Source organism: Streptomyces sp. 71268, from assembly GCF_029392895.1.
In the GTDB taxonomy this organism is placed as follows: domain Bacteria; phylum Actinomycetota; class Actinomycetes; order Streptomycetales; family Streptomycetaceae; genus Streptomyces.
In genome coordinates this window covers 2,417,784-2,533,126 of record NZ_CP114200.1, presented here as the reverse complement: position 1 = coordinate 2,533,126, position 115,343 = coordinate 2,417,784, and the positions used below count along the sequence as shown (strand labels likewise).

The 115,343-nt window shown below is 73.9% G+C and carries 59 protein-coding genes, 1 tRNA gene and 1 pseudogene (2 of these 61 cut by a window edge); 44 read left to right on the top strand and 17 right to left on the bottom strand.

What is annotated here, in order from left to right; all coding sequences use genetic code 11:
* The 10 genes from OYE22_RS09175 to OYE22_RS09130 form a co-directional block, all read left to right on the top strand.
* Positions 1–1,534 carry the 3' portion of a LuxR family transcriptional regulator gene (locus OYE22_RS09175; protein WP_277319948.1) on the top strand. 1,328 nt of this gene lie to the left of the window's left edge, so only the last 1,534 of its 2,862 coding nucleotides appear in the window; its start codon lies off the left edge, out of view; the stop codon is at positions 1,532–1,534.
* A gap of 576 nt (positions 1,535–2,110) precedes the next feature.
* Entirely contained in the window at positions 2,111–2,512 is a 402-nt protein-coding gene (locus OYE22_RS09170; protein WP_277319947.1) for a nuclear transport factor 2 family protein, read from the top strand.
* Positions 2,513–2,829: 317 nt separating this feature from the next.
* On the top strand, positions 2,830–6,342 hold the full coding sequence (locus OYE22_RS09165; RefSeq protein ID WP_277319946.1) for an acyltransferase domain-containing protein: 3,513 nt from the start codon (positions 2,830–2,832) through the stop codon (positions 6,340–6,342).
* 69 nt (positions 6,343–6,411) lie between these two features.
* Positions 6,412–22,443: a type I polyketide synthase gene (locus tag OYE22_RS09160; RefSeq protein WP_277319945.1), complete on the top strand. Its 16,032-nt coding sequence runs from the start codon at positions 6,412–6,414 to the stop codon at positions 22,441–22,443.
* A complete protein-coding gene (locus tag OYE22_RS09155) occupies positions 22,440–29,066 on the top strand; it encodes a type I polyketide synthase (protein ID WP_277319944.1) in 6,627 nt (2,208 codons plus the stop codon). Before OYE22_RS09160 ends, OYE22_RS09155 begins: the two co-directional genes overlap by 4 nt.
* A 36-nt stretch (positions 29,067–29,102) precedes the next feature.
* Positions 29,103–39,095 (top strand): type I polyketide synthase, encoded by a 9,993-nt coding sequence (locus tag OYE22_RS09150; RefSeq protein WP_277319943.1) that lies wholly within the window; start codon positions 29,103–29,105, stop codon positions 39,093–39,095.
* Between the two features lie 72 nt (positions 39,096–39,167).
* Complete coding sequence (locus tag OYE22_RS09145; protein ID WP_277319942.1) at positions 39,168–44,288, top strand: type I polyketide synthase; 5,121 nt, start codon at positions 39,168–39,170, stop codon at positions 44,286–44,288.
* A gap of 342 nt (positions 44,289–44,630) precedes the next feature.
* Positions 44,631–55,964, top strand: coding sequence for a type I polyketide synthase (locus tag OYE22_RS09140; RefSeq protein ID WP_277319941.1), 11,334 nt, complete (start codon positions 44,631–44,633; stop codon positions 55,962–55,964).
* Between the two features lie 25 nt (positions 55,965–55,989).
* Positions 55,990–63,351: a type I polyketide synthase gene (locus tag OYE22_RS09135; protein WP_277319940.1), complete on the top strand. Its 7,362-nt coding sequence runs from the start codon at positions 55,990–55,992 to the stop codon at positions 63,349–63,351.
* A 51-nt stretch (positions 63,352–63,402) separates the two neighbouring features.
* Positions 63,403–63,645 carry a DUF5988 family protein gene (locus tag OYE22_RS09130; RefSeq protein WP_277319939.1) on the top strand — a complete coding sequence of 81 codons (243 nt, stop codon included), beginning with the start codon at positions 63,403–63,405 and terminating at the stop codon, positions 63,643–63,645.
* A gap of 64 nt (positions 63,646–63,709) precedes the next feature.
* Here OYE22_RS09130 and OYE22_RS09125 read toward each other — a convergent pair whose 3' ends face one another.
* Both OYE22_RS09125 and OYE22_RS09120 read right to left on the bottom strand, forming a co-directional pair.
* Positions 63,710–64,585, bottom strand: a complete 876-nt coding sequence (locus tag OYE22_RS09125; protein WP_277319938.1) for an aminoglycoside phosphotransferase family protein — start codon at positions 64,583–64,585, stop codon at positions 63,710–63,712.
* Between the two features lie 186 nt (positions 64,586–64,771).
* Positions 64,772–67,012: an MMPL family transporter gene (locus tag OYE22_RS09120; protein ID WP_277319937.1), complete on the bottom strand. Its 2,241-nt coding sequence runs from the start codon at positions 67,010–67,012 to the stop codon at positions 64,772–64,774.
* Between the two features lie 112 nt (positions 67,013–67,124).
* Between OYE22_RS09120 and OYE22_RS09115 the strand changes: the two genes are divergently transcribed.
* The gene (locus tag OYE22_RS09115; protein WP_277319936.1) at positions 67,125–67,835 is read left to right on the top strand and encodes a TetR family transcriptional regulator; all 711 of its coding nucleotides are present in this window, start codon (positions 67,125–67,127) and stop codon (positions 67,833–67,835) included.
* Positions 67,836–68,075: 240 nt separating this feature from the next.
* Here the strand turns inward: OYE22_RS09115 and OYE22_RS09110 are convergent, their stop codons facing one another.
* Complete coding sequence (locus tag OYE22_RS09110) at positions 68,076–69,284, bottom strand: serine hydrolase domain-containing protein (RefSeq protein WP_277319935.1); 1,209 nt, start codon at positions 69,282–69,284, stop codon at positions 68,076–68,078.
* A gap of 111 nt (positions 69,285–69,395) precedes the next feature.
* On the opposite strand from OYE22_RS09110, the gene OYE22_RS09105 reads away from it, so the two are divergent.
* Complete coding sequence (locus tag OYE22_RS09105; protein WP_277319934.1) at positions 69,396–69,677, top strand: DUF6087 family protein; 282 nt, start codon at positions 69,396–69,398, stop codon at positions 69,675–69,677.
* A gap of 249 nt (positions 69,678–69,926) precedes the next feature.
* On the opposite strand, the gene OYE22_RS09100 is transcribed toward OYE22_RS09105, so the two are convergent.
* Complete coding sequence (locus OYE22_RS09100) at positions 69,927–70,262, bottom strand: EthD domain-containing protein (protein ID WP_277319933.1); 336 nt, start codon at positions 70,260–70,262, stop codon at positions 69,927–69,929.
* A 175-nt stretch (positions 70,263–70,437) separates the two neighbouring features.
* Complete coding sequence (locus OYE22_RS09095) at positions 70,438–71,436, bottom strand: DUF5937 family protein (RefSeq protein WP_277319932.1); 999 nt, start codon at positions 71,434–71,436, stop codon at positions 70,438–70,440.
* Positions 71,437–71,503: 67 nt separating this feature from the next.
* Between OYE22_RS09095 and OYE22_RS09090 the strand changes: the two genes are divergently transcribed.
* A complete protein-coding gene (locus tag OYE22_RS09090; RefSeq protein WP_277319931.1) occupies positions 71,504–72,412 on the top strand; it encodes an aldo/keto reductase in 909 nt (302 codons plus the stop codon).
* Positions 72,413–72,421: 9 nt separating this feature from the next.
* On the opposite strand, the gene OYE22_RS09085 is transcribed toward OYE22_RS09090, so the two are convergent.
* Positions 72,422–73,588 (bottom strand): helix-turn-helix domain-containing protein, encoded by a 1,167-nt coding sequence (locus OYE22_RS09085; RefSeq protein WP_277319930.1) that lies wholly within the window; start codon positions 73,586–73,588, stop codon positions 72,422–72,424.
* 132 nt (positions 73,589–73,720) lie between these two features.
* Here OYE22_RS09085 and OYE22_RS09080 point away from each other — a divergent pair, with 132 nt between their 5' ends.
* From OYE22_RS09080 to OYE22_RS09065, 4 genes and pseudogenes are all read left to right on the top strand, one after another.
* On the top strand, positions 73,721–73,966 hold the full coding sequence (locus OYE22_RS09080; RefSeq protein ID WP_277319929.1) for a hypothetical protein: 246 nt from the start codon (positions 73,721–73,723) through the stop codon (positions 73,964–73,966).
* Positions 73,963–74,271, top strand: coding sequence for a hypothetical protein (locus tag OYE22_RS09075; protein WP_277319928.1), 309 nt, complete (start codon positions 73,963–73,965; stop codon positions 74,269–74,271). The genes OYE22_RS09080 and OYE22_RS09075 overlap by 4 nt, the downstream gene beginning before the upstream one ends.
* Complete coding sequence (locus OYE22_RS09070; protein ID WP_277319927.1) at positions 74,268–74,744, top strand: hypothetical protein; 477 nt, start codon at positions 74,268–74,270, stop codon at positions 74,742–74,744. Before OYE22_RS09075 ends, OYE22_RS09070 begins: the two co-directional genes overlap by 4 nt.
* A 129-nt stretch (positions 74,745–74,873) precedes the next feature.
* A pseudogene (locus tag OYE22_RS09065) lies at positions 74,874–75,291 on the top strand (IS5/IS1182 family transposase); the annotation flags it as partial.
* A gap of 78 nt (positions 75,292–75,369) precedes the next feature.
* On the opposite strand, the gene OYE22_RS09060 reads toward OYE22_RS09065, so the two are convergent.
* Entirely contained in the window at positions 75,370–75,585 is a 216-nt protein-coding gene (locus OYE22_RS09060) for a hypothetical protein (protein WP_277319926.1), read from the bottom strand.
* Between the two features lie 111 nt (positions 75,586–75,696).
* Here OYE22_RS09060 and OYE22_RS09055 point away from each other — a divergent pair, with 111 nt between their 5' ends.
* The gene (locus tag OYE22_RS09055) at positions 75,697–76,290 is read left to right on the top strand and encodes a TetR/AcrR family transcriptional regulator (protein ID WP_277319925.1); all 594 of its coding nucleotides are present in this window, start codon (positions 75,697–75,699) and stop codon (positions 76,288–76,290) included.
* Between the two features lie 130 nt (positions 76,291–76,420).
* On the opposite strand, the gene OYE22_RS09050 is transcribed toward OYE22_RS09055, so the two are convergent.
* From OYE22_RS09050 to OYE22_RS09035, 4 genes are all read right to left on the bottom strand, one after another.
* Complete coding sequence (locus OYE22_RS09050) at positions 76,421–77,488, bottom strand: tetratricopeptide repeat protein (protein WP_277319924.1); 1,068 nt, start codon at positions 77,486–77,488, stop codon at positions 76,421–76,423.
* A complete protein-coding gene (locus tag OYE22_RS09045; RefSeq protein ID WP_277319923.1) occupies positions 77,485–78,933 on the bottom strand; it encodes an AAA family ATPase in 1,449 nt (482 codons plus the stop codon). Before OYE22_RS09045 ends, OYE22_RS09050 begins: the two co-directional genes overlap by 4 nt.
* A 152-nt stretch (positions 78,934–79,085) precedes the next feature.
* Positions 79,086–79,931: an SDR family NAD(P)-dependent oxidoreductase gene (locus OYE22_RS09040; RefSeq protein WP_277319922.1), complete on the bottom strand. Its 846-nt coding sequence runs from the start codon at positions 79,929–79,931 to the stop codon at positions 79,086–79,088.
* A gap of 34 nt (positions 79,932–79,965) precedes the next feature.
* Positions 79,966–81,453, bottom strand: a complete 1,488-nt coding sequence (locus OYE22_RS09035; RefSeq protein ID WP_277319921.1) for an MFS transporter — start codon at positions 81,451–81,453, stop codon at positions 79,966–79,968.
* Positions 81,454–81,745: 292 nt separating this feature from the next.
* Between OYE22_RS09035 and OYE22_RS09030 the strand changes: the two genes are divergently transcribed.
* On the top strand, positions 81,746–82,237 hold the full coding sequence (locus OYE22_RS09030; RefSeq protein WP_277319920.1) for a MarR family winged helix-turn-helix transcriptional regulator: 492 nt from the start codon (positions 81,746–81,748) through the stop codon (positions 82,235–82,237).
* 223 nt (positions 82,238–82,460) lie between these two features.
* Here OYE22_RS09030 and OYE22_RS09025 read toward each other — a convergent pair whose 3' ends face one another.
* On the bottom strand, positions 82,461–83,075 hold the full coding sequence (locus OYE22_RS09025) for a hypothetical protein (RefSeq protein WP_277319919.1): 615 nt from the start codon (positions 83,073–83,075) through the stop codon (positions 82,461–82,463).
* A gap of 291 nt (positions 83,076–83,366) precedes the next feature.
* Positions 83,367–83,438 (bottom strand) — tRNA-Arg (locus tag OYE22_RS09020).
* 303 nt (positions 83,439–83,741) lie between these two features.
* Here OYE22_RS09020 and OYE22_RS09015 point away from each other — a divergent pair.
* The 25 genes from OYE22_RS09015 (at position 83,742) to OYE22_RS08895 (ending at position 111,160) form a co-directional block, all read left to right on the top strand.
* A complete protein-coding gene (locus tag OYE22_RS09015) occupies positions 83,742–84,212 on the top strand; it encodes a response regulator (RefSeq protein WP_277319918.1) in 471 nt (156 codons plus the stop codon).
* A 216-nt stretch (positions 84,213–84,428) separates the two neighbouring features.
* A complete protein-coding gene (gene nrtL, locus OYE22_RS09010; RefSeq protein ID WP_277319917.1) occupies positions 84,429–85,607 on the top strand; it encodes an ArgS-related anticodon-binding protein NrtL in 1,179 nt (392 codons plus the stop codon).
* 33 nt (positions 85,608–85,640) lie between these two features.
* Positions 85,641–87,032: a diaminopimelate decarboxylase gene (gene lysA / locus OYE22_RS09005; protein ID WP_277319916.1), complete on the top strand. Its 1,392-nt coding sequence runs from the start codon at positions 85,641–85,643 to the stop codon at positions 87,030–87,032.
* 161 nt (positions 87,033–87,193) lie between these two features.
* Positions 87,194–88,486, top strand: coding sequence for a homoserine dehydrogenase (locus tag OYE22_RS09000; protein ID WP_277319915.1), 1,293 nt, complete (start codon positions 87,194–87,196; stop codon positions 88,484–88,486).
* An 8-nt stretch (positions 88,487–88,494) separates the two neighbouring features.
* Positions 88,495–89,601, top strand: a complete 1,107-nt coding sequence (gene thrC, locus OYE22_RS08995; protein WP_277319914.1) for a threonine synthase — start codon at positions 88,495–88,497, stop codon at positions 89,599–89,601.
* A gap of 380 nt (positions 89,602–89,981) precedes the next feature.
* Positions 89,982–90,896: a homoserine kinase gene (gene thrB, locus OYE22_RS08990; protein WP_277319913.1), complete on the top strand. Its 915-nt coding sequence runs from the start codon at positions 89,982–89,984 to the stop codon at positions 90,894–90,896.
* 408 nt (positions 90,897–91,304) lie between these two features.
* Positions 91,305–93,398, top strand: a complete 2,094-nt coding sequence (gene rho / locus OYE22_RS08985) for a transcription termination factor Rho (RefSeq protein ID WP_277319912.1) — start codon at positions 91,305–91,307, stop codon at positions 93,396–93,398.
* 515 nt (positions 93,399–93,913) lie between these two features.
* Positions 93,914–95,125 carry an LCP family protein gene (locus OYE22_RS08980; protein WP_277319911.1) on the top strand — a complete coding sequence of 404 codons (1,212 nt, stop codon included), beginning with the start codon at positions 93,914–93,916 and terminating at the stop codon, positions 95,123–95,125.
* 342 nt (positions 95,126–95,467) lie between these two features.
* Positions 95,468–95,692: a 50S ribosomal protein L31 gene (gene rpmE / locus OYE22_RS08975; protein ID WP_176164140.1), complete on the top strand. Its 225-nt coding sequence runs from the start codon at positions 95,468–95,470 to the stop codon at positions 95,690–95,692.
* 154 nt (positions 95,693–95,846) lie between these two features.
* Entirely contained in the window at positions 95,847–96,926 is a 1,080-nt protein-coding gene (prfA, locus tag OYE22_RS08970; protein ID WP_277319910.1) for a peptide chain release factor 1, read from the top strand.
* 8 nt (positions 96,927–96,934) lie between these two features.
* Positions 96,935–97,816 (top strand): peptide chain release factor N(5)-glutamine methyltransferase, encoded by an 882-nt coding sequence (gene prmC, locus OYE22_RS08965; protein WP_277319909.1) that lies wholly within the window; start codon positions 96,935–96,937, stop codon positions 97,814–97,816.
* 101 nt (positions 97,817–97,917) lie between these two features.
* Complete coding sequence (locus OYE22_RS08960) at positions 97,918–98,565, top strand: L-threonylcarbamoyladenylate synthase (RefSeq protein WP_277319908.1); 648 nt, start codon at positions 97,918–97,920, stop codon at positions 98,563–98,565.
* 20 nt (positions 98,566–98,585) lie between these two features.
* Positions 98,586–99,239, top strand: coding sequence for a protein-tyrosine-phosphatase (locus OYE22_RS08955; RefSeq protein WP_277324056.1), 654 nt, complete (start codon positions 98,586–98,588; stop codon positions 99,237–99,239).
* A 361-nt stretch (positions 99,240–99,600) separates the two neighbouring features.
* Entirely contained in the window at positions 99,601–100,902 is a 1,302-nt protein-coding gene (glyA, locus tag OYE22_RS08950; RefSeq protein WP_277319907.1) for a serine hydroxymethyltransferase, read from the top strand.
* A gap of 95 nt (positions 100,903–100,997) precedes the next feature.
* A complete protein-coding gene (locus OYE22_RS08945; RefSeq protein WP_277319906.1) occupies positions 100,998–102,332 on the top strand; it encodes an MraY family glycosyltransferase in 1,335 nt (444 codons plus the stop codon).
* Positions 102,333–102,715: 383 nt separating this feature from the next.
* Positions 102,716–103,153, top strand: coding sequence for a hypothetical protein (locus OYE22_RS08940; protein WP_277319905.1), 438 nt, complete (start codon positions 102,716–102,718; stop codon positions 103,151–103,153).
* Positions 103,154–103,417: 264 nt separating this feature from the next.
* Positions 103,418–104,227, top strand: coding sequence for a F0F1 ATP synthase subunit A (gene atpB / locus OYE22_RS08935; protein ID WP_277319904.1), 810 nt, complete (start codon positions 103,418–103,420; stop codon positions 104,225–104,227).
* A 76-nt stretch (positions 104,228–104,303) separates the two neighbouring features.
* Entirely contained in the window at positions 104,304–104,552 is a 249-nt protein-coding gene (locus OYE22_RS08930; protein ID WP_176164149.1) for a F0F1 ATP synthase subunit C, read from the top strand.
* A gap of 41 nt (positions 104,553–104,593) precedes the next feature.
* Entirely contained in the window at positions 104,594–105,148 is a 555-nt protein-coding gene (locus OYE22_RS08925; RefSeq protein ID WP_176164150.1) for a F0F1 ATP synthase subunit B, read from the top strand.
* On the top strand, positions 105,145–105,969 hold the full coding sequence (locus OYE22_RS08920; RefSeq protein ID WP_277319903.1) for a F0F1 ATP synthase subunit delta: 825 nt from the start codon (positions 105,145–105,147) through the stop codon (positions 105,967–105,969). Before OYE22_RS08925 ends, OYE22_RS08920 begins: the two co-directional genes overlap by 4 nt.
* 122 nt (positions 105,970–106,091) lie before the next feature.
* Positions 106,092–107,663 (top strand): F0F1 ATP synthase subunit alpha, encoded by a 1,572-nt coding sequence (gene atpA / locus OYE22_RS08915; RefSeq protein ID WP_277319902.1) that lies wholly within the window; start codon positions 106,092–106,094, stop codon positions 107,661–107,663.
* Positions 107,664–107,665: 2 nt separating this feature from the next.
* Positions 107,666–108,592, top strand: coding sequence for a F0F1 ATP synthase subunit gamma (locus OYE22_RS08910; RefSeq protein WP_277319901.1), 927 nt, complete (start codon positions 107,666–107,668; stop codon positions 108,590–108,592).
* Position 108,593: 1 nt separating this feature from the next.
* A complete protein-coding gene (atpD, locus tag OYE22_RS08905; protein ID WP_277319900.1) occupies positions 108,594–110,048 on the top strand; it encodes a F0F1 ATP synthase subunit beta in 1,455 nt (484 codons plus the stop codon).
* A gap of 109 nt (positions 110,049–110,157) precedes the next feature.
* Entirely contained in the window at positions 110,158–110,535 is a 378-nt protein-coding gene (locus OYE22_RS08900; RefSeq protein WP_176164156.1) for a F0F1 ATP synthase subunit epsilon, read from the top strand.
* Between the two features lie 118 nt (positions 110,536–110,653).
* Entirely contained in the window at positions 110,654–111,160 is a 507-nt protein-coding gene (locus OYE22_RS08895; RefSeq protein WP_277319899.1) for a DUF2550 domain-containing protein, read from the top strand.
* An 89-nt stretch (positions 111,161–111,249) separates the two neighbouring features.
* Here the strand turns inward: OYE22_RS08895 and OYE22_RS08890 are convergent, their stop codons facing one another.
* The 4 genes from OYE22_RS08890 to OYE22_RS08875 all read right to left on the bottom strand — a co-directional run.
* Positions 111,250–111,939 carry a haloacid dehalogenase type II gene (locus OYE22_RS08890; RefSeq protein ID WP_277319898.1) on the bottom strand — a complete coding sequence of 230 codons (690 nt, stop codon included), beginning with the start codon at positions 111,937–111,939 and terminating at the stop codon, positions 111,250–111,252.
* 249 nt (positions 111,940–112,188) lie between these two features.
* A complete protein-coding gene (locus tag OYE22_RS08885; RefSeq protein ID WP_277324055.1) occupies positions 112,189–114,027 on the bottom strand; it encodes a glycoside hydrolase family 18 chitinase in 1,839 nt (612 codons plus the stop codon).
* 204 nt (positions 114,028–114,231) lie between these two features.
* Positions 114,232–114,891, bottom strand: coding sequence for a response regulator transcription factor (locus OYE22_RS08880; RefSeq protein WP_277324054.1), 660 nt, complete (start codon positions 114,889–114,891; stop codon positions 114,232–114,234).
* 182 nt (positions 114,892–115,073) lie between these two features.
* Positions 115,074–115,343, bottom strand: partial view of a sensor histidine kinase gene (locus tag OYE22_RS08875; protein ID WP_277319897.1) — the 3' end only. It continues 1,161 nt past the right edge of the window; only the last 270 of its 1,431 coding nucleotides appear in the window; its start codon lies beyond the right edge, outside the window; it ends in the stop codon at positions 115,074–115,076.

Sequence of the window (115,343 nt, the reverse complement as noted above, 5' to 3'; positions counted from 1 at the left end):
CGCCCAGCTCGGCGGCGCCGAACTGCGGCTGCGCGACCCGGAGGCGCTGGGCCACCTGGGGGAGGCGCTGGAGCTGACGGACGACCCGGTGCGCCGGGCCGGCATCGTTGTCGACATGAGCGCCGCGCTGATCGCCGCGGCCCGCTACGAGGACGCGTTAGCCCTGCTCCAACAGGTGCACAACGAGGTGCGGGGCCTGGACCGGGACGTGGAGCTGCGGCTGCACTCGGAGATCGTCAAGGTCGCCCAACTCACCCCGCGCACCAGGCCCCTGGCCATGCGCGAGCTGAGCCGGCTGGACCGCACCGTGGTCGGCGAGGCCGGCGCGACCGCCGCGCTGGTCGGCGCCCAGCAGACGTTCGAGGCCCTGATCAGCGGCGGCACCGCCGACGCGGTGGTGGCCAGCGGCGAACGGGCGCTGTTGCAGGGACCGCTGATCGACCCGCCGGACGGCGGCGCGCAGGCGGGCTGGCTGATCGCGCTGGCCTTCGCCTGCTGCGACCGGCTCCTGGAGGCCGACCGGCTGTTGGAGGACGCGCTGCGCGAGTCCGAGGAGCGCGGCATGCACCTGGCCACCGTGGACCTGCGGGCCCTGCACGCCTGGGTGCGGTTCCAGCGCGGCATGCTGGCCGAGGCGGAGACGGACGGCTCGCTGGCGCTCGGGTCCACGGACGAGGCCGGGGTGCCGCCGATGGGCATGCCGTTCGCGGCCGGCGCGCTCATCGACGCGCTGGTCGCCCAGGGGCAGACCCGGATCGCCATGCGCGTCATCGACCGCTGCGGCCTCGGCGCCGACATCTCCCGCCAACCGCCCTACCTCCCGCTGGTCATGGCCCGGGGCCGGCTGCGGATCGCGCAGGGCGAGACCGAGGCGGGCGTCGGCGACCTGCTGCGGGCCGCCGAGGCGCTGCGCGAGTGGGGCACCGACTGCCCGGCGCTGAGCCCGGCGGCCGAGGCCGCCGCCGCGCTGGCCCGTATCGGCCGCACCGAGGAGGCGCGGCGACTGGCGGCCGACTGCCTGGCCGCCGCGCGCCGCTTCGGCACCCCGCGCACCATCGCCGGCGCGCTCGTCGCCAGCGGCCTGGCCACCGGCGGCCGGGCCGGGCTGCGGCAGTTGGAGGAGGCGGTGACGCTGTTGCGGGACAGCCCCGCGGCGTTGGAGCGCTGCCGGGCCCTGGTCGAGTGCGGCGCCGCGCTGCGCGAGCACGGGCAGACCGACCAGGCCAGGTCGCTGCTGCGGAAGGCGGCGGAGATCGCGGACGCCACCGGGGCGGCGGCGCTCGGCAAGCGGGTGCGGGTGGAGCTGGCGGCCATGGGCGTACGGGCCCGGGTGCCCACCCGCACCGGGGTCTCGGGGCTGACCCCCAGGGAGCGTTCGGTGTCGGTGCTGGCGGCCGAGGGCAAGCGCAACCAGGAGATCGCGCACATGCTCTTCGTCACGGTCAAGACGGTCGAGTGGCACCTGGGGCAGGCGTACCGCAAGCTCGGCATCGCCTCCCGGGGGGAGTTGCGGGACGCCCTGGCCAGGGTGTGAGGGTCACAAAGGCTGGGGTTGCTGCTGGGGCGTGACCCGAGGTTTTCCGGGGTGGTTGGCCCGCAGAATCGCAGCATGGCCCCCGCCCGAGTCGGGGGCCGTGCCGCATGCGCGCCCACGCGCCCCGGCGCCCGGTCCACGCCGCTCGCGAGCGGCGCACGGGCGGTGCCCCCCTTCGCGCCGTACCCCGTGTCGGACCCCGGGCCCCGGAAGGGCGCGCGGCCGGCACGGCGAGCGCCCCGGGGCACCCCCGGGGCGCGAGGCCGGGCCGATCCACCGCGGCGCCGTGCACGGGGCACGGGGCGCTGAGCCGGGACACGGGGCACACGGCGCCGTAGCCAGCACGGGGCGCCGCGCCCGGGCCGCTGTCCGCGGCGCGGTGGCGCACGCCCCGTTCCGGGCTCTGCCCCGTACCACCGGGGCGCGGCGCGCGCCGTCGCCGGTCACCGCGTCGGCTCACGGGGCCGCCGTGGTCCCGAGGGCCCGGGGCCGGGCGCCGTGGCGCGGGTCAGCCGGGCGGCGAGGCCCGCGCACATCGCACCAACCACACCAACCGCACCACACCAGGAGGACTTCATGCCTGACGAGACCGAGCGCAAGCGACTGGTGCTCGACTACTTCGAGAGGGTCAACGCCGGCGACGTGGACGGCATCTGCAAGATGTTCGCCCCGGGGGCCCGAGTCGAGGACCCGGTCGGCACCGGCCCCGTGGAGGGCGAGGAGGCCATCCGGGCCTACTTCCAGCGCGTGGTCGAGGAGTTCGGCACCCAGGACACCCCGGGCACGCTCACCGGATCGCAGGACGACCAGCACGTCGCGGCCGGCCTGCGGGCCACCATCCGCAACCCGCAGGACCCCACGGGCGGACGGCTCGCCGTCAACGTGACCTCGGTGTTCCGGTTCGACGCCAACGGGCTCATCGAGGACATGCGCGCCTACTGGGGAGCGACCGACGTGGCGCCCGTCGACGGGGTCTGACCCCAGAAGTCCACGCCGCGGCCGTGATGCTGGGGTGGATGCTGGGGGCGCGCCCCAGGGTTTCGCGCCCACACCTCACCCCAGAATCATGCCCATGGCTCGGTCAAGGCCATGCATGGATCGTCGTACGGACTGATCAATTCTTCGCATGGCTCGGCCAATGAAAGGCAAAAACACCAACCTTCCGCGCAACTGGCCCGCTTCACCGCGAGCCGGGCCGGAAGGGAGTCGCGCGCGGCAGCGGCGGCGGTGACGGCGGCTGGACCGCCGTCCCGTGGCCGGCGCGCGGCCAGGTACTTCGTCACCGGGGGATTCGCATGAGGACGTACGAGAACGTCGCGCCCATCGCCGTGGTGGGCATGGCCTGCCGGCTGCCCGGCGCGGCCGGGCCCGGCGCGTTCTGGGACCTCCTGGGCGCCGGGCGCGACGCGGTCGGCCCGGCGCCGGCGGGGCGCTGGTCGCACCAGGGTGGCGCCGCCGCCGGCCAGCCGGAGCGGGCCGGCTACCTGGAGCGCGTGGACACCTTCGACGCGGAGTTCTTCGGCGTCTCGCCCCGCGAGGCCGCCGCCATGGACCCGCACCAGCGCCTCATGCTCGAACTGTGCTGGGAGGCCACCGAGCACTCCCGTACCCACCCCGACCACCTGCGCGCCGGCCGCACCGGCGTGTTCACCGCCGCCATGTGGGACGAGTACGCCCACCTCACCCTGGGCCACGGCACGGTCGACCCGTACGCCTTCGCCGGCGCCCAGCGCGGCGTGCTCGCCGGCCGCGTCTCGTACGCCATGGGCCTGACCGGGCCCAGCCTCAGCGTCGACGCCGGCCAGTCCTCGTCGCTGGTGGCCGTCCACCTGGCGTGCGAGAGCCTGCGGCGGGGCGAGTCCACCGTCGCGCTGGTCGGCGGCGTGAACCTGATCGTCACGCCCGGGACCACCGCCGGCGCGCGGGCCATGGGCGCGCTGTCGGCCGACGGCCACTGCCGCCCCTTCGACGCCGGTGCCGACGGGTACGTACGGGGCGAGGGCGGCGCCGTCGTGGTGCTCAAGCCGCTGGCCTCGGCGCGCGCCGACGGCGACGTGGTGCACGGCCTGCTGCTCGGCAGCGCGGTCAACAACGACGGTGGCGGCGACAGCCTGACCGCCCCGCGCCGCGCCGCCCAGGAGGAGGTGCTGCGGCTGGCCCACGAGCGGGCCGGGACCGACCCGGCGCGGGTGCAGTACGTCGAACTGCACGGCACCGGCACGGCCGTCGGCGATCCGGTCGAGGCGGCCGCGCTCGGCGCGGTCTACGGCGCGGGCCGCCCGCCGGGCGACCCGCTGCGGGTCGGCTCGGCCAAGAGCAACGTCGGCCACCTGGAGGCGGCGGCCGGTCTCGTCGGGCTGGTCAAGACGGTGCTCAGCCTGCGCCACCGCGAGCTGCCCCCCAGCCCGCACTTCACCCGGGAGCACCCCGACATCCCGCTGGCCCGCCTTGGCCTGCGCGTGCAGGCCGAGCGCGGCCCCTGGCCGCACCCCGAGCGGCCGTTGCTGGCCGGCGTCAGCGCGTTCGGCATGGGCGGCACCAACTGCCACGTGGTCCTCGCCCAGCCGCCCGGCGCGGAGCCCGAACACGGCGCCGAGGACGGCCCCGAGCACGACGCCGCGCGGGGCCCGGCCGACACGGCGGGCGAGACGGACGCGGCCGACGCGGCGGGGGAGACGGGCGCGGTGCTGGCGGGCGACGGCGCCCGCGCCGACGGCCCCGTGCCCTGGGTGCTCACCGCCCGCGGTAGCGCGGCGTTGCGCGCCCAGGCCGAGCGGCTGCGCGAGCACGTCGCGGCCCACCCGGCGGACGACCACCGGGACATCGGGCACGCGCTGGCCACCACCCGTACCGCCTTCGAGCACCGCGCCGTCGTCGTCGGTAGGGACCGGGACGCCCTCGTGTCCGGCCTCGCGGCGCTCGCCGCGGGCGAGCGCGACGCCGGCCTGGTACGGGGCGTGGCGCGCGACGCCGTGCGGCCCGTCCTGGTCTTCCCCGGGCAGGGCGCGCAGTGGGTGGGCATGGCACGGGAGTTGCTGGCCACCTCGCCGGTGTTCGCGCGGCGGATGGCCCGCTGCGGCGAGGCGCTGGCACCGCACGTCGACTGGGACTTCGCGGCGGCCGTGAACGGCCCGCTGGACCGCGTCGACGTGGTGCAACCGCTGCTGTGGGCGGTGACCGTGTCGCTGGCGGAGCTGTGGCGCTCGTACGGCGTGGAGCCGGCCGCGGTGGTCGGTCACTCGCAGGGCGAGATCGCGGCGGCCGTCGTCGCGGGCGCGCTCACGTTGGAGGACGGGGCGCGCGTGGTGGCCCTGCGGTCCAGGCTGATCGGCGCGCACCTGTCGGGCCACGGCGGCATGCTCGCCGTCGAACTGCCCCACGCGCAGGCGCGTGCGCGCGTCGCCCCGTACGCGGACCGGGCCGCGGTGGCCGTCGTCAACGGGCCGCTGTCCACCGTGGTGGGCGGCGAGGTCGCCGCCCTCGACGCGCTCGCCGCTGGCTGCGCCGAGGACGGCGTCCGCACCAAGCGGCTGCCGATGGACTACGCCTCGCACGGGCCCGGTGTCGCCGCCATCGGCGACGAACTCCTCGCCGGCCTCGCCGACCTCGCGCCGCGCCCCCCGAGGGTGCCGTTCTACTCCACCGTCGAGGGCCGGGTACGACCGGACACGGAGCCGCTGGACGCGGCGTACTGGCTGCGCAACGAGCGCGAGGTCGTCGACTTCGAGCGGATCACCCGGCTGCTGCTGGCCGACGGGCACACCGTCTTCGTCGAGGCCAGCAGCCACCCCGTACTGATCATGGGCATCGAGGAGACGGCCGAGGCGGTCGCCGAGGAGACGGCCAAGGCGGCGGGGCGCGCCGGGGCGGGTGGCGCGGGCCGGGTCGCGGTCGTCGGGTCGCTGCGCCGCGACGAGGGCGGGCCGGACCGCTTCCTGCGCTCGGTGGCCGCCGCGTTCGCCGCCGGCGTCCCGGTGGACTGGAGCCCGGCCCTCCCCGGCGCCCGCCCCGTGGACCTGCCCACCTACGCCTTCCAGCGCACCTCCCACTGGGCCACTCCCGTCACCGGCCACCCGGCCGACGCGGACCGTTCCGGCACCGGGCACGAGGCCCCGCACGGGGCCGACGGCGCCGCGCCGGGCACGGAGCACGGGGCCGCCGACACCCCCGACACCGCCGCACGGGGCACGGGGCACGGAGCGCCGGCTGAGCCCGCCCCGTCGCACGGGGCGCGGGGCGGCGACGGGGAGGCGGGCCAACCGCGCTCGCCGCTGGCCCTGTTGGCCACGGCGCCCGCCCCCGAGCGCGAGGCCGCGCTGCTCGACCTCGTACGCGAGCACGCGGCGGCCGTGCTCGGCCACGGCACGGCCGGTGACATCGAGCCGGACAAGTCGTTCCGTGACGCCGGCCTGACCTCGCTGTCCGCCGTGGAGTTCCGCGACGTGCTGGGCGAGGCCACCGGGCTGTCGCTGCCCAGCACGGTCCTGTATCGGCACCCCACGCCGCAGGAGCTGGCCCGCCAACTCCACACCGACCTCTTCCCCCACCAGGCGCAGTCCGCCGCGTCCGAACTCCCCGACCTGTGGGCGGACGTGGAGAGCCTGGAGCGCCACCTCGCCGCCGGCGCGATCGATGACACCGTCCGCACCCGGGTCTCGGAGCGACTCCGCAACCTGCTGTGGAAGATCGACGCGACCGGCCCGAGCGACGGCGGACCCGTCGCGGATCCCGCTGCGGGTGACGGACTCGCGTCCGCGTCCGACGACGAGATGTTCGCGCTCATCAACAAGGAACTCGGAATCGGCTGAACAGCCCGTATCCCCCGATCCTCCGCCCTTGCCGCCACCCTCATTCCTCGCGCCGGGAGCCCAACCTCCATGACCTCCAACGAAGACAAGCTCCGCGACTACCTGAAGCTCGTCACCACCGACCTGCGCCAGACCAAGCAGCGCCTGCAGGGCATCGAGGGTCGCGACCACGAGCCGATCGCCATCGTCGGCATGGCCTGTCGCTTCCCCGGCGGCATCGAGTCCCCCGAGGACCTGTGGAAGCTGGTCGCCGACGGCGGGGACGCGATCCAGCCGCTGCCCGCCGACCGGGACTGGGACCTGGAGGCGCTCTACGACCCGGAGATGGGCGGCCCGGGCACCAGCTACGTGCGCGCGGGCGGGTTCCTCAGCGGCGCGGGCGAGTTCGACGCGGAGTTCTTCGGCATCTCGCCGCGCGAGGCCCTTGCCATGGACCCGCAGCAGCGACTGCTCCTGGAGACCTCCTGGGAGGCGTTCGAACGGGCCGGGGTCAACCCGGCGTCCCTGCGCGGCGCGGACACCGGCGTCTTCGTCGGCGCGATCCCGCAGGACTACGCGCCGCGCGTGGGCGACCCGGAGGCGGCCGACCTGGAGGGCTACCTCATGGTCGGCACCACCACCAGCGTCATGTCCGGGCGCATCGCGTACACGCTCGGCCTCGAGGGCCCGGCCGTCACCGTGGACACCGCGTGCTCCTCGTCGCTGGTCGCCCTGCACCTGGCCGTGCGGTCGCTGCGCCGTGGCGAGTGCTCGATGGCGCTGGCCGGCGGCGTCACCGTGATGGCCAGCCCCAACTGGGTCGTGGACCTCAGCCGGCAGCGCGGCCTGGCGGCCGACGGCCGCAGCAAGGCGTTCTCCGCCGACGCGGACGGGTTCGGCGTCGGTGAGGGCGTGGCCGTCCTGGTCGTGGAGCGGCTTTCGGACGCGCGGAGGAACGGGCACCAGGTGCTGGCGGTGGTGCGCGGTTCGGCCGTGAACCAGGACGGCGCCAGCAACGGCCTCACCGCCCCCAACGACCTCGCGCAGGAGCGCGTCATCCGGCAGGCGCTGGCCGACGCCCGGCTTGAGGCCCGCGACGTGGACGCCGTCGAGGCGCACGGCACCGGCACCCGGCTCGGCGACCCCATCGAGACGCACGCCCTGATGGCCACCTACGGCCAGCGGCAGCCGGACGCGGAACCGGTCTGGCTCGGCTCGCTGAAGTCCAACATCGGGCACGCGCAGGCGGCGGCTGGGGTGGCTGGTGTGATCAAGACGGTGATGTCGTTGCGGGCGGGTGTGTTGCCCCGGACGTTGCACGCGGAGGAGGCGTCGCCGCACATCGACTGGTCGGCGGGTGCGGTGTCGTTGTTGACCCAGGCGCGGCCGTGGCCGGAGAAGGTGGAGCCGTGGCGGGCGGGTGTCTCCTCGTTCGGGATCAGTGGCACCAACGCGCACGTGATCCTGGAGCAGGCACCCGAGCCCGAACCGGCGGACGCCGAGCCCGCGCCGCACGGGGCCACGGAGCGCGACGGGGCAACGGAGCACGGGGCCACGGAGGACGGGGCCGGCGGCGTCGGCACCACCGCCGGCGCGGTGCCCTGGGTGGTCTCCGGAGCCAACCCGGACGCGCTGCGCGCGCAGGCGCTGCGGCTGCACGCCTTCCTCACCGAGCGCCCCGGGCTGGCGCCGCGTGACGTGGCCGCCTCGCTGGTCCGCACCCGGGCCGAGCTGGACCAGCGGGCCGTGGTCGTCGCGGCCGACCGGCAGGCACTCCTGGACGGCCTGGCCGCGGCCGGCCACGGCCAGGCGTCGCCCGCCGTCGCCACCGGCGCCGCCCGCAAGGGCGTCCGGACGGTCTTCGTCTTCCCCGGGCAGGGCGCCCAGTGGGCCGGCATGGCCCGCGAACTGTGGGAGTCCTCGCCGGCCTTCGCGGCGTCGATGGAGCGCTGCGCGCGGGCGCTGGCCCCGCACACCGACTGGTCGTTGCGCGCGGTCGTCCGTGGCGAGGCCGACGCCCCCGGGCTCGACCGCGTCGACGTGGTGCAGCCGGTCTCGTGGGCCGTGATGGTCTCGCTCGCCGAGCTGTGGCGCGCCTACGGCGTGCGGCCGTCGGCCGTGGTGGGTCACTCGCAGGGTGAGATCGCCGCCGCCGTCGTCGCCGGTGCGCTGTCGTACGAGGACGGGGCGCGGGTGGTCGCGCTCCGTTCCAAGGTGATCGGCGAACGCCTGGCAGGGCAGGGCGGCATGGTCTCGCTGGGCCTGCCGCGCGCCCAGGCCGAGGAACGTATCGCCCCGTACGCGGGCCGGGTCGCGGTCGCCGCCGTCAACGGGGCCTCGTCGACGGTGGTGGCCGGCGAGCCGGCGGCGCTGGACGAGCTGGTGGCCGGGTGCGAGGCCGACGAGGTGCGGGCCAAGCGCATTCCCGTGGACTACGCCTCGCACTCGCCGCAGGTGGACTCCGTCCGCGACGAGTTGCTGGCCGCCCTGGCGGGGCTCGCGCCGAGGTCCGCGACGGTGCCGTTCTACTCGACCGTGACCGCCGAACCGCTGGACACGGCCGGGCTCGACGCCGCGTACTGGGTGCGCAACCTGCGCCAGACCGTCGAGTTCGAGCAGGTCACCCGGCGCCTGCTGGCCGACGGGCACGGCCTGTTCATCGAGTGCAGCGCGCACCCGGTGCTCGCGATGGCGCTCGGCGAGACCGCCGAGGACGCCGGCGCCGACGCGGTGGCCGTCGGGTCGCTGCGCCGCGACGAGGGCGGGCCCGACCGGTTCCTGCTGTCGGCCGCCGAGGCGTACGCGGCGGGCGCGGGCATCGACTGGTCCGCGCTGCTGGGCGACGCGCGCACCGTGGAGCTGCCCACCTACGCCTTCCAGCGCCGCCGCTACTGGCTGCGCCGCTCGGCCGGCCGTGGCGACGCGGCGGCCATCGGGCTCGCGGCGGCCGGGCACCCGCTGCTCGGCGCGGCGGTCAGCCTGGCCGACGGCGGCGGCGCGCTGCTCACCGGCCGGATCGCGCTGACCAGCCACCCGTGGCTGGCCGACCACGCCGTCGCGGGCACGGTGCTGCTGCCGGGCACGGCCTTCGTCGAACTCGCCGTACGGGCCGGCGACGAGGTGGGCTGCGGCCGGATCGAGGAACTGACCCTGGAGGCCCCGCTGCCGCTGCCCGCGCGCGGCGGCGTGCAGGTCCAGGTGGTGGTCGGCGACGCGGACGGTGAAGGCCACCGCCCGCTGCACCTGTACGCGCGGCCGGAGCCCGCGACCACGCCGCACGGCGCCGCGCGCGCCCACGGCGAGACCGACGGTGCCGACGGGGCGGACGGAGCCGACGGGGCGTGGACCCGGCACGCCACCGGCGTGTTGGCGCCGCTGGCCCCCGGCGCGGGCCAGACGCTCGCGGCCTGGCCGCCGCCGGGCGCCGAACCGGTGCCCCTGGACGCGACGTACGCCGGGCTCGCCGGGCTCGGCTACGCCTACGGCCCGGCCTTCCAGGGGCTGCGCGCCGCCTGGCGGCAGGGCGCGGACCTGTACGCCGAGGTGGAGTTGGAGTCCGCCGAGGGAGCTGACCAGTTCGGGCTGCACCCGGCGCTCCTGGACGCCGCCGTGCACACCGCGCTGTTGGACGCCATCGGCGCCGCTGACCAGCCGGTGCGGCTGCCGTTCGCCTGGAGCGGGGTGACGCTGCACGCCACCGGCGCCGCGACGGCGCGGGTACGGATGACCGCGACCGGCCCCGACACGGTGGCCCTGCACCTCGCCGACGCCTCCGGCGCCCCGGTGGCCACCGTCGAGTCGCTGACGCTGCGCCCCGTCGCCCCCGAGGCGCTGGGCCGCCCGCCGGCGGCCGGGCACGACGCGCTGTACCGGGTGGCCTGGACCCCGCTGCCGGCCGGCGAGGCCGTGGCCACCGGCGCGGGGGAGACGCAGGCCCCGGACGGGCTCGTGGTGCTGGGCGCGGACGCCCCCGACCTGGCGGCCGTCACCACCGGCCCCGCGCCGGACGGCGCGCCGGGCCAGGCGCCGTCCGCCCTGGTGGCCGTGCTGCGCTCCGGGGACGAGCTGCGCGCCGCGCTCGACGAGGCCCTCGGCCTGGTCCGGGGCTGGCTCGCCGACGAGCGGTTCGCCGACTCCCGACTGGCCCTGGTCACCCGCGCCGGGTACGCCGCCCACGCGGCGGTGTGGGGCCTGGTGCGCTCCGCGCAGACGGAGCACCCCGGACGGTTCGTGCTCATCGAGGCGGACGCGGACTGGTTCGCCGGGAGCGCGACCGTGACCGGGCTGGCGGACACCGTCGTCACGGGCCCCGTGCGCGCCGCGCTGGCCCAGGCGCTCGCCACCGGCGAGCCCCAACTCGCCCTACGAGGTGAAGAGTTCGCCGTGCCCCGGTTGGCCCGGGTCAGCCCGGCGCCCGCCCCGGCGGCCCGGCCGCTGGACCCGACCGGCACCGTGCTGATCACCGGTGGCACCGGCACGCTCGGCGCGCTGTTCGCCCGCCACCTGGTCGCCGAGCACGACGTCCGGCACCTGTTGTTGACCAGCCGTCGCGGCCCGGACGCCGCCGGCGCGGCCGAACTCGTGGCCGAGTTGGCCGAGCTGGGCGCCACGGCCACCGTGGTGGCCTGCGACGTCGCCGACCGGGACGCGCTGGCCGCGCTGCTGGCCGGCATGCCCGCCGCGCACCCGCTGACCGCCGTGCTGCACACCGCCGGTGTGCTCGACGACGGCATCGTGGCCGCGCTGAGCGAGGCGCAACTGGAGAACGTGCTGCGCCCCAAGGCGGACGCCGCGCTGCACCTGCACGAGCTGACGGCGGGGCTCGACCTGGCCGCGTTCGTGCTGTTCTCCTCCGTCGCCGGTGTCCTCGGCACCGCGGGTCAGGCCAACTACGCCGCCGCCAACGCCTACCTGGACGCGCTCGCCGCCCGCCGTCGTGCCGCCGGCCTCGCCGCGACCTCGCTCGCCTGGGGCTTCTGGGCCGAGGCCAGCGGCATGACGGGGCACCTGGACGGCGGCGACGTGCGCCGCCTGGCCCGTACCGGCGTCGGCCAGCTCTCCTCCGCCGACGGGCTCGCCCTCTTCGACGCCGCCCTCGCCCTCTCCGCCGCCCCCGTCGACCCCGCCGCCCCCGACTCCGACAGCACCGGCGCCGGCAGCGCGCTCCTGGTCCCCGCCCGCCTCGCCCCGCGCGAACTCCTGGCGGCCGGTGACGACGTGCCGGCGCTGCTGCGCGGCCTGGTGCGGGTGCCGCAGCGGCGGGCCGCGCGCAACGCGGCGACCGGCGCTGTCGCCGGCTCGTCCGGTGGTTCGGCGCTCGCCGGCCGGTTGGCCGGGCTCTCCGAGGGTGACGCGCAGCGGCTCGTGACGGACCTGGTGCGCGAGCACGCGGGCGCCGTACTCGGCCACGCGTCGGCCGGGGCGATCAGCGCCTCCCGCTCCTTCCGCGAGCACGGCTTCGACTCGCTGGCCGCCGTCGAACTGCGCAACCGGCTCGGCGCCGCCAGCGGCGTGAAGCTGCCCGCCACCGTCGTCTTCGACTACCCGACCCCCGCCGAGCTGGCCCGCTTCCTGCGCGGCAAGCTCGACGCCGACGCGGGCCGCGCCCGGGCGGCCGAGCACGCCGCCGAGACGGCGTCGGCCGCCGCCTCCGACGAGCCGATCGCCATCGTCGCCATGGCCTGCCGCTATCCCGGCGACATCCGCTCGCCCGAGGACCTGTGGCGCCTGGTCACCGAGGGCACCGACGCCGTCTCCGGCTTCCCCGCCGACCGTGGTTGGGACGTGGCGAGCCTGGTCGACCCGGAGGGCCAGCGCGCGGGCACCACGTACGTGGGCGAGGGCGGGTTCCTCTACGACGCGGCCGAGTTCGACGCGGAGTTCTTCGGCATCTCGCCGCGCGAGGCCCTTGCCATGGACCCGCAGCAGCGGTTGCTGCTCGAGACCTCCTGGGAGGTCTTCGAGCGCGCCGGCATCGACCCGGCCACGCTGCGCGGCAGCCGTACGGGCGTCTTCGCCGGCGTGATGTACCACGACTACGCCAGCCGCGTCGCGCGCTACCCCGAGGGCGTCGAGGGCTATCTGACCACCGGCACCGCGGGCAGCGTCGTCACCGGCCGGCTCGCCTACACCTACGGGCTTGAGGGCCCGGCCGTCACCGTGGACACCGCCTGCTCCTCGTCGCTGGTCGCGCTGCACCTGGCGGTCGAGTCGCTGCGCCGGGGCGAGTGCGAACTCGCGCTCGCGGGCGGCGTGACGGTGCTGTCCACGCCGAGCGTGTTCACCGAGTTCAGCCGGCAGCAGGGGCTGGCGGCCGACGGTCGGTGCAAGTCGTTCGCGGCGGCGGCCGACGGCACCGGTTGGTCCGAGGGCGTGGGCGTGCTGCTCGTGGAGCGGCTGTCCGACGCGCGGAAGAACGGGCACCAGGTGCTCGCGGTGGTACGGGGCTCGGCCGTCAACCAGGACGGTGCCAGCAACGGCCTCACCGCCCCCAACGGGCCCTCGCAGGAACGCGTCATCCGGCAGGCGCTGGCCAACGCCGGGGTCTCCGCGGCCGACGTGGACGCCGTCGAGGCGCACGGCACCGGCACCACCCTGGGCGACCCGATCGAGGCGCACGCGCTGCTCGCGACGTACGGGCAGCAGCGGGCGGGCGACGAGCCGCTGTGGCTGGGCTCGTTCAAGTCCAACATCGGTCACTCCCAGGCGGCGGCCGGCGTCGGTGGCGTCATCAAGATGGTGATGGCGATGCGCGACGGCACGCTGCCCAAGACGCTGCACGTGGACGAGCCGTCGCCGCACATCGACTGGTCGGCCGGCGCCGTCGAACTGCTCACCGAGGCCCGCCCCTGGCCCGCCCCGGACCGCCCGCGCCGGGCCGCCGTCTCCTCCTTCGGCGTCAGCGGCACCAACGCGCACGTGGTGCTCGAACAGGCCGCCCCGCCCGCCCCGTCCGCCGCGCCCCGGCCCGCCGTGGTCCCGTCCGATGCCGCGAACGAGCGGCCGGTGCCGTGGCTGGTGTCGGCCCGGACGCCCGAGGCGCTGCGCGCCCAGGCCGCGCGCCTGCGCCAGTTCGTCGAGGCCGACCCGGCGCTCAGCCCGGCCGACGTCGGCTGGTCCCTGGCCACCACCCGCTGGGGCCTGGAACACCGCGCCGCCGTCATCGGCCACGACCGGGCCGCGCTGGTGCGGGGCCTCGCTGTCCTGGAGCGCGACACCCTGGACGGCGCCGACGCCGATTCCGGCACGGCCACCGTCGTCCGTGGCCAGGCCGCCGAGGAGGCCCCGCGCCCCGTCTTCGTCTTCCCGGGCCAGGGCGCCCAGTGGGTGGGCATGGCGCGGGAGTTGATGGCCTCGGCCCCGGTCTTCGCGGAGTCGATGGCCCGCTGTGGTCAGGCTCTCGCCCCGTTCATCGACTGGGACTTCGCCGCCGAGCTGGACGGCTCGCTGGAGCGCGTGGACGTCGTACAGCCGATCTCGTGGGCGGTGATGGTCTCCCTCGCCGAGCTGTGGCGTTCGTACGGCGTGGAGCCGGCCGCGGTGGTGGGTCACTCGCAGGGTGAGATCGCGGCGGCCGTGGTCGCCGGCGGGCTCACGCTGGAGGACGGGGCGCGCGTGGTCGCGCTGCGGTCCCGGGTGATCCGCCAGGAGCTGGCGGGCAAGGGCGGGATGGTCTCGCTCGGGCTGCCGCGCGCCGAGGCCGAGGCCCGCGTCGCGGCGTACGGCGAACGGGTCACCGTCGCCGTGGTCAACGGCCCGTCGGCCACGGTGGTCGCGGGCGAGCCGGCGGCGTTGGACGAGCTGGTGGCGGCGTGCGAGGCCGATGGCGTACGGGTCAAGCGCGTCCCCGTGGACTACGCCTCGCACACCCCGCAGGTCGAGACGGTCCGGGACGAGTTGCTGCGCGTCCTGGACGGCGTGGCGCCGCGCTCGGCCCAGGTGCCGTTCTACTCGACCGTGGACGGGGCGCCGCTGGACACGGCCGGGCTCGACGCCGCGTACTGGGTGCGCAACCTGAGCCGGAGCGTGGAGTTCGAGCGCACCACGGGCGTGCTCATCGCGGACGGGCACCGCCTGTTCGTGGAGTGCAGCGCGCACCCGGTGCTGACCATGGCCGTCGGCGAGACCGCCGAGCGCGCCGGGGCCGACGGCGCCGAGGTCGTGGCCGTCGGCTCGCTGCGCCGTGGCGAGGGCGGCCAGGACCGCTTCCTGGCCTCGCTCGCTGAGGCCCAGGTGGCCGGCGCGACGGTCGACTGGGCCCCGGCGTTCCCCGGCGCCCGCGTGGTGGACCTGCCCACCTACGCCTTCCAGCGCGAGCGCTACTGGCTCCAGGACGCCGCGCCCGACGCGGACGAGAGGGATGGGGCGGTCGACGAGGTGGAGGCGGCGTTCTGGGCCGCCGTCGAGCGCGGGGACCTGGCGGAGCTGACGGCGACGCTCGGCGTGGCCGGCGACGGGGACGAGCTGGGCGCGGTGCTGCCCGCCCTGTCCTCCTGGCGGCGGCAGCGCCGCGAGCGCTCCGTCATCGACTCCTGGCGGTACGCCATCGACTGGCAGCCGGTGTCCGGCACGGCCGTGCCCGTCCTGTCCGGCACCTGGCTGCTCGTGGTCCCGGCCGCGCACGCCGACACCGAGCTGACCGAGTCGCTGACCCGCTTCCTGGCCGAACGGGGCGCCCACCTCGCCCCGTTGACCGTGACCAGCGCCGACGCCGAGCCCGAGCGGCTGACGGAGCGGGTGCGCGCGCTGCTGGCCGAGCACCCGGCGCCCGGCGGCGTGCTGTCCCTGTGGGCCTTCGACGAGTCCCCGCACGCCACCTACCCGTCGCTGCCGAACGGCGTCGCCGGCACGCTCGCGCTGCTCCAGGTGCTCGGCACGCTGGACGTGGCGGCCCCGGTGTGGTGCCTGACTCAGGGCGGCGTGTCCACCGGGCCCGCCGACGCCCCGGCCAGCCTGGCGCAGTCCCAGATCTGGGGCCTTGGCCGGGTCGCGGCCCTTGAGTACCCGCGCCGTTGGGGCGGCCTGGTGGACCTGCCCATCCCCACGGGCACGCCACCGGCCGCCCCCGGACAGGCCGCCCCGTCGCGGGGCGGGGCCGCGCCGGCCGTGCCCGTACCCGCCGTGGACGAGCGGACGCTGCGCAGGCTGGCCGGCATCCTGGCGGACCCCTCCGGCGAGGACCAGCTCGCGCTGCGCGCCACCGGCACCCTCGCCCGCCGCATGGTGCGCGCCCCGCTCGGCGCCGCCCGACCCACCCGCACCTGGCGCCCCGACGCCGGCACCGTGCTCATCACCGGCGGCACCGGCGCGCTCGGCGCGTGCTTCGCCCGCTGGCTGGCCCGCAACGGGGCCAAGGACCTGGTGCTCACCAGCCGCCGCGGCCGGCAGGCGCCCGGCGCCGCCGAGTTGGAGGCCGAGCTGGCCGAACTGGGCGCGCGCGGCACCGTCGTCGGCTGCGACATCGCCGACCGGGACGCGGTCGCCGCCCTCATCGAGCGGCTCAAGGCCGAGGGCCGGCCGATCCGCTCCGTCATGCACGCCGCCGTCGTCGCCGACCTCAGCCCCATCGAGTCGGCCAGCCCCGCGCACTTCCACGACGTGTACGCGGCCAAGGTCGGCGGCTCCGAGCACCTGCACGAGCTGCTCGCGGGCGAGGAGCTGGACGCGTTCGTGTTCTTCTCCTCCATCGCCGGCTTCTGGGGCAGTGGCGACCACGCCGCGTACGCCGCCGCCAACGCCCACCAGGACGCGCTGGCCGAACAGCGGCGCGCCCAGGGGCTGCCCGCCACCTCGGTGGCCTGGGGCATCTGGGACGCCTTCCACGACTGGGACGAGCGCGCCGCCGAGCAGCGCAAGGAGCTGAGCGACCGGGTCGGCGCGCAGGGCCTGCCGATGCTGGAGCCGGACACGGCCTGCGACGCGCTGCGGCAGGCGCTGGAGCACGACGAGACGTCTCTGGCCATCGCCGACATCGACTGGGAACGCTTCACCACCATCTTCACCTCCTACCGGCCCAGCAAGCTGCTCGGCGAGATCCCGGAGGCGCGCCGCCAGTTGGAGGCCGCCGCGCGGGACGCGGACGACGCCGACACCTCGGCGCTCCACCGCAAGCTGGCGGAGCTGGGCGAGGACGAGCGGGTCGCGGAGCTTTCCGACGTGGTGCGCGCGCAGGCCGCGGCCGTGCTCGGGCACGCGTCGGGGGCGCGCGTCGAACCCGGTCGCGCCTTCCGCGACATCGGCTTCGACTCGCTGACCGCCGTGGACCTGCGCAACCGGCTGAACGCGGCCACCGGGCTGCGGCTGCCCGCCACGGTGATCTTCGACTACCCGTCGCCGTTCGACCTGGCCGGCTACCTGGCCACCCGGCTGTTCGCCGACGAGGCCACCGAGGCGCCGGGCGCCGCCACGGCGCCCGCGCCGGCCGCCGTGCCCGCCGCGGCCTCCGCCGCCGACGACGACGACCCGGTCGTCATCGTCTCGATGGCCTGCCGCTACCCGGGCGGCGCCAACTCGCCCGAGGAGCTGTGGCGGTTGGTGACCGACGAGGTGGACGCCATCTCCGGTTTCCCCACCGACCGGGGCTGGGACCTGGCCAACCTGTACGACCCGGACCCCGCGCGGGAGGGCACCGTCTACGCCCGCGAGGGCGGGTTCCTGTACGAGGCCGCGGAGTTCGACGCCGGTTTCTTCGGCGTGTCGCCGCGCGAGGCGCGCGCCATGGACCCGCAGCAGCGGCTGATGCTGGAGACCGCGTGGGAGGCCATGGAGCGGGCGGGCATCGACCCGCACGCCCTCAAGGGCTCCATGACCGGCACGTTCGTCGGCGCCAACCCCTCCGACTACCGGGCCGGCGTGGGCCGCGTCCCCGACGGCTACGAGGGCCACCTGCTGACCGGCGGCCACAACAGCGTCGTCTCCGGCCGCGTCGCCTACACCTTCGGCCTTGAGGGCCCGGCCGTCACCGTGGACACCGCCTGCTCCTCCTCGCTGGTGGCGCTGCACCTGGCAGCGGCGGCGGTACGGAACGGCGAGTGCACCATGGCCCTGGCCGGAGGCGTGACCGTGATGTCCACGCCGCAGCCGCTGATCGGGTTCAGCCGCCAGCGCGGCCTGGCCCGCGACGGCCGCTGCCGGGCGTTCGCCGCCGACGCGGCCGGCATCGGGATGTCCGAGGGCGCCGGCATGGTCCTGGTCGAGCGGCTCTCCGACGCCCGCCGCAACGGCCACCCCGTGCTCGCCGTCATCCGTGGCTCCGCCACCAACCAGGACGGCGCCAGCAACGGCCTCAGCGCCCCCAACGGCCCCTCGCAGGAGCGCGTCATCCGGCAGGCGCTGGCCAACGCGGGTCTGGCGGCCCGCGACGTGGACGCGGTGGAGGCGCACGGTACGGGCACGACGCTGGGTGACCCGATCGAGGCGCAGGCGCTGCTGGCCACGTACGGGCAGCAGCGCTCGGGCGAGGAGCCGCTGTGGCTCAGCTCGCTCAAGTCCAACATCGGGCACACCCAGGCCGCGGCCGGTATCGCCGGCGTCATCAAGACGGTCCTCGCGATGCGCGAGGGCGTGCTGCCCAGGACCCTGCACGCGGACGAGCCCAGCCCCGAGGTGGACTGGGACGCGGGCGCCGTACGCCTGCTCAACCAGGCCCGCCCGTGGCCAAGGACCGGGGCCCCGCGCCGGGCCGCCGTCTCCGCCTTCGGCATCAGCGGCACCAACGCGCACCTGATCCTCGAAGAGGCGGCACCCGAGGCCACGCCCGCACTGCGGGAAGCCGAGGCGCCGACCGGCACGGAGCCGGCCGCCACCTTGGAGCCCGCAGGGCAGGCCCTGGGCGAACTCGTCCCGTGGGTGCTCTCGGCGCGGAGCCCGCGGGCGCTGCGCGGCCAGGCGGAGCGGCTGCGCGACTTCGCCGAGGCCCACCCCGACCTCGCGGACGCCGACATCGCCGCGTCCCTGGTGCGCGGTCGTGCCGTCTTCGACCACCGGGCGGTGGTGCTCGGCGCGACCCGCGCGGAGCTGACCGCCGCGCTGACCGACCTGGCCGCCGGCACGGCCTCTCCCGCCGCGCCCACCGGCCAGGCCACCACGGGCCGCACCGCCGTCGCCTTCGGCGGCCAGGGCAGCCAGCGGCTGGGCATGGGGCGCGCGCTGCACGCCGCCTTCCCCGCCTTCGCCGCCGCCTGGGACGCGGTCGCCGCCGAGCTGGACGGGGCGCTGCCGCGCCCGCTCGGCGACGTGGTGTGGGGCGAGGACGCGGCGGAGCTGGAGCGCACCGAGTACGCGCAGCCGGCGCTGTTCGCCCTGGAGGTGGCGCTGTTCCGGCTGCTGGAGTCCTGGGGCGTGGTGCCCGACATCGTGATCGGCCACTCGGTCGGCGAGATCGCGGCCGCGCACGTGGCCGGCGTGCTCTCGCTGGCCGACGCGTGCCGACTGGTCGCGGCCCGGGGCCGCCTGATGCAGGCGCTGCCCGCCGGCGGCGCGATGCTGGCCGTCCGAGCGAGCGAGGCCGAGGCCGCCGAGGCGCTGGCCGACCACGCCGACCAGGCCAGCGTCGCCGCCGTCAACGGCCCCGCTTCGGTGGTGATCTCCGGCGCCGAGTCGGCGGTCGACGCGGTCGCGGAGCACTTCGAGGCCGCCGGCCGGCGGGTCAGGCGGCTGCGGGTCAGCCACGCCTTCCACTCGCCGCTCATGGAGCCGGTGGTGGCGGACTTCCGCGCCGTCCTGGCCGAGCTGTCGTACGCCGCGCCCACGCTCGGCGTGGTCACGACGGGCGGCCGGAGCGACGGCGACTGGAGCGACCCGGAGTACTGGGTGCGGCACGTCCGCGAGCCCGTGCGCTTCGCGGACGCGGTACGGGAGTTGGCGGACCTCGGCGTGGCGCGCGTCCTGGAGGTGGGCGCGGACGGCACGCTCACCGCCCTGGCGCAAGAGTGCCTGGCCGACGCGTCGGACGTGGCCCTGGTGCCCACGCTGCGCAAGGACCGGCCCGAGCCGCGGGCCGCCGTCGCCGCCCTGGGACACCTGTACGCGTACGGGGCGGCCGTGCCGTGGACCCGGCTGCTGCCCGCCGGCGAGGCCGTACCGCTGCCCACCTACGCCTTCCAGCGCGAGCACTACTGGCTGCACTCGGCCACCGGCAGCCGGGCGGACCTCGCCGCAGCCGGCATCGCGGCCGCCGACCACCCGCTGCTCGGCGCGGCCGTGCCGCTCGCCGACGGGCGGGGCCTGGTGTGCACGGGCAGCCTGTCGCTGGCCAGCCACCCCTGGCTGGCCGACCACGCGGTGGGCGGTGTGGTGCTGCTGCCCGGCACGGCCTTCGTGGAGCTGGCGCTGCGCGCCGGCGCGGAGGTCGGCTGCGCGCAGCTCGACGAACTGACCCTGCGTGAGCCCCTGTTGCTGCCCGTCGACGCGGTGGTGCGCACACAGGTCGTGGTCGAGGAGCCGGACGGTGCGGGCACGCGGCCCGTACACGTCTACTCGCGCCCCGCCGACGCCACCGACGCGCCCTGGACCCGCCACGCGACCGGCGCCCTCACCCCGGCCGACGACGCTGGCCCGGCCACGGGCTTCCGCGCCGACCAGGACGGCGCCCCGGCGGCCTGGCCGCCGCCCGGCGCCGACGTGGTGGACGTCTCCGGGTTCTACGCCTGGCTCGCCGACGCCGGCTACGCGTACGGGCCCGCCTTCCAGGGCCTGCGCGCCGCCTGGCGGCGCGGCACCGAGGTCTACGCCGAGGTCACCCTCCCCGAGGGCGCCGACGGCGCCCCGGGCGGGTACGGCCTGCACCCCGCGCTGCTCGACGCCGCGCTGCACGGCGCCCTGCTCGGCCCGCTCGACGGCGGCCGGGACCAGGTGCGGCTCCCGTTCTCCTGGAGCGGGGTGCGGCTGTACGCGCCGGGCGCCAGCACGGTGCGGGTACGGCTCGCGCCGGGCGCGGGCGACACGCTCGCCGTGGAGCTGGCCGACGGCGCCGGCCGCCCGGTCGCGTCGGTGGTGGCGCTGGCCACCCGGCCCGTGTCCGCGGCCCAGCTCAGCGCGGCGCGCGGCGGCGCGGGGGACGCGCTCTACCGGGTCGAGTGGGCCCGTACGAGCGCCCTGCCCGGCGCCGTGCCCGCCAAGCAGTGGGCCGTGCTCGGCGCCGACGAGCTGGGCCTGGTCCGGGCCCTGGCCGAGGCCGGCGTCGACCCGTGCGGCTACGCCGACCTGGCCGCCCTGCGAGCGGCCGTCGCGGACGGCGGCGCCGTCCCGGACACGGTCGTGCTGGGCGTGACGGGCGAACGGGCCCTGGCCGAGGCGGAGTACGGGGCACGGGGCGCGGACGCCGCGGAGCCCGCGCGTAACGGGGCACGGGGCGCGCAGGGCGCGCCGGTGGCCGCCGCCGCGCACCGGTTGACCGCCCGGGTCCTGGCCGACGTGCGGGCGTGGTTGGCCGACGAGAACTGGGCCGACTCGCGCCTGGTCCTGGTCACCTCGGGCGCCGTCGCGGCCGGCGACGAGCACCCGGCCGACCTGGCGGCGGCCCCGCTGTGGGGCCTGCTGCGCGCGGCGCAGACCGAGCACCCCGGCCGGTTCGCCCTGGTGGACCTGGACGGCGCGGCGGCCTCCCGGGCCGCGCTGCCCGCGGCCGTCGGCTGCGGCGAGCCCCAACTCGCCCTGCGCGACGGCCAGGTCCTCGCCCCGCGCCTGACCCGGCACGCCGCCACGGCCGACGCGGCCACGGGTTCCGACGGGGCCGCGCCGGGGCGCCGGCTCGACCCGAACGGCACGGTGCTCGTCACCGGCGGCACCGGCACCCTCGGCGCCCTGGTCGCCCGGCACCTGGTGGCCGCGCACGGCGTACGCCACCTCGCCCTGGTCAGCCGGCGCGGCCCGGCAGCCGACGGGGCCACGGAGCTGGCGGCCGAGCTGCGCGAGGCCGGCGCCGACGTCGCCCTGATCGCCTGCGACACCGCCGACGGCGGGGCGCTGGCCACGGTGCTGGACAGCATCCCGGCCCAGCACCCGCTGACCGCCGTCATCCACACCGCGGGCGTCATCGAGGACGGCGTCCTCACCTCGCTCACCGCCGACCAACTCGCCCGCGTGCTGCGCCCGAAGGCGGACGCGGCCGAACACCTGCACCGGCTCACGGCGGGCTCGGGGCTGACCGCGTTCGTGCTCTTCTCCTCGGTCAGCGGCCTCATCGGCGGCGCCGGGCAGGCCAACTACGCGGCGGCCAACACCTTCCTGGACGCCCTCGCCCACCACCGCCGCGCCACCGGCGAGCACGCCGTCTCGCTGGCCTGGGGCCTGTGGGAGCAGGCCAGCGGCATGACCGGCGGCCTGGGCCGTGGCGACCTGGCACGGGGCAGCCGGGCCGGCGTCGTGGCCATGCCCACCGACCAGAGCCTGGCCCTCCTCGACGCGGCCCTGATCACCGACGAGGCGCTGCTCGCGCCCGTACGGCTGGACCTGGCCGGGCTGCGGTCGCGGGCCGCGACGGAGCCGGTGCCGCCGCTGCTGCGCGGCCTGGTACGGGCGCCCGCCCGACGCGACGCCCAGCCGGGCGGCGCGGGCGGCGACGCGGCCGGCGCGGCCGAGCCGTGGTCGCGGCGGATCGCCCGGACCCCGGTCGAGGAGCGCGAGCAACTCCTGCTCGACCTGGTGCGCGAGCACGTGGCCACCGTCCTCGGGCACGGCACGCCGCGCGCCGTCGAGGCCGACACCGGCTTCCTCGAGCAGGGCCTGGACTCGCTGATGGCGGTCGAACTGCGCAACCGGCTCACGGCCGAACTCGGCCTGCGGCTGCCGGCCACGCTCGTCTTCGACTACCCGACGCCGGCCGCCCTGGCCCGGTACACCCTCGCCGAGCTGGCCCCGGACGGCGCCGCCACCCCGACCGGCGGTCTGCCCGACGGGGTCGCCGAGGACCAGGTGCGGCGGGCGCTGGCCACCATCCCGCTGGAGCGGCTGAGCGAACTCGGCGTCATGGACGACCTGCTGCGGCTCGCCGGCCTCGCCGAGCACGGCACCGCGCCCGCCACCGGCGCGAACAGTGCCGCCGAGTCCGACGACGCGGCGGGCGACATCGACGACATGGACGTGGAGGCCCTCCTCCGCAAGGCCCAGGAGAACGAACTGTGAGTAACAAGACGTCCACGGACGAACTCGTCGGTGCCCTGCGCAGCTCGCTCAAGGAGGTCGAGCGGCTGCGCCGCGAGAAGGCGGAGGCCGCCGCGCGCGCCACCGAGCCCATCGCGATCGTCGGCATGGCCTGCCGCTACCCGGGCGGCGTGCGCGGCCCGGAGGACCTGTGGGACCTCGTCGCCAGCGGCACCGACGCGGTGTCGGCCTTCCCCACCGACCGTGGCTGGGACCTGGAGAAGCTGTTCGACCAGGACCCGGACGCCAGCGGCAGGAGCTACGTCGACGAGGGCGGCTTCCTGGACGGGGCCGACCAGTTCGACGCCGGCTTCTTCGGCATCTCGCCCCGCGAGGCCCTTGCCATGGACCCGCAGCAGCGGGTGCTCCTGGAGACCGCGTGGGAGGCCGTCGAGCGCGGCGGCATCGACCCCACGACGCTGGCCGGCACACCGACCGGCGTCTACGCCGGGATCATGTACCACGACTACGGGGCGGCCATCGGCGAAGTGCCCCGGGACGTCGAGGGGTTCGTCGGCATCGGCAACGCGGGCAGCGTGCTCTCCGGCCGGATCGCCTACACCCTCGGCCTCGAAGGCCCGGCCGTCACACTGGACACCGCCTGCTCCTCGTCCCTGGTGGCCGTGCATCTCGCGGCCCAGTCGCTGCGCCGTGGCGAGTGCTCGCTCGCCCTCGCGGGCGGCGTGACGGTGCTCGCGACGCCCGAGGTGTACGTCGAGTTCAGCCGCCAGCGCGGGCTGTCGCACGACGGGCGGTGCAAGTCCTTCGCCGCGGCCGCCGACGGCACCGGCTGGTCCGAGGGCTCGGGCATGCTGCTCCTGGAGCGGCTCTCCGACGCGCGGCGCAACGGCCGCCGCGTGCTGGCCGTCATCCGTGGCACCGCCGTCAACCAGGACGGCGCTTCCAGCGGCCTGACCGCCCCCAACGGCCCGGCGCAGCAGCGCGTCATCCGCCAGGCGCTGGCGGACGCCGGGCTCGCGGCGGCGGACGTGGACGCCGTGGAGGCGCACGGCACGGGCACCACCCTCGGCGACCCGATCGAGGCACAGGCCCTCCTCGCCACGTACGGAAAGGACCGCGCCCCCGGGCGCCCGCTGTGGCTGGGCTCCCTCAAGTCCAACATCGGCCACGCGCAGGCCGCGGCCGGCGTCGGCGGCGTCATCAAGATGGTCCAGGCGATGCGGCACGGGCGACTTCCCAGGACGCTGCACGTGGACGAGCCGACCCCGAAGGTCGACTGGGCCCAGGGCGGCCTGGAACTGCTCACCGAGGCGCGCGACTGGCCGCAGACCGACGCGCCGCGCCGGGCCGCCGTCTCCTCGTTCGGCGTCAGCGGCACCAACACCCACGTGATCATCGAGGCCCCCTCGGAGGCGGACGCCCGGCCGGGCACCACGGCGCCGGGCACGGAGCCGGGCACGGAGCACGCGCCCGGCGCGGCCGGCGGCGCACCGTCCCCCGTCGTCCCGTGGGTCATCTCGGCCCGTAGCCCGCTGGCGCTGCGCGGCCAGGCGGAGCGGCTGCGCGATTTCGCCGCCGCCCGCCCCGACCTCGCGGACGCAGACATCGCCGCCTCGCTGCTGCACACCCGCACCCGCTTCGACCACCGCGCCGTCGTCGCCGCCAGCGACCGCACGGGCCTGCTCGACGCCCTGGCGGCGCTCGCCGCCGACACCGAGGCCCCCGGCGCCGTGCGCGGCGCCGTCCGCGCCGGTGGCGCCCGCAGGACGGCGCTGCTGTTCGGCGGTCAGGGCAGCCAGCGCCTGGGTATGGGGCGCGAGCTGCACGCCGCGTTCCCGGCCTTCGCGCAGGCGTGGGACGCGGTGGTGGCGGAGTTGGACGGTGCGCTGCCGCGTCCGTTGGGTGAGGTGGTGTGGGGTGAGGACGCGGCGGTGTTGGAGCGTACCGAGTACGCGCAGCCGGCCCTGTTCGCCTTCGAGGTGGCGCTGTTCCGGCTCGTGGAGTCGTGGGGCGTGGTCCCGGAGCGCGTCGCCGGCCACTCGGTGGGCGAGATCGCGGCGGCGCATGTCGCCGGGGTGCTGTCGCTGGGCGACGCGTGCCAACTGGTGGTGGCGCGTGGCCGGTTGATGCAGGCGTTGCCGGCTGGTGGGGCGATGTTGGCCGTTCAGGCGTCCGAGGCCGAGGTGGCCGAAGCGCTGGCCGACCACACGGACCAGGTGAGTGTCGCGGCGGTCAACGGGCCCTCGTCGGTGGTGGTCTCGGGGGCTGAGGCGGTCGTCGAAGCGGTCGCGGAGCGGTTCCGGGCCCTGGGTCGCCGGGTGAAGCGGCTGCGGGTGAGTCACGCGTTCCACTCGCCGTTGATGGCGCCGATGGTGGACGAGTTCCGCGCGGTGGTCGCCGGGCTCACCTTCGGCAAGCCGGCGCTTGGCGTGGTGACCACCGGTGGTCGGGTCGATGGTGACTGGAGCGATCCGGAGTACTGGGTGGGGCACGTCAGCGAGCCCGTACGGTTCCACGACGCCGTACGCCAACTGGTCGCAGGGGACCTGGACTTCCTCCTTGAGGTCGGGGCCGACGGGACGCTGACGGCCCTGGCCCAGGAGTGCCTGGACGAGAGCGAGGACGGCGCGCCGGTGCGCTGCGCGGCCCTCCTGCACCGGGAGCGGCCCGAGGCGCAGTGCGCCGTGGAGGCCCTGGGCCGGGCTCACGTCAACGGCGTGCGGGTGCGGTGGGACGCGCTCATCGGGCCGGCGCGCACCGTCGAGCTGCCCACCTACGCCTTCCAGCACGAGCGCTACTGGCTGCCGTCGGCCGGAGCGCCGGGCGACACCACGGCGCTGGGCCAGGGCTCGGCCGAGCACCCGCTGCTGGGCGCCACGGTCGAACTCGCCGACGGCGGCGGGGTGCTGCTGACGGGGCGGATCTCGCTGCGCACGCACGGCTGGTTGGCCGGCCACGCGGTGGGCGGCGCGGTGTTGCTGCCCGGCACGGCCTTCGTGGAGCTGGCCGTCCGCGCCGGCGACGAGGTCGGTTGCGGGCGCGTCGAGGAACTGACGTTGCGGGCGCCGCTGGTGCTGCCGGAACACGGCGGCGTGCGGCTCCAGGTCGCCGTCGGCGAGCCGACGGACGACGGGGCGCGCCCCGTACGGATCTACTCCCGCGCCGACGGGGCGGGCGACGACGCCCCGTGGACCTGTCACGCCAGCGGCACGCTGACCGCCGCGCCCGCCACGGGCGCCGCCGCCTTCGACCTCACCGCCTGGCCGCCGCCCGGCGCGGAGCCGGTGGACCTGACCGGCTTCTACGACCGGTTGGCGACCATCGGCTCGACGTACGGGCCGCCGTTCCAGGGACTGCGGGCCGCCTGGCGGCGGGGCGACGAGGTGTACGCGGAGGTCACCCTGCCGGACGGCGGCGACCACGAGGCCGAGCGGTTCGGGCTGCACCCGGCGCTGCTCGACTCCGCCCTGCACGGGGCGCTGGTCGACACGCTGGACGGGCCCGGCGCGACGCTGCGGCTGCCGTTCGCTTGGTCGGGCGTCGAGCTGTACGCCTCCGGGGCCGGCGCCGCGCGGGTGCGGCTGACGCCCGTGGGCGACGGCGCGCTCGGCGTCGAGCTGGCGGACGCCGCCGGCGCGCCGCTGGCCGCCGTCCAGACGCTGGCCACCCGCCCCGTCACCCCCGAGCAACTGCGCGCCGCCACGGACGACGCCACCCGGGACGCCCTGTTCCGCGTGGAGTGGGTGCCGGCGCCCGCCGACGCGCTCGCCCCCGGCGCGGTCCGGGTGGCCCCGCTGGGCGACGGCCGGGACGGTGCGGGCGACGGGGCGCCGGGCGCGCTCGCCGCGCTGGCCGGGCTCGGTGACGAGCTGCCCGACGTGGCGCTCTGGCGGGCGCCGGAATCCGATGACGTACGGGCTCAGGTGGCCGGGGCCCTGGAGCTGGTGCGGGCCTGGCTGGCCGACGAACGGCTGGCCGCCGTCCGGCTCGCCTTCGTGGTCCGCGCCGACCGCCTCGCCCACGCCGCCGTCGCGGGCCTGGTCCGCTCCGTACAGGCGGAGCACCCGGACCGCTTCCTGCTGGTGGAGCTGGAGCCACTGCCCGACGGGGCGCCGGGGCACGGGGCGACGGCGCAGGGAGCAACGGAGCGCGGGGCCGAGCCCGACGGTGCCAGCGGCGCCGCCGAGGCCGACGCCCTCGAACCCGCCCTGCCCGAGGCCGCGCTGAGCGGCGCCGAGCCGCACGTGCGGGTGCGCGGTGGCGAGGTGTGGGTGCCCCGGCTGGCCCGGGCCGGCGCGGACGGGCGGCTCACCCCGCCCGCCGACGGGCCCTGGCACCTCGACTTCACGGCGGCCGGCACCCTGGAGAACCTGGCCCTGCTGCCGCGCCCCGAGGTGGCCGAGCCGCTCGCGCCCGGACAGGTGCGGATCGCCGTGCGCGCCGCCGGCATGAACTTCCGGGACGCGCTGATCGCGCTCGGCATGTACCCGGGCGAGGCCACGCCCTTCCTCGGCGACGAGGCGGCCGGTGTCGTGCTCGCCGTGGGCGACGGCGTACCCGACCTCGCGCCCGGCGACCGGGTGCTGGGCATCGTGCCGCGCGCCTTCGGCCCGCAGGCCGTCACCGACCACCGCCTGTTGGCCCCGTTGCCCGTCGGCTGGTCGTACGAGCAGGGCGCCACCGTTCCGGTGGTGTTCCTGACGGCGTGGATGGGGCTGGTGGACCTGGCCGGTGTGGGTCCGGGTGATGCGGTGTTGGTGCACGCGGCGGCCGGTGGTGTGGGGATGGCGGCGGTGCAGTTGGCGAAGTTGCGTGGTGCCGAGGTGTTCGCGACGGCGAGTGAGCCCAAGTGGGAGGTGTTGCGTGGGCTCGGGGTGGCCGATGACCACATCGCGTCCTCGCGTTCGTTGGAGTTCCGGGACCGGTTCCTGGCCGTGACCGGGGGTCGTGGTGTGGATGTGGTGCTCAACTCGTTGGCGGGGGAGTACGTGGACGCCTCGCTGGCCCTCCTGCCGCGCGGTGGGCACTTCCTGGAGATGGGCAAGACCGACATCCGCGAACCCGCCGACGTCGCCGCCGGTCACCCCGGCGTGCGCTACCAGACGTTCGACGTCATCGAGGCCGGCCCGGACCGCCTGGGTGCCATGCTCACCGAGGTGGTCGGCCTGCTGGCGCGCGGCGAGCTGTCGCCGCTGCCGGTGCGCTCCTGGGACGTGCGCCGCGCGCCGGAGGCGTTCCGCTTCGTCAGCCAGGCCAAGCACGTCGGCAAGGTCGCGTTGACCATGCCCCGCCGCTGGGACGAGCCCGGCACGGTGCTGCTCACCGGCGCCACCGGCGGCCTGGGCCGGCTGGTCGCCCGGCACCTGGCGACGGAGCACGGCGTACGGCACCTGCTGCTGACCAGCCGGCGCGGTTCGGCCGCCGACGGGGCGGAGGAACTGCTCGCCGAGTTGCGCGAGGCGGGCGCGGAGCCGGAGTTGGTGGCCTGCGACGCGGCCGACCGGGACGCGCTGGCCGCCGTCATCGACGCGATCCCGGCCGACCGGCCGCTGACCGCCGTCGTGCACGTGGCCGGCGTCGTGGACGACGCGCTGGCCGCCTCGCTCACCGAGGAGCAGGTCGAGCGGGTGCTGCGGCCCAAGGTGGACGCGGCCCGCAACCTGCACGAGCTGACCGCCGGGCACGACCTGGCCGCGTTCGTCCTCTTCTCCTCCGCCTCCGGCCTCTTCGGCACCCCGGGGCAGGCCAACTACGCCGCGGCCAACGCCTACCTCGACGCGCTCGCCCGGCACCGCAGGGACGACCTCGGGCTGCCCGCCGCCTCGCTGGCCTGGGGCCTGTGGGACCAGGCCAGCGCCATGACCGAACACCTGGACCAGGCGGACCTGGCCCGCGTCGGGCGCTCCGGGGCGCTGGCCCTGACACCCGCCGACGGCCTGCGGCTGTTCGACGCGGCGCTCGCCGCCGACGAGCCGCTGCTGGTGCCGATCCGACTCGACCTGGCGGGCCTGGCCTCGCGCGCGGGCGGCGGCGCCGACGTACCGCCGCTGCTGCGCGGCCTGGTGCGCGCCCCGGCCCGCCGGAGCGCGGCCGGCGCCGCCGAGCAGGCGTCCGGCGCTGACGCCCTGCTGCGGAAGCTGTCCGGCGCGCCGCGCGCGGAGCGCGAACGGCTGCTACTGGACCTGGTGCGCACGCACGCCGCGACCGTGCTCGGGCACGCCTCGGCGCAGGCCGTGGAGCCCGAACGGGCCTTCCGCGACGTGGGCTTCGACTCCCTGACCGCCGTCGAGCTGCGCAACCGGATCGGCGCCGCCACCGGCCTGCGGCTGCCAGCCGCGGTGGTCTTCGACCACCCCACGCCGCTCGCGCTCGCCGGCCACCTGGCCGGGCAGCTCGGCGAGGGCGCCACGGTCTCCACCCGGGACGCGCTGGGCGAACTGGACAAGGCGGAGGCCATCCTCGCCGCCCTCGCCGCCGAGGAGACGCTGCGCGGCGAGGTCACCGCCCGCCTGCACACGCTGCTCGCCCGCTGGGGCGGCCAGGGCGGCACGGAGCCCGACGACGGGCCGGACGGCGCCAGCGTGCGGGAGGCCAGCGACGACGAACTCTTCGACCTGCTCGACAACGAACTCGAAACTCCCTGAAGCCGTTTCGGATACTCGGATAGGTGTGACAACCCGGTGAACAACGAAGACAAACTCCGCGATTATCTGAAGCGAGCCACCACCGACCTCCGCACCGCCCGTCGCCGCATCGCGGAGATGGAGCAGCGCGACCAGGAGCCCGTCGCGATCGTCGGCATGGCCTGCCGCTACCCGGGCGGCGTGCGCTCGCCCGAGGACATGTGGCGCCTGATCACCGACGTCGCCGAGCCGGGCGACGGGGCCGTACGGAGCGGGGACGGGGCCACGGGGGGCGACGCGGGCGCGACGGCGATCACACCGTTCCCCGAGGACCGGGGTTGGGACACCGACGCCCTGTACGACCCGGAGCTGTCCACACCGGGCACCAGCTACGTGCGCGAGGGCGGGTTCCTGCACGACGCGGCCGAGTTCGACGCGGAGTTCTTCGGCATCTCGCCGCGCGAGGCCCTTGCCATGGACCCGCAGCAGCGGCTGCTCCTGGAGACCTCCTGGGAGGTCCTGGAGCGGGCCGGGATCGACCCGTCGTCGGTGGCGGGCAGCGACGGCGGCGTCTTCATGGGCGCCGGCCACCCCGGGTACGGCGTCTTCGGTCGCACCGCGCCGGAGATCATCGAGGGCTACGGGATGACCGGCAAGGCCGCGAGCGTCATCTCGGGCCGGGTCTCGTACACCCTCGGCCTTGAGGGCCCGGCCGTCACCGTGGACACCGCGTGCTCCTCGTCGCTGGTCGCGCTGCACCTGGCCGTGCAGGCGCTGCGCAAGGGCGAGTGCTCGTTCGCCCTCGCGGGCGGCGTGACCGTGATGCCCACGCCGGAGCTGTTCGTCGAGTTCAGCCGGCAGCGCGGCCTTGCGGCCGACGGTCGGTGCAAGTCGTTCGCGGCGGCGGCCGACGGCACGGGTTGGTCCGAGGGCGTGGGTGTGCTGCTCGTGGAGCGGCTGTCCGACGCGCGCAGGAACGGCCACCAGGTGCTCGCGGTGGTACGGGGCTCGGCCGTCAACCAGGACGGTGCCAGCAACGGCCTCACCGCCCCCAACGGGCCCTCGCAGGAGCGCGTCATCCGGCAGGCGCTGTCCGACGCGCGGCTCGGCGTCGGGGACGTGGACGCCGTGGAGGCGCACGGCACCGGCACACGGCTCGGCGACCCCATCGAGGCGCACGCCCTGCTCGCCACCTACGGGCAGCGCGCGCCCGGAGCCGACCCGCTCCGACTCGGCTCCCTCAAGTCCAACATCGGCCACACCCAGGCCGCGGCCGGTGTCGGCGGCGTCATCAAGATGGTGCTGGCCATGCGGCACGCGCTGCTGCCGAAAACGCTGCACGTGGACGCGCCGACCCCGCACGTGGACTGGACGTCGGGCGCCGTCGAACTGCTCACCGAGGCCCGCGAGTGGCCGCGCTCCGACGCGCCGCGCCGGGCGGCCGTCTCCTCGTTCGGCGTCAGCGGCACCAACGCCCACGTCATCCTCGAGGAGCCGCCGTCGGACGCCGCCCCGGAGGAGGCCGGCGCCACGGCGCCCGACGCCGCCGAGGCGACCACCCCGGCCACGAGCACGCGCGCGGTCGGGCCCGTCCCGTGGCCCGTCTCCGGCAAGAACCCGGTCGCGCTCCGCGCGCAGGCCGGCCGGCTCCGCGCGTACCTCGCCGACCGCCCGGAGACCGACATCCGCGACGTCGCGCTCTCCCTGGCGACCACGCGCGCCGACCTGGACCACCGCGCCGTGGTCGTCGCGGACGACCGCGCCACCCTCCTCGACGGCCTCACCGCCCTCGCCCAGGGCCGCCCCGCCCCCCACGTCACCACCGGCGAAACCACGGGCGGCGCCCGCAACCAGGTCTTCGTCTTCCCGGGCCAGGGTGCCCAGTGGGTGGGTATGGCACGGGAGTTGATGGCCTCGACCCCGGTCTTCGCGGAGTCGATGCGGCGGTGTGGTGAGGCGTTGGCTCCGTTCGTTGACTGGGGCTTCGCGGCCGAGGTGGATGGCTCGCTGGAGCGGGTTGATGTCGTACAGCCGATCTCGTGGGCGGTGATGGTCTCCCTTGCTGAGCTGTGGCGTTCGTACGGGGTTGAGCCGGCGGCCGTGGTGGGCCACTCGCAGGGTGAGATCGCGGCTGCCGTGGTCGCTGGGGCGTTGTCGTTGGAGGACGGGGCGCGGGTGGTGGCGCTCCGTTCCAAGGTGATCGGTGAGCGTCTTGCCGGTAAGGGCGGGATGGTCTCGCTCGGGTTGTCGCGTGTGGAGGCGGAGGAGCGGATCGCTCCGTACGGTGCGCGGATCGCGGTCGCGGCCGTGAACGGTGCGGCCTCCACCGTCGTCGCCGGTGAGCCTGCCGCTCTTGATGAGTTGGTGGCTGGTTGTGAGGCGGATGAGGTGCGGGCCAAGCGCATCCCCGTGGACTATGCCTCGCACACGCCGCAGGTGGAGTCGATCCGGGACGAGCTGTTGCGCGTCCTGGCCGAGGTGGCGCCGCGCTCGGCCGAGGTGCCGTTCTACTCGACCGTGGTGGCCGAGCCCGTGGACACGGCGGGGTTGGACGCGGCGTACTGGGTGCGGAACCTGCGGCAGGAGGTGCGGTTCGGGCCGGCCGTGGAGCGGTTGATCGCGGACGGTTTCGGGGTGTTCGTGGAGTGCGCGGCGCATCCGGTGCTGTCGATGAGCATCCAGGAGACGGCCGGCGCGGACGCTTCGGTGACCACTGTCGGGTCGTTGCGGCGTGATGACGGTGGGCTGGGGCGGTACGTGGCCTCGCTGGCCGAGGCGCACGTGGCGGGCGTACGGGTGGACTGGACGCCGCTGCTGGCCGGGGCGCGCGCCGTCGAACTGCCGACGTACGCCTTCCAGCGCGAGCGGTACTGGCTCGACGCGACCGACGCCGAGGCCACGGCGACCGCGGCGGCGCTGCCCCGGGACGAGGTGGAGGAGCGGTTCTGGGCGGCCGTCGAGCGCGAGGACCTGGAGGAGTTGGCGGCGACGCTGGGCGTCGAGAGCGGGCCCGACGGGCTCGGCTCGGTACTGCCGGCTCTCGCCACCTGGCGGCGGCAGCGCCGCGAGCGCTCCGTCATCGACTCCTGGCGCTACCGCGTCACCTGGCAGCCCATCGCCACCCTGGACACACCCGTCCTGTCCGGCACCTGGCTGCTGGCGCTCCCGGCCGCCGGCACCGGCGACGCGGGTGCCGAGCCCGAGGCGGGGGCGACCGACGCCCCGTACGCCTGGTCCGAGGGGTCGCGCGGCGGCTGGGCCGAGGGTGCCGAACGCGCCCTGGAGCGGGCCGGCGCGCGCGTCGTCACGCTGACCGTTGACCCGGCGACCACCGACCGCGCGGCGCTCGCCGACGCCCTCCGGGCCGCCTGCGCGGGCGTCACCGACCTGGCCGGGGTGCTCGCGCTGACCGCCGTGGACGAGCGCCCGCTGCCCGGCCACACCGCCCTCACCCGTGGCCACGCCGCCACCCTGCGCCTCGTACAGGCCCTCGGCGACGGCGGGTTCGACGCGCCGCTGTGGTGCGCCACCGAGTCCGCGATGGCCACCGACGAGCGGGAGGGCGTACGGGGCGCGGCCCAGGCGCAGGTCTGGGGCCTTGGCCGGGTGGTCGCCCTGGAGCAGTCCCGTACCTGGGGCGGCCTCGTCGACCTGCCGGCCGCCGTGGACGAGCGCGCCCAGACCGCGCTGGCCGCCTGCCTGACCGGCATCGACGGCGAGGACCAGCTCGCCGTCCGCCCGGGCGGCGTGCGGGCGCGCCGACTCGTACGCGCCGCCGCGTCCGCCCCGGAGCGCGCCGAGGCGGGCTGGGCCCCGCGCGGCACCACCCTGGTGACCGGCGGCACCGGCGCGCTCGGCGCGCACGTCGCCCGCTGGCTGGCCCGCAACGGGGCCGAGCACCTGCTGCTGGTCAGCCGTCGCGGCGCCGACGCGCCCGGCGCGGCCGAGCTGGAGCGCGAGCTGACCGCGCTCGGTGCCCGCGTCACCCTCGCGGCCTGCGACATCGCCGAGCGGGACGAGTTGGCCGCGCTGCTGGCCGGCGTCCCCGCCGAGCATCCGCTGACCTCCGTCGTGCACACCGCCGCCGTCCTGGACGACGGCATGGTCGACGGGCTCACCGACGCGCGCGTGGAGCGCGTGCTGCGGGTCAAGGCGCGCGGCGCGGAGAACCTGCACGAGCTGACCCGCGACCTCGACCTGTCGGCGTTCGTCCTCTTCTCGTCCTTCACCGCCGTCCTCGGCACCCCGGGCCTGGGCAACTACGCCCCGGGCAACGCCCACCTGGACGCGCTCGCCGAGGTGCGCCGCGCCCAGGGCCTGCCCGCGACCGCCGTCGCCTGGGGCACCTGGGCCGGCTCCGGCATGGCCGAGGGCGAGGTGGGGGAGCGGGCGCGCCGGCACGGCGTGTTCGCCATGGACCCGGAGGCGGCCACCGCCGCGCTCCAGGGGGCCCTGGACGCCGGTGAGACCAACGCCGTCGTCATCGACATGCGCTGGGACCGGTTCGCCGTCGTCTTCACCACGGAGCGGCCCAGCCGCCTCCTTGAGGGCGTGCCGGAGGCCCGCGCCGCGCTCGCCGCACTCGCGTCGGCGGCCACCGCCCCGGCGGCCGAGGCCGACGGGGCGCCCGGCGGGCTCGCCGCCCGCGTCGCTGCCCTGCCCCGGGCCGACGCCGAGCGCGAGCTGACCGACCTGGTCCGGGCCGACGCCGCCGCCGTACTCGGCCACGGCACGCCCGCGGCCGTCGAACCGGGCCGCGCCTTCCGGCAGATCGGCTTCGACTCGCTGACCGCCGTGGAACTGCGCAACCGGCTGATCACCCGCACCGGCCTCAAGCTGCCGGCCACGCTCGTCTTCGACTACCCGAACCCGGCCGCGCTCGCCGCGCACCTGGTCGCCGAACTCGCCGGCGAGCAGCCCCCCGGCGCGCTCCCGGTCCCCGGCGCCCGCGCCGGCACCGGCGGCACCGATGACGATCCGATCGCCATCGTCGGCATGGCCTGCCGCTTCCCCGGCGGCATCAGCTCGCCCGACGAACTGTGGGACCTGGTCGCCGCCGGCGGCGACGCCATCTCGCCGCTGCCCGGCGGGCGCGGCTGGGACGTGGAGGGCCTGTACGACCCGAACCCGGACGCGCCCGGCAGGACGTACGTGCGCGAGGGCGGGTTCCTGCACGAGGCCGCCGAGTTCGACGCGGAGTTCTTCGGCATCTCGCCGCGCGAGGCGCTGGCCATGGACCCGCAGCAGCGGTTGCTGCTTGAGACGTCCTGGGAGGCGCTGGAGCGCGCGGGCATCGACCCCGGCACCCTGCGCGGCACCCACACCGGGGTGTTCACCGGCCTGACCCACTACGCGTACGGCGACGGCGCGGGCGACGGGGCCGAGGGCTACCGGATGACCGGCAACACCGCCAGCGTCGCCTCCGGCCGCATCGCCTACACCCTCGGCCTTGAGGGCCCCGCCGTCACCCTGGACACGGCCTGCTCGTCGTCCCTGGTGGCGCTGCACCTGGCCGCGCAGGCGCTGCGCAACGGCGAGTGCGCTCTCGCGCTCGCCGGCGGCGTCACGGTCATGTCGACGCCCGCGGCGTTCACCGAGTTCAGCCGGCAGCGCGGGCTGTCGGCCGACGGCCGCTGCCGGGCGTTCGCCGCCGACGCGGACGGCTTCGGGCTCGCCGAGGGCGTGGGCGTGCTCCTCGTCGAGCGGCTCTCGGACGCCCGCCGCAACGGCCACCGGGTACTCGCGGTGGTGCGCGGCTCGGCCGTCAACCAGGACGGTGCCAGCAACGGCCTCACCGCCCCCAACGGCCCCTCGCAACAGCGCGTCATCCGCCAGGCGTTGGCCAACGCTGGCCTGGACGCCCACGAGGTGGACGCCGTGGAGGCGCACGGCACCGGCACCACGCTCGGTGACCCGATCGAGGCACAGGCCCTGCTCGCGACGTACGGGCGCGACCGGGACGCGGACCAGCCGCTGTGGCTCGGCTCCGTGAAGTCCAACATCGGGCACGCGCAGGCCGCCGCCGGCGCCGCCGGGGTGATCAAGATGGTGCAGGCGCTACGGCACGGACTGCTGCCCAAGACGCTGCACGTCGCGCGGGCGACACCCGAGGTGGACTGGTCCACCGGCGCCGTCGCCCTGCTCACCGACCACACCGACTGGCCGGCCACCGACCGCCCGCGCCGCGCCGCCGTCTCCTCCTTCGGCCTGAGCGGCACCAACGCCCACGTCGTACTGGAACAGGCCCCGGACGCGCCGGCCGCGCCCCCGCCGGCGCCCGAGGGGCAGCCGCTGCCCTGGTTGCTGTCCGCCAAGACCCCCGCCGCCCTGCGCGGCCAGGCGGAGCGCCTCCGCGAGGCGCTGGCGGCGCGCCCCGACCTGGCCGCCGCCGACGTGGCCCACTCGCTCGCCACGGAGCGGGCCCACTTCGCGCACCGTGCCGCCGTCATCGGCACCGACCGGGCCAGCCTCACCGCCGGCCTGACTGCCCTCGCCCACCAACAGCCCGCCCCCCACCTCGTGCAGGGCCAGGCCACCGCACACGGCAAGACCACCTTCGTCTTCCCGGGTCAGGGTGCGCAGTGGGTGGGCATGGCGCGGGAGTTGATGGCGTCGGCTCCGGTGTTCGCGGAGTCGATGGCGCGGTGTGGTGAGGCGTTGGCTCCGTTCGTTGACTGGGACTTCGCGGCTGAGGTGGATGGCTCGCTGGAGCGGGTTGATGTGGTGCAGCCCGTCTCGTGGGCGGTGATGGTCTCCCTTGCTGAGCTGTGGCGTTCGTACGGGGTTGAGCCGGCGGCGGTGGTGGGTCACTCGCAGGGTGAGATCGCGGGTGCCGTGGTCGCTGGGGCGTTGTCGCTCAGCGACGGGGCGCGGGTGGTCGCGCTCCGTTCGAAGGTGATCGGTGAGCGTCTTGCCGGTAAGGGCGGGATGGTCTCGCTCGGGTTGTCGCGTGTGGAGGCGGAGGAGCGGATCGCTCCGTACGGTGCGCGGATCGCGGTCGCGGCTGTGAACGGTGCGGCCTCGACCGTCGTCGCCGGTGAGCCTGCCGCTCTTGATGAGTTGGTGGCTGGTTGTGAGGCGGATGAGGTGCGGGCCAAGCGCATCCCGGTGGATTACGCCTCGCACACGCCGCAGGTCGAGTCGGTCCGGGATGAGTTGCTGCGGGTGTTGGACGGCGTGGCGCCGCGCTCGGCCGAGATCCCGCTGTACTCCACGGTGGAGGCGGAGCCGGTGGACACGGCTGGCCTTGACGCCGCGTACTGGGTGCGGAACCTGCGGCAGGAGGTGCGGTTCGGGCCGGCCGTGGAGCGGTTGATCGCGGACGGTTTCGGGGTGTTCGTGGAGTGCGCGGCGCACCCGGTGTTGTCGATGAGCATCCAGGAGACGGCGGGCCCCGACGCTTCGGTGACCACTGTCGGGTCGTTGCGGCGTGATGACGGTGGGCTGGGGCGGTACGTGGCCTCGCTGGCGGAGGCGCACGTGGCGGGCGTGGGGGTGGACTGGACGCCGCTGATGCTTGGGGCCCGGTCGGTGGAGTTGCCGACGTACGCCTTCCAGCGTCGCCACTACTGGCTGGAGAGCCAGGTCGCGGACGGGGCGGCGGCTGGTGCGCCGCAGGACGCGGTGGAGGAGCGCTTCTGGGCGGCCGTCGAGCGCGAGGACCTGGCGGAGCTGACGGCGACGCTGGGCGCGGACGGCGGGCAGGAGGAGTTGGGCGCGGTGCTGCCGGCCCTCGCCACCTGGCGGCGGCAGCGCCGCGAGCGCTCCGTCATCGACTCCTGGCGCTACCGGGCTGCCTGGCGGCAGCAGACCGAACTGGCGAAGCTCCCGGGCACACTGGCGGGCACCTGGCTGGTGGTGCTGCCCGCGTCGTACGCCGACGACCCGCTGGTGACCGGGATGGTGCGCGCCATGGGTGAGCGCGGGGCCGAGCCGCTGCGGCTGGTAGTGGACGCCGCCGACGCGCAGCGCGAGAAGCTCGCCGCGCGGATCGCCGAGGCCGTCGGGGACGCCGCCGAACTGGCCGGCGTGGTCTCGCTGTGGGCGCTGGACGAGGCCCCGCACCCGGAGCACGCGGGCACCTCGGCGGGCGCCGTGGGCACGCTCGCCCTGCTCCAGGCGCTGGGCGACCTGACCACGCGGCGCGGCGCCACCGACGGGGCCACCCACGGCGCGGTCGAGGGAGCCACCGACGGAGCCACCGACGCTACGGCCGACGGCGCCGCCGACGCGGCGGGCGGGCCCGGCCGGGCCGGTGGGCTCGGGGTGGGCGCGCGGCTGTGGTGCGTGACCCGGGGCGCGGTCGCCGCGACCGCGACCGACCGCTCGGTGAGCGCGCTCCAGGCGCAGGTGTGGGGCCTCGGCCGGGTCGCCGCGCTGGAACAGCCCCGGCTGTGGGGCGGACTCGTCGACCTGCCCGCCACGGCCGACGGCGCGACGGCGACCGACGGCACGGCGACCGACAGCGCGGTGACCGGGAACACGGCGGTGACCGGCAACGTGGCGGCGGACGAGAGGACCCTGCGGCTGCTGTGCGCGGTGCTCGCCGGCGACGGTGCTGGCGAGGACCAGCTCGCGCTGCGCGCCGCCGGCCCGCTCGCGCGCCGCATGGTGCGCGCGCCGCTGGCCGACCGCAGCGCCCCGCGCGCCTGGCGGCCGCGCGGCACCGTGCTCGTCACCGGTGGAACCGGTGGCATCGGCGGCCACCTGGCCCGCTGGCTGGCCGACCGTGGCGCCGAGCACCTGGTGCTGACCAGCCGCAAGGGCCGGGACGCGGTGGGCGCCGCCGAGTTGGAGGCCGACCTGCGGGGCCGTGGCGCCCGGGTGACCATCGCCGCCTGTGACGTCTCCGACCGGGACGCCCTGGCCGCCCTCGTGGACGGGCTGGCGCGCGACGGCAGCCCCGTACGCGCCGTCGTGCACACCGCGGCCCACATCGAGCTGGGCACCATCGCCGAGACGACCGCCGAGCGGTACGCGGAGGTGTGCCGGGCCAAGACGCTCGGCGCCGACCACCTGGACGCCCTGTTCGCCACGGACACGCTGGACGCGTTCGTGCTGTTCTCCTCGATCGCCGGGTTCTGGGGCAGCGGCGAGCACGGCGCGTACGCGGCGGCCAACGCCCACCTCGACGCGCTCGCCGAGGACCGCAGGGCGCGCGGCCTGCCCGGCACGGCCGTCTCCTGGGGCATCTGGGACGCGGCCAACGACTGGGACGAGCGCAACACGGAGCTGCGCACCCTGAAGAACGAGCGCTCCAGCCGGCACGGCCTGCCGCTGCTCGACAAGGACCTGGCGTTCACCGCGCTGCGACAGGTGCTCGACCACGACGAGACGTTCGTGGCCGTCGCCGACGTGGAGTGGGGCCGGTTCGTGCCGCTGTTCACCATGGCCAGGCCCAGCCGCCTCATCGACGAGGTGCCCGAGGCGCGCCGGGGGCTGGCCGCCACGGAGTCGGCCGACGGCGCGGACGGCGCGGCGGACGCCGACGCGACGCCGCTGCTCGCCGGCCTCGCCGGCAGGAGCCGTGGCGAACAGGACCACGCGCTCCAGGAGTTGGTGCGCACCCAGGCCGCCGCCGTGCTCGGGCACGCCGACGGCGGGGCGACCATCGACGCCCACCGCGCCTTCCGCGAGCTGGGCTTCGACTCGCTCACCGCCGTCGAGCTGCGCAACCGGCTCGGCGCGGCCACCGGGCTCAAGCTGCCCGCCACGCTTGTCTTCGACTTCCCCACGCCCCTCGCGTTGGCCCGCAGGCTGCGCGCCGAGCTGCTGCCGGAGGACGCGGACGGCGACGGGGCCGCGCGCCCCGTCCTCGGCGAGCTGGACCGGCTTGAGGAGACCCTGACCGGCCTCGCCGCCGACGGCACCACCCACGACAAGATCGCCAAGCGGCTCCAGGACCTGCTGTGGAAGTGGACCGAGGCCGCGCCCGGCGCCACCGCGCGGCCGGCACCCGAGGCCGCCCCCGACCACGAGGCCACGCACGTCGCGTCGGCCACCGCCGACGAGATGTTCGCCCTGATCGACCGGGAGCTCGGTACGACCTGATTCCGAAACGCCGGATTCCGGAACGCCCCCCACCGTCAGGCCCGACATCGACCTCCCCGGGAGAAACCCACCATGCCCAGCCACGAGCCCACGCCCACCCCGCCCCAGCCGGCCCCCGACGCCCGGCGGGCCACGCCCGCCCCGGGCGCCGCGCCCCAGCAGGCCACGCCCGGCGGCGACACCGAACAGAAGCTCCTCGACTACCTCAAGCGCGTCACCACCGAACTCCAGCAGACCCAGAGCCGGCTGCGCAGCGTCGAGTCGCGTAGCCAGGAGCCGATCGCCATCGTCTCGATGGCCTGCCGTTTCCCCGGCGGGGTGCGCTCCCCGGAGGAGCTGTGGCGGTTGCTCACCGAAGGCGGCGACGCCATCTCCGGCCTGCCCACCAACCGTGGTTGGGACCTGGCCGCCCTCTACGACGCCGACCCGGACCGGGAGGGCACCAGCTACGTCACCGAGGGCGGGTTCCTGGAGGACGCCGACCGGTTCGACGCCGGACTCTTCGGCATCTCGCCGCGCGAGGCGCTGGCCATGGACCCGCAGCAGCGGCTGGTGCTCGAACTGACCTGGGAGACGCTGGAGCGGGCCGGGATCGACCCGTTGTCGTTGCGCGGCGCGGGCGTGGGCACCTTCATCGGCGCCAACCCGCTCGACTACCGCTCCGGCATCGAGCAGGTCCCCGAGGGCTTCGAGGGCCACCTGCTGACGGGTGGCGCCGCCAGCGTCGTCTCCGGCCGCGTCGCCTACAGCTTCGGCTTCGAGGGCCCCGCCATCACCCTGGACACCGCCTGCTCGTCCTCGCTGGTCGCGCTGCACCTGGCGGTGCGGGCGCTGCGGAACGAGGAGTGCGAACTGGCCGTCGCGGGCGGCGTCGCGGTGATGTCCACGCCCGCCGAGTTCGTCGGCTTCAGCCGGCAGCGCGGTCTGGCCGCCGACGGCCGGTGCAAGGCGTTCGGCGCCGGCGCCGACGGCATGGGCCTCGGCGAGGGCGTCGGCCTGCTGCTCGTGGAGCGCCTGTCGGACGCCGTACGCAACGGTCACCAGGTGCTCGCGGTGGTACGGGGCTCCGCCGTGAACCAGGACGGTGCCAGCAACGGCCTCACCGCCCCGAGCGGCCCCTCCCAGGAGCGGGTCATCGAGGCGGCCCTGGCCGACGCCCGGCTCTCGGCCGCGCACGTCGACGCCGTCGAGACGCACGGCACCGGCACCACGCTCGGCGACCCGATCGAGGCGCAGGCCCTGCTCGCGACGTACGGGCGTGGCCGGGACGGCGACGAGCCGCTGTGGATCGGCTCGCTCAAGTCGAACATCGGGCACGCGCAGGCCGCGGCCGGCGTCGGCGGCGTCATCAAGTCGGTGCTCGCGCTGCGCGCCGGCGTGCTGCCCGCGACGCTGCACGCCGACGAGCCGACGCCCGAGGTGGACTGGTCGGCGGGCGCCGTCTCGCCGCTGTCCACCGCGCGGCCGTGGCCCGAGACGGGCCGCCCGCGCCGCGTCGGTGTCTCCGCCTTCGGTATGGGCGGCACCAACGCCCACGTGATCGTGGAACAGGCACACGCTGAAAACGCTGAACACGCCGCGCACGTCGGGCCCGCGCCGGCCGACGACGCCGACGCGCGGGGCACGGGGCACGGGGCGCTGCCGTGGGTGGTGGCCGGCAAGACGGAGCGGGCACTGACCGCCCAGGCGGCCCGGCTCCGCGACCACCTGGCTGAGCACCCGGAGCTGGACCCGCTGGACGTGGCGGGCACGCTGATCGGCGGCCGCGCCGCCCTGGAGCACCGCGCGGTGGTCGTCGGAGCGGACCGTACGGAACTCCTCGCCGGCCTCGACCAGCTCGCCCGAGGCACCGACGGCACCAGCGGCCCCGCCGTGGTCCGTGGCACCGTCACCCCCGCCGCCGACCGCCCCGTCTTCGTCTTCCCGGGCCAGGGCGCCCAGTGGGCGGGGATGGCACGGGAGTTGATGACCTCGGCCCCGGTGTTCGCGGAGTCGATGCGGCGGTGTGGCGAGGCGTTGGCCCCGTTCATCGACTGGGACTTCGCGGCCGAGCTGGACGGTTCGCTGGAGCGGGTTGACGTCGTACAGCCGATCTCGTGGGCGGTGATGGTCTCCCTCGCCGAGCTGTGGCGTTCGTACGGCGTGGAGCCGGCCGCCGTGGTCGGTCACTCGCAGGGCGAGATCGCCGCGGCCGTCGTCGCCGGGGCGCTGTCGTACGAGGACGGGGCGCGGGTGGTCGCGCTCCGTTCCAAGGTGATCGGCGAACGCCTCGCCGGCAAGGGCGGCATGGTCTCGCTCGGCCTGCCGCGCGCGGCGGCCGAGGAGCGGATCGCCGGGTACGGTGAGCGGATCACCGTCGCCGCCGTCAACGGGCCGTCGGCCACGGTGGTGGCCGGCGAGCCAGCCGCCCTGGACGAGCTGGTCGCCGGCTGTGAGGCGGACGAGGTGCGGGCCAAGCGCATCCCCGTGGACTATGCCTCGCACACCCCGCAGGTCGAGTCGGTCCGGGACGAGTTGCTGCGCGTCCTGGACGGGGTCGCGCCGCGCTCGGCCGAAGTGCCGTTCTACTCCACGGTCGAGGCGGAGCCGGTGGACACGGCCGGGCTCGACGCCGCGTACTGGGTGCGCAACCTGCGGCAGAGCGTCGAGTTCGAGCGCACCACGGGCGCCCTGCTCGACCACGGGTACGGCGTCTTCGTCGAGTGCAGCGCGCACCCGGTGCTGACCATGGCCATCGGCGAGACCGCCGAGCGCGCCGGGGCCGCCGACGGCCCGGCCGCCGAGATCGTCGCCGTCGGCTCGCTGCGCCGCGACGAGGGCGGGCCGCGCCGCTTCCTGGCCTCGCTCGCCGAGGCGTACACCGGCGGCGTGGCCGTCACCTGGGCGCCGCTGCTCGCCAGTGCCCGCACCGTGGAGCTGCCGACGTACGCCTTCCAGCACCAGCGGTACTGGATCGAGCCCGACGGCGACGTACGACCCGAGGCCGCGCACCGCGACCCCGCCGAGGCCGCGTTCTGGGACGCCGTGGACGACGCGGACCTGGCCCGGCTGACCGAGACCCTCCAGGTCGACCCGGAGCAGCCGCTGCGCTCCGTACTGCCCGCGCTGTCCGCCTGGCGACGGCGCAACCAGGAGCGGTCCGAGGTGGACTCCTGGCGCTACACCATCGCCTGGCACCCGGTCCCCGACGCGCCCGCACCCGCGCTGCGCGGCGGTTGGCTGGCCGTCGTGCCCACGGAGCGCGCCGACGACCCCGCCGTACGGGGCGCGCTGGCCGCCCTGGAGCGGCACGGGGCCGACGTCGTACGCCTCGACGTGGAGGCCGCCGACGCCGACCGGGCCAAGCTGACCGCCCGGCTCGGCGAGGTCGTCGGCGACGGCTCCGGTCTGACCGGCGTGCTGTCGCTGTGGCCGCTGGACGACGCCTCGCCGCACCCCGACCACGCCACCCTGTCCGCCGGCGTGATGGGCTCTCTCGCGCTGCTCCAGGCCATCGGCGACGCGGGGTTGGCCGCGCCGCTGTGGTGCGTGACCCGTGGCGGCGTCGCCGTGGACGACGCCGACCCGCGCCCCAGCCGCGTCCAGGCCCAGGTGTGGGGCCTGGGCCGGGTCGCCGCGCTGGAGCAGGCCACGCGCTGGGGCGGCCTGGTCGACCTGCCGGCCGACGCCGACGAGCGGGCGCTGGACCGCCTCGTCGCGGTCATCGCCGGGCTCGACGGCGAGGACCAGGTGGCCGTGCGCGGCACCGGCATGCTCGCCCGCCGCATGGTGCGCGACCTGCTCGGCGGCGGCGAGCCGGTGCGCGACTGGCAGCCCCGCGACACCGTGCTCATCACCGGCGGGACCGGCGCGCTCGGCACCCTGCTGGCCCGCTGGTGCGCCCAGCGGGGGGCCGCGCACCTGGTCCTCACCAGCCGCCGGGGGCCCGACGCGCCCGGCGCCGCCGAACTGGAGCGGGAGCTGACCGCGCTCGGAGCCCGGGTCACCATCGCCGCCTGCGACATCGCCAGCTACGACGAACTCGCCGACCTGGTACGGCGCGTGGAGGCCGACGGGCCGCCGATCCGCGCGGTCGTGCACACCGCCGCCCACATCGACCTCGGCCCGCTGGACGAGGCCAGGCCGGCCGACTTCGCCGACGCGTTCGCCGCCAAGGTCGAGGGCGCCGAACACCTGGACCGCCTCTTCGACCAGGACACCCTGGACGCGTTCGTGCTCTACTCCTCGATCGCCGCGTTCTGGGGCAGCGGCTACCACGGCGCGTACGCGGCGGCCAACGCCCACCTGGACGCCATGGCCTACCAGCGGCGCGCCCGTGGCCTCGCCGCCACCTCGATGGCCTGGGGCGTGTGGCGGCCGGTGGACATCAAGGAGAGCTACGCCGCCGAGCGGCTGGCCATCAGTGAGCGAGCGCAGGCGCAGGGCCTGCCGTTCCTCGAACCCGACCTGGGCATCGCGGCGCTCAAGCAGTCCCTGGACAACGACGACACGTTCATCGCCCTGGCCAACATCGACTGGGAACAGTTCGTCGCCCTGTTCACCATGGCCCGCCCCACCCGGCTGCTGGACGCGCTGCCGGAGGCGACCCGCGTCATGCGGCGGTTGCGCGAGGCGGCCGAGGCGGAGCCGGCCGGCACCACCGCGGCGGCGGCCGAGCTGCGCCAGCGCCTGGCGCCGCTGCCCGACGAGGAGCGCGGGCGCATCCTGCTCGACCTGGTCCGCACGCACGCCGCGGCCGTACTCGGCCACCCCACCACCGACGACGTCAAGCCCGGACACCCCTTCCGCGACCTGGGCTTCGACTCGCTCACCTCGGTGGAGCTGCGCAACCGGCTGGGCCGGGCCACCGGGCTGAAGCTGCCGGCGACCCTGGCCTTCGACCACCCCACGCCGCAGGCCCTGGTGGGCCTGTTGCGGGCCGAACTCCTCCAGGAGGGCGCCGCCACCGCGGAGTCCGTGCACACCGACATCGACCGGATGGCCGCCGCCCTCACCGACCTCGACGTGGACGACCTGGGGCGCGAGGCCATCACCGAACGGCTACGGGCCCTGCTCGCCCAGTGGACCGGCAGCCAGGTCCAGGTCACCGGCGGTGACGAGAACGAGGCCGGCGAATCCGTCGCCGACCGACTGGAGACGGCATCCGACGACGAAATGTTCGCCTTCATCCGTGACGAATTGGGACGCGCATGAGAAGTGCCGTGGAATAACCCGCCCCGCACCACCAACCGGTCCTTTCCAGCACCGCCCCGCCCGGGGCGCGCACCGCTCGAAGCGGCGCGCCCCGTGGCGGGCCCCGTACGGCATCCCCGTGGGCCCGACGGCCCCGGGCCGCTGGCCAGCGCCCCGTAACGGCGCCGGCCCGCACCGACCGGCACGCGACAAGTGCCGCGCCGCGACACGGCGGCGGCGCCCGCCGAACGACATCAGGCGGCGCGGCCGGTCGAGAAATCCACGGGGAAATCCGAGCGGCAGCGGAAAGGGCGGGACACCTCGACTTACCCACTTTCATGAACAATTCCGTAGGGGAACCCAGTGGCCAGTAAAGAAGAGACGCTCCGCGACTACCTCAAGTGGGTAACGACCGATCTGCACGAGACCAAGCAGCGCCTGCGCAGCGTGGAGGAGGCGGCCGGCGAGCCCATCGCCATCGTCGGCATGGCCTGCCGCTTCCCCGGCGGCGTGGCCTCGCCCGAGGACCTGTGGCAGATGGTCGACGAGGGCGCCGACGCCGTCTCGGGGTTCCCCACGGACCGAGGCTGGGACCTGGAGGAGCTGTACGACCCGGACCCGGACGCGCCCGGCAAGAGCTACGTCAAGGACGGCGGGTTCCTCTACGAGGCCGCCGAGTTCGACCCGGACGTGTTCGGCATCTCGCCGCGCGAGGCCGTCGCGATGGACCCGCAGCAGCGGCTGCTCCTGGAGACCACCTGGGAGGTGTTCGAGCGCAGTGGCATCGACCCGGGCAGCGTGCGCGGCAGCCGTATCGGCACCTTCATCGGCTCCAACCGCCCCGACTACTTCACCGACATCGCCAGCGCCCCCGAGGGCCTGGAGGGGCACCTGCTGACCGGCTCCAACGCGAGCGTCGTCTCCGGCCGCATCGCCTACACCTTCGGCCTTGAGGGCCCGGCCGTCACCCTGGACACGGCCTGCTCGTCCTCGCTGGTCGCGCTGCACCTGGCCTGCAACGCGCTGCGACAGGGCGACTGCTCGATGGCGCTGGCCGGCGGCGTCGCGGTGCTCTCCAGCCCCGGCGGGTTCGTCGCCTTCAGCCGGCAGCGCGGCATGTCCCGCGACGGCCGCTGCAAGGCGTTCGGCGCTGGCGCCGACGGCCTGGGCCTGGCCGAGGGCGTCGGGGTCCTCCTGGTCGAGCGGCTCTCGGACGCGCGGAAGAACGGGCACCAGGTGCTGGCGGTGGTGCGCGGTTCGGCCGTGAACCAGGACGGTGCCAGCAACGGGCTGAGCGCCCCGAGCGGCCCCGCGCAGGAGCGCGTCATCCGCCAGGCGCTGATCAACGCCAAGCTGAACGCCGGCCAGGTGGACGCGGTGGAGGCGCACGGCACCGGCACCCCGCTCGGCGACCCGATCGAGGCGCAGGCCCTGCTCGCCACGTACGGCCAGGGCCGCCCCGCCGACCGCCCGCTGTGGCTCGGCTCGTTCAAGTCGAACATCGGGCACGCGCAGGCGGCGGCCGGTGTGGCTGGTGTGATCAAGACGGTGATGTCGCTGCGGCAGGGGGTACTGCCCCGGACGTTGCACGCGGAGGAGGCGTCGCCGCACATCGACTGGTCGGCGGGTGCGGTGTCGTTGTTGACCCAGGCGCGGCCGTGGCCGGAGAAGGCGGAGCCGTGGCGGGCTGGTGTCTCGTCGTTCGGGATCAGTGGCACCAACGCGCACGTGATCCTGGAGCAGGCACCCGAGCCGGAGTTGGAGCCGGAGACCGAGTCCGACGCCGAGCCCGGGGCAGCCGACGCCGGCACCGCACCCCAGGCACCCGGCACGCGGGACGCGGCCCCGTCCGTCGCGGGCGTGCTGCCGTGGGTCGTCGCGGGCAAGAGCCCCGCCGCGGTGCGCGCGCAGGCGCTGCGGCTGCACGCCTTCCTCACCGAGCGCCCCGAGCTGGCGCCCCGGGACGTGGCCGCCTCGCTGGTCCGCACCCGGGCCGCCCTGGAGCACCGCGCCGTCGTCGTCGGAGCCGACCGTACGGAGCTGCTGGCCGGCCTGGCCGCCGTCGCCCGCGAGGAGGCCACCCCGACGGCCGCCGTCGGTGCGGCCCAGCAGGGCGGCAAGGCCGTCTTCGTCTTCCCGGGCCAGGGCGCCCAGTGGGTGGGCATGGCGCGGGAGTTGATGGTGTCGGCTCCGGTGTTCGCGGAGTCGATGGAGCGGTGTGGCCAGGCGTTGGCCCCGTTCATCGACTGGGACTTCGCGACCGAGTTGGACGGCTCGCTGGAGCGGGTTGACGTGGTGCAGCCGATCTCGTGGGCGGTGATGGTCTCGCTGGCCGAGCTGTGGCGTTCGTACGGGGTTGAGCCGGCGGCGGTGGTGGGTCACTCGCAGGGTGAGATCGCCGCCGCTGTGGTGGCCGGTGCGCTGTCGTACGAGGACGGGGCGCGGGTGGTCGCGCTCCGTTCGAAGGTGATCGGCGAACGCCTCGCCGGGCAGGGCGGCATGGTCTCGCTGGGCCTGCCGCGCGCCGAGGCCGAGGAACGTATCGCCCCGTACGCCGGCCGGGTCACCGTCGCCGCGGTCAACGGGGCGTCGTCCACGGTGGTGGCCGGTGAACCCGCCGCGCTGGACGAGCTGGTGGCCGGCTGCGAGGCCGACGACGTACGCGCCAAGCGCATCCCCGTGGACTACGCCTCGCACTCTCCGCAGGTGGACTCCGTCCGCGACGAGTTGCTGCGCGTCCTGGACGGGGTCGCGCCGCGCCCGGCCGCCGTGCCGTTCTACTCCACGGTGGACGGGGCGCTGCTCGACACGGCCGGGCTCGACGCCGCGTACTGGGTACGCAACCTGCGCCAGACCGTCGAGTTCCAGCAGGTCATCGCGGACCTGATCGACCTGGGGCACCGCACGTTCATCGAGTCCAGCTCGCACCCGGTGCTCGCGATGGCGGTCGGCGAGACCGCCGAGCAGGCGGGCGTGGCGGAGGTCGCCGCCGTCGGTTCGCTGCGCCGCGACGAGGGCGGGTTGGACCGCTTCGTACGCTCGCTCGCCGAGGCGTACGCGCGCGGCGTCGCCGTGGACTGGGCGCCGCTGCTGGCCGGCGCGCGCACGGTGGAGCTGCCCACGTACGCCTTCCAGCGCGACCGGTACTGGCTGGAGGCGCGCGACGCGGCGGCCAGCGGTGGTGGGCGGGACGCGCACGAGGACCGGTTCTGGGACGCGGTCGAGCGCGAGGACCTGGCCGACCTGACCGACGCGCTGGCCGTCGGCGCCGACCAGCCGCTGGCGGACGTGCTGCCGGCGTTGTCCGCCTGGCGGCGCCGGGAGCGCGAGCGCTCGGTGCTCGACTCCTGGCGCTACCGGCTCGACTGGCAGCCGCTGCCCACTCCGGCCACCGGCACGCTGCCCGGCACCTGGCTGCTGCTCACCCCGGAGCTGCCCGGCGCGGGCGCCGACGGCGCGGCTGACGACGGGGCGACCGGAGCGGACGGAGCGTACGGCGCCGACGGCGCGGCCTGGTTGGCCGCGTCCGCCCGGGCCCTGACCGGCGCCGGCGCGCACGTCCTGCGGGTCCGCGTGGACCCGTCGGCCTCCCGCGAGGAGTTGGCCCACACCCTGCGCACCGTCCTGGCCGACGCGGGGCACGGTGCCGACACGGGGCACGGTGCCGACGCGGGACAGCAGACTGACACCGCGCAGACGGCCACCACGGGGAACGGCCCCGTCGCCGGCGTGCTCTCCCTGCTGGCCCTGGACACCACCCCGAACGCCGCGCACCCCGAACTCACCGCCGGCACCCTCGGCACCCTGGCCCTGCTCCAGGCGATGGGCGACGCCGGCCTGGACGCCCCGCTGTGGTGCGCCACCCGGGGCGCCGTCTCCACCGGCGAGGCCGACCCCGTCACCCACCCCGCCACCGCCCCCGTCTGGGGCGTCGGCCGGGTGGCCGCGCTGGAGTACCCGCAGCGCTGGGGCGGCGTCGTGGACCTGCCCGCCGACGCCGGCGAGCGGGCCCAGCGCGCCCTGGCCGCCGCGCTGGCCGGCGGCGCGGGCGAGGACCAGCTCGCGGTGCGCCCGGCCGGCCTGTTCGCCGCCCGCCTGGTGCGCGCGGGCGGCGCCGACCGCCCCGTGACCGCTACCTGGCGCCCGGGCCCCGGCACCATCCTCATCACCGGCGGCACCGGCGCGCTCGGCGCGCACGTCGCCCGCTGGCTGGCCCGCGCCGGCGCCCAGCACCTGCTGCTCACCAGCCGTCGGGGCCCGGACGCGCCCGGCGCCGCCGAACTGGAGCGGGAACTGACCGGGCTCGGCGCGGCCGTCACCATCGCCGCCTGCGACGCCGCCGACCGCGACGCGCTCGCCGCCACCCTCGACGCCCTCCCCGCCGACCGGCCCCTGACGGCCGTCTTCCACGCGGCCGGCGTCCTCGACGACACCATCGTGGACTCCCTCACCCCCGAGCGCGTGGCCGGCGTCGTACGCCCCAAGGCCACCGCCGCCGCCCACCTGCACGAGCTGACCGCCGGGCGCGACCTGACGGCGTTCGTGCTGTTCTCCTCGTTCGCCAGCGTCTTCCCGAGCATCGGGCAGGCCAACTACGCGGCGGCCAACACCTACCTGGACGCCCTCGCCGCCCACCGACGGGCCCAGGGCCTGCCGGCGACCTCCGTGATGTGGGGCTCGTGGGGCGGCGGCGGCCTCGCCGACGGCGAGGTGGGGGAGCGGCTGCGCGCCGACGGCGTGCCGCCCATGGACCCCGAACGCGCCGTCGCCTCCCTGGAGCGCGCCATCGCCTCGGGCGACACCGTCCTCGGTGTCGTGGACATCGACTGGGCCACCATCGCCCCCAACGCCACCACCGTGCGCCCCTACCCGCTGATCACCGGTGTCCCCGAGGCCCGCGCCGCCATCGAAGCGGCCACGGCCCCGTCGGCCGGCGCCCCGTCCGCCGCCGGCGGCGCGACGGAGCTGGCCCAGCGCCTGGCCCCGCTCCCGGCGGCCGACCAGGACCGCGAACTGCTCACCCTGGTCCGTACGCACGCCGGCGCCGCGCTCGGCCACCCCGACCCGCAGGGCGTCGACCCGGACCGGGCGTTCAAGGACCTGGGCGTGGACTCGCTCATCGCCGTGGACCTGCGCAACCGGCTGAACACCGCGACCGGGCTCAGGCTCCCCGCCACCCTGGTCTTCGACCACCCCACGCCGTACGCCCTCGCCCGTCACCTGCGCGGCGCCCTCATCGGCGCCCCGACCACCGCCGACGCGGCCCCCGCCGCGCGCGCCACGGCCGCCGCGTCCGACGAGCCCATCGCCATCGTCGGCATGGCCTGCCGGATGCCGGGCGGGGTGCGCTCGCCCGAGGAGCTGTGGGAGTTGCTCGCGGCCGGCGGCGACGCCATCGCCGGCTTCCCCACCGACCGTGGCTGGGACGTGGAGGGGATGTACGACCCGGACCCGGACGCCGCCGGCAAGACGTACGTCCGCGAGGGCGGGTTCCTCTACGACGCGGCCGAGTTCGACGCCGCGTTCTTCGGCATCTCGCCCCGCGAGGCACTGGCCATGGACCCGCAGCAGCGGCTGCTCCTGGAGACCTCCTGGGAGGCCCTGGAGCGCGCCGGGATCGCCCCGGCCAGCCTGGAGTCCACGCCCACCGGCGTGTTCGTCGGCGCCGGCCACCGCGGCTACGTCACCGGCCTCCAGGACCTGCCCGAGGGCGCCGAGGGCTACCTCATGACGGGCAACGCCTCCAGCGTGCTCTCCGGCCGCGTCTCGTACACCTTCGGCTTCGAGGGCCCGGCCGTCACCGTCGACACCGCCTGCTCGTCCTCGCTGGTCGCCCTGCACATGGCCGTGCAGGCGCTGCGCGGTGGCGAGTGCACCATGGCCCTGGCGGGCGGCGTCGCCGTGATGCCGGGCGCCGAGGTCTTCGTCGAGTTCAGCCGGCAGCGCGGGCTCGCCCCGGACGGCCGCTGCAAGGCGTTCGCGGCGGGCGCCGACGGCACCGGCTGGTCCGAGGGCGTGGGCGTGCTGCTCGTGGAGCGGCTGTCCGACGCGCGCAGGAACGGCCACCAGGTCCTCGCCGTCGTCCGAGGCTCGGCCATCAACCAGGACGGCGCCAGCAACGGCCTCACCGCCCCCAACGGCCCCTCCCAGCAGCGCGTCATCGAGGCCGCCCTCGCCAACGCCGGGCTGAGCGCGGCCGACGTGGACGCCGTCGAGGCGCACGGCACCGGCACCCCGCTGGGCGACCCCATCGAGGCACAGGCCCTGCTCGCCACGTACGGCAAGCAGCGCGCCGCCGACCAGCCGCTGTGGCTGGGCTCCGTCAAGTCCAACCTCGGGCACACCCAGGCCGCGGCCGGCGTCGCCGGCATCATCAAGATGGTGCTGGCGATGCGGGCGGGCACGCTGCCCAGGACGCTGCACGTGGACGAGCCGACGGCCGAGGTCGACTGGGCGTCGGGCGCCGTGGCGCTGCTCACCGAGGACCGCCCGTGGGAGACCGCGCCCGGCTCCCCGCGCCGGGCCGCCGTCTCCTCGTTCGGCGTCAGCGGCACCAACGCCCACGTGATCATCGAGCAGGCCCCGCCGGCCGAGGCCCCCGCGACCCCCGAGCCCGCCCGGGCCCCGGCGCCCCTGCCGGTCACCCCGTGGCCGCTGTCGGCCCGTGGCACAGCGGCGCTGCGCGCCCAGGCCGCGCGCCTGCTCGCCCACCTGGAGGCCAACCCCGAACTGCCGCTGGCCGCCGTCGGCGCCTCACTGGCCGCCTCCCGCGCGGACCTCAGCCACCGCGCCGTGGCACTGGGCGAGTCCCGCGCCGAACTCCTCGCCGCCCTCGCCCACCTCGCCGACGACACCCCCACCCCCGACGCCGTCACCGGCCAGGCGACCGCCGGCCGCACCGCGCTGCTGTTCGGCGGCCAGGGCAGCCAGCGCCTGGGGATGGGGCGCGAGTTGTACGCGGCGTTCCCGGCCTTCGCCGAGGCGTGGGACGCCGTGGTGGGGGAGTTGGACGGTGCGCTGCCGCGTCCGTTGGGCGAGGTGGTGTGGGGCGAGGACGCGGCGGTGTTGGAGCGTACCGAGTACGCGCAGCCGGCCCTGTTCGCCCTCGAAGTGGCCCTGTTCCGGCTCCTGGAGTCCTGGGGCATCAGGCCGGCCCAGGTCGCCGGCCACTCGGTGGGCGAGATCGCGGCGGCGCACGTGACCGGGGTGCTGTCGCTGGCCGACGCGTGCCAACTGGTCGCCGTGCGCGGTCGGTTGATGCAGGCGTTGCCGGATGGTGGCGCGATGTTGGCGGTTCAGGCGTCCGAGGTCGAGGTGGCCGAGGCGCTGGCCGAGCACACGGACCAGGTGAGCGTGGCGGCGGTCAACGGGCCCACGTCGGTGGTGGTCTCCGGTGCGGAGACGGCGGTCGCGGAGCTGGAGGAGCGGTTCCGGGCCCTGGGTCGTCGGGTGAAGCGGTTGCGGGTGAGCCACGCGTTCCACTCGCCGCTGATGGCGCCAATGCTGGACGAGTTCCGCGCCGTGGTCGCCGGGCTCACCTTCGGCAATCCGGAGCTTGGCGTGGTGACCACCGGTGGCCGGATCGACGGCGACTGGAGCGACCCGGAGTACTGGGTACGGCACGTCAGCGAGCCCGTCCGCTTCCACGACGCCGTACGCCGACTCCACGCAGACGGGGCCACCGTCCTCCTTGAGGTCGGCGCCGACGGGACGCTGACCGGCATGGCACAGGAGTGCCTGGCCGACGCGTCCGAAGCGACGCTGGTGCCGCTGCTGCGCAAGGACAAGGCCGAGCCGCGCACCGCCGTCGAGGCGCTGGCCCGCGCGCACGCCAACGGCGTCGCCGTGGACTGGTCGGCGCTCTTCCCGGCCGCCGCGACCGTGGACCTGCCCACCTACGCCTTCCAGCGCGAGCACTACTGGCTGCGGCCCTCCGCCAGCCGGGGCGACGCCACCGCCATCGGGCTCGCCTCGCCCGGGCACCCGCTGCTCGGCGCGGCCGTCCCGCTCGCCGACGGCGGCGGCGTGCTGCTCACCGGCCGCCTCTCCACGCACACCCACCCCTGGCTCGCGGACCACCGCGTGGCCGGCGCGGTGCTGCTGCCCGGCACGGCCTTCGTGGAGCTGGCCGTCCGCGCCGGCGACGAGGTCGGCTGCGGGCGCGTCGAGGAACTGACCCTCCAGGCCCCGCTGTTGCTGCCCGCACGGGGCGGCGTGCAGCTCCAGGTCACCGTCGGCGAGCCCACCGAGTCCGGCACCCGCCCCGTGCGGGTCCACTCCCGCCCCGACGGCGCCGACGGCGCCGAGGGCGAGTGGTCCTGCCACGCGGTCGGCGAGCTGTCCCCGGCCGGGTCCGCCGCCCCGTACGCGCTGACCGCCTGGCCGCCGCAGGACGCCGAACCGGTCGACCTGACCGACTTCTACGCCCGGCTCGCCGAGGCCGGCTCGCTCTACGGCCCGGCCTTCCAGGGCCTGCGGGCCGCGTGGCGACGGGGCGAGGAGGTCTTCGCCGAGGTCGCGCTCGACGCGGCGAACGAGGCGGCCGGCTTCGGGCTGCACCCGGCCGTCCTGGACGCCGCGCTGCACCCGATCGGCCTGGGCGGGCTGCTGCGCACCAGCGGCCAGTCGGTGCTGCCGTTCGCGTGGAGCGGCGTCGAGCTGTACGCGAACGGCGCCGCGACGGTGCGGGTGCGGCTCACGCCGTCCGGGACCGACGCGGTGAGCGTGACCGTCGCGGACGCCACCGGCGCCCCGGTGGCCACCGTCGACTCGCTGGTGCTGCGCCCCGTGTCGGCCGGCGCGCTGCGCGAGGCGCACGCCGAGGTGCGCGACGCGCTGTTCCGCGTGGACTGGGTGCCGGCTCCGGCGGGCGAAGCGCGCGCACCGGGCCGGGTCGCGATCCTCGGCCAGGACGCGCCGAGCCTGACCGAACTCCCCGCCGACCTGCCCGACGTGGTGGTCGCCCCGGTGCCGCCCACCGAGGACGTTCGGGCCGCCGTGACCGGCACCCTCGACCTGGTTCGCGCCTGGCTGGCCGACGACCGGTTCGCCGACGCCACGCTGGCCGTCGTCACCCGGCACGGCCTGCTCGCGCACGCCGCGGCGGCGGGCCTGGTGCGCTCCGCGCAGTCGGAGAACCCGGGCCGCCTGCTGCTCGTCGAGGTGGCCGAGGCGTCCGACGCCGAAGGCACGGTCCAGCCCGTCGCGGCCGGCTCCGCCGCCCCGGCCCTCGACGGCGACCCCACCGCCCTCGCCCCGCTGCCGGCCGCCGGCCTCGCCGCCGCGCTGGCCTGCGGCGAACCGCAGACGCGGGTCCAGGGTGACGCGGTGTTCGTACCGCGACTCGCCCGCGCCACCGGCGACGGCGCGCTGCTGCCGCCGGCCGATGGCCCCTGGCACCTGGCCGTACGGGGCGGCTCCGGCACCCTGGACGACCTGGAGCTGGCCGCCAACCCGGAGGCGAGCCGGCCGCTGGCGGCCGGCGAGGTGCGCGTCGCCGTACGGGCCACCGGACTCAACTTCCGCGACGTGCTCATCGCGCTCGGCATGTACCCGGGCGACGCCCCGCCGCTCGGCAACGAGGGCGCCGGCATCGTCCTGGAGACCGGCCCCGACGTCACCGGCTTCGCCCCCGGCGACCGCGTGCTCGGCCTGCTTCCCGACGCCATGGGCCCGTACGCCGTCACCGACCACCGCCTGTTGGCCCCGTTGCCCGCCGGCTGGTCGTACGAGCAGGGCGCCACCGTTCCGGTGGTGTTCCTGACGGCGTGGATGGGGCTGGTGGACCTGGCCGGTGTGGGCCCGGGTGACACCGTGCTCGTCCACGCGGCGGCTGGTGGTGTGGGGATGGCGGCGGTGCAGTTGGCGAAGTTGCGTGGTGCCGAGGTGTTCGCGACGGCGAGTGAGCCCAAGTGGGAGGTGTTGCGTGGGCTCGGGGTGGCCGATGACCACATCGCGTCCTCGCGTTCGTTGGAGTTCCGGGACCGGTTCCTGGCCGTGACCGGGGGCCGTGGTGTGGATGTGGTGCTGAACTCGTTGGCGGGGGAGTACGTGGACGCCTCGCTCGCCCTCCTGCCGCGCGGTGGCCACTTCCTGGAGATGGGCAAGACCGACATCCGCGAACCCGCCGACGTCGCCGCCCGGCACCAGGGCGTCACGTACAACGCCTTCGACCTGATCACCAGCGGCCCGGACCGGATCGGCGCCATGCTCACCGAGGTCGTGGGCCTGCTCGCGCGCGGCGAGCTGACCCCGCTGCCGGTGCGCTCCTGGGACGTGCGCCGTGCGCCCGAGGCGTTCCGACACGTCAGCCAGGCCAAGCACGTCGGCAAGGTGGTCCTCACCGTCCCGGCCGCCTGGAACAACGCCGGCACGGTGCTGGTCACCGGCGCCACCGGCACCCTCGGCGGCCTGGTCGCCCGGCACCTGGCCACCGAGCACGGCGTACGGCACCTGCTGCTGACCAGCCGGCGCGGTCCGGCCGCCGACGGGGCCGACGAACTCCTCGCCGAGTTGCGCAAGGCGGGCGCGGAGCCGGAGTTGGTGGCCTGTGACGCGGCCGACCGGGACGCGCTGGCCGCGACCCTCGCGGCCATCCCGGCGGACCGCCCGCTGACGGCGGTGGTACACGTGGCCGGCGTCGTGGACGACGGGGTCATCGGCTCGCTCACCGAGGAGCAGGTGGAGCGGGTGTTGCGGCCCAAGGTGGACGCGGCCCGCAACCTGCACGAGCTGACCGCCGGGCACGACCTGGCCGCGTTCGTCCTCTTCTCCTCCATGGGCGGCGTCCTCGGCGGCTCCGGGCAGGGCAACTACGCGGCGGCCAACTCCTACCTGGACGCCCTCGCCGCGCGCCGCAGGGAGCACGGCCTGCCCGCGCTCTCGCTGGCCTGGGGTCTGTGGGAGGAGGCCAGCGGCATGACCGGCAAGCTGGGCCGCGAGGACCTGGCCCGGGTCAGCCGCTCCGGCGTCCAGGCGCTCAGCAACGAACAGGGCCTCGCGCTGTTCGACGCGGCCCTGGCGGCGGACGCCGCGATGCTGCTGCCGGCCAGGTTCAACCTCGGCATGTGGCGCGCCAAGGCCGCCACCGAGGAGGTGCCGGCGCTCCTCCGTGGCCTGGTCCGGGCCCCGCAGCGGCGGGCCGCGAGCGCGGCCGTCGACACTTCGGGCGCCGCCGCGCTCGCCCAGCGACTGGCCCGCGCCCCGCGCGCCGAGCGCGAACGCGTCCTGCTCGACCTCGTACGCACCCACGCCGCCACCGTCCTCGGCCACGCCAACGCCCAGGGCATCGAGGCCGAACGGCCCTTCCGGGACGTGGGCTTCGACTCGCTCACCGCGGTCGAACTCCGTAACCGGCTCGGCGCGGCCACCGGCCTCAAGCTGGCCGCGGCCGTGGTCTTCGACCACCCGACGCCGCTCGCGCTCGCCGCCCACCTGGCGGACGAACTCGCGACCGGCGACGAGGCCGCGCCCGGCGCGGGCGCCGAGGGCGATCCGCAGGAGGTCGCGTTCCGCCAGGCGCTGGCCGCCCTGCCCCTGTCCACGCTCCGTGACGCCGGCGTCATGGACACCCTGCTGCGTATCACCGGCCTCGACCACGGCTCCGCCGATGGCGACGAGAAGGCCGACGCCGCGTCCATCGCGGCCATGGACGTCGGCGACCTCGTCCAGATGGCGCTGCGCAAGAACGAATCCTGAAGCGACCCCGGAGCTGAGTGCGTACATGACCACCCAACGATCCGCCACCTCAACGGAAACCATCGTCGAAGCGCTCCGGGCCTCGGTCACCGAGGCCGAACGGCTGCGCCAGCACAACGAGGAACTCCTCGCCGCCCAGCGCGAGCCGATCGCCATCGTCGGCATGGCCTGCCGCTTCCCCGGCGGCGTGGCAACGCCCGAGGACCTGTGGCAACTCGTCGTGGACGGCGCCGACGCGCTGTCCCCGCTGCCCACCGACCGTGGCTGGGACCTGGCCGCGCTGACCGACCCCGAGCTGTCCACGCACGGCACGAGCTACGTCAGCGACGGCGGCTTCGTCCACGACGCCACCGAGTTCGACGCGGCGTTCTTCGGCATCTCGCCCCGCGAGGCGCTCGCCATGGACCCGCAGCAGCGGCTGCTTCTTGAGACCGCCTGGGAGACCCTGGAGCGGTCCGGCATCAGGCCCGAGACCCTGCGCGGCAGCAAGACCGGCGTCTACATCGGCGCCGGTGCCCCCGCCTACGGCACCGACCTGGACGAACTCCCCGAGGACGTGCAGGGCTACACCCTCACCGGCACCGCCACCAGCGTCGTGTCGGGCCGCGTCGCCTACACCCTGGGCCTTGAGGGCCCCGCCGTCACCGTGGACACGGCCTGCTCGTCCTCGCTGGTCGCCCTGCACCTGGCGGCGCAGGCGCTGCGCCGGGGCGAGTGCACCCTGGCCCTCGCGGGCGGCGCGACGATCATGTCGAGCCCCGGCGTGTTCCAGGAGTTCAGCCGGCAGCGCGGGCTCGCCCCGGACGGCCGCTGCAAGGCGTTCGCCGCCAGCGCCGACGGCACCGGCTGGTCCGAGGGCGTCGGCGTGCTGCTCGTGGAGCGCCTGTCGGACGCCGTACGCAACGGTCACCAGGTGCTCGCCGTGCTGCGCGGCTCGGCCGTCAACCAGGACGGCGCCAGCAACGGCCTCACCGCCCCCAACGGCCCCTCCCAGCGCCGCGTCATCCGCCAGGCCCTGGACGACGCCCGACTCGGCGCGCACGAGGTCGACGCCGTCGAGGCGCACGGCACCGGCACCCGGCTCGGTGACCCGATCGAGGCGGAGGCGCTGCTCGCCACGTACGGCAAGCGCACCCCGGAGCAGACGCCGCACCCGCTGTGGCTCGGCTCCATCAAGTCCAACCTGGGCCACGCGCAGGCGGCGGCCGGTATCGGCGGGGTCATCAAGATGGTGATGGCCCTGCGCGGCGGGCTGCTGCCCAAGACGCTGCACGTGGACGAGCCGTCCCCGCACATCGACTGGTCGGCCGGCGCCGTCGAACTCCTCACCGAGGCCCGCCCCTGGCCCGAGACGGGGCGCCCGCGTCGGGCCGCCGTCTCCTCGTTCGGCATGAGCGGCACCAACGCCCACCTCATCCTGGAGCAGGCCCCGGAGCCGACACCACGGAGCACGGGGCACGGGGCCACGGCCACGGGGCACGGAGCACGGGGCACGGAGCCGGCCGAACGGGGCACGGGGCACGGGGCGCCGGGCCTCGCCGGGGCGCTGCCCTGGCTGCTGTCCGCCAAGAGCCCCGCCGCGCTGCGCGACCAGGCCACCCGACTGCTCGACCACGCGCGCCGCCACCCGGCCCAGACCGCCGCCGACCTCGGCCTCTCCCTCGCCACCACTCGCACCGCCCACCCGCACCGCGCGGCGCTCGTCGGCACCGACCGGGACGACCTGCTGCACCACCTCACCCTCCTCGCCGAGGGCGCCGAGTCCCCCCACCTCGTCCGTGGCACCGCCGACGGAACGGCCCGCCCCGTCTTCGTCTTCCCGGGGCAGGGCGCGCAGTGGGTGGGCATGGCGCGGGAGTTGATGGCGTCGGCTCCGGTGTTCGCGGAGTCGATGGCGCGGTGTGGCCAGGCGTTGGCCCCGTTCATCGACTGGGACTTCGCGGCCGAGTTGGACGGTTCGCTGGAGCGGGTTGACGTCGTGCAGCCGATCTCGTGGGCGGTGATGGTCTCCCTCGCCGAGCTGTGGCGTTCGTACGGGGTTGAGCCGGCCGCCGTGGTGGGTCACTCGCAGGGTGAGATCGCCGCTGCCGTGGTCGCCGGAGCGTTGTCGTTGGAGGACGGGGCGCGGGTCGTGGCCCTGCGCTCGAAGGTGATCGGACAGCGGCTCGCGGGCAAGGGCGGCATGGTCTCGCTCGGCCTGCCGCGCTCCGAGGCGGAGGAGCGGATCGCCCCGTACGGTGCGCGGATCGCGGTCGCCGCCGTGAACGGCGCGGCCTCCACCGTCGTCGCCGGCGAGCCCGCCGCCCTCGATGAGCTGATCGCCGGCTGTGAGGCGGATGAGGTGCGGGCCAAGCGCATCCCCGTGGACTACGCCTCGCACACCCCGCAGGTCGAGTCCATCCGGGACGAGTTGCTGCGTGTCCTGGACGGCGTGGTGCCGCGTACCGCCGAGATCCCGCTGTACTCGACCGTCGAGGCCGAGCCCGTGGACACGGCTGGGCTCGACGCGGCGTACTGGGTGCGGAACCTGCGGCAGGAGGTGCGGTTCGGGCCGACCGTGGAGCGGCTGATCGCGGACGGCTTCGGCTTCTTCGTGGAGTGCGCGGCCCATCCGGTGCTGTCGATGAGTATCCAGGAGACGGCCGGTGCGGACGCGCCGGTGACCACCGTCGGGTCGCTGCGGCGCGACGACGGCGGGTCGCGGCGGTTCCTGACCTCGCTGGCCGAGGCGCACGTGGCCGGCGCGCGGATCGACTGGGCGCCGCAGTTCCCCGGGGCCCGCACCGTCGACCTGCCCACGTACGCCTTCCAGCGTGAGCGGTACTGGCTGGAGGCGCCGCCCGTCGAGCACGGGGCCCAGCGCTCCGGCGGCGCGGCGGCCAGCGGCGCCGACGAGCGGTTCTGGTCCGCCGTCGAGAACGCCGACCTCGACGGGCTCGCCGCCGAACTCGGCGTCTCCGGCGAACCCCTCAAGGCGCTGGTGCCCGCCCTCGCCGACTGGCGGCGCGGCCAGCGCGAGCAGGACACCATCGACTCCTGGCGGTACGTGACCAGTTGGCGCCCGGTCACCCACCCGGCCGGCGCGCTGACCGGCACCTGGCTGCTGGTCGTACCCACCGCCCACGCGAGCGACCCGTGGGCCGAGGCCGCCACCGCCGCCCTCACCGAGCGCGGCGCCGGCCTCGTCCGCCTGGACGTGGACCCGGACACCGACGGCGCCGACCGGGCAGCGCTGGCCACCGTGGTGCGCCGGGCCGTGGAGGGGGCGGGCGAGCTGGCCGGCGTGCTGTCGCTGCTGCCGTTGGACGAGTCGGCGCACGCCCGGCACCCCGCCACCCCGCGTGGCTTCGCCGCCACCCAGACGCTGCTCCAGGCGCTGGGTGACGCCGCCGTAACGGCGCCGCTGTGGTGCGCGACCCGTGGCGCCGTCTCCACCGGCCCCTCCGATCCGCTCACCAACCCGCTCCAGGCGCAGGTCTGGGGCCTTGGCCGGGTCGCGGCCGAGGAGGTGCCCGAGCGCTGGGGCGGCCTGGTCGACCTGCCCCAGGCGGCGGACCGGCGCTCCCGTGGCCGGCTCGCCGACGTGCTCGCCGGGCTCGACGGCGAGGACCAGGTGGCCGTGCGCCCGGCAGGCGTCTTCGCCAACCGCCTGGTGCGCGCCCCGTGGCACGAGCCGGCGCGGGACCACGCCTGGGCGCCCCGTGGCACTGTACTGATCACCGGTGGCACCGGCGCGCTCGGCGGCCACGTCGCCCGCTGGCTGGCCGGCAACGGGGCCGAGCACCTGCTGCTCGTCAGCCGGCGCGGGCCCGCCGCCCCCGGCGCCGACGCCCTCGCGGCCGAACTCCGGGCCGCGGGCGCCGAGGTGACCGTCGCCGCGTGCGACATCACCGACCGCGCCGAACTGGCCGCGCTGCTCGCCGCCGTCCCCGCCGACCGCCCGCTGGGCGCCGTCGTGCACACCGCCGCCGTCCTGGACGACGCGGTGCTCGACTCGCTCACCCTGGACCAGCTCGACCGGGTGCTGCGGGTCAAGGTGCGCGGCGCGGAGAACCTGCACGAGCTGACCCGGGACGCGGACCTGTCGGCGTTCGTGCTGTTCTCGTCGTTCGCCGGCACGTTCGGCGTGCCGGGGCAGGGCAACTACGCGCCCGGCAACGCCTACCTCGACGCGCTGGCCCGGCACCGCCGCGCCCAGGGCCTCCCGGCCACCGCCATCGCCTGGGGCCACTGGGCCGGCGGCGGCATCGCCTCCGGCGAGGCCGAGGCGCAGTTGCGCCGCCGGGGCGGTTCCGAGATCGAGCCGGAGCTGGCGCTGCGCGCGCTGCGCCAGGTCCTCGACCACGACGAGACGTGCGTGGCGATGGCCCTCATCGAATGGGAGGAGATCGCCCAGCGCGGCGGCGGCTTCGACGCGCGCCCCCGCCCCCAGCTCCGCGACCTGGCCGACCTCAGGGAGCTGCTGAGCGCCGACTCCGGTCCCGCCACCGGCACCGGGCACGGCGCCGTGGCCGACGGCGAGCACGGCGCGTTCGCCCAGACGCTGGCCGCCGCCCCCGCCTCCGACCGCGACCGGGTCGCGCTCGACCTCGTACGCGGCCACGTCGCCGCCGTCCTCGGGCACGCCAGCCCGGACGGCGTGGAGCCCGGCAAGCCCTTCCGCGACCTCGGCTTCGACTCGCTGACCTCGGTCGAGCTGCGCAACCGCATCGGGACGGCCACCGGGCTCACGCTGCCCGCCACCGTCGTCTTCGACCACCCGACGCCCACCGCGCTCGCCCGTGAGCTACGCGAACAACTCGTCGGCCACCTCACCGACACCACCGACGAGGCGGCAACGCCTGCCACGCACACGGCGGTTGAGGCGACGACCACACCGGACGACGACCCGATCGTCATCGTCGGCATGGCCTGCCGGGCGCCCGGGGGAGTGGAGACCCCCGAACAGCTCTGGCAACTGCTCGCCGACGAGCGCGACGCCGTCGGCCCGCTGCCCACCGACCGTGGCTGGGACGTGGCGGCCCTGGAGGGCGCCGGCGTGGACGTGCCGGGCATGCGGTACGTGCGCGAGGGCGGGTTCCTCGCCGAAGCGGCCTCCTTCGACGCGGAGTTCTTCGGCATCAGCGAGCCCGAGGCCATCGCCATGGACCCGCAGCACCGGCTGCTCCTGGAGATGTCCTGGGAGGCGTTCGAGCGCGCCGGGGTCTCCCCGCACACGCTGCGCGGCAGCCGGGTCGGCGTCTTCGCCGGCACCTTCTCGCAGGGCTACTGGACCGGCCTGCAACAGGTCCCCGACGAGGCGCGCTCCTTCCTCAGCGGAGGCATCTCACCGGCCGTGGCCACCGGCCGCATCGCCTACACCTTCGGCTTCGAGGGCCCCGTCCTGACCGTGGACACCGGCTGCTCGTCCTCCTCGGTCGCGCTGCACCTGGCCGCCCAGGCGGTGCGGCAGGGCGAGTGCGTGATGGCCCTGGCCGGCGGCGCCTCGGTGCTGGCCAACCCCGCCGTCTCGCCCGACATGGGCGTCGGCGCCGCGCCCGACGGCCGCTGCAAGTCCTTCTCGGCCGCCGCCGACGGCACCGGCTGGGGCGAGGGCGCGGGCATGCTGCTCGTCGAGAAGCTGTCCACGGCCCGCGCCAGCGGCCACCGGGTGCTCGCCGTCATCCGTGGCTCCGCCGTCAACCACAACGGCGTCAGCAACGGCCTCGGCGCGCCCAACGGCTCGTCCCAGCAGCGCGTCATCCGCCAGGCCCTGGCGGACGCCGGGCTCACCGCCCACCAGGTCGACGCCGTCGAGGGCCACGGCACGGGAACGCCGCTCGGCGACCCGATCGAGGCCCAGGCGCTGCTGACCACCTACGGCGAGGGCCGCGACCCGGAGCAGCCGCTGTGGCTGGGCTCGTACAAGTCCAACACCGGCCACCCGCAGGCCGCATCCGGCGTGCTCGGCCTGATCAAGACGGTGCTGGCCATGCGGCACGGGGTGCTGCCCAGGTCGCTGCACTCGGAGGAGCCGTCGCCGCACATCGACCAGTCCTCGGGCACGGTGCGGCTGCTGACCGAGACGGTGCCGTGGCCGGCGACGGGGCGCCCGCGCCGCGCCGGCGTCTCCTCGTTCGGCGCCAGCGGCACCAAGGTGCACATCATCGTGGAGGAGCCGCCCGCCGAACCGGCCACCGCGTCCCAGCCGGTCGCGCCGGCCTCCGGCGTGCTGGCCTTCCCGCTCTCCGCCCGCTCCGCGCCCGCCCTGCGGGCCCAGGCGGAGCGGCTGCGGGCCCACCTCGCCGACGAACCCGAGCTGACGCCCACGGACGTCGGCTGGTCGCTGGCCGCCTCCCGCGCCGTCTTCGAGCACCGCGCCGTGGTCCTCGCCGACGACCGGCCGGGCCTGCTGGCCGGCCTCGCGCGGCTGGTGGCCGACGGCACGACGCGCGACGGTTCCGGCACCGTCATCCAGGGCGTGGCGGCGGCCACCGAGGGCACCGCCGTGTTCGGCTTCCCCGCCCTGCCGCCCGGCACGGGCACCGGCCTGCCCGGCGTACGCGAGTTGTACGACGCCTACCCGGCCTTCGCCGACGCGCTCGACGCCGTCTGCGCCCACCTGGACACCAGGCTTGAGCACTCGGCGCGGGACTGGGCGCTGCGCACCGACACCAGTGCCTGGCCGCCCTCGCCCACCACCGCGCACGCGGCCTCCTTCGCCGTCGGCTGCGCGCTGTTCACGCTGCTCCAGGGCTGGGGCGTGCCGCCGGCCTCGGTCATCGGGGCGGGCCCGGGCGCCCTGGCCGCCGCGTACGCCGCCGAGGTGCTGCGCCCGCAGGACGCGGTCGAACTCCTGCTGGCCCTGGCCCGTACCGACGAGGCCCCGGACGCCACCGACACCGACGCCGATGTCACCGCCACTGATGCCACGGCCGCGCTCCGCGCCACGCTGGACGGTCTGGAGCTGCGTTCGCCCACCATCCCGCTGCTGTCCGCCGTCACCGGCGAGCCGGTCACCCCGGACGTGCTCCGTACCCCGGAGCACTGGGCGCACAACTGGGGCGCCAAGGAGTTGGCCGCGCCCTCCCGCGCCGCCGGCGGCTCGCTCCTGCTCGGCCCCGCGCCCGACGGCCTGGCCGCTGGCTGGACGACGGGCACCACGGGCCTCGCGGGCGTCGCGGACGGCGTGCTACCGGCCAATGCCCTGGACGCGGCCGGCAGCCGGTCCGGGCTGCTGTCCGCGCTGGCCCACCTGCACGCGGCCGGGGTGCCGGTGGACTGGCGGCAGTCCTACGCCGGGCTCGGCGGGCGCCTGGTGGAACTGCCCACCTACCCGTTCCAGCGCGGCAGTTACTGGCTCCGCCTGCCCGTCGAGGCCCTCGTGGCCGGCGCCGCGACCGCCTAGCCGCCGCCCCCCACCCCGTACACCCATCCACGAAAGGACAAGGGAGCGCCCATGGCCACCACCACGACCATGACCACGAACGCGACCACCACACCGAACGCGCTGCTGCGCGGCGGCCCCGTGCACCTGGCGGACGAGGCCCGCACCCGGCACGTCGACGAGCGGCAGTCGCACCTGAAGCTCTCCATGGGCAACTGCTACGAGCACTTCCGCGCCACCCAGGAGACCGTCTCGCAGCACGGAGCGGTGCTGCGCGTCTTCGACTGGGAGGGCCGCACGTACGTCGCGGAGTGACCCCCACTCCACACGGTGCGGTACCACGGGGCGGGCTCGCGAACGCGGGCCCGCCCCGCCCGCGTCACCGGTAGCCGGCGAGCCCGTCCGCCAACTCCTCCGCGTCACCGTCCTGGTGCGCGGCCAGGGCCTGTTGCAGGGCGAACGTGCCCCGGATGGCGTCGATACGGGCGTCCCACTCCGGCCGCGTCCAACCGCCGTACGCGCGTACCCGCCCCGCGAACTCCGCTCCGTAACTGGCGCCGACGGCCGCGAGGTCCTCGGCCGGGTCACCGATGACGACCTCGTCCCAGTCCACCACGCCGCCCAGCCGGGGCAGTCCGTCGTCCGCGCGGGTCCACAGCACGTTCTCGGCCCCCAGATCGCCGTGCACGAGCGCGTCCGCGCGGTACGGCAGGCCGTCGAGCGCGGTCAACTCCCGCTCCGCCCGGCGCCGCCCCGCCTCCGTCATGAGGCCGTACAGCTCCGCGCGCACCCGCTCCGCGAACCGCCGCCACCGGTCCTCCTCGACCGCCGGCACCGCCACGCGCACCGCCGCGTCGGCGCCGGCCACGGCCAGCCCGGTCAGCAGCGCCGCGTACTGCTCCGCCACGGCGTCGGTCACGACATCGGCCACCCCCGGCCCCACCACCGCCCCGGCGTCCAACGGCGCCCCGGGCACCCGGCTCAGCACCAGGTACCCCGGCCCGTCGGGGGCCGGCTCGCCCGCGAGCAGTGGCACCGGCGTACGGAACCCGAGGTCGAGCCCGGCCAACGTGCGCAGCACGGCCGCCCGCTCGGGCAGCCGGGCCGCCGCCGCGTCGCTGCGCGGCAGGCACACGACGCGCTCCGCGCCGACCACCACCCGGTGGAACTGCCCCTCGTGGACGACGAGGTCGCCCGGCTCGTCGGCGGGCAGCAACCGTCCCAACAGGCGGCGGTGCGCGACACGTACATCCATCAGGCTGCGTCCTCACGTGCGGTACGGGCGAGCCGGCGCTGCCCGCGGCCGGCCCCGAGCGGCCGGCCCGCCGCCATCGTTCCGCACGCCCGCGCCCCGCGCCCGCCGATTACGCGGCCTCCACCGCTGGACGCACCACGCCCACGCCCCGCCCGCCGCTCCGTACCGGTGGGCGGGGCGCGTCCGTCACCTCCCGACCGGGGCCCGCTCGCCCCCGGCCCCACCGGGGCCACCGTCACCGCCGCCACCCGGGGCGACGGCCGCGGCGTCCTGCTTCCGGCGTCCCGGGCGCCACCACGCCGCGTCGCCGAGCAACCCCATCACGGCGGGCACCAGCACCATCCGGATCAGCGTCGCGTCGATGACGACGGCGGTGGCCAGCCCGATGCCGATGATCTTGATGAGGGTCTCCGGCACCGAGACGAAGCTCAGGAACACGCAGGCCATGATGATGGCCGCGGCTGTGATCACACCCGCCGTGGAGGACAGGCCGGCGATGACGGCGCGGCGCGGGTCGCCCGTCTTCTCGTACGACTCGCGGATGGCCGAGAGCAGGAACACCTCGTAGTCCATCGAGAGCCCGAACAACACGGCGAACAGCAGCATCGGCACCGCCGACATGATCGGCACCGTCTTGTCCACGCCGACCAGGTCCAGGCCCCAACCCCACTGGAACATCGCGGTGATGACGCCGAAGGACACCCCGATGGACAACAGCGTCATCACGGCCGCCTTGAGCGCGACCACCGGCGCCCGGAACATGCCGACCAGCAGCAGCGTGCCGGCGCCCACCACCGCGAGCACCACCCACGGCAACCGCTCGCCGACCACGTCGGCCATGTCGATCTGAAGCGCCGTGGAGCCGCCCACCAGCGCCCGGCCCCCGGAGTCCGCCAGCGCCTCCGGGGCGAGGTCGTCGCGGATGCGGTGGACGAGGTCGCTGACCTCCTTGTCCTGCGGCGCGTGCCGGGGGACCACGGTCACCAGCGAGGCCGCCCCGTCGTCGCTGCGCTCGGGCTCCGTCACCCGCGCGACCTCGGGGTCCCGCTTCAGCTCGGCGGCCAGCGCCTCGGCGCCACCCCGCTCGGCGTCGGTGACGGTGATGACCAGCGGCGCGTTCCAGCCGGGCCCGAAGTTGTCGGCGATGTGGTCGTACGCCTGCCGCTGGGTCAGGTCGGGCGGTTGGATGCCGTCGTCGGGGTTGCCGAGCCGCAGCGACAGCAGGGGAGCGGTGAGCGCGATGAGCACGGCCGTGGCGCCGCAGGCGTACAGCAGCCGGTGCCGGTGCACGTGGTCGCCCCAGCGTGCGGCGCGCGAGTCGGTCGGCGGCGCGGCCACCCCGTGCGCGTCGAGCGTGAGGTCCGCGCCCCCGCCCTGACCCTCGGACCCGCCCTCGCCGCCGGCGGCAGCGGCGCCCGCCGTCTTGCCGCGCCCCCGACCCGTACGCCGCAACTTCGGCAGCGGCAGCGCGTTGACCCGGTGCCCGAGCAGGCCGAGCAGCGCGGGCAACAGGGTCAGCGCGGCGACCATCATCACGCCGACCGTGATCGCGCCCGCGATGCCCATGGCGCCCACGAACGGGATGCCGGCGAAGCTCAGCCCGAGGATGGCCACGACCACGGTGCCGCCCGCGAAGACGACGGCGTGCCCCGCGACGGCCGAGGCGTGCCCGGCGGCGTCGGCGGGCACGTCGCCCGCGGCGAGCTGCGCCCGGAACCGGCTCAGGATGAACAGCGCGTAGTCGATGCCCGCGCCGAGCCCCAGCATCACGGCGATGATCGGCGCCGAGGTGGGGATGTCGATGACGGCGCCGACCAGCAGCACCAGCGCCGTGCCGGCCACGATGCCGATGGCGGCGACGACGAGCGGCAGGCCGGCCGCGACCAGCGAGCCGAAGGCGACGATGAGCACGATCAACGCGGCGCCGACGCCGACGAGTTCGGCCGCGCTGGTGGTGGGCTCGGTGCCCAGGTCGATCACCATGCCGCGGAACTCGACGTCGAGCCCGGCCGCCCGAGCCCCCTCGGCGGCCTCGTCAAGCCGCTCGTAGTGCGACTTGTCCAGGTCGCCCAGTTCCTGGTCGTAGCTGACGGTCGTGGTGGCGGCCTTGCCGTTGGGGCTCGGCAGCGGCTGGTCCACCTTGCTGACGTCGGGCTGCTTCTCGATGTCGGCCAGCATCCGCCGCACGGCGGCGGAGCGCTCGGGATCGTCCAGCGTGCCGTCCGGCGCCCGCCACACGATCTGCGAGTCCACGGCGCCGAAGGCGGGGAAGTGGTCCCGCGCGGTGTCCGTGGCCTCCTGCGACTCCACGCCCGGCACCCGGAAGTCGTTCACGAAGGTGCCGCCCGCCGCCTGCCCGACGGCGAGCAGGGCGACCGCCGCGACCAGCCAGGCACCGATCGTGCGCCAGGGGCGGACAGCACACATTCGACCAAGGGAATGTAGTAAGCGCTCCATGTTTTGATAAAAGCTCAGCCAGAGAAAAACTGCAAGGGATGCAAAAATGCATGGGATGCCGAAACTTGGGTAGGCTGTGCGCATGATCGAGACGACGGCTGTCCCCTCGGAGCCCATGGGGCTCCGCGAGCGCAAGAAGCTGCGCACGCGGCGCGCGCTCATAGAGGCCGCCGTGCGCCTGGTGGCGGAACAGGGGTACGAGGAGACGACGGTGGCCCAGATCGCCGCGTCGGCCGACGTCTCGACCCGCACCTTCTTCAGCTACTTCCCCGGCAAGGACGACGTCCTCTTCGCCGACAGCCAGCAGCGCGTCGACGCCCTGGTGCGCGCGGTCGCCGACCGCCGCCCCCAGGAGACCGTCGCCCACCTGCTGCTGCGCGCCCTGGAGGGCTCCGTCGTCTCGCCCGACGCGGCGGCCGACCTCACCGGCGAGGTGCCCTCGCTGCGCGTCCGGCTCATCCTCTCGTCCCCCGCGCTCCAGGCCCGCGCGCTGCACTGGCTCTTCGAGGCCCAACGCCAGCTCACCGGCGCCCTGTTGGAGGCGTACGGCGACGAGCTGACCGAGCCGGAGGCGGCGGCAGCGGTGGGCGCCCTCGTCGGCGCCCTGGTGAACACGGCCCTGATCTGCCTGGCCCGCGACGCCTCCGCCGACGAACTCCGCCTCGCCCTCAGCCGCGCCGCCCGGGTGGCCGTCGCCGGCCTCGCCAGCGTCGGCCCCAAGCCGGGCGCGGGTACGGGCACGGGCACGGACGCGCCCGCCCGCGAGGAGCCGGACGAGCCGGACGAACCGTAACCACCGCACTCGGCCGCGCCCCTCCGGACGGCCGCACCGGTCGCCCCCACGGCGACCACACCGACTGGGCGGGGCCCCAAGAGCTTCCCCCGTGGCCAGGGGCCCCGCCCGCCCCCCGTACCAGCGCCCCTCAACTACGCCAGCGATAGCGCCAGTTCGCGCACAAAGGCAACGGGCCCCGGCCCGAGCGAACAGCCCGACCCGGGACCCGCGCCCCGCGAACGATCTACGTACCCGCCATCACTTCCGCATCGTCTGCCCCGGGGCGCAGAACTCGGCCTCGAAGACCCGCTCGTACGGGGCGCCGTCGGCCAGCCAGTCGCCGTTGATCTGGAACGTCAGCGAGTGCGCCCCGTCGCGCGTCGTGGCCGAGCTGGTCAACGAGCCCCACACGATCCCGTCGTGGCCCCAGACCGTCTCGCCACACGACAGGTCGCGCGCGATGAGCCCGAGCCCGTACCGGAAGTGCTGACCGGTCTCCACGGTCGTGAACATCTCCCGCGTCTGCTGCCTCGGCAGCAGCCTGCCCCGGGTGAGGGCGCGGAAGTAGGTGTTCAGGTCCGCGCCGGTGCTGATCATCTCGCCGGTCGCGCCTGACCAGGTGGGGCTGTACTCGGTGGCGTCGTAGACCTCCGGGCCCGGGTTCGGCGCGTAGAGCTTGGAGTACCCGACGGAGTGCGGGGCGGGCAGCGTGGTGCGCGTGCCGGGGAACGAGGTGTGCTTGAGGCCGAGCGGCCTGATGATCCGCTGCTCGGCCTGGTGCGCGTAACTGTCACCGGTCACCGCTTCGATGACCATGCCGGCGAGCACGTAGTTGGTGTTGGAGTAGTGCCAGCCGTCGCCCGGCTTGAAGTACGGCGGGTACTTCAGGGCCATGGCCACGATCTCCTCGGGCGTCTTCACGTCGAACCGGTGCTTGAAGAAGCCGGGCCCGTTCATGGTCTCCTGCCACTCCGGCGTCTCCACGCTGTCGTGGATGCCGCTGGTGTGGTTGAGCATCTGCCGCACGCTGATCCCGCTGGCGTCGTACCCGTCGCCCCTGACCACGCCGGGCAGCCACTTCTCCACCGAGTCGTCGAGGTCGATCTCGCCCTCGGCCTCCAACTGGAGCAGCACGGTGGCCATGAACGTCTTGGTGATGCTCCCGGCCCGGAAGTGATCACCCGCGCTCCGCTCGCGCCCCGTCCCGGTGTCGGCGTACCCCGCCGACCCGAACCACTGCTTCCCGTCCGCCGTCTTCGTCGTCGCGGCCACGCCGGGCATCCCGGCCTCCACCAACCCGTCCAACGCGTCCTGCGTGGCCTGGTGCGCGGCGGCTCGCACCGACGCCCGTTCCCCGCTTCCGGCGGCGAACGCCCCAGGCGACCCCGCCACCGCCACCGATCCCACGGCCGCCACCGCGGCAACCCCGGCCAGCACCCGCCGAACCCGCACGGAAGAACCGAACATGGTGCCCCTCCCCTTGCCTGTCAGGTAAGCCTGCGTTGGGCACTCTAAGCGATCATGGGAACACGACACCGTGCGCGGAACCGCCATCGCGGCTCTGAGACCATCGAGCGCATGGGCAAGCACCGCCGTCCCGGCCCCCCGAACCAGCCCTCCCGTGCCACCTCACGCGCAGACGCCAACGATCCGCTTGCCGCGTACGAGAAGCGGCGCCGGGCCCCCATGGACGTCTACCGTCGCCACCGCCCGCTGCACGCCGGAGCCAGCCACCTCCGCCCCGACGAGCCCAGGGCCCTGGAGGCGTGGGACGGCTTCGCCTATGTCCCCGAAGGAATCGCCGAGAACCTCCGCACCGCGCAGGCGTGGGCGAACGAGCGCCCACACCCCGGCGTGTAGGGCGGTCGTCAGGCGTCGAAGTCGCCCTTCTTCACACTCGTTCACGAACGAGGTCCAACCGGGGCCCGCTCGACGCGGCTCCCGTCCTCGGCGCCGCACGAGGACCGGCACGACGACCGGCGCCCCGGTGGGGCCGGCCTCGGCGCAGGATGAGCCTGGGTCCGGGCAGACGGCGACGACGCTGTCTAGGCGTGGCCCGGTGGGGGGCTGGTCAGTTGCGCCCGCATTTCCGCCCGACGGACCGGCCCGTCAGATGACCTCCTTCTCCTCGGTGACCATCACGGCCACTGAGCCCATGTCGATGAAGCGTGCCTCGTCGGGGTTGACCAGCGTCCGGTAGTTGTCGGAGGCGAAGAAGGCGTCGTGGTCCTCCCAGTCCTCGAACCAGATCTCCGTCAGGCCGTCATAGGCCCGGGGCGGGTAGTTCTCGGCGGGGACCGGGTGCGATACGGCGTATCTGCGCACGTAGCGCTCCGCCTCCGGGATGGAGGTGAACAGCGGTGCGTGCCGATTCCGATGGTGGTCGACGAAATGCTCGTACGACATGCCCTCGACGCGGTTGATCATGAAGATGAGCTTCAGCATGGCGTCAACCTAAACACTCACATTGATGTCAGGGGCAAGTGAAGCAGGAGCATGGGGGCGGAGTTGGGCATGCGGATCGGTGAAGGGTCCGTACGTCGCGCCCACACGCGCCACAACGAGACCGTCTCGTCCTGAGTAGGCCGGGGCATTCCATCAGTGGCGGGTCGACACGAGGTCAGGCGGAGGCGGCCTGGAGGAGGGCTTCGGCCGCGGCGGTGCGGGCGTAGAGGACGGAGCGGCCGGCTCGGTGTGCACTGACCAGGCCCGCGTCGCGTAGCGCGGTGAGGCACTGGGACACCCCGGCGGGGGAGAGGCCGGTGCGGCGGGCGAGCCGGGTGGTGGAGTCCGGGATCTCCAACTCGGTCAGTACCAGCGTCCGGGAGCGGCCCAGTACGGCGGCGAGAGCGTCGGTCCGGGTGACGGAGCGTGGCTCCCACAGTGTGCCGACGCCGCGTGCTGGATAGGCGAGTTGAGGCGGGTCGGGCAGTGTCGTCCGGGTGCGCAGTCCCGGGCCGGTGAAGGCCGAGGGGATCAGCAGCAGTCCCGTGCCCGCTGTGGTGCGGGTCAGCGGCTGCTTTCGGCGGGTCATCCGCAGCGCGGTGCCGTCCCAGCTCAGCGACGTGTGCAAGACGTTGAGGAGGTGGCCGGTGCCGTGCTCGGCGGCCAGGCGGGCCCGGTAGCGGATGTCTGCGTCCAGCACTGCCCGGACGCGCGCCCAGTAGGGGGCGAGTGCCAGCTCCCAGTACGCCGCCAGCTCCTCCGCGACCCTGGGCAGGAAGCTTTGCGGGTCGTCGCGAAGGGCTCGCAGCCGGGGGCCGAGGCCGCCCTCGTGGCGGGCCAGGTGGTCGAGGTCCTGGCGTACCCGGTCGGCGGGCGACGCCCGGATCGCCTCCCGTTCCGCCGCCGGAGTGGGAGCCGGCCCGGTGGGGGCCGGGTTGAGAAAGTCGGGGACGTAGCCGCCGGTGGGTGGGATCAGCTCGGACAGCCAGCCCCGGTCCAGTCCGGAGGCCAACAGGCGCGGGCGTACCTGGTCGGCCCAGGGCCGGTGGACCGGATACGTGGTGCCGGCCCTCAGCAGCCGGAAGCTGGGAGCGACCTCCCACATCGGTGAGACGGCGAACCGCACCTGCGCCAGATCGCTCGTCGAGAACGCCAGCTCGGCCAGGACAACCACCCTTCAACGGATTCAGGCATACGTGAATCAGTGGCGGGTCACCCTACCGCGCGCAGATCATCCCGCCATGACCTCACAGACGATCACCGCGGCGGCGTCGGGCACCTGGAAGCTCGGCGACCTGACGGTCAACCGAATCGGGTTCGGCGCGATGCGCCTGCCGCAGCACGGCGAGGCGTTCGCCACCGACGCCGTCCCGCGCGCCCGCGACCAGGCGATGGGCGTGCTGCGCCGCGCGGTCGAGCTCGGCGTGAACCACATCGACACCGCCGCGTTCTACTTCTCGCGCCTCCGCTCCGCCAACGAACTGATCAACCGCGCCCTGGCTCCCTACCGGGACGACCTCGTCATCGCCACCAAGGTCGGCCCCGGCCGCGACCCTTCCGGCCAGTGGCTGCCGCATGCCACCCCCGAGCAACTGCGCGGCCAGGTCGAGGAGAACCTGCGCCAGCTCGGCCGCGACCACCTCGACGTGGTGAACCTGCGCATCGTCGGCACCGATTCCATCGCCGAACGCTTCGGCGCACTCGCCGAACTGCGCCAGGCCGGACTCATCCGTCACCTCGGCCTGTCCAACGTCCACCCCCACCACCTCGCCGAGGCTCAGAGCATCGCGCCGGTGGTCTGCGTCCAGAACATGCACGGCATCGGCGCGTCGCCCGAGCAGCGGGAGTTTCTGCGCGTCTGCGGCGAACAAGACATCGCGTTCGTGCCGTTCTACTCGATCGCCGGCACCGGACGCACCGCCGGCGCGACCACCGACCACGACCCGGAGGTGCACGCCATCGCCCGCGCACGCGGCGTGAGCACAGCCCAGATCCGACTGGCGTGGACCCTGCACCAGGGCCCCCACGTCCTGGCCATCCCCGGCACCGGCGACCCCGACCACCTCACCCAGAACGTGGCCACCGGCTCCCTGCGCCTGTCAGCGGAAGACCTCGCCACGCTGGACTCCGTCCACCACGAGTCAGGTTGATCAATCCGTTCAGTCGAGACTGAGCGGGTCGCTGTTCACGATGTGACCCAGGTGCTCCAGCGCGTCGCCCGCGCTCGGTGGGGCCGTCGGGAGACCTCGCCGTACGCTCGCTGACAACAGGTTGCGGGTTCGCGCGGACGCGGTCTTTCCTGCCGTGTCGTGCAGCCCGACGGCGAGTTCCTCCGCTTCCCGCCAGGCCCTCTCGTGGATCAGGCAGTCGAGCAGTCGCGCGGTGCTGATGCTCCGGTAACCGACTCGCGCGGAGCCGGCGGACTCCAGGGCGCCTCGTAGGTGGGGGACGGCCTCGCGTTGGCGACCTGTGGCCCACAGGGCGTAACCGAGATGCCCGTCGATCTCCTGGTGGGACACCCACCACGCCCACGCGGGGTCGTCGTCGCGCGCCCCGTCGTCCAGGAGTACCCGGGCCTGGTCGAGGGCCCGGGCGCCACCCGCCGCGTCGCCGGTACCGAACCGCCCTTTGGCGTCGCGTACGAGGAACATCGCACGGACCCGCGAGGACAACCGTCCGGCGAGCACACCGCTGGCCGTGTCGAGAGCCTTTCGGTACTGGCCTCGCCACTCGGCCACCATGGCGATGTTCTGCAGGATCAGCAGTTCCATGGTTCGGTCACCACTCACCCGAGCCAGGTCGAGCGCGGCGTCGTTGTAGCGCTCGGCGGCGTCGTGCTTCTCGGCGTCGAACAGGGCCCAGCCCGCGATCTCCGCCAACTCGGCGGCAGCGGACCGAATGTCCCGGTTGTACGCCGACTCGTAGTCACCGCACTTCAGCCGCGCGTGGACGGTCCTGTAGGCGTGGGCGGCCGCGTCGGCGATGGGCATCCCGCCGTCCTCGTTGTCGAGAACCACCAGCCGCTGGGACGTCTCCCGGATGGCACGGGCCAACTCGGCACCCCGTACGTCGCTTATGCGCACGAGGGAAGCAGTCGCAGGTTCGTCCGTACGCGCAGACGCTGCCAGTAGCGACACCAGTTCGCCGTCGGCGCTCAGCAACCGATCCAACGCCACGGCCAAGGCGTCCGAAGGAGCCTGTCTGCCGGCCAGTACCCGAGTGAGGTAGGCAGGGTCGTAACTCATCGCGCGGGACGCCGCCCTGATCGACAGCCCCCGGTCACGCAGCATTTGCTGAGCACGCCGCACGAAGTTCCGAGTCCCCATGCGGACTCATGGTAGCCACCGCCAGTCATCAGGCAGTCATCGCGGAACTACTGCCCGTGGGGAACGAGCTGAGCAAGGCTTGTGGACGACCGATCACCAACGGTGAAGAACGCCTTCGTGAGGGCTGCGACCATGGGAGAACACCTGATGACGCTGCGCGTGTACCGGCGACGCCCCGGGGAGGTCGGCCCGCCCGATCCGGCCTCTGCTGTCGTCAGCGTGACCGCCGTCGACAGCGAGCGGGTGTGGCGGGACGACTACCTCTGGGCCGCCACCTCGGCCTGGCCCCCGTGCCGCTGCCCGATCCACCGCCGCCAGCACACGTCCGGGTCCGCGTCTGTACCCGTATCCGCGAACCTCGCCGGGGGCGCCGTATGACGACGGAAGGTACTCACCGGGTCATCGTTCGCGGCGTCGCCCTGCGGTTCTTCCTGTACGTGGACGGCGGGTGGGTGCCGGTCACCGACACCGAGTTCCACGCTGCCTACGAACAGTCGATGTTCGACCCCGCCGCCCTCCGGTACGACGTGCTGTGCCCCAACCGGCGGCGCGTGGAGTACAACACCGTCGAGGGCTGGTTCTGGTCGGACGGAAGCGCGGCGTCCGGGCTGATCACCTTCGACGACCGCAGCCCCGGCGAGTGCGCCGGGCTGGCGGGGATCGAGGGGGTCCGGGTCGCATGACAGGCCGCCAGGTGTGGGTGTTCCTGCTGGTCCACTGCCCCGCCGACACCCGTAACCCGCTCGACTCCGCCCGCCTGTGGCCGCGCGTGCTCCAGGTGGTCAGGGACGGCGTGCCGTACCCGCCGGGCGTCGTACTGCGCCCAGGGGAGTCGATCCAGCGCGCCGCCGAACGCACCGGCGCCGCCCTCGGCATCGCGCTGCCCCCGCCACCGCTCCGCCTCCTCGCCGTGGACCAGCAACCCGCCACCGCGGCCGGTCAGGCCGAAGAGTTGGCCCTCTTCGTGGACGGCGGGCGCGTGGCCGCCGACGCGTTCGCCGCCCCACCCTGCGCGCGGCACGGCCTCACCTGGACGCCCGTCGAAGACCTCGGCCGGGTGGCCCTGGTGCACGCCCTCCGTACGCGGCTGCTTGCCGTCGACCCCGCCGTACTGGTGGAGGGCATGCCCGTCGCGTGCGAGGGGCGGGATGGCTAGGGCCTGTCCGGCGGATCACGTGACCGGCCCGCCCCTTGATCCTTGGCATGCTCTTGGGGTGGGGGGATCTCGCGAACGCGCCGAAGTGGTCATCAACGGGAACCTGTATCGCAACCGCACGGGGGTGCCACACCTGGCCAGTGGGGCGACGCCCCACGGCTCATCCCGGTCATGGACCGCATGCGGGTGAGCCGCCTCGATGGTGGCCACCCTCGCACCCGTCCCGACCATGTCGGTGGCGACAAGGCGTACTCTTCCCGCCGCAACCGCCGCTACCTGCGGCGACGCTGGATCAAGCACACCATCCCCCGAGCCGAAGAATCAGCGCGTCCACCGCCAGGGCCGGGGCGGCAGGGGCGGCCGTCCCACCGGCTTCGACAAGACGATCGGCAAGAGGAGGAACGGAGTTGAGCGGACGTTGCACGCCCTGAGGAACTCCAGGGCCGTGGCCGGCGAATACGACAGGCGCGCCTACGTCTTCCACGGCACCGCCACCGCCACCGCCACCGGCACCGGCACTTCGATCCGACTCTGGCTTCGCCCGTGATCAGCTGGGCAGAACACCTAGCCGTCTCCGTGTGCTCGTCTTCTTGTGGAGACGCCTGCGCGGATCCCCCACGCCGAGTCAGTCGTCAGCCGCCTTACGGGCTTCGTGAGCCCGCCCCGCGATGACCACGCCGATCACGACGGCCAGTACGTACACGATGATGCTCGCGGCGAAGCCTCCCGGTAGCCAACCCAGCAGGCCGGCGTTGTCGTGGTCGGCGAGTTGGCGGATCGCGCCCTGGGCTCCGATGACGAGCAGGGCCATGCCCAGGGCCTGGTAGAGGCCGTACTTCATGGGTTTCTCCTCGGCCTGGTGCCGTTTACCATGCACTTGCACTGTAAACGGACGGCATCCGGTTTCGCAATGCGATCGCATGGTGAAGGTGGCGAGGAAGGTGGCGGCGTCGTGCCGAAGATCGTGGATCACGAAGCGCGCAGGACGCGCCTCGTCGAGGCCGTCTGGTCGCTGGCCGCACGCGGCGGCATCGAGCAGGTGTCGCTACGCAAGGTGGCAGAGGAGGCGGGCGTCTCCATGGGCCAGGTCCAGCACTACTACTCCTCGATGCAGGCCCTGATCCGCGACGCCCTCGACCGAGCCGCACGGGCCGTGAACACCACCATTGAAAGCGCGGTCACGGCCGCCGACACGACCAGCCCGGAGGCCATCCTCCGCGCCTGCCTGTACGCCCTGGTCAGCCCGGCCGCGGAGAGCTCGCGGCTGATGCGCTTCGCGCTGGTGACCGCGGGCCGGGCGGTCTCCGATCCGACGACGGCCAAGCTCCTGGCACCGGGCGACGACGAGTTGCTCACCTTCACCGCCGACCTCATCCGGGCGGCCCGGGAGGAGCGGGGCAGCGAGCGGCACGACGAGGGACGTACCGACGCCGACATCTGCTGGTCCCTCGCCACCAGCCTCGGCGTGGACATCGCCCTCGGCTACCGCACCTCGGAAGCCGCCCAACGCGTCCTCGACCACCACATCGAGCAGGTCCTCCGCTAGGGCCGGTGTTCGCTCATGGCGCCACCCCGTACTCGCCGACAAGAACCGCCGGACAGGCCCAACTAGCCGCGTCCGACCACCCAACGCGGGCCAGCCTCCCGCAGCCCCGCTCAGCCAGCGCGGCGGTCCCTCACTTCGCCTTCTTCCGGTCGAACCAGATCGTGGCGGCCGTCGGCGCGAGGCCCACCCAGAACAACATCTGCGGCACCGTACGCTCCGTCCACGGCACCTCCGCGATCAGCAGCCCGCACAGCAGCGCCAGCGCCGCCTGCGCGAGGACGATCCGGGACCAGGTGCCGCGCCGCAACACGGAGCGCACGTTGAGCTGCACGCCGGCGCGCAACCGCCGGTAGCGCCGGAAGGCCCCGAACGCCCAGATGGCCGCCATCACCACCAGCACCCACAGCCGGGTACCGATCGGCACCGGCAACTCCGGCGCCTCGCCCTCCTCCGGGAACAGGTTGACCATCGCGCCCGCGCACACCAGGCAGATCAGCGCGAGCCACCGGGTGCCGCGCAGCAGCCGGTACGTGGCGCGGTCCAGGCCGTAGCTCAGGGACGAGGAGGTGGGCGCGGTGGCCAGCGCGCCGGCGTACATCTCGGCGGCGTCGGCCGCCCGCACGCCGGGCGCGTTCGCGGCCTTGGCCGTCTGCTTCTCCAGGGCGAGCGAATGCGTCGGATCGAGTTGCAGGATGCGCCGCTCGATCTGGTCCATCCACTCCGTGTCGTGCGCGACGGCGGCGACCTTCCACAGCGTCATGTACGCACTGACCTCTTCGGGACCGAGGCGCACCGCCTCCCTGGCCAGCTCGACCGCCTCCTGCCAGGTCTCCTGGCGCGGCGGGAGGAACAGCAACTCGGCCAGCAGCGAGTACGCGGCGAAGTACTCGGAGTTGAGGCCGATCGCAGCCCGCGCCGCCTGCTGCGCCTCCTCCCACCGGTGCAGGCTGCGCAGCACGTACGCCCGCAGCAGCATCGCGTTGTAGTCCTCGGGGGCGATGGCCAGCGCCTCGTCCGTCGCGCGCAGCGCCTCCGCGTGGTCCTTCGTGCCCTGGTGACACCGGCCGAGCCGGGTCCAGGCCCGTACGTCGGTGGGGTCCTCGGCGAGCCGCCGCGCCAGCAACGCCTTGGCGTCGTCGTACCGTTCGAGTTCGATGAGGGCGCCGGCCTGTGCCGTCAACGGATGCTCGGTCGTCACAGCTTGCGCTTCCGCTTCAGGTAGGCGACCAGGTCGTCGTACGTCCCGCCCTCGTTGGCGTACATCGCCACGTTGCGCGCCGTCGCGAACCACGGCTCCGTCGAGGGCGCCACGGCCTTGGCCGCGCGCAGCAGGTCCGCCATGTTGATCAGGCGCACGGTGCCGGTACGGGCCGAGTCGAGCAGCGCGTGCTCGGCCGCCGCCTCGCACACGTGGGCCAGGTCGGCGCCGGACAGGCCGTCCGTGATCTTGACGAGCTTGCCCAGGTCGACGGACTCGATGGGCCGGTCCTTGAGGTGGTAGCGTAGGATGGCCTCGCGCGCCGGCGCGTCGGGCGGCAGGACGAGGAGCGTACGGTCCAGGCGCCCGGGCCGGCGCAGCGCGATGTCCACGTCCCAGGGCACGTTGGTGGCGGCGAGCACGAACACGCCCTCGTTCGCGGTGGCGTCCACCCCGTCCAGCTCGGTCAGCAACTGGTTGACCGTGTTCCGCATCCCGGAGTGCTGCGTACGGCTGCGCTTGCCGCCGAGCGCGTCCAACTCGTCCAGGAACACCACGCACGGCGCCTGCCGGCGGGCCGTCTGGAAGATCTCGTGCATGTTGCGCTCGGAGTTGCCGATCCACATGTCCAGCACGTCGTTGACCGAGACCGACAGGAAGTTGGCCCCCAGCTCCCCGGCGACGGCCCGCGCGATGAACGTCTTGCCGCACCCGGGCGGCCCGTACAACAACAGCCCGCCGCGCAGGCTCTTTCCGTACAGCTTGCGCAGCTCCGGGTTGCGCAACGGGGCCAGGAACGCGGCCTCAAGCCGCTCCTTCACGTCCTGCATCCCGCCGACGTCGGCCAGCCGCACCGTCCCGGGCGCGGCCACCTCCCACGCGTCGGCGTCGCCCGGGTCCCCGCTGCCGTCCACGGTCAGCGGCGCCTCCACGAAGCGCGGCGGTACGACGTCGCCGACCTCGTTCTCGGCCGCCTGCCAGTCGAACCCGCCGCGCGGGGCGCCGGTGTTCGTGGTCTGGCTGGCGTCCGTGGCCTGGCCCGTGTCCGGGGTGGGGCTCGCGCCGGCGGGCGTGCCCGCGCCCGTGGCGGGCTGGGCGCCGGTGGTGGGGCTCGCGCCCGCGCCCGTGTGCGTGCCCGCGTCCGCGGTGGACCACTGCGCCCCCTGGGCGGGCCCGGCACCGGTCCCGGCCGGCGCCGGGGCCGACGCCGTGGCCGCGACCTGCGGCGGAGCGGGCGGCGGCGGGGCGATGGCGCGGGCCATGAGTTCGCGCGCCTGCGCGTGATCCGGCGCGTGCTGCAGGGCCACGGCGACCTCGGCCACGGCACCGGCCGCCTGCCCAGCGTCGAGCAACAACTCGGCGAGGTGCAGCCGCAACGCGACATCACCGGGCGTGGCCCGCACGGCCGCGCGCATGCTCTGTATCAGGGGAGTGTCCTCGGACATGAGCCCTACTCTACGTAGGCACCCGCAGCGGTCCGCGCTCGCCCGCCGCACCGCCCGGTACGCCGCCGGCCCACCACCCCGTACGCCGCCGACCGACGGCTCCGTACGCCACTCTCACCGCCCCCGGAGCCCTCACCGCACCTCCGCCCCCGCTACCCGGGCAGCATGGCGCGCCGCCCCGGCGCGGCCGAGGACTGCATGGTCATACCGCCGTCCACAACAAGCAGTTGACCGGTCAGATAGCGGGACTCGTCGGAGGCGAGGAACACCATGGTGTGTCCGATGTCCTCCGGAGCGCCCAGGTACGGCAGCGCGTTGCCCCGCTTCAGGGAGTCGATGACGTCCACGGGCAGGTTCTGCTCCAGGGCGGGGGTCATGACGGCGCCCGGAGCGATCGCGTTGCAGCGCACGTTGTGCGGCCCGTACTGGACGGCGATCGACTTCGTGATGCTGACCACCGCCGCCTTGACGGCGCCGTACGAGGTCTGCAACACGTCGCCCACCAGCGCAGCGACGGAGGCCGTGTTGATGATGGAGCCGCCGCCGGCGCGGATCATGTGCGGCACGGCGTACCGCGCTCCCCACAGCGTGCTGCGCACGTTACGGTCAACGGCCCGACCGAACTCGTCCATGTCCATGCGCAACAGGTCCAGATCCTTGCGCGGATCGGTCCCGCCGACGTGGTTGCAGAGCACGTGCAGCGCCCCGTACTCGCCGACGGCCGCGTCCACCATGGCGGCGACGGAGCCCTCGTCGGTCACGTCCACGGTGACCGGCAACGCTCGCCCACCCGATGCCACCACGAGTTCCGCCGTCTCCCGCGCGCCGGGCTCGTCGTAGTCGGCGACCACGACCCGGGCCCCCTGCCGGCTCATCAACACGGCGGCGGCCCGCCCGATCCCGCTCCCCGCCCCGGTGACGACCGCGACCTTGCCGGCCAACCGGCCCTCACCGGTGGGGTTCTCGTTGTCCTTGCCCTTGTCCTTGAGATGTTCCATGACGCGTAACAATCCTTCCGTCGTACGGGGCGGGTCAGCGGGTCTCGGTGGTGTTGCTGCTCGGGAGATCGGCCGGGGCCGAACGCGGAGCCTGCGGGGCGGTGGCGGTGGCGCCAGTGGCACCGGAGGCGCGGACGGCGCGCGGGATGGCCAGGGTGAGCAGCAACCCGACCGCCGCGGCGGCCATGGCGACGACGTACGTGACCCGGAACCCGTCCTCGGTCGGCACCTCGACCGGCCCGAGGCGCAGCGTCATGTTCGCCAGGATCGCGGCCATGACCGCGCTGGAGGTGGAGGTGCCGATCGAGCGCATGAGCGCGTTGACCCCGTTGGCCGACGCCGTCTCGGTCACCGGCACGGCGTCCATGATCAGCGCGGGCATCGCGGCGTACGCGATGCCGACACCGCCACTGACGATCACCGCCGTCAGGACGATCTGCCACACCTCGGCCATCAGGAAGAGGCCCACCGCGTACCCGAGGCCGATGACGGCGACGCCGATCAGCAGCGAGGTACGGGCCCCGTGCCGGGCGGTGATCCGGGTGGAGACCGGCGACAGGGCCATCATCACCAGCCCACCGGGCGCCAGCGCGAGCCCCGCCATGAGCGTGGACTGCCCGAGCCCGTACCCCGTGGCCTCCGGCGACTGGAGCAACTGCGGCAGGGTCAGCGACATCGCGTACATGGCGAAGCCGACCAGGATCGAGGCCAGGTTGGTGAACAACACGGGCCGCCGCACAGTGACCCGCAGATCCACCAACGGCTGCGCCACCCGCACCTCGTACGCCGCCCACAACACCAGCACCACGACGCCACCCGCGAACAACCCGAGTGTGCTACCGCTCGTCCACCCCCAGTCGCCACCCTTGGTCACCGGCAGCAACAGCAGCACCAACCCTGCCGCGAGCCCGATCGCCCCCACGGTGTCGAACCGCTCGGCCGCCCGGCTCGGCGGCGCCGGCAACAGCGTGACCACCAGCGCCAGGCACGCCGCCCCCAGCCCTGCGGCCAGCCAGAACAACACGTGCCAGTCGGCGTTCTCGACGATGGCGGCGGACAGCGGCAACCCGATCGCCCCGCCCACCCCCAAACTCGCGCTGACCAACGCCACGGCCCCACCGACCCGCTGCGCGGGCAACACATCCCGCAACATGCTGATGCCCACCGGGATCACCCCGGTGGCCAGCCCCTGCAACACCCGCCCGACGATCACCGGTATCAGCGCATCGGACACGGCACACAACACGGAACCCGCGACCAGCGACACGAGACTGCCGACGAGCACCTTGCGCTTGCCGTACATGTCACCGAGCCGCCCCGCGATCGGCGTGACCACGGCCGCCGCGAGCAACGTGGCGGTGATCACCCAGGACGCGTCGGACGGCTCGGCGTCCAGCAGGCGCGGGAGCTGCGGAATGATCGGCACGACGAGCGTCTGCATGAGCGACACGACGACACCGCTCAACGCGATCACACCCGTCACGACGCCCGGCCCCACCGTACGGGGAGAGGTGGCTGACAACGTTGGGACTCCTTGCGCGCAGGGGCGCCGCCATGGGCGCGCTGATGGGTGAGGGAGGGGTTCGGTTACGGGCTCGGGCACGGAGCCGGGCCCGCGCATCGAGTCCGAGCCACGGCCGCCGGACACACCCGATAGACCCGCTCGGCACTCCGCACGCAACCCTCAATATGCACAGTACACACAATATGCATAATGCACAACGATGGTCGGCGGTGCTCCCGACATCGTGAGCCCATCAGCGATGATGAGGTGAGCGAACCGAACCGGGACGAAACAGAGGGCAACCGAGGTCATGAGCGACCAAGAGCAACGGCTGAGCGACCTGGAGCGGGAGATGACCCTCCTCTCCCGCCACTTCGTCGCCTCACGCGGCCCCCGCATCGGCCAGAGCCTGGACCGCTCCGCCTACGTCCTCCTGACCCGCCTCGAAGCCGGCGACCCACTCACCCTCAAGGAGCTGGCGCAGACCTTCCACGTCGACGTCTCCACCATCAACCGCCAGGTCAGCGCCATGCTCAAAAACGGCCTGGTCGAACGCATCCCCGACCCCGCCGGCGGCATGGCCCGCAAATTCCGCCCCACCCCCCTCGGCCTCGACCGCCTGGAGGCCGACCGCACCATCAGCCGCGCCGGCACCACCCGCCTCATCGAGGTCACGGGCTGGTCGGAAGAGAAAACCGAGCAGTTCGTCAGCCTCCTCATCGAGTTCAACCAGAGCATCGAACAGATGGAGGGCCTGACGTGGTCGCGTGGGGGGACGGCGAAGGAGTCGGGGGAGGAGTGAGGGGAGTGCCTGGCGTAGGGAGCCCGCAGGGCGGTTTCCCCTTGTGCATGAGCGTGTGAGGCGCGTCGCCAGCTGGCTTGCGCCGGGGCCCGTCGTCCTATGTATCGCGCAACAGTCGAGTGGCGGCTCTCACCGCGGACGGCCACCAGTGCCCCGGCGCCGCCACCCGAGGCTGCGTCACGTGTGCTGTCCGGCCATGAGATCAGGCGGATGATCCGGCCGATCAGGTTCCGCTTGCGGCCATGTGGCGCGCGAGGTCATCCCGTGCACTGTCGAGCGCAGCGAGGAATTGCGCCCGTGTCTGCTCGAAGTCCGAGTCAACCTCGACTCCCAGGTCGTGCCTCAGTGTGACCCGTAGCAGGTAGACACCGTCGGACAGTGGGCCGCTGAACCATGCGTCTGCCCGCCGAAAGGCCTCGTCGGGGTCGGGGCTGCCAGGCAGATGCTTGACGACCGCATACCCGAGCCCCAGAGCCCTGTTGAGGGTCGAGGCCACATCCAGGATGTCCTTCGCCAGTGTCATCTGCGCTAGGGAGTACTCATCCGCCCAGGCTTCCTTTGCGCTTTCGAGGAGAGCCGGGTCTATGTCCTCACCACGCTTGGCCGCCTCCACGGCGTCTCGGGCGGCGACCCGGTAGGCGCGGGCGGTGGTGTTCAGGCGGGCGTACAAGTCCCGCCTGGTCTGTATCGCTTGCTCGTGCCGCTCTCGCTCCCGTTCGCGTTCGGCACGCTGATCCTGCTCCCGATTGGCCCGCTGGCTGAGCACTGCGCCCCCCAAAGTGCCACCCAGTGTTCCTCCGACGCCGATGAGAGCAACGGCGAGTGTGGTCACATCCACGAGGTCCCCACCTGGTTCGTCTGTCCGCTAGCGGCCGGCGATTAATGAAGGCTATACAAGCTCACGTTCGCCCAGGCGCATGCCGACTCACGGTTCGGCCGCAGGCCAGCATGACGGTCAGGAAAGCGCAGGGCTGGTCGGCTCCGCCGCGAGGCACGATACGTGGCGATGCCCTCGAAGCTCTCGTCCGTGCTCTGGAAGGTGTGTCTGGGCCAAGACAAGGACCCCGCCGCCAGCGTTTCCGCTGGCGGCGGGGTCTTGTCACACTGGCACAGCTACAGTTACACACTGTGCCCCCGGCAGGATTCGAACCTGCGCACACGGCTCCGGAGGCCGTTGCTCTATCCCCTGAGCTACGGGGGCGTGTCCGCCGTCTTGCTTGGCGACGGAGAGAACACTACCAGCTCATGAGGGGTGGCCATGAACGCCTTTCGTGCGCCCTCCACAGGGCGCCGCAGGAGGTGGGGGAGGGGAGCGAGCCGGCGCTCCCAAGCAGCGGGTCCAGGGGACCCGCGGAGGGTGCGCCGGGGAGAAGCGGAACGACGGGCCCACGCTTGTAGCGCATTCGTCGCGGATCGTGGGGAGCCTCGCTGAAAGGTCCCCCGCACGTGGCGGAAGTGGGCAAAACCCGGACGCAGTCGGAGTCGCACGCCTACGCTTCGAGTTGTGCCTGGCGTGTCCGGCCGGGTCCTTGTTGTCGACGACAACAAGGTCATCCGGCAGCTAATCAGGGTCAACCTTGAGCTAGAGGGGTTCGAGGTCGTGACCGCGGCTGATGGTGTCGAGTGCCTGGAGATCGTGCATCGCGTAAGGCCCGACGTGGTCACCCTCGACGTGGTGATGCCCCGTCTCAACGGGTTGCTGACCGCTGCTCGACTACGGGATGGCGTGCGTACTCGACACCTTCCCCTCGCCATCGTCAGCGCTTGCACGCAGTCGGATGTCGACAGCGGGCAGTCTGCCGGTGTTGATGCGTTCCTCGCGAAACCCTTCGAGCCTGCCGAGCTGGTGCGGCTCGTGAGACAACTCGTGCGACAGGCCGCCGGTCATGAGGCGGGGGAGGAAGGTGACGACGACGGCGGCCCCGGATCTGGGCCGTCTGAAGGTGTTGAGCCCGTCGTTCGGCCCGGTGGTTGAACCGTTACTGCTCCAGCCGTCGGGTTGCGCGACCGTGGCGCTGCGCGGTGGCTGCCGTGCGTGGAGTGCGGCTGACCGTGTCCGTGATCACTTGAGCCTTTGGCCGCCTCACCTCGTAGTACCGCGCGCCGGAGAGGTCGTTCCCGGCCCCGACGGCGGGGGCGCGTCGGGAAACCCGTTCGCTAAGCCTCCCCCCTTCTCCCATACGCTTGCCCCGTGACCCCCGCGCAGCTCTCTCGCACCGTCGTGCACGTCGTGCGTTCCGCCGTCGAGGCTGGTGAGCTGTCCGTGCCGGACGAGGCCCTCGCGCCGCTGGTCGCCGAGGCCGGGGGAGCCGACGGTGGCGCGCGGCGGGGGATCGTACGGGTGCCGCCCCGGCCCGGTTGTGGGGACTTCGCCTCGCATGTCGCCCTGCGGCTCGCCGCCGCCTCCGGGCAGGCGCCCCGGGACGTCGCGGAGGTGCTGCGGCGCCGGCTGGCCGAGCAGCCCGGGATCGAGCGGGTCGAGGTCGCCGGGCCCGGCTTTGTGAACATCACCGTGGCCGCCGGGGCGCACGCCGGGCTCGTACGGGAGGTACTCGCGCAGGGCGCGGCGTACGGGCAGGGCGAAGGGCTCGTCGGGACGAGGTTGCGGCTGCGGTACCAGGACGGGGCGCGGGGCGCGCTGTTCGCCGAGGTCATCGCGCGGTTGGTCACCGCGTGTGGGGGCGAGGTCGATGTGCTGCCCAGCGGCGGAGGAGCCGCCTCCCTCGCCGCCACTCCCACTCCCACCCCCACCACCAGCGGCGCCGGGCCCTCCATCGAGACCGTCCTCCTCTCCGTACGTGAGCCGGGTCGCACGCTGGACCAGCTCGTGGAGTCGCTGGGGCGGGACGGTGCGCGGTGGGCGTTGCTGAGCGCCGCCGTGCATGACGTTCCGCGCTGCGATCCGAGCGAGGTGCTGGCGCAGCGGGAGAGCAACCCGTTGTTCCGCGTGCGGTACGCCCACGCGCGGGTCCGCGCGCTGCTGCGCAACGGCCGCGACCTCGGCATCGAGCCTGACGCCGACGGTCCCTTCGACACCGACACCGACACCGACAACGTCGCTGACGCCGTTACCGATACCGTCGACGACTCCGCCGCGCGCGCCCGTGGGGCCCTGCTCGCCCTGCTGGCCGACTACCCGCGGGTGGTCGAGGCCGCCGCGCGGCGGCATGCTCCGGATCGGTTGGCGCGGGAGCTGACGGCCGTCGCCGACGCCTTCTTCCGCTTCCACGACGGCTGCGCCCCGCTGCCGCGCGGCGAGGAGAAACCCTCGGCCGCGCACCGCGTCCGGCTGGCCACCGCCGAAGCCGCCGGAACGGTGCTGGCAAACGGCCTGAACCTGCTCGGCATCTCCGCTCCCGCCCACCTCTGAGCCGACTGAGTCGCTGTAGGAGACCTGAGAACCATGAGTCGATCCGCTCACCCCGCCGGGCCCCGGCACGCCGACGTGCTGCCCGAGGGCCACTACTTCGCGCCGCCCGCCGACCTCAACGCCCTCGACCCCAAGGTGTGGGCCCGCACGGTGACCCGTACCGACACCGGCGCGGTCAGCGTGGGTGGGCTCGATGTGCGGGCGCTCGCCGAGGAGTTCGGCACGCCGGCGTACGTCCTGGACGAGAGCGACTTCCGGGCCCGCTGCCGGGCCTGGCACCAGGCGTTCGGGGGCGAGGCCGACGTGTTCTACGCGGGCAAGGCGTTCCTCTCCCGGGCCGTCGTGCGGTGGCTGCACGAGGAGGGGCTCAACCTCGACGTGTGCTCGGCCGGCGAGCTGGCCACGGCGCTGGCCGCGGGGATGCCCGCCGAGCGCATCGCGCTGCACGGCAACAACAAGTCCACCGAGGAGATCCGGCGGGCCGTCGAGGCGGGTGTCGGGCGGATCGTGCTGGACTCGTTCCAGGAGATCGTGCGCGTCGCGCACATCGCGGAGCGGCTCGGCAAGCGCCAGCGCGTGCAGATCCGGGTCACCGTCGGCGTCGAGGCGCACACCCACGAGTTCATCGCGACCGCGCACGAGGACCAGAAGTTCGGCATCGCGCTGGCCGGCGGCCAGGCGGCCGAGGCGGTGCGCCGGGCGCTCAAGCTGGACGGCCTCGAGCTGATCGGCATCCACTCGCACATCGGCTCGCAGATCTTCGACATGGCCGGCTTCGAGGTCTCCGCGCGCCGCGTCGTGCAACTGCTGGCCGACATCCGTGACGAGCACGGCGTCGAACTGCCCGAGATCGACCTCGGCGGCGGGCTTGGCATCGCGTACACATCGGACGACGACCCGCGCGAACCGCACGAGATCGCGACCTCGCTGACCAGCATCGTCACGCGCGAGTGCCAGGCCGCGGGGCTCGCGGTGCCGCGGATCTCGGTCGAGCCGGGGCGGGCCATCGTGGGGCCGACGGCGTTCACGTTGTACGAGGTCGGCACGGTCAAGCCGCTGGAGGGCCTGCGTACGTATGTCAGCGTCGACGGCGGCATGTCGGACAACATCCGTACGGCGCTCTACGACGCCGAGTACTCCGTCTCGCTCGTCTCGCGCGCGTCCGACGCCGAGCCGATGCTGGTCCGGGTGGTCGGCAAGCACTGTGAGTCCGGCGACATTGTCGTACGTGACGCGTTCCTGCCCGCCGACGTCGCGCCCGGCGATCTGATCGCGGTGCCCGCCACCGGCGCCTACTGCCGCTCGATGGCCAGCAACTACAACCACGCGCTGCGGCCCCCGGTGGTCGCCGTGAACGACGGGGCGGCCAAGGTCATCGTGCGGCGGGAGACCGAGGAGGACCTGATGAGGCTCGACGTCGGGTGACAATTGAGGGGCGGCAGCGGGCCAGCCCCGCGCGCGGAAGCGCGGTATGCCGACAGACGAAATAGACATCTCGGATACTGGACGGGTGGAGGGAACTCCCGTCCGGTGGGTGAGACTGGGTGCCGACGTATGTGCGGTAAAAGAAGAGGAAACGAGGTCGGATGATGCGTACGCGTCCGTTGAAGGTGGCGCTGCTGGGCTGCGGTGTGGTCGGCTCAGAGGTGGCGCGCATCATGACGACGCACGCGGACGACCTCATGGCGCGCATCGGGGCCCCGGTGGAACTGGCCGGCATCGCGGTGCGCCGCCCGGGCCGGGTGCGCGCCGGCGTGCCCGCCGAGCTGATCACCACCGACGCGACGGCGCTGGTCAAACGCGGTGACATCGATGTGGTCATCGAGGTCATCGGCGGCATCGAGCCGGCCCGCACCCTCATCACCACCGCCTTCGAGCACGGCGCCAGCGTGGTGTCGGCCAACAAGGCGCTGCTCGCCGAGGACGGCGCCGCGCTGCACGCCGCGGCCGAGGAGCGGGGCGCCGACCTCTACTACGAGGCGGCCGTCGCCGGCGCCATCCCACTAGTGCGCCCGCTGCGCGAGTCGCTGGCCGGGGACACCGTGAACCGGGTGCTCGGCATCGTCAACGGCACCACCAACTTCATCCTCGACAAGATGGACACCAGCGGCGCCGGGTACTCCGAGGCGCTCGACGAGGCCACCGCGCTCGGCTACGCGGAGGCCGACCCGACGGCCGACGTCGAGGGTTTCGACGCCGCCGCCAAGGCCGCGATCCTGGCCGGGATCGCCTTCCACACCCGGGTACGGCTGGACGACGTGCACCGTGAGGGCCTCACCGAGGTGACGGCCGCGGACATCGCGTCCGCGAAGCGGATGGGGTGCACCGTAAAACTGCTCGCGATCTGCGAGCGGGCCGGCGACGGCCGCTCGGTCACCGCCCGGGTGCACCCGGCGATGATCCCGCTCAGCCACCCGCTGGCCTCCGTCCGCGAGGCGTACAACGCGGTCTTCGTGGAGGCCGAGGCCGCGGGACAGCTGATGTTTTACGGGCCCGGGGCCGGCGGCGCGCCCACCGCGTCGGCGGTCCTCGGCGACCTCGTCGCCGCCTGTCGCAACCGACTGGCCGACACCACGGGCCCCGGCGAGTCCGCGTACACGCGGCTTCCCGTCAGCCCCATGGGCGAGGTGGTCACGCGCTACCACATCAGTCTCGACGTCGCCGACAAGCCGGGTGTCCTCGCTCAGGTCGCCCAGGTCTTCGCCGAGCACGGCGTCTCCATCGACACCGTCCGCCAGCAGGGCAAGGACGGTGAGGCGTCACTGGTCGTGGTGACGCACCGGGCGCCGGACGCGGCGCTTTCGGCCACCGTGGAGACGCTTCGGCAGCTCGACACGGTACGCGGCGTCGCGAGCATCATGCGGGTTGAAGGGGAGTAACGAAAGCAATGTCCGCAAACATCAGCGCTCGGCAGGGCACCACCCACCAGTGGCGCGGGGTCATCGAGGAGTACCGGGACCGGCTTCCGGTCGGCGAGCACACCCCGGTGGTGACACTGCGCGAGGGCGGCACGCCGCTGGTCCCCGCGCAGGTGCTCTCCGAGCGCACCGGGTGTGAGGTTCATCTCAAGGTCGAGGGCGCGAACCCGACCGGGTCCTTCAAGGACCGCGGCATGACGATGGCCATCACCCAGGCCAAGGAGGCCGGCGCCAAGGCCGTCATCTGCGCCTCAACGGGCAACACCTCCGCCTCGGCCGCGGCATACGCGGTACGCGCCGGCATGGTGTGCGCGGTCCTGGTGCCGCAAGGCAAGATCGCGCTGGGCAAGATGGGCCAGGCCCTGGTGCACGGCTCGCGCATCCTGCAGGTGGACGGCAACTTCGACGACTGCCTCACGCTGGCGCGCGAACTGTCCGAGAAGTACCCCGTCGCCCTGGTGAATTCGGTCAATCCGGCGCGCATCGAGGGTCAGAAGACCGCCGCGTTCGAGGTCGTCGACGCGCTCGGGGACGCCCCCGACATCCACGTGCTGCCGGTCGGTAACGCGGGCAACATCACCGCGTACTGGAAGGGCTACCAGGAGTACGCCGCCCCGTCCCCGCAGGGTCACGCGGCCGTCTCCTCCCGTACGCCGCGCATGTGGGGCTTCCAGGCGTCCGGCTCGGCGCCGATCGTGCGGGGCGAGCCGGTCAAGGACCCGCACACCATCGCCACCGCGATCCGCATCGGCAACCCGGCCTCCTGGGAGCAGGCCGAGCGCGCCCGCGACCAGTCCGGCGGCTTCATCGACGAGGTGACCGACCGTCAAATCCTGGCCGCCTACCGGCTGCTGGCCGCGCAGGAGGGCGTCTTCGTGGAGCCCGCGTCGGCCGCCAGCGTGGCCGGGCTGCTCAAGGCCGCCGAGCAGGGCAAGGTCGACCCGGGGCAGCGCATCGTGTGCACGGTCACCGGCAACGGCCTCAAGGACCCGGACTGGGCGGTGGCGGGCGCGCCGCAGCCGGTCACCGTGGCGGTGGACGCGGACGCCGCGGCCGGCAGCCTCGGGCTGGCCTGACCCTCGGCCCGTACCTGGCGTAACCTTGGGTAAGCGGTGAACTGCGGACTGGGCGACGGTCTCGCGGAATACCCGTGAATTCCCTAGGTTTTATCCCGCTGGGCACTGATAAGCGGGGATAACGGAGCACGGGACGGCTCACGACACGCATCGTGCGCCTCCCGTGCGCCCTATGTCGCCACAGAACCTTCCTTCGATAGGCTGTACTGAATCCGCCCCGTCGCAGAGCACCCGCCGCTGAGCAATCGGCTCGGTGCGGCATTGCCGAAACGGCCCTCGCGGTGTTCCGTACTTCTTCGATAAACCGCAGCCCCGCACACCGCAGCCCGCACACACTTGTCGTCACACATCCGCAGTCACACAAGGAGAGTCATCGAGCGATGGCCGGTCCAGCGTTCCGTGCCGCCGCCGTCCGGGTGCGCACCCCTGCCACCAGCGCCAATCTCGGCCCCGGCTTCGACGCCCTCGGCCTGGCCCTGGGTCTGTACGACGACGTGGTCGTCCGGGTCGCCGACGCCGGGCTGCACATCGACATCGCGGGGGAGGGCGCGGAGACCGTCCCGCGCGACGAAAACCACCTGCTCGTACGCTCCCTGCGGGCCGCGTTCGACCTGCTCGGCGGCCAGCCCCGGGGCCTGGAGCTGGTGTGCGCCAACCGCATCCCGCACGGCCGCGGACTCGGCTCGTCCGCCGCGGCGATCTGCGCGGGCATCGTGGCCGCGCGCGCGGTGACCATAGGCGGCGCCGAGCGGCTCGGCGACGAGGCCCTCCTTGAGCTGGCGACCGAGCTCGAAGGCCACCCGGACAACGTCGCGGCCTGCCTGTACGGCGGTTTCACGCTGTCGTGGATGGACGGCGGCGTAGCGCGGGCCATCCGCATGACGCCGTCGGATTCCATCGTTCCGGTGGTCTTCGTGCCCGCTCGCGCCGTATCGACGGAAACCGCCCGCGGACTGCTGCCGCGCACCGTCCCGCACGTGGACGCCGCGGCCAACGCGGGACGCGCCGCGCTGCTGGTCGAGGCGCTGACCAGGCGCCCTGAGCTACTGCTGACCGCGACCGAGGACCGGCTGCACCAGGAGTACCGCGCGCCGGCCATGCCGGAGAGCGTGGCCCTGGTCAACCGGTTGCGCGCCGACGGCGTCCCCGCGGTCATCTCCGGCGCGGGCCCCACGGTGCTCGCGCTGGCCGAGAGCGGCGCGGCGGACAAGGTCGCGCGACTGGCGGGCGAGGGATGGGCGGCCAACCGACTGGCCCTCGACGCGGGGGGCGCGAGCGTCCTGCCGCTCGCCTGACACACGGGGGCCGGGGGGCCACCCCGGGCCTGGCTGAAATGCGATTGCCGGACTTGGAGAGGGGGAATGTTTGTTGGAGCCGGTAGTGTTAACCTCAAGTCTGCACCTGCAGCCTTTTGGACTGTTGCAAAGGCGCAGTGCTCACCGTCCCCATTCGGGACCACCCTTCTTCCGGGAGCCTCCCCAACTGCCTGAGCAGCCTGCCTGAGCAGTTTTGAGCACGCTCCGGAATCGGCGTGGCGGATCTGAGTGATACGTCTCTACCGTGCGCCGGACCCAGCACCGATCTTTCCGCCGTCCTGGCGGACCACCGCCCCGGCCCAGTCCACGTGGTACGGACCACAGCCGGACAGCACAACCGGTCGCCGAGCCAGACAGGCCGACGCCCGCTCCAGGGAAGGACCCTTCGTGAGCGACACCACCGATCTGATGGGCGTGAACGCCTCCGGCAACACCGACAACTCCGTCGGCAATGCCGCCGCGCCCGCCACGGACGCTCCCGCCGCGCCTGCCACCGGTGCCACTGCTAGTGCCCCCCGGCGGCGCCGTTCCGGTACCGGCCTTGACGCCATGGTCCTGGCGGAGCTCCAGCAGCTCGCCTCCAGCCTCGGCATCAAGGGCACCGCGCGGATGCGGAAGAGCCAGTTGATCGAGGTCATCAAGGAGAAGCAGGCCAGTTCCGGTGCCGCCAAGAGCACCGAGACCGCGCCCGCCGCCGAGGCGCCGGCCAAGCCGAAGCGCCGTGCGACCTCCAAGGCCCGTACGGGCGAGGGAGCCGACAAGCAGCCCGAGAAGGCGGCCGAGCAGGCCCCCGCTCAGCAGCAGATCGACATCCCCGGCCAGCCGGTCAGCGACGAGGCCCCGGTCAGCGAGCGCCGCCGGCGCCGCGCCACCTCCCAGGCGGGCAGCCCGGACGGCGCCGAGCAGGCCGCCGACGCGCAGGCCGACGGCCAGGCGCAGGGCAAGTCCGACACCAAGCAGGACACCCGCTCCGATGCCAAGGGCGAGGCCGGCCACGCCGACGGTGGCGACGGCAAGCCCGCCAAGGGCGAGCGCGGCGACCGTGGCGAGCGCGGCCAGAAGGGCGACCGCCGGGAGCGCGGCAACCAGCGCGAGCGCGGTGAGCGCGGCGACCGTGGCGAGCGCGGCGAGCGCGAGGGCCGGCGCGGCAAGAACGACGACGGCGGCCAGGGCGGTGGCGGCCGGCAGCAGCGCGAGGGCCGTGGCCAGAGCCAGCGGGCCGACGAGGACGGCGAGGACTTCGAGGGCGGCCGGCGCGGTCGGCGCGGGCGCTACCGCGACCGGCGCGGGCGCCGTGGCCGCGAGGACTTCGGCAACGAGCCGCAGGTCGCCGAGGACGACGTGCTGATCCCCGTCGCGGGCATCCTGGACATCCTCGACAACTACGCGTTCATCCGCACCTCCGGCTACCTGCCGGGCCCGAACGACGTGTACGTCTCGCTGGCCCAGGTCCGCAAGAACGGCCTGCGCAAGGGCGACCACGTCACCGGCGCCGTGCGGCAGCCGCGCGAGGGCGAGCGGCGCGAGAAGTTCAACGCGCTGGTACGGCTCGACTCGGTCAACGGCATGGCGCCCGAGACCGGCCGTGGCCGTCCCGAGTTCGGCAAGCTCACGCCGCTGTACCCGCAGGACCGGCTGCGCCTCGAGACCGAGTCCGGCGCGCTGACCACGCGGATCATCGACCTGGTGACGCCGATCGGCAAGGGCCAGCGTGGCCTGATCGTGGCCCCGCCGAAGACCGGCAAGACCATGATCATGCAGGCGATCGCCAACGCGATCACGCACAACAGCCCCGAGTGCCACCTCATGGTCGTCCTCGTGGACGAGCGGCCCGAAGAGGTCACCGACATGCAGCGGTCGGTCAAGGGCGAGGTCATCTCCTCGACCTTCGACCGCCCGGCCGAGGACCACACCACCGTCGCCGAGCTGGCCATCGAGCGGGCGAAGCGGCTGGTGGAGCTGGGCCACGACGTCGTGGTGCTGCTCGACTCCATCACCCGTCTGGGCCGCGCGTACAACCTCGCGGCGCCGGCCTCCGGGCGCATCCTGTCCGGTGGTGTGGACTCCACCGCGCTCTACCCGCCGAAGAAGTTCTTCGGCGCCGCGCGGAACATCGAGGACGGCGGCTCGCTGACCATCCTGGCCACCGCGCTGGTCGACACCGGCTCGCGCATGGACGAGGTGATCTTCGAGGAGTTCAAGGGCACCGGCAACATGGAGCTCAAGCTCGACCGCAAGCTCTCCGACAAGCGGATCTTCCCGGCGGTGGACGTGGACGCGTCCTCCACCCGTAAGGAGGAGATCCTGCTCGGCAGCGAGGAGCTGGCGATCGTCTGGAAGCTGCGCCGGGTGCTGCACGCGCTGGACTCGCAGCAGGCCATCGAGCTGCTGTTGGACAAGATGAAGCAGACCAAGTCCAACGCCGAGTTCCTCATGCAGATCGCCAAGACCACGCCCGCACCGGGCAACGGCAACGACTGACGCTCCACCCGGTCGTTCCACCGCCCGCCGCCCCACGGCGGGCGACCGGGCGCCCAGCCCTCCCGCCGGCCAGCCGGCACCGGGGAGCGGCGCCCACGGGCTTCGGGCCCCTTCCGTACCGCACGCGGTCACCGCGCGCGGCACGGAAGGGGCCCTTCCGCGTGCTGGGCGCACGCCGGCGGCGCCGCGTACGCCGTCGGGCGCGGGGTGTCGCCGCACCACGTCACCGGGCGTCAAACATCGGTGACCGCGTTGATTCGCCGATCCGCTGAGACGTGGAGCACAGCGATTCCCGGCCATCTGGCGGGCAACCGTCGCGTCAGGCTCGCGAAACAGCAGGTGAACGGGGTCCTGGCCGGCGTCGGAGCGGGCTCGGGAGGCGGAAGACGGGCGAAATTCCCGTGGGCGACGCTATGCAACCCTGGCGCCCGAGCCCTCGTCTGACTAGTCACGACGGGGCGCGCCAGAAGTATGGCGGGCAGGGGGTAGCGGAACCACCGAGGACTGAGGAGCCCATGGCGGACGAGAGCAACAGCGTGTCGGCGGGTCGGCGCCGCCATGGCCGAAAGGCCACCGGTAGACGCCGCAAGGCGCCGAGCAAGCGACGCCGGGCCCTGGTGGCCACCGCGTGGGTCGCCGCGGCCCTCGTGCTGTTCGGCGGTGGGACGCTCGGCTACCTCTACTACAAGCTCAACGGCAACCTGACCGGCGTGGACATCAACGCCGCGCTCGGCACCGAACGCCCCGAGGACGTCGACAACGGCTCGATGGACATCCTCGTCCTCGGCTCGGACTCGCGGGCCGGCAAGAACGACAAGTACGGCAAGGACGAGGGCGGCGCCCGCTCCGACACCGCGATGATCGTGCACATCCACGAGGGCCGGAAGAAGGCCAGCGTCGTCAGCATCCCGCGCGACACCCTCATCGAGCGGCCCTCGTGCACCAAGGACGGCGAGGAGACGCCGGCGGCGAAGCGGGTCATGTTCAACACCGCGTACGAGGTCGGCGGCCCGGCGTGTGCCGTCAAGACGGTCGAGTCGATCACCAGCATCCGCATGGACCACTACATCGAGGTCGACTTCTCCGGCTTCAAGGACCTCATAGACCGGCTCGGCGGCGTGGACATCACCACCACCAAGCCCATCAAGGACAAGAAGAGCCACCTCGACCTGGAGCCGGGCGACCACACCCTCAACGGGGAACAGTCACTCGGCCTGGTCCGCACCCGGCACGGCGTCGGCGACGGCACCGACCTGGGGCGGATCGCGCTCCAGCAGGCGTTCGTCAAGGCCCTGCTCGACCAGATCAAGGACGTCAACGTCTTCGGCAACCCGAAGAAGCTCTACGACCTGGCCGACACCTCCACCAAGGCGCTGACCACCGACTCCGAGCTGTCCTCGGTCAACAAGCTGCTGGGCTTCTCCCGCGGGCTCAAGGGCATCGACTCCAAGCACATGACGATGGTGACGCTGCCCGTGGTCTACGACACCATCGACATCAACCGGGTGGTGCCGCTGACCGAGCAGGCGAACCAGGTGTGGCAGGCGCTGCTGGCCGACAAGCCGATCCCGAAGTCGGCCACCAAGGGCTCGGTCGGCGACCCGCCGGAGGCGGGCAAGGTGGTCGGCGGCGACAAGGGCGACGCCGAGCCGGAGGACGCCTCCCCCGAGCCGCGCACCAGCGCGACGCCCACACCGTCGCTGACCAGGGCCATCGCCCAGGGCTGAGCACGAGCGGAGGCGGCGGGCCCGCCCCCACCGGCCCCGCCCCTGCCAGCCCGCCCTCGCCGGCCCGCCTCCCGCCTGTTCCGGCGCGGGACCCACGGGCCCTCCCCGGCCCCGCCCCGTACGCCCCGACGAGCCCCCGCGACCCGCTCGCGGGGGCTCGTCCGCGCCCGCGCCAGGTGGGCGGAATACCTGGCGGGTCGGTCTCGTTTTGGGAGATACGGCCAGTGCTGGCAGACTGGTCCGTCGGCTCCGGTTCACGTCAGGCAGCCCTCCCTTCCGACCTGCCCATCGGGTCGAAGGGGCCCAGCGACCCGGTGCCCTCCCGAAAACTAGGAGATTCCCTTGAAGCGCGACATCCACCCCGAGTACGTCGAGACCCAGGTGAGCTGCACCTGTGGCGCGTCGTTCACCACTCGCAGCACCATGACCGGTGGCAGCATCCGTGCTGACATCTGCTCCGAGTGCCACCCGTTCTACACGGGCAAGCAGAAGATCCTCGACACGGGTGGCCGCGTGGCCCGCTTCGAGGCCCGCTTCGGCAAGAACGCCGGGTCCGCCAAGAAGTAGCGACCCAACCGGCGCCGGTTCCCGGCCGCCCCGACCGGGGTGGCCGAGGACCGGCGTTCTGTCGTAGCGGCCACCCCGCCACCCAGCCCGCCGGCGCCCGGCCCGCTCCACGCCCCACCCCCACCCAGCACCCCTTGCGGAGAAACGAGTCCCGATGTTCGAGGCGGTCGAGGAACTGATCGGCGAACATGCCGACCTTGAGAAGCGGCTCGCCGACCCCGCGGTCCACGGCGACCAGCGGGAAGCGATGCGGCTGAACAAGCGGTACGCGGAGCTGACCCCGATCATCGCCACCTACTGCAACTGGAAGCGCGCCGGCGACGACATCGAGGCCGCCCGCGAACTGGCCGCCGACGACCCGGACTTCGCCGACGAGGTCAAGGAGCAGGAGCAGCTCCGCGAGCGGCTCACCGAGAAGCTGCGGCTGCTGCTCGTACCCCGCGACCCGAGCGACGACAAGGACGTCATCCTGGAGGTCAAGGCGGGCGAGGGCGGCGAGGAGTCCGCGCTGTTCGCCGGCGACCTGCTGCGCATGTACCTGCGCTACGCCGAGCGCGTCGGCTGGAAGACCGAGATCATCGAGGCCAACGAGTCCGACCTCGGTGGCTACAAGGACGTCCAGGTCGCGGTCAAGACCAAGGGCGGTGGCGGTGCCACCGAGCCCGGCCAGGGCGTGTGGGCGCGGCTGAAGTACGAGGGCGGCGTGCACCGCGTGCAGCGCGTTCCCGCCACCGAGTCGCAGGGCCGCATCCACACCTCGGCCGCCGGCGTCCTCGTCACGCCCGAGGCCGAGGAGGTCGAGGTCGAGATCGGGCCGAACGACCTGCGCATCGACGTCTACCGCTCGTCCGGCCCCGGCGGCCAGTCCGTCAACACCACCGACTCCGCGGTGCGCATCACCCACCTGCCCACCGGCATCGTGGTCTCGTGCCAGAACGAGAAGAGCCAGCTCCAGAACAAGGAGCAGGCACTGCGTATCCTGCGCTCACGGCTCCTGGCCGCGGCGCAGGAGGAAGCCGAGCGCGAGGCGTCCGACGCGCGCCGCAGCCAGGTCCGTACGGTGGACCGGTCCGAGCGCATCCGCACGTACAACTTCCCGGAGAACCGGATCTCCGACCACCGTGTCGGCTTCAAGGCGTACAACTTGGACCAGGTGCTCGACGGCGAACTGGACGCGGTCATCCAGGCGTGTGTCGACGCCGACTCCGCGGCCAAGCTGGCCGCCGCCCAGTAGGAGGGCCCGTGCAGCAGTCACCCGGGGGTCGCCCCCCGAATCCGCGGTCCGTGCTGCTCGCCGAGGTGGCGCAGGCCACCCAGCGACTGGCCGACGCGGGTGTGCCATCGCCGCGCTTCGACGCGGAGGAACTCGCCGCGTTCGTGCACGGCGTCAAGCGGGGCGAGCTGCACGCCGTCGCCGACGCGGACTTCGACGCCCGGTACTGGGAAGCCGTCGCCCGCCGCGAGGCGCGCGAGCCGCTCCAGCACATCACCGGGCGCGCCTTCTTCCGCTACCTCGAACTCCACGTGGGCCCCGGCGTGTTCGTACCCCGGCCGGAGACCGAGTCGGTGGTCGGCTGGGCCATAGACGCGGTCCGCGCCATGGACGTCGTCGAGCCGCTCATCGTCGACCTGTGCACCGGCTCCGGGGCCATCGCCCTGGCCCTGGCCCAGGAGGTGCCGCGCTCCCGCGTGCACGCCGTGGAACTCGACGAGGGCGCGCTCCAGTGGGCCCGCAAGAACGTCGAGGGCTCCCGCGTCGTCCTGCACCACGGGGACGCCCTGACCGCGCTCCCCGAACTCGACGGCCAGGTCGACCTCGTGATCAGTAACCCGCCGTACGTCCCGCTCACCGAGTGGGAGTACGTCGCCCCCGAGGCCCGCGACCACGACCCCTCGCTCGCGCTGTTCTCCGGCGAGGACGGCCTCGACACCATCCGCGGCATCGAGCGCACCGCGCACCGGCTGCTGCGCCCGGGCGGCGTCGTCGTCGTGGAACACGCCGACACCCAGGGCGGCCAGGTGCCGTGGATCTTCACCGAGGAACGGGGGTGGGCGGACGCCGCGGACCACCCCGACCTGAACAACCGCCCCCGATTCGCCACGGCGCGCCGGGCCATGCCATGACGGGTGTCATGGCGAGCGAGTGCCCGCGCGGCGAAGCCGCGCCGCGCCGCGCGAGGACGCGGCAGCAGCAGACATTGGTCCGTTACGAGGAGGTCCGTTAAATGGCTCGGCGATACGACTGCGGTGACGCGACCGACCGCAAGACCGGCCTGCGCGAGGCCGCGTCCGCGATCCGCCGCGGTGAACTGGTCGTGCTGCCCACCGACACCGTCTACGGGGTCGGGGCCGACGCCTTCAGCGCGGAGGCCGTGGCCGATCTGCTGGAGGCCAAGGGCCGCGGGCGCGGCATGCCCTCACCCGTCCTCGTGGGGTCCCCGAACACGCTGCACGGCCTGGTCACGGACTTCTCCGAGCAGGCGTGGGAGCTGGTGGACGCGTTCTGGCCGGGCGCGCTCACGCTGGTGGCCCGCCACCAGCCGTCGCTGACCTGGGACCTGGGGGAGACCCGGGGCACGGTCGCGGTGCGGATGCCGCTGCACCCGGTGGCGATCGAGCTGCTGACCGAGTTCGGGCCGATGGCCGTCTCCAGCGCCAACCTGACCGGCCACCCCTCGCCGCAGGACTGCGACGCGGCCCAGGACATGCTCGGCGACTCCATCTCGGTCTACCTCGACGCCGGGCCGACGCCGGCCGCCGTGCCGTCCTCCATCGTGGACGTGACCGGCAGGGTGCCGGTGCTGCTGCGCGCGGGCGCCCTCAGCGCTGACCAACTGCGCGAGGTCGTGCCCGATCTTGAGGTGGCCAATTGACGTCCCCCCACGGGCGTGGCATAGCGGACGGTGACCTCTCCCGCGACGGTGGCCAGGGCCACGGCGCGGGCGCCTTTCGCATCCTCCACGTCAGCACCGGCAACGTGTGCCGCTCGCCCATCACCGAGCGGCTGAACCGGCACGCCCTGGCGCACCGGCTCGGCGACCCGTACATCGGCGGCCTCGTCGTGGAGAGCGCGGGCACCTGGGGCCACGAGGGCGCGCCGATGGAGGCGCACGCCGCCACCGTGCTGGCCGACTTCGGCGCGGACCCGGACGGCTTCCTGGGCCGCGAACTCCTCGACGAGCACGTCATCCGCGCCGACCTGGTGCTGACCGCCACCCGCGACCACCGGGCCCAGGTCATCTCCATGGGGCACTCGGCCGGCCTGCGCACCTTCACGCTCAAGGAGTTCACCCGGCTGGTGCGGGCCATAGACCCCGCGACACTGCCCGACCCCGAGCAGGTCGGCGGCGTGGTCGAGCGCGCCCGCGCGCTGGTGCGGGCCGCCGCCGCGCTGCGCGGCTGGCTGCTGGCCCCGAACGAGGAGGCGGACGAGGTGCACGACCCGTACGGGGCGCCCATCACGTTCTTCCGCAGCATCGGCGAAGAGATCAACCAGGCCCTCGACCCGGTGGTCACGGCCCTGACCGGGGTACCGGCCCCCGCCTAGCCCTAGCCCGGCGCCTCCGGTACGACCCGCCGCCCGGGCCCGCCCGTCCGGGCCGCACAGCCCGGCCCGCGGTGGTGGCCGACCCCGCCGGCGGCCCGCGCCACAGCGCCGCCCCGCACGGGGGTGAGCGGGCGCGTGCCGCCGCGCGAGCGCCGCCCGGGATCAGGGGGCACCCCCTCACCCGTACGGGCGATACGGCAGCGCACAGCGGCCCGGGCGCCCACCGTCTGCCGGGTGCGAGCCGCGCGCGACGATCCGCCCCCGCCGAGACGGACCGCACTGGGCGGCGCGCACACCGGGCAGCCACGGCACGGCGGCCCTACATTGGGCCTTACGCCCCTCTCGGCCCGGAAGGTTCGCCATGCCGGTCAGCGCCACGTCCCTGCCACAGACCCCCTGGGGAAACGACCTCGACGCGCTGCGCCGGGTCGATCCGGAGATCGCGGGAGTGCTGCTCGGAGAGGTCGAGCGGCAGTCCGACGGGCTGCAACTCATCGCGGCCGAGAACTTCACCTCCCGCGCAGTGCTGGCCGCGCTCGGCTCGCCGCTGGCCAACAAGTACGCCGAGGGCTACCCCGGCGCCCGCCACCACGGCGGCTGCGAACTGGTGGACCTCGCCGAGCGGATCGCCATCGACCGGGCCAAGGCGCTGTTCGGCGCCGAGCACGCCAACGTCCAGCCGCACTCGGGGTCCTCCGCCGTGCTGGCCGCCTACGCCGCGCTGCTGCGCCCGGGCGACACGGTCCTCGCGATGGACCTGCCGCACGGCGGACACCTCACGCACGGCTCGTCGGCGAACTTCTCCGGCCGCTGGTTCGACTTCGTCGGCTACGGCCTGGACCGCGCCACCGGCCTCATCGACTACGACCAGGTCCGCGCCCTGGCCCTGGCCCACCGCCCCAAGGCGATCGTCTGCGGCTCGATCTCCTACCCCCGGCACCCGGACTACGCCGCGTTCCGGGAGATCGCCGACGAGAGCGGCGCCTACCTCATCGCGGACGCGGCCCACCCCATCGGCCTGGTGGCCGGCGGCGCGGCGCCCAATCCGGTGCCGTACGCGGATGTGGTCTGCGCCACCACGCACAAGGTGCTGCGCGGGCCGCGCGGTGGCTTGATCTTGTGCAACGCCGCGCTGGCCGAACGCATCGACCGGGCGGTCTTCCCCTTCACCCAGGGCGGCGCGCAGATGCACACCGTGGCCGCCAAGGCGGTCGCCTTCGCGGAGGCGGCGACAGCCGAGTTCGTCGCGTACGCGCACCGCGTCGTCGACAACGCGCGCGTGCTGGCCTGGGCGCTGGACGGCATCGGGCTCGGGCTGCTGACCGGGGGCACCGACACCCATCTGATCAGCGCCGACGTCACGGGCCTCGGCCTCGACGGGCGTACCGCGCGCGGCCGGCTCGCCGCCGCCGGCATCGTGCTCGACACCTGCGCGCTGCCCCAGCCCGGGCAGCCGGCCGGGTACGTGAAGGGGCTGCGGCTGGGCACCGCCGCGGTCACCACGCAGGGCATGGCGGAGGCCGAGATGGAGCGGGTCGGGGAGCTGATCGGGGCGGCCCTGCGGGAGGACGGGGCGGTCCGCGCGGAGGTCGCGGAACTGGCCGGGAGCTTTCCCCCCTATCCGGCCACGGCCGTACCCCGGATCGACGACGGGAACCACTGACGGCTCCCGTGCGTCTGTCTTGAAGTTCACAGAACAAGGTCGGACGCGCATAGGGTGTGGGGCTGTGATGGCCAGCGAAACCTCTGGGGCAGCCCGTGCGTGAATACCTGCTGACGCTGTGTGTCACGGCTGCGGTCACCTATCTGCTCACCGGCCCGGTGCGGAAGTTCGCCATCGCGGCCGGGGCGATGCCCGAGATCCGCGCCCGCGACGTACACCGCGAACCCACCCCGCGACTTGGCGGGATCGCGATGTTCGGCGGGCTGTGCGCGGGACTGCTCGTCGCCGCGCATCTGACCAACCTCAAGAGCGTCTACGAGATCTCCAACGAGCCGCGCGCGCTGCTCTCGGGCGCCGGGCTGATCTGGCTGCTCGGCGTGCTGGACGACAAGTGGGGCGTGGACGCGCTGGTCAAGCTGGGCGGCCAGATGATCGCCGCCGGCGTGATGGTCCTCCAGGGCCTGACCATCCTGTGGATTCCGGTGCCCGGCGTCGGCACGGTCTCGCTCACCCCCATGCAGGGCACGCTGCTGACGGTGGCGCTCGTGGTCATCACCATCAACGCCGTCAACTTCGTGGACGGGCTCGACGGCCTGGCCTCCGGCATGGTCTGCATCGCGGCCACCGCGTTCTTCATGTACGCCTACCGGATGTGGTTCGGCTACGGCGTGGAGGCCGCGGCCCCGGCGACGCTGTTCGCGGTGATCCTGATGGGCATGTGCCTGGGGTTCCTGCCGCACAACATGCACCCGGCGCGCATCTTCATGGGCGACTCGGGCTCGATGCTGATCGGCCTGGTCATGGCCGCCGGCGCGATCTCGATCACCGGCCAGGTCGACCCGGACCTGCTCAACTCGTCCGCGGGCTCGGAGCGGGCCGCGGTGCACGCGATGGTGCCCGTCTACATCCCGCTGCTGCTGCCGCTGACGGTGATCGCGGTGCCCGTCGCCGACCTGGTGCTGGCCATCGTGCGACGCACCTGGAACGGCCAGTCGCCGTTCGCCGCCGACCGGGGCCACCTGCACCACCGGCTCCTGGAGATCGGCCACTCGCACAGCCGCGCGGTGCTCATCATGTACTTCTGGTCCGCGCTGATCGCCTTCGGCGCCGTGGCCTACTCGGTCAACTCCGCGAGCGTATGGGTGGTCCTGGCGATCGCCGCGCTGAGCGGCGTCGGCCTGGTGCTCCTGCTGCTGCCACGCTTCACGCCGCACGCGCCGCGCTGGGCGGAGAGCCTGTTCCCGCCCCGCTACCGGCGCGGCCGGCGCCGTGGCGCGCACGCCGCGACCGACGCCCCGGGAAGCGACCCGGAGGCCGTGCCCGACGGGGGCGACGAGCGGGAGCCGGTGCCCAGCGGGTTCCACGGCGCGACCGCCGTCGGCGACCGTTCGCGGCTGCCGCAGCGACGCAAGATCAGCACGCACCGGTGATCCGGACCCGCGCGTTCCGGGGGCCGCGTGGATGCCCGCGCGGTTCGGGATGCGAGGATGCGCACGGCATGGTGCGGGTGCCTCGCGTGGCTCCGCCCGCATCGTGCCTGGTGACCCGAGGTGTCGCTCACATACCAGACTTGCTTGCCGACGTCAGGTGGACGTGACGTAAGTAACTCTTTCGTGTGACGGCCAGCACACTTTGTAGGTAAAGACCTCATCAAATAGTTTGTGATACCGTTCACGAAACCCGGTGCACAGATCCCATGCGGAGATCTCAAGGACCCCAGTGCGAAGGTCCTTTGGGTCCCAGGTCATCCCTTGCCCCGGGCTACGCTCGTCCATGACGACGCCCGCCCTCTCGCCCAGCCGGAGCTGCCGCCATGCAGTCGAATGACGCCCGAATTCTCCTCCATACCGCCGTACCCACCGCTGCCGTCGGCGCCCTCGCCGTGGCGGCCAGCGCCGTGTTCGCGGGTGGCAAGGGGGCGATCGGTGCTGTCTTCGGCGTCGTGCTGGTGATCGCGCTCATGGGAATGGGGCTGGGTGTCCTGCAGTGGGTCGCCAAATCCCTTCCGCAGCTTTTTCAGGGCATTGGACTCGTGTTGTACGTGGTCCAGCTTCTGCTGATGGTGGTTTTTGTCGCCGTCTTCAAGAACGCCACGTTCTTCAACCCCCGGGCGTTCGCCATCACGTTGGTCGTCGCCACCGTCGTGTGGATCGGCGCCCAGGCTCGCGCGCACATGAAAGCCAAGATCTTCTACGTCGATCCGACGGCCCCCGAGGCCAAGAAGTCAGAGACCGCAGGGTCCACGACGTGACACGTAGGGGCGGAATAAATGTCCGCGCGAGCGCCTGCTATCGTCCGGTGCCATCTGCGGCACAGCTGGCGCCGGCGGCTGAACTCCCGTACGTCCCGGGACGCAACCAGCGGCCATCGCGGCAGGTGCCAGCGATCCGCCCCGGCCCAGCGCCGACCAGCTGCCCCCTAATCCGTAAGACCAGTCCAGTGCCGTTCCGTGGCTCCGTGCCGCGCCGACACAACGAGGTTGCCGTACCCATGCGCCACGCTGAAGGAGCTCGCGGTGAGTTCTGACCAGACGCTCGCCTTCGAGACCGATTGCCACATCTTTGACGGGTGCGGCTTCCCGGCCCCAGGGCTTCACTCGTTCACCTTCGACCCGATCTTCACCGTCGGCAGCTTCGAGTTCAACAAGCCGATGCTGTTGGCGCTGCTCGGAACGGTAGCCATCGTCTGGTTCTTCTGGGCGGCCTTCGGAAAGGCCAAGGTCGTCCCGGGCAAGCTGCAGATGATTGGCGAGGCGGGATACGACTTCGTCCGCAAGGGCATCGTCTACGAGACCCTCGGCAAGAAGGAGGGCGAGAAGTACGTCCCCCTGATGGTCTCGCTGTTCTTCTTCGTATGGATCATGAACCTTTGGTCGATCATCCCGGTGGCCCAGTTCCCGGTGACCTCGATCATCGCCTTCCCCGCCGCGATGGCGCTCATCGTCTACGTGCTGTGGATGTACCTCACCTTCAGCAAGCACGGCTTCATCGGCGGCATGAAGAACATCACCGGCTACGACAAGTCCCTTGGCGGGGTCCTGCCGCTAGTCATGTTCCTGGAGTTCATGTCCAACGTCATCGTGCGGCCGTTCACACACGCGGTCCGGCTCTTCGCGAACATGTTCGCCGGTCACCTGCTGCTGCTGATGTTCACCATCGCCAGCTGGTACCTGCTGAACGGGATCGGCATCGCCTACGCGGGCGTCTCCTTCGTGCTGACCATCGTGATGACCGCCTTCGAGCTCTTCATCCAGGCCGTCCAGGCGTACGTCTTCGTGCTGCTGGCCGCCACCTATGTGCAGGGCGCTCTCGCCGAGCACCACTGAGCACCCGCCTCCCCCAGTCCAATAGACGTCCGGTGGCCAACCCCCACCGGTCCGTGAAAGAGAAGGAAGAACCGGCATGTCCGCTCTCCAGACCATTGCTGCTGGTGTCGAACTCAAGGGCAACCTCGGCTCGATCGGTTACGGCCTCGCGGCCATCGGCCCCGGCGTCGGCGTCGGCATCATCTTCGGTAACGGCACCCAGGCCCTCGCCCGTCAGCCCGAGGCTGCCGGTCTGATCCGCGCCAACCAGATCCTCGGCTTCGCCTTCTGTGAGGCGCTCGCCCTGATCGGTCTGGTCATGCCGTTCGTCTACCCGACCAGCTGATCACGGCGTAAAGCCCAGTCGATTCGACGAAAGGCACTGATGTGAACGCCCTGGTACAGATGGCGTCCGAGGAGGCCGAGAACCCCCTCGTCCCGCCGATCCCAGAGCTCGTCATCGGCCTGATCGCCTTCGCAATCGTCTTCCTCTTCCTCGCCAAGAAGCTCCTCCCGAACATCAACAAGGTTCTGGAAGAGCGCCGGGCGTCGATCGAAGGCGGCATGGAGAAGGCCGAGGCCACCCAGGCCGAGGCGCAGCAGGTTCTCGATGACTACCGGGCCCAGCTCGCTGACGCCCGCCACGAGGCCGCGCGCCTGCGCCAGGAGGCGCAGGAGCAGGGCGCCGCGCTCATCGCCGAGATGCGCGCGGAAGGCCAGCGGCAGCGTGAGGACATCATCGCCGCCGGTCACGCCCAGATCGAGGCCGACCGCAAGCAGGCCGCGCTCTCGCTGCGCCAGGACGTGGGCAAGCTCGCCACCGAACTGGCCGGCAAGCTCGTGGGCGAGGCCCTTGAGGACAACGCCCGGCAGAGCCGCACCATCGACCGCTTCCTCGACGGACTCGAGGACAGCGCGACGAAGGCCGAGGCCACGCGATGAACGGAGCGAGCCGCGAGGCGCTGGCCTCCGCACGCGAGCGACTCGACGCGCTGACGGACAGCACGTCCGTCGACGCGGCGAAGCTCGCCGAGGAGCTGGCCGCCGTCACCACGCTGCTCGACCGTGAGGTGACGCTGCGCCGGGCACTGACCGACCCGGCGCAGTCCGGCGAGGCCAAGGCCGACCTGGTGCGCCGGCTCGTCGGCGGCCAGCTCGGCGGCGAGTCCCTGGACCTGGTCTCCGGCATGGTCCGCTCCCGCTGGTCGCGCTCGCGTGACCTGGTGGACGCGGTCGAGGAGCTGGCGGCCAGCGCCGACCTCATCGCCGCGCAGCGCGCCGGCGCGCTCGACGACGTGGAGGACGAGGTGTTCCGGTTCGGCCGGATCGTCTCCTCCTCCGCCGAACTGCGGGCCGCGCTGACCGCCAAGGCCGCTCACCAGGGCGCCAGGGCGGCTCAGGCCGAACTGCTGCGCTCGCTGCTCGGCGGTCGGGCCAACCCCGTCACCGAGCGGCTGGTGATCCGTCTTGTCACCCAGCCTCGGGGACGTAGCCTGGAAGCGGGTCTTGAAGCCCTCTCCAAGCTGGCCGCGGACCGTCGCAGCCGCGTGGTCGCCGTCGTCACCTCCGCGGTGCCGCTCTCTGACCAGCAGAAGCAGCGCCTGAGCGGTGCGCTCGCCCGGATCTACGGGCGCGCGGTGCACCTCAACCTCGACGTGGACCCGAGCGTCCTCGGCGGGGTGACGGTGCGCATCGGCGACGAGGTGATCAACGGCAGCATCGCGGACCGTCTCGACGAGGCGGCCCGTCGGATGGCCGGCTGACCAGCCACCAACTCAACAAGCATTGCTAGCGGCCCGAGTTGGGCCGACTGATGTCCTCTGGGGGGTAGCCCCCAGACCCCCCAGAAAAACTTCGGGCCCAACAAGGAGAGCAGGGAACCCAGATGGCGGAGCTCACGATCCGGCCGGAGGAGATCCGGGACGCACTGGAGAACTTTGTCCAGGCGTACACGCCGGACGCGGCCTCGCGCGAGGAGGTCGGTACGGTCAGCGTTGCCGGTGACGGCATCGCGAAGGTCGAGGGGCTGCCCTCGGCCATGGCGAACGAGCTGCTGAAGTTCGAGGACGGCACCCTTGGTCTCGCCCTCAACCTTGAGGAGCGCGAGATCGGCGCGGTCGTCCTCGGCGAGTTCAACGGCATTGAGGAGGGCCAGCCGGTCACGCGTACCGGCGAGGTCCTCTCGGTAGCCGTCGGCGAGGGTTACCTGGGTCGCGTCGTCGACCCGCTCGGCAACCCGATCGACGGCCTCGGCGAGATCGAGACCGAAAGCCGTCGCGCCCTGGAGCTGCAGGCTCCCGGCGTCATGGTGCGTAAGTCGGTGCACGAGCCGATGCAGACCGGCCTCAAGGCCGTCGACGCGATGACCCCGATCGGCCGCGGCCAGCGCCAGCTCATCATCGGTGACCGCCAGACCGGCAAGACCGCCCTGGCCGTCGACACGATCATCAACCAGCGGGACAACTGGCGCACCGGCGACCCCAAGAAGCAGGTCCGCTGCATCTACGTCGCCGTCGGCCAGAAGGGCTCCACCATCGCCGGCGTGCGCGGCGCGCTGGAGGAGGCGGGCGCGCTGGAGTACACGACGATCGTCGCGGCTCCGGCCTCGGACCCCGCGGGCTTCAAGTACCTCGCCCCGTACACCGGCTCGGCCATCGGCCAGCACTGGATGTACCAGGGCAAGCACGTCCTGATCGTCTTCGACGACCTCTCGAAGCAGGCCGACGCCTACCGCGCCGTGTCCCTGCTGCTGCGCCGCCCGCCGGGCCGCGAGGCGTACCCGGGTGACGTCTTCTACCTGCACTCGCGGCTCCTCGAGCGCTGCGCCAAGCTCTCGGACGAGCTGGGTGCCGGCTCGATGACGGGTCTGCCGATCGTCGAGACGAAGGCCAACGACGTGTCGGCGTTCATCCCGACCAACGTCATCTCCATCACCGACGGCCAGTGCTTCCTGGAGTCCGACCTGTTCAACGCGGGCCAGCGGCCGGCGCTGAACGTCGGTATCTCGGTCTCCCGAGTCGGTGGTTCGGCCCAGCACAAGGCCATGCGCCAGGTCTCGGGTCGACTCCGCGTGGACCTCGCCCAGTTCCGCGAGCTGGAGGCGTTCGCCGCCTTCGGTTCCGACCTGGACGCGGCCTCCAAGGCGTCGCTGGAGCGCGGTAAGCGCATGGTCGAGCTGCTCAAGCAGGGCCAGTACGCGCCGTACTCCACCGAGGACCAGGTCGTCTCGATCTGGGCCGGTACCTCCGGCAAGATGGACGACGTGCCGGTCGCGGACATCCGTCGCTTCGAGCGCGAGCTGCTTGACTACCTGCACCGGGAGCACAAGGACCTGCTGACCTCGATCCGTGAGGGCGGCAAGATGTCGGACGACACGCTCCAGGCGGTCGCCGACGCCATCGCCTCCTTCAAGCGGCAGTTCGAGACCTCGGACGGCAAGCTGCTGGGTGAGGGCTGAGCATGGGCGCCCAGGTACGGGTATACAAGCGCCGCATCAAGTCCGTCACCGCCACCAAGAAGATCACCAAGGCGATGGAGATGATCTCCGCGTCACGGATCGTGAAGGCACAGCGTCAGGTCGACGCCTCCACGCCGTACGCGAACGAGCTCACCCGCGCCGTGACGGCGGTTGCCACCGGTTCCAACACCCGGCACCCGCTGACCACCGAGGTGGAGCGCCCGACGCGGGCCGCCGTGCTGCTCATCACGAGCGACCGCGGTCTGGCCGGCGGCTACTCCTCCAACGCCATCAAGGCGGCCGAGCGGCTCACCGAGCGGCTCACCGCCGAGGGCAAGGAGGTGCTGCCGTACATCGTCGGTCGCAAGGGTGTGGCCTACTACGGCTTCCGTGACCGCGCGGTCACGCAGTCGTGGACGGGCTTCACGGACAACCCGACGTACGCGGACGCCAAGACGGTCGCGGGCCCGCTGATCGAGGCCGTGACCACCGATACGGCCGAGGGCGGTGTCGATGAGCTGCACATCATCTTCACCGAGTTCGTGTCGATGATGACGCAGACGCCGGTCGACGTCCGGCTGCTGCCGCTGAGCATCGACGAGGCCACCGAGCACGCGGAGAAGGCGGGCGCCGGCAAGGGTCAGATCCTGCCGCTGTTCGACTTCGAACCGTCGGCCGAGGAGGTCCTCGACGCGCTGCTGCCGCGGTACGTCGAGAGCCGGATCTACAACGCGCTGCTCCAGTCGGCTGCCTCCAAGCACGCCGCCACGCGCCGCGCGATGAAGTCGGCGACCGACAACGCGGAAGAACTCATCAAGTCGCTCACGCGGCTTGCCAATGCGGCCCGTCAGGCCGACATCACCCAGGAAATCAGCGAGATCGTCGGTGGCGCGAGCGCCCTGGCCGACGCGACCGCGGGGAGTGACTGATATGACCACCACTGTTGAGCCGACCGCTCCTGCCGGCGTGGCCACTGGCCGCGTCGCGCGGGTCATCGGCCCGGTTGTCGACGTGGAGTTCCCCGTCGACGCGATGCCGGAGATCTACAACGCGCTGACCGTCGAGGTCGCCGACCCGGCCGAGGACGGCAAGCTCAAGACGCTGACCCTCGAGGTCGCCCAGCACCTGGGCGAGGGCGTCGTCCGCGCCATCTCGATGCAGCCGACCGACGGCCTGGTCCGCCAGGCCGCGGTGACCGACACCGGCGACGGCATCACCGTGCCCGTCGGTGACATCACCAAGGGCAAGGTGTTCAACACCCTCGGCCAGATCCTCAACGAGCCCGAGGCCGAGAAGGACGTCACCGAGCGCTGGGCCATCCACCGCAAGGCGCCCGACTTCGACCAGCTCGAGTCCAAGACCGAGATGTTCGAGACCGGCCTGAAGGTCGTCGACCTGCTGACCCCGTACGTCAAGGGCGGCAAGATCGGTCTGTTCGGCGGCGCCGGTGTCGGCAAGACCGTCCTCATCCAGGAAATGATCATGCGTGTGGCCAAGCTGCACGAGGGCGTTTCCGTGTTCGCCGGTGTCGGCGAGCGCACCCGTGAGGGCAACGACCTCATCGACGAGATGACCGACTCGGGCGTGCTGGACAAGACCGCGCTGGTCTTCGGCCAGATGGACGAGCCCCCGGGCACCCGTCTGCGCGTCGCGCTGGCCGGCCTCACCATGGCCGAGTACTTCCGCGACGTCCAGAAGCAGGACGTGCTGTTCTTCATCGACAACATCTTCCGCTTCACGCAGGCCGGCTCCGAGGTCTCCACGCTGCTCGGCCGCATGCCCTCCGCGGTGGGTTACCAGCCGAACCTGGCGGACGAGATGGGCCTCCTCCAGGAGCGCATCACCTCGACCCGTGGTCACTCCATCACCTCGATGCAGGCGATCTACGTCCCCGCCGACGACCTCACCGACCCGGCCCCGGCGACCACCTTCGCGCACCTCGACGCGACGACGGTGCTCTCCCGGCCGATCTCGGAGAAGGGCATCTACCCGGCGGTGGACCCGCTGGACTCGACGTCCCGCATCCTGGACCCGCGGTACATCTCGCAGGAGCACTACGACTGCGCCTCCCGCGTCAAGGGGATTCTGCAGAAGTACAAGGACCTGCAGGACATCATCGCGATCCTCGGCATCGACGAGCTCGGCGAGGAGGACAAGCTCACCGTCCACCGCGCCCGTCGTATCGAGCGCTTCCTGTCGCAGAACACCCACGCGGCGAAGCAGTTCACCGGCCTCGACGGCTCGGACGTCTCGCTGGACGAGTCGATCAGCGCGTTCAACTCGATCGCCGACGGTGAGTTCGACCACTTCCCCGAGCAGGCGTTCTTCATGTGCGGTGGCCTGGACGACCTCAAGGCCAAGGCCAAGGAGCTCGGCGTCGCCTGACGCCTGACGTAGTGGGAGGGACGGGTGTGGTCCCGTCCCTCCCGCCACGCCCACTAGAATTCGACCCAACATCCGGCGCACCCGCCGGGTGGAGACCCGAGGAGCCACGTTGGCTGCTGAGCTGCACGTCGAGCTGGTCGCTGCGGACCGGAGTGTCTGGTCCGGCGCGGCCACCTTGGTCATCGCGCGCACCACATCGGGTGACATCGGCGTCATGCCCGGCCACCAGCCGCTGCTCGGTGTGCTGGAGTCGGGCCCGGTGACCATTCGTACGAGCGACGGCGGGACGGTGATCGCCGCGGTGCACGGCGGGTTCATCTCGTTCGCCGACGACAAGCTGTCGGTGCTCGCGGAGATCGCGGAGCTTTCTGACGAGATTGATGTACAGCGTGCCGAGCGGGCGTTGGAGCGTGCCAAGTCGGAGGCGGACGACGCCGCCGAGCGGCGCGCCGAGGTCCGACTGCGCGCGGTGGCGGGCGCGCACTGAGCCAGCCACAGATACGTACGATCCTCAGCCGCGGGCACCGCTGGACCTCGATCCAGCGGCCCGCGGCTGAGGCGATGCAGGTGCGGGATTTCTGGATGACGCGAGGAGGTCGGTGAAGATGGTCCTCGCTCTGCTTGTCAGCGGCGCGGTCGTCGTACTCGTGCTGCTGGGGCTCTTCGTCTTCGGGCTGCGGAGACGACTGATCCAGCGATCCGGCGGAACGTTCGACTGTAGCCTGCGCTGGGACGTGCCGCCGCGCCCGGACACCGCCGCCGTGACCGCCGCCCCCGAGGGCGCCGAGGTACCGCGCACCGACGCGGGGGAGCCGAGCGGCAAGGGCTGGGTGTACGGGGTCGCGCGCTACAGCGGCGACCGGGTGGAGTGGTTCCGCGTCTTCTCGTACGCGCCCCGCCCGCGCCGACTGCTCGAACGGTCGGCCATCGAGGTCATCGCCCGCCGCACCCCGCAGGGCGAGGAGGAACTCGCCCTCCTCTCCGACGCGGTGGTCCTGGCCTGCCGCCACCGGGGAACCCGACTCGAACTCGCCATGAGCGAGGACGCCCTCACCGGCTTCCTGGCCTGGCTCGAAGCCGCGCCCCCGGGCCAACGAGTCAATGTTGCTTAGATAAAGGCGCCTCGTTGGTTGGGGGTACCTCCCAGCGTTAGCTGGGGGGAGGGTCAATGTGGCCCAGGTAGCGCGTGCTTCTCACGTCCTCACCCAGTGGTGAGTTGGTCGGCCAGGGCGGTCAGGCTTTCGGCGTGGAGGTCGAAGGTGTCCGTGGGGGCGGGCGGGTCGCCGACGGGGCGGGCGACGTAGGCGGTGCGCAGCCCGACGGCCTGCGCCGCGCGGAGGTCCCAGGCGTGGGCGGCCACCATCAGGAGGCGCTCCGGCGGCCGTCCGGAGACGGCGGTGGCCAGCTCGTAGACGGCGGGGGCCGGCTTGTACGTACGGGCGTCCTCGGCGGACAGGGCCTGGTGCCAGCGCAGTCCCGCGTGGGCGTTGATGCCCAGCAGCGCCGTACGGCTCGCGTTGGAGAGACCGATCAGCGGGAACCGCTCGGCGAGCCGGGCGAGGCCGGTGGCCGTGTCGGGCCAGGGTGGGAGCTCGCGGGCCGAGCGGGCCAGCGCGGCGACGGCGGTCGGGTCGGTGACGCCCGCGGCGTCGGCGACGAGGTGGGCGGCTTCCCGGTCGAGTACGTCGCTGGGCGCGTAGGGGCGCTCGCCGTCGAGCATGCGGCGCTGTTGGCGCTCGATGTGCCGCTGCCACAGCGTCAGGAGCCGCTCGGTCTCGGCTTCGTCATGGGTGGGGGCGAGTCGGCGCAGGCCGGTCCGGAGGCCGCGGGGTTCGTCGACGAGCGTGCCGAGTACGTCGAAGACGAGGGCGTCGATCTGCGGCTGCGGCATGTGCGGGTCTCTCCCGGGCGAGGGGGCGGGCGGCTGTGGTGGCAACGCCCCCGGCCCTGGTGGGGATTCCCGGGCCGGATCGCTCGTGTGGGAGACGCGGGGCGCGGGCATGGCGAAGGACCGGGAAGGCGGCGGGCGGTGCCGCCTTCCCGGTCCGGTTCGTGGTGGACCCACGCTGTCTGTGGTGCTGGCGGCCCGGCGGGGCCGCCGACGGGCGGGGCCGCGCCGTGGCGGCCCCGCGTCGTGCGACTAGCGCAGGCCGCTGTTGATGGCCGACATCAGTTCGCCGTTGGCGGTGTCGCCGCTGAACTCCCAGAAGAACGAGCCGCCGAGCTTCTGGTCCTTCACGTACGACATCTTCCCGTTGATCGTGGCCGGGGTGTCGTAGCTCCACCACTGGGTGCCGCAGTGGGCGTACGCGGTGCCGCCCACGGTGCCGTTGGCCGGGCAGCGGTCCTTGAGGTCCTTGTAGTCCTCGATGCCCGCCTCGTACTTGCCCGGGCCCGCGCCGGTGGCGGTGCCGCCCGGCTCCTTCTGGGTGACGCCGGTCCAGCCGCGGCCGTAGAAGCCGATGCCGAGCAGCAGCTTCTTCGCCGGGATGCCCTTGCCCTTGAGCTTCTGGATGGCCGCGTCGGAGTTGAAGCCCTCCTTCGGGATGCCCGGGTAGGAGGTGAGCGGGGAGTGCGGGGCCGTCGGGCCCTTCGCGTCCCAGGCGCCGAAGAAGTCGTACGTCATGACGTTGTACCAGTCGGCGTACTGGGCGGCGCCGGCGTAGTCCGCGACGTCGAGCTTGCCGCCGTTGGAGCCGTCAGCGGAGATCGCGGCGGTGACCAGGTTGTTGGCGCCGAACTTGTCCCGCATCGCCTTCATCATGGCGGTCATGGAGTTCGGGCCGCTGGTGTCGCAGGTCAGGCCGCAGGCGTTCGGGTACTCCCAGTCCAGGTCGATGCCGTCGAAGACATCGGCCCAACGCGGGTCCTCGACCAGCTTGTAGCAGGAGTCGGCGAAGGCGGCCGGGTTCTTGACCGCGTCACCGAAGCCGCCGGACCAGGTCCAACCGCCGAACGACCACAGCACCTTGATGTGCGGGTACTGGGCCTTGAGCTTGCGGAGCTGGTTGAAGTTGCCGCGCAGCGGCTGGTCCCACGTGTCGGCCTTGCCGTCGACGCTCTGGTCGGCGGTGTACGCCTTCTCGTAGTCGGCGTAGCCGTCACCGATGGTGCACTTGCCGCCCTGGACGTTGCCGAAGGCGTAGTTGATGTGCGTGATCTTCTCGGCCGAGCCCGAGGTCACCAGGTTCTTGACGTGGTAGTTGCGCTGGTAGACGCCCCAGTTGGTGAAGTAGCCCAGCTTCACGGCGTCGCCGACCGGGGGCTCGCCGCCGTTGCCACCGGTGGTACGCACGGTGCGCGCGCCGCTCGCCGCGCCGAGCTGGTCGGCGGTGTCGCGGGCCTTGACGGTGTACGAGTAGTCCGTGCCGGCGGTCAGGCCGGTGTCGGTGTAGCTGGTGCCGGTGACGGTGGCGATCGTCGTGCCGCCGCGCAGCACGTCGTAGTTCTTGACGCCCTTGTCGTCGGTGGCGGCGGTCCAGCTCAGCTTCACCGAGGTGTTGGTGATCTCGCTGGCGGAGGGGATGCCAGGAGCGCTCGGCGGGGTGTCGCCGGGCTGCGTGCTGCCGTCACAGGGGCCGCCGTTGAGCTTACAGCCGGTCGGCGCGCCGCCGCCGGTGCCGTTGAAGCCGAAGGTGACGCTGGCGCCGGGGGCCAACGTGCCGTTCCAGCTCAGGTTCTTGGCGGTGTAGTGGTTGCCGGAGCCGGTGATGGTGGCGTCCCAGCCGGAGCCGACGGTGGTGCCGGAGGGGACGTCCCACTCGACGGTCCAGCTGTTCAGCGTGGTGTCACCCGTGTTCTTGACGGTCCAGCGGCCCTCGTAGCCGCTGCCCCAGTCGGCCGCCTTCACGTAGGTGGCGGTGGCGGACTCGGCGGCCTGGGCGGGAGAGGCCAGGCCGACGAGCGCGGCGAAGGGGAGCGCGAGCGCGACGAGCGCCGCGGTGGTTCTGTGCCGGGTATGCCGGATGCGTCTGACGATTCCTGATCTCACTGCAGGGGCTCCTGGATACTCGGGTCCGGATGGGGGGTCGTCCGGATATCGGGCTGAGATCTTCGCGAAACGTGCGCCGCCCGGTAAGCCGTCATTGTCATGACACGCTCACCAAAGATGTGAAGGGAGCGTAAGGAGGTCTGGACCACTGGGTCAATAGGTCTGGACCAAAGTGAGATTGGAGGATTCCGGTTACGGCCGTCGCGGGGGAGCGCTCACGCCCCACTCCTGCGCCAGTACCGCGGCCTGCACCCGGCTGCGCAGCTCCAGTTTCGCCAGCAACCGGCTCACGTGCGTCTTCACCGTAGCCTCCGCCATCGTCAGGCGGGTGGCGATCTCCGCGTTCGACAGCCCCTCGCCGAGCGCGCCCAACACCTCGCGCTCCCGCCGGGTCAGCGTCTCCAGGAGGTCGGTGCCGGGCCCGCTGACCGGCTCGGGCGGCCGCACCCGGCCGAACTCGTGGATCAGCCGCCGGGTCACCGCCGGGGCGATCAGTCCCTCGCCACGGGCCACCGTGCGTACCGCGGCCAGGAGTTCGGTCGCCTCGCTGTCCTTGAGGAGGAAGCCCGCCGCGCCCGCGCGCAGCGCGCCGAACACGTACTCGTCCAGGTCGAAGGTGGTCAGGACGAGCACGTCGGCCAGGCCGTCGGCGACGATCTGGCCGGTGGCCGAGACGCCGTCAAGGCGTGGCATCTGCACGTCCATCAGCACCACGTCGGGGCGCAGCTCGCGGGCCAGGGCCACGGCCTGTTCGCCGTCGGCCGCCTCGCCGACCACCCGCAGGTCGGGTGCGGACCGCAGGATCAGCACCAGGCCGGCGCGTACGGAGGTCTGGTCCTCTGCCACCAACACCCGGACGGGCTCGGCGGCATCCGCGTCGGCACCCGTGGCGGTCGCCGACCCGGTACCCGTGGCGGTCCTGGGGTCGGCGACCGCGCCGGCGGTGGGCCCGGGGGCGCCCGTCGGGGCTGGCCGACCGGTCGCCCCCGTGGGGTCCGTCGGCGCCGTCGTGGCGGGTGCGTCGCTGGGTTGGGTCATGGGCGTGTCTCCTCGTCCACCGGCAGTACGGCCCGTACTCGCCAGATCCTGTCCCGGCCGGCCGACTCCGGGCCCGCCTCGAACTCGCCGCCGAGCAGCGTCGCGCGCTCGCGCATGCCGACCAACCCGGTGCCGGAGCCCGGCGCGCGGGGGCCGCCACGGTCGCCCAGCGGGCTGACCACCTCGACCCGCAGTGCCCCGCGCTCCGCGCGGCTCAGCCGCACGCGCACCTGGCCGGGGCCGGCGTGCTTGAGCGCGTTCGTCAC

Excerpts from the sequence above, each read along its gene's own strand:
- OYE22_RS09170 (WP_277319947.1), top strand. The coding sequence starts at position 2,111 with ATGCCTGACGAGACCGAGCGCAAGCGACTGGTGCTCGACTACTTCGAG.
- OYE22_RS09165 (WP_277319946.1), top strand. The coding sequence starts at position 2,830 with ATGAGGACGTACGAGAACGTCGCGCCCATCGCCGTGGTGGGCATGGCC.
- OYE22_RS09160 (WP_277319945.1), top strand. The coding sequence starts at position 6,412 with ATGACCTCCAACGAAGACAAGCTCCGCGACTACCTGAAGCTCGTCACC.
- OYE22_RS09145 (WP_277319942.1), top strand. The coding sequence starts at position 39,168 with ATGCCCAGCCACGAGCCCACGCCCACCCCGCCCCAGCCGGCCCCCGAC.
- OYE22_RS09135 (WP_277319940.1), top strand. The coding sequence starts at position 55,990 with ATGACCACCCAACGATCCGCCACCTCAACGGAAACCATCGTCGAAGCG.
- OYE22_RS09130 (WP_277319939.1), top strand. The coding sequence starts at position 63,403 with ATGGCCACCACCACGACCATGACCACGAACGCGACCACCACACCGAAC.
- OYE22_RS09125 (WP_277319938.1), bottom strand. The coding sequence starts at position 64,585 with ATGGATGTACGTGTCGCGCACCGCCGCCTGTTGGGACGGTTGCTGCCC.
- OYE22_RS09120 (WP_277319937.1), bottom strand. The coding sequence starts at position 67,012 with ATGTGTGCTGTCCGCCCCTGGCGCACGATCGGTGCCTGGCTGGTCGCG.
- OYE22_RS09115 (WP_277319936.1), top strand. The coding sequence starts at position 67,125 with ATGATCGAGACGACGGCTGTCCCCTCGGAGCCCATGGGGCTCCGCGAG.
- OYE22_RS09110 (WP_277319935.1), bottom strand. The coding sequence starts at position 69,284 with ATGTTCGGTTCTTCCGTGCGGGTTCGGCGGGTGCTGGCCGGGGTTGCC.
- OYE22_RS09105 (WP_277319934.1), top strand. The coding sequence starts at position 69,396 with ATGGGCAAGCACCGCCGTCCCGGCCCCCCGAACCAGCCCTCCCGTGCC.
- OYE22_RS09100 (WP_277319933.1), bottom strand. The coding sequence starts at position 70,262 with ATGCTGAAGCTCATCTTCATGATCAACCGCGTCGAGGGCATGTCGTAC.
- OYE22_RS09090 (WP_277319931.1), top strand. The coding sequence starts at position 71,504 with ATGACCTCACAGACGATCACCGCGGCGGCGTCGGGCACCTGGAAGCTC.
- OYE22_RS09085 (WP_277319930.1), bottom strand. The coding sequence starts at position 73,588 with ATGGGGACTCGGAACTTCGTGCGGCGTGCTCAGCAAATGCTGCGTGAC.
- OYE22_RS09080 (WP_277319929.1), top strand. The coding sequence starts at position 73,721 with ATGGGAGAACACCTGATGACGCTGCGCGTGTACCGGCGACGCCCCGGG.
- OYE22_RS09075 (WP_277319928.1), top strand. The coding sequence starts at position 73,963 with ATGACGACGGAAGGTACTCACCGGGTCATCGTTCGCGGCGTCGCCCTG.
- OYE22_RS09070 (WP_277319927.1), top strand. The coding sequence starts at position 74,268 with ATGACAGGCCGCCAGGTGTGGGTGTTCCTGCTGGTCCACTGCCCCGCC.
- OYE22_RS09060 (WP_277319926.1), bottom strand. The coding sequence starts at position 75,585 with ATGAAGTACGGCCTCTACCAGGCCCTGGGCATGGCCCTGCTCGTCATC.
- OYE22_RS09045 (WP_277319923.1), bottom strand. The coding sequence starts at position 78,933 with ATGTCCGAGGACACTCCCCTGATACAGAGCATGCGCGCGGCCGTGCGG.
- OYE22_RS09040 (WP_277319922.1), bottom strand. The coding sequence starts at position 79,931 with ATGGAACATCTCAAGGACAAGGGCAAGGACAACGAGAACCCCACCGGT.
- OYE22_RS09030 (WP_277319920.1), top strand. The coding sequence starts at position 81,746 with ATGAGCGACCAAGAGCAACGGCTGAGCGACCTGGAGCGGGAGATGACC.
- lysA (WP_277319916.1), top strand. The coding sequence starts at position 85,641 with ATGAGTCGATCCGCTCACCCCGCCGGGCCCCGGCACGCCGACGTGCTG.
- OYE22_RS09000 (WP_277319915.1), top strand. The coding sequence starts at position 87,194 with ATGATGCGTACGCGTCCGTTGAAGGTGGCGCTGCTGGGCTGCGGTGTG.
- thrC (WP_277319914.1), top strand. The coding sequence starts at position 88,495 with ATGTCCGCAAACATCAGCGCTCGGCAGGGCACCACCCACCAGTGGCGC.
- thrB (WP_277319913.1), top strand. The coding sequence starts at position 89,982 with ATGGCCGGTCCAGCGTTCCGTGCCGCCGCCGTCCGGGTGCGCACCCCT.
- OYE22_RS08980 (WP_277319911.1), top strand. The coding sequence starts at position 93,914 with ATGGCGGACGAGAGCAACAGCGTGTCGGCGGGTCGGCGCCGCCATGGC.
- prfA (WP_277319910.1), top strand. The coding sequence starts at position 95,847 with ATGTTCGAGGCGGTCGAGGAACTGATCGGCGAACATGCCGACCTTGAG.
- OYE22_RS08960 (WP_277319908.1), top strand. The coding sequence starts at position 97,918 with ATGGCTCGGCGATACGACTGCGGTGACGCGACCGACCGCAAGACCGGC.
- glyA (WP_277319907.1), top strand. The coding sequence starts at position 99,601 with ATGCCGGTCAGCGCCACGTCCCTGCCACAGACCCCCTGGGGAAACGAC.
- OYE22_RS08940 (WP_277319905.1), top strand. The coding sequence starts at position 102,716 with ATGCAGTCGAATGACGCCCGAATTCTCCTCCATACCGCCGTACCCACC.
- OYE22_RS08930 (WP_176164149.1), top strand. The coding sequence starts at position 104,304 with ATGTCCGCTCTCCAGACCATTGCTGCTGGTGTCGAACTCAAGGGCAAC.
- OYE22_RS08920 (WP_277319903.1), top strand. The coding sequence starts at position 105,145 with ATGAACGGAGCGAGCCGCGAGGCGCTGGCCTCCGCACGCGAGCGACTC.
- atpA (WP_277319902.1), top strand. The coding sequence starts at position 106,092 with ATGGCGGAGCTCACGATCCGGCCGGAGGAGATCCGGGACGCACTGGAG.
- OYE22_RS08910 (WP_277319901.1), top strand. The coding sequence starts at position 107,666 with ATGGGCGCCCAGGTACGGGTATACAAGCGCCGCATCAAGTCCGTCACC.
- atpD (WP_277319900.1), top strand. The coding sequence starts at position 108,594 with ATGACCACCACTGTTGAGCCGACCGCTCCTGCCGGCGTGGCCACTGGC.
- OYE22_RS08895 (WP_277319899.1), top strand. The coding sequence starts at position 110,654 with ATGGTCCTCGCTCTGCTTGTCAGCGGCGCGGTCGTCGTACTCGTGCTG.
- OYE22_RS08890 (WP_277319898.1), bottom strand. The coding sequence starts at position 111,939 with ATGCCGCAGCCGCAGATCGACGCCCTCGTCTTCGACGTACTCGGCACG.